Source organism: Polaromonas sp., from assembly GCF_010365105.1.
Taxonomy (GTDB): domain Bacteria; phylum Pseudomonadota; class Gammaproteobacteria; order Burkholderiales; family Burkholderiaceae_C; genus Polaromonas.
This window is the reverse complement of sequence record NZ_JAAFGZ010000018.1, coordinates 1-112,890: the sequence shown is the minus strand read 5'-3', so window position 1 is coordinate 112,890 and position 112,890 is coordinate 1. Positions and strand designations below refer to the sequence as shown.

Here is a 112,890-nt window from a genome sequence, read left to right as displayed (position 1 = left end):
TGACCCATTCCACTGAATCGATTTCACCCCGCCTGCATGTCTGCCAGGCCGATTACCGCAACCCGGTCCACGCTGACGCGCTGGTCCATCTGCTCGACGCCTATGCGCAGGACCCGGCGGGTGGCGGCGAAGCCCTGAGCGCCTTTGCCAAGGCCAATCTGGTGAAAGAACTCGCCGCGCTGCCGCAGGCCTTCAGCGTGCTGGCCTTTGACGGGGAGCGCGGCGACCAGCCCGTCGGCCTGATCAACTGCATCGAAGGCTTTTCAACTTTTGCCTGTCGCCCGCTGGTCAATGTCCACGATGTGGCGGTGCTGGCCGGCCACCGGGGCCGGCGGGTCGGCGAGCAGATGCTGGCGCTGGTGGAGGAAATTTCCCGTCAACGCGGCGCCTGCAAGCTGACGCTGGAAGTGCTTGCCGGCAACGCCCGCGCGATCCGCCTGTATGAACGCGTCGGCTTTGCCGGCTATCAGCTTGATCCGGCCATGGGTCAGGCGCAGTTTTTTCAGAAGTGGCTGAGCTGAGGGCGCAAAAAAAGCCTGCGGTCCTGGTTTCCGTTCGCAGCCAGTGCCCCCTTAAAAGGCATCCTTTCCAGGCTCAGACCTCGCCCGTGAACTCGCCGCGAGCGGGGTAGTCCTTGCTGATGGCAAAGTCAATCGCACCCAGCAAGTCCTGAAACGGCGGCCGGGCAAAAGGCATGGTCTGCACCGCGCCGTAATACAGCGTGCCATCCGGTCGCACGATAAACACACCCGGCTCGCTGAACACGTCAGGCTCGTCAATGCCAATGGACGTCTTGCCCCGCGAGGCGCTTAGGTACAAACCCCACTCGCGGGCGGCGCGCAGGCTCAGGCCGTAACCCAGCTTCATGCCACTGGCGCTGACCTTGGCAGCCATCTGCCCGGCACGCTCTTCGTCGTCGCTGCTGATGGCCACCACCTGCACGCCGCGCGCAGCGAACTCGTGCGCCAGGCGTTCCAGCTCCAGCAGGTATTTGGCACAAACAGGGCAATGCAGGCCTCGGTAGAACACCAGCAGGTCAAACTTGTCACCGGGGTCCGCACCCAGCACAAAACGGCCTCCTGTCGTGAGGGCCACGTTGAGGGCGGGCACGGGGTAACGGGGCAAAAGGGCTGAGTTGCGCATGAGGATTTCCTGGGTTGATGGATGCGAACGGTTGGGAATGGGTATTGTTGTGTACTCTATGCAAAAATTGGTTCATAAAACATTGCATTACGTACAAAAATGAATGTCCCTGTCAAACCCGACCGCCTTTCCGCTCTGCTGCGCGGCTTGGCACCGCGCGTCGAAATGTCAACCGCGTTGCCGCATGGAGCGTGCGCAGCGCCTCTGCACTTTGCAGCCAGCGCTGTGCCCATGCTTCATCTGCATGTCGTCAGCAGCGGCACGGTGCAACTGGTGCAGTCGGGCGCAGCGCCGGCCAGCGCCCTGCAAGCCAGTGCACCTGCCTTTTTGATCTGCCGTGGTGACCAGGCACACGACCTCATGTCAAGCGACAGCAGCGCGCAGGTGCCGCTGTTATCGGCCAGGGTGTTTCTGGAGGGGCCGGTGGCGTCCTTGCTGCTGGCTGAATTTTTCCAGCCCCGGGTGGTGCCGCTGGCAGAGGAAGAGTGCTTGCTGCAGCATGTGCTGGCGTTGCTGCGCAGCGAGACGAGCGAGCCGCGCTGCGGCCAGCAGGCGCTGCTCAACTGCGCCGGCAAGATTGTTTTTATCGGGTTGCTGCGCCATCTGGTCGCCCATCCTGTCGAACACGGTGGCCTGTTCAGCGGGCTGGCCGATCCGCGCATTGCCAGCGCGCTGGTGGCGCTGCACGACGCACCGCAAAAGGACTGGACACTGCAATCCATGGCGCAGCACGCCGGCATGTCACGGACCGCGTTTGCCGTGCGCTTTCGGAACACCATGAACAGCCCGCCGGGCAAATACCTGAGCACGCTTCGGCTGCAGATGGCGCAACGTGCGGTCCAGTCGGGCCAGGGCCTCAAGGCAGCTGCCAGCGTCTCGGGTTATGACAATGTGTCGGCCCTGTCCCGCGCTCTCTCGAAGGCGCGAACTCTTCCCCGGCCCGGCAGCCCGTAACTTGCCCTGCGGCGTTGCCGCCCCGACCCCGGGCAGGCGCATGAAGGCATTGTCGGAAAAAACGCCTTTTGAAGTGCAGCGTCGACAGGTCGGGCGGCAAGCTGCCGCGCTGGCAAGCCGGCTCCATGCGTAAAATGCATCAATGCAAAGAGTCCCTGGTACGCTGTCCACTTTCCGGGTTTCCTTCCCGGGCAGCGAGTTGCCACGCGGCTACTTTTGCTCTGTGACACCGCCCTGAGTCGTCATTTCGGGCACCCCCACCCCCCAATGTTCACCGAGTCAGACGGCCTTTTCGGCGGTCCTGTTCAATCCCCATTTCACCATTGACTCACGGCCGCCCGGTCATGCCTGGCGCCGTCTTTATTCATTGAAAACAATCTATTCATCCATTCGCCAGGACTGGTTTTCCAACGTCCGGGGCGACTTGCTGGCCGGCCTGGTGGTTGCGCTTGCCCTGATTCCCGAAGCCATCGCCTTTTCCATCATTGCCGGCGTGGATCCCAAGGTCGGCCTGTATGCGTCATTCAGCATCGCCGTGATCATCGCCTTCACCGGCGGCCGGCCCGGCATGATCTCGGCCGCCACCGGGGCCATGGCGCTGGTGATGGTGCTGCTGGTCAAGCAGCATGGTTTGCAATACCTGCTGGCCGCTACCGTGCTGACCGGCGTGCTGCAGATCGTCGCCGGGCTGCTCAAGTTGGGCGCGCTGATGCGTTTTGTCTCGCGTTCGGTCATTACCGGCTTTGTCAATGCGCTGGCCATCCTGATCTTCATGGCGCAACTGCCCGAACTGACCGACGTGAGCTGGGTGGTTTATGCCATGACGGCGGCCGGCCTGGCCATCATTTACGGCTTCCCGTACATCACCCGGGCCGTGCCGTCCCCGCTGGTCACCATCGTCGTGCTGACCGGCGTGGCGATGCTGCTCAAGCTGGACATTCGCACCGTGGGCGACATGGGCCAGTTGCCTGACAGCCTGCCGATCTTTTTGCTGCCCGATGTGCCTTTGACCCTGGAAACGCTCAGGATCATCTTGCCGTATGCCGCGACGATGGCCGTGGTGGGTTTGCTGGAATCGATGATGACCGCTTCGATTGTTGACGAGCTGACCGACACCCCCAGCAACAAGAACCGCGAGTGCGTGGGGCAGGGCGTGGCCAACATCGCCACCGGTTTCATCGGTGGCATGGCCGGCTGCGCCATGATTGGGCAATCGGTGATCAACGTGAAATCGGGCGGTCGCGGGCGGCTGTCCACGCTGGTGGCGGGCATTGGATTGCTGGTCCTGATCGTGTTCCTGGGCCCCTGGGTCAAACAGATCCCGATGGCGGCGCTGGTGGCGGTGATGATCATGGTCAGCATCGGCACCTTCAGCTGGGACTCGATCCGCAACCTGCGCAAGCATCCGCCAAGTTCAAGCCTTGTGATGATGGCCACCGTGGTGATCACGGTGGCCACGCACGATCTGGCCAAGGGCGTGTTTGTCGGTGTGCTGCTGTCCGGCATCTTCTTTGCGCACAAGGTTGGCAAGGTGCTGCGCATCGACCGCAGCCTGGATGCCGAAGGCCGCCTGCGCAGCTACAGCGTGGTGGGCCAGGTGTTTTTTGCCTCGTCGGAAACCTTCATCAACAGCTTTGACTTCAGGGAAGCAGTGCAAAAGGTCCGCATCGACGTCAGCCACGCCCATTTCTGGGACATCACGGCGGTCGGCGCGCTGGACAAGGTGGTGCTCAAGTTCAAGCGCGAAGGCGCCGAAGTGGAGGTACTGGGCCTCGATGAAGCCAGTACCACCCTGATGGACCGCTTTGCGATTCACGACAAACCCGGTGCGGTTGAAAAACTCATGCACTGACGGCATCATCCGCATTCACTGGACAAAAGGAACACCCCATGAACAAGGTTTATGCCTGCATTGACGGCCTGGCCAACAGCGTCGCCGTGATCGACTGGGCCGCCTGGTCCGCACAGCGCCTGGAGGCGCCGCTGGAACTGCTGCATGTGCTGGAGCGCACCGACAGCCCCTTGACCATCGACTACAGCGGCGCCATCGGGCTGGGCGCGCAGGACGCGCTGCTCGTTGAATTGAGCGCGCTGGATGCGCAACGCGGCAAGCTGGCGCAGGAAGCCGGCCGGCAACTGCTGGCTGATGCCCGCCAGCGCGCCGCAGCGGCCGGCGTGGCGCGGCTCGATGTGCGGCTGCGCCATGGCGAGTTGCCCGATACCGTGCTGGAGATGGAGCCCGATGCGCGACTTTTCGTGCTGGGCGAGCACTACCGTGCTAGCGGGGCCTCCAAGATTCATCTGGATCACCATGTCGAGCGCGTGATTCGTTCCGTCAAACGCCCGGTGCTGGTCTCGACAGGCGCGCCATTCGAAGAACCGAAGCGTTTCGTCATCGCCTTTGACGGCAGCCCGACAGCGTGCCAGACCCTCGAAACCGTGGCCCGCAGCCCGCTACTCAAGGGCTTGCCGGTGCTGCTGGCCATGGCTGGCACCGACACGCCGCAGGCGCGCCGTCAGCTTGAAGACGCCCGGCTTGCGCTGGTGGCGGCGGGTTTTGAGGCGACAGTTGAGCTGGTGAACGGCGAGCCCGAGGAGGTGCTTCCGGCGCTGCTCAAGGCGCAGGGCGCATCGCTGCTGGTGATGGGCGCCTACGGCCACTCGCGTATCCGCCAGCTGATCGTCGGCAGCACGACGACCACGCTGCTGCGGCTCAGCGAAGTGCCGGTGCTGATCCTGCGCTGAGTCGTGAAAACCTTCTTCCTGTTCCTGGCCACCGCGCTGGCCGAGATCATCGGCTGTTACCTGCCCTACCTGTGGCTGGTCAAACAGGCTTCGGTATGGATGCTGGTCCCGGCGGCCGTCAGCCTGGTCCTGTTCGCCTGGCTGCTGACGCTGCATGAGGCCGCCACCGGACGGGTGTATGCCGCTTACGGTGGCGTTTACATCAGCGTGGCGCTGGCCTGGCTATGGGCGGTGGACGGGGTGCGCCCTACGGTCTGGGATGTGGCGGGCGTGAGCCTCAGTCTGGCCGGCATGGGGCTGATCATGTACCAGCCCAAATGAGCGGACGGCCCGGCGCGGCCGGGTCGATGAAAGGCTGGACGGTAACTGCTAACCGCTGTAAAAATAGTAGCTCAAAGCGAACGCGGGCACAGGGCGCTTTGAATTTTCAGTGCAATAAACGACGGCTCAAAGGACAACCGGCGCCGAGTCTTCAAGCTTGGTCAATCAAGCGCTGTAGACCTTTTACGGTGTGCACCCGTCGCGCGGCTTTCTCGGGATCCATTCATCAGATCGGCATGGTACCGGGCAGCAGAGGGTGCGCGAGACTCTGGAATCGGTGCGTCGCGACCGGCGGCAGGCTGGCGAAATTATGGGAATCGGCCGCGCCACGCTTTGGCGGAGGATGCCGCAAGCGCAGGCAAAAAAACTTATTTATTCAGCACGCAGCGCTCTTTCTGCCGGGGAGCGCTTTCCAAAACGGGGCTCAAGAAATTAACGTCAAATCTGCTTTATACGCATACTGATAAAGCGTATATAGCTATTATTTTTGTAGTAAAAAAACTTGGCTGTCAAGAGATATGGCCACCTGCCGCTAAACTTTCTGCCTCATGACTGCCTATTCTGCCCGCTTGCCCCTGCATGTCTTGTTGCACCCAGTGGTGTTTCGGAGTTTTGCCGCTTTGGCCGCTTGCAGCAACGCCCTGGCCTGTCTGGCGCAATCGCCCGCACGAGCAAAAACTGGCGGGAATGGCCGGGCTCGATGGGGCCTGCGCCGCTCCCTGATCGACAGGTGGAAGTCGTTCACTCCATGGCATGTGGCACCCATATGTCCCTGATCGTGCCTGATGCCTGTTGCTGCATGCCGCCAGCTTTTCACTTCACGTATTTCTGAAAGAACATCCATGCGCATTCACGAAAATTTCTTGCTCCGTGCCATCGTCACACCCGATCAGCACCAATGGGTGGCCTCACCCATGGCCGGTGTCGAGCGCGTGATGCTGGACCGGGTGGGCGAAGAAAAAGCCCGCGCAACCAGCTTTGTGCGTTACGCACCTGATTCGCACTTTCCGCGCCATCTGCATCCGGGTGGTGAAGAAATCTTCGTGCTGACCGGCACCTTCTCGGATGAGTATGGGCACTATCCGGCAGGCTGGTATTTGCGTAATCCGCCTTCTTCGTCTCACCAGCCCTTCAGCGTTGAAGGCGCCACCATCTTTGTCAAGCTGTGGCAGATGCAGCCAAGCGACAGCCACTCTGTGCGCATAGACACGAGCGATCCGGCAGCCTGGCAGCGTCAGGCAGGCCGCGAGGTCTGCCCGCTGTTCAAAGACGATAAAGAGCAGGTCTGCCTGCAACGCCTTGCGCCGGGCCAAACCTTGTTTGCCGAATCGCCGAACAGCGCCGAACTGCTGGTGCTGGAAGGCAGCGTGGTGATGGGAGACCAAACCTGCGAGCGCGGCAGCTGGATACGCCTGCCTGAGGGGGACTTGCCACAGATCGCCGCCAACGCAGCGGGCGCCACCGTTTACCTCAAGACCGGTCACCTGACCCAGACGGCTTTGACAGCGGTTACAGCCTTGTCGGCGTTGAAGGCCTAGCCATGCAGACAGCGCGCATCGCCATCGTCGGCGCAGGCCTGAGCGGCCTTTATGCCGCCTATTTGCTGGAGCAACAAGGCATTCAAGACTACGTGCTGCTGGAAGCACGCGACAGCCTTGGCGGGCGTATCGCGTCCGTCCCCGTCTCGGGCCAATCGGCAACTAATGCCGCGACCGACGCAGAAAAATCAGACCGTATCGACCTGGGACCCACCTGGTTCTGGCCCGGCTACCAGCACCAGTTGGGGCGCCTGGTCGATGCGCTGGGCCTCAAGAGTTTTGAGCAGTTTGAGGCCGGCGATACGGTGGTGGAACGCTCGTCCCATGAGCCGCCTGTGCGCACGCGGGGCTACGTGAACTCGCCCGCCTCGATGCGCCTGATGGGCGGGATGGGCGCGCTGACCGACGCGCTGCACCGCCGCCTGGATGCTACGCGCATTCACACCGGGCAGACGGTACGCCGCCTGCGCAGCACGCAGCAGCATGTGGAACTGGACAGCGATGGCGGGAATGACGCCAAAGGCCACTCCACGACCTGGCGCGCAGAGCATGTGTTGCTGGCGCTGCCGCCGCGCCTGCTGGCGCACCGCATTGAATTTATGCCGGCCTTGCCAGCAGCGCTCGTCCGGCAATGGCGTGCAACGGCCACCTGGATGGCGCCTCATGCCAAATACATCGCCATTTACGACACCCCGTTCTGGCGCGAGCAAGGCTTGTCCGGAGAGGCCAGAAGCGCACGCGGCCCGCTGGGCGAAATCCACGATGCGTCGATGCCGTGCGGCAGCGCAGCGCTGTTCGGCTTCTTTGGCCTGCCTGCCAACGTGCGCCAGAACGTGCCCGAGGACGAACTGCGCGCGCATTGCCGCGCGCAATTTACACGCCTGTTCGGCAGCCAGGCGGCCACGCCCAAGGCCGAATTCATCAAGGATTGGGCGCTGGACCCTTACACCGCCACTGCTACCGATCTGGACGGCGTGAGCCAGCACGCACAAGCGCCAGCCACCACGGCGTCGTCTGGCCCCTGGAGCGGCCGCGTGACCGGCATCGCCAGCGAGTGGTCGCCGCAGTTTCCGGGCTACGTCGCCGGTGCCATTGAAGCGGCGAGCTTGGGTGTAGAGGGCTTGCGTGCAGTAACTGCGCGATGACGCGTAGGGCAAAGCCTGTGCCCGCGCCCTTGTGCAGGCGGCAAGGGCCGGGCGTGTCACGCAGTTGACCCGCAGCGCAGACCGCCCTTGGGAGAATGTGCCGACATCAGGACACCCGTGCCATACCGCCCGCGCAGTCCCAACCCCTACGAGACCCGCATGAAATTCGATGACGTCATCCAGCAGCGCCGCAGTATTCGCGGCTACCTGAACAAGCCCGTTTCCAGGGCGCTCATCCGCGAGGTGCTGGCGCTGGCCATGCGTGCCCCCACCTCGCTGAACACCCAGCCCTGGAATTTTTACGTCGTTACCGGCGAGGTACTTGACCGCATTCGCGCAGGCAACGTGGAGCGCAACCTGGCCGGCGTGCCCGATTCACGCGAGTTTCGCCTGGGCCCCCATTACGAAGGTTCGCACCGCGAACGACAGATCGGCGTTGCCAAACAGCTGTTTGCCGCCATGGGCATTGAGCGCGACAACAAGGCCAAGCGGCAAGACTGGATACTGCGCGGCTTTCGCCAGTTCGACGCGCCAGTCTCGATCGTGGTGACCTATGACCGCTCCATTCAGGGCAGCGACATTGCGCCATTCGACTGCGGCGGCGTGGTGAACTGCATCGTCAATGCCGCCTGGGCGCGTGGCCTGGGCTGCGTGATCAACAGCCAGGGAATCATGCAATCGCCTGTCGTGCGCGCCGAAGCCGGAATTCCCGACGACCAGGTGATCCAAACCTGCATCGCCATGGGTTGGCCCGACGAGAGTTTTCCGGCCAATGCCGTGGTTTCGCAGAGGAAATCTGTGGACGAGGCGGCGACGTTTGTGGGGTTTGCGGACTGAGCTGAAGGGAGGGCGCGCCAGCAGTTCGAGGTCGCGGGTTTCTATGTGCTCGCCATACGGGTCGGCGCTGCCCAGGAAGCGCAGCAAGATGGCGTCTCGTACGGCGCCAGAGCGTTTGGTTTGCGGTACAAAGCGGGAAAAAAACGAGGTCCTGCGGTGAGTTGTCCGGTTGAATAATTTAAATGTTGGTAGCGGCCTGCGCCCACCACACCTGGGCGTTAAAGGCTTGTTGGTGCAATAAAAAGAAGGGCACTTCTCAAGACGGGCGCACCACAAACCAGTGCTGTGTCCGGTTGATGATGGCCACCAGCGACAGCATGACCGGCACTTCGACCAGCACGCCCACCACGGTCGCCAGCGCTGCGCCCGAATGCAGGCCGAACAGCGAAATCGCCACCGCCACCGCCAGCTCGAAAAAATTCGACGTGCCGATCAGGCAGGCCGGCCCGGCCACGTTGTGCGGCAGCTTCAGGGCCTTGGCCGCGATGTAGCTGATCACGAAAATGCCGTAGCTCTGCAGGATCAGCGGCACGGCAATCATCGCGATCACCAGTGGCTTGTCCACGATGGTTTGTGCCTGAAAGCCGAACAACAGCACCACCGTGGCAATCAGGCCGACGACCGACCAGGGCTTGAGTCTGGCCACGAAGTCGGCCACCGCGTGAGGAGATCGTTTTTGCAGCACATGCCGCGTCGCCATGCCTGCCGCCAGCGGCAGCACCACATACAGCACGGTCGAGAGCACCAGCGTTTCCCACGGCACGGTGATGTGGGTCACGCCGAGCAAAAAGGCGGCAATCGGCGCGAAAGCAAAGACCATGATCAGGTCGTTGACCGACACCTGCACCAGCGTGTAGTTGGCGTCGCCCTTGACCAGCTGGCTCCAGACAAACACCATGGCAGTGCAGGGCGCGACGCCCAGCAGGATCATGCCGGCGATGTATTCGCTGGCTGACTGCGGATCAACCCAGGGCGCAAAGATGTACTGGAAAAACAGCACGCCCAGCGCCGCCATGGTGAAGGGCTTGATCAGCCAGTTGACGACCAGCGTCAGGAACAGGCCGCGCGGCTTCTTGCCCACGTCCTTGACCGCCGACCAGTCGATCTGGATCATCATCGGGTAAATCATCACCCAGATGAAAACCGCCACCACCAGGTTGACGTGGGAAATTTCCAGTCCGGCAATACCTTGGAAAGCGCCGGGCGACAGCAGGCCCAGGCCCACGCCGGCCACGATGCCCAGCGCGACCCAGACGGTTAAAAAGCGTTCAAACAATCCCATGATTTTTTCTTTCTGCGTGCGGAGATTCAGGCGCTGCGCTGGCCTTCGGTGGAAATGCCTGCGTTCTGCAGCAGCTGCAGGGCGAGTGGGTTGGGCTGCTGGTGGTCGCGCGGGCTGCTGCCGGCTGAAAAAGCCTTGAAGCGGCCCTTGCCGATGTGGTTCAGGATGGCTTCGGCCAGAATGCTGCGGGCAGAGTTGTGGGTGCACAGGAATAAGACGTTCAATGGGCGTTCAGGCATGGCGGTGACTCGTTGGTTGGTGACAGGTTCACTATGAAATTGATAGTGGCCAGCGCACGCCAGCATTGCGCAAGCCGCTAAAAAAGCTTGAAAATATCAACAGGCAACGCTGGCGGAGGCACCGCAGGCCTGGCCTTCGCAGCAATGCTCGGTCAGGTAGGCGAGCAGGGCGTTCATGTGGCCAATGTCGGCGCGGTAGATCAGGTTGCGGCCGCGCGGCTCGCTGCTGACCAGGCCGGAATGCGCCAACTCCTTGAGGTGAAATGACAGTGCGCTGGGGGCTACGGCCAGTTGTTCGGCCATCACGCCCGGCGTCAGCCCGTCGGGGCCGGCCACCACCAGCGCCCGGAACACCCGCAGGCGCTGCACTTGAGCCAGTGCAGCCAGCGCCTTGACGGCGGACAGCTCGTCGAGGGGGGCAAGTTCGGTGTGTGTAATTGTTTCCATGTTTCAAATATAATTGAATAATAGAAACATTGCAATTTTCCGAACACGCCGAGCGTCTTTTAATTTCAACAGGAGCATCGAACCCATGGCTGACATCACGATTTACCACAACCCGAAATGCGGCACCTCGCGCAATGTGCTGGCGCTGATCCGCAACACCGGCGCAGAGCCGGAAATCATCGACTACCTGAAAACGCCGCCCACGCGCGACAAGCTGCTCGAACTGATCGCCCGGATGGACGTTCCCGTGCGCGACGCGATGCGGCAAAAGGAAGCGCTGTACGGCGAACTGGCCCTGGACAACCTGGCGCTGGGCGACGACGCGCTGGTCGAGGCGATGCTGGCGCACCCGATCCTGATCAACCGGCCCATCGTGGTCACCCCGCTGGGCACGCGCCTGTGCCGCCCGTCGGAAACGGTGCTGGACATCCTGCCGCTGCCGCAGCGCGCCGCCATCGCCAAGGAAGACGGCGAGCCGGTGGTCAACGAACAAGGAGTGCGAGTTGACGCACGCTAATGCCCTTGCCACTTCCCTCGCCAGGGACCTGCCCAACCTCGACCCGGCGCTGTTCGCCGTGCCTGCGCTGGAGCGGCTGCAAACCACTGCCAGCCCGCATGCACCGCGCATCCTGCTGCTCTACGGCTCGGTTCGCGAGCGTTCCTACAGCCGGCTGCTGAGCGAGGAGGGCGCCCGGCTGCTGCAGGCCATGGGCTGCGAGACCCGCACCCTCGACCCGCGCGGCCTGCCGCTGCCCGACGACGCGCCCGACACGCATCCCAAGGTGCAGGAGCTGCGGCAACTGGCGCAATGGGCCGATGGCATGGTCTGGACCTCGCCCGAACGCCACGGCGCCATGACCGGCATCATGAAGTCGCAGATCGACTGGATTCCGCTGGCGCAGGGCGCGGTGCGTCCGACGCAGGGCAAGACGCTGGCGCTGATGCAGGTGTCGGGCGGCTCGCAGTCCTTCAATGCCGTCAACCAGCTGCGCGTGCTGGGCCGATGGATGCGCATGCTGACGATTCCCAACCAGTCGTCGGTCGCCAAGGCCTTTCTGGAATTCGACGAGGCCGGGCGCATGAAACCGTCGGCCTTTTACGACCGGGTGGTCGATGTGATGGAGGAACTCGTCAAGTTCACGCTGCTGACTCGGGGCGTGTCGCCGTACCTGACGGACCGCTACAGCGAGCGCCGCGAAAGCGCCGAAGCGCTGTCAAAACGGGTCAACCAGCGTTCACTCTAGCCACCACGCCAAAAAATACATTAAATCAGCTGCTTCCGCTTTTCTGGCGTGCGCTGACTGCTCTTGATTCAATAGCGCCTGGCGGCCTGAACCCGCGCCGTCGACGCTGTCACGCAACTGCCGCCGAACTGACACGGCGACGTCACGCGCATCGCCCAGAATTACGCCATGACCGCTTGAAGGAGCATGCCATGGCTATCGATACGCACCCCGCCGGCGAGCCCGGACCCACCGCAGGCCGCGCCGCCTGCAGCCCGATTCACGATCTGGACCGACAGCGGCTGCGCATTCTTCGCTGCACCGCCCACGCCATGGCCAGCAGCCCCGGTGGCCTGCGCTTCAAGGCAGGCACACGGCCGTGGCTCGAAGGCCTGCCGTCGGCGTCGGCCAGGGGCAAGGGCCGGCGCATGGATGCCATCCCGCAGCCCGCCGCCTGTTGACCCGTCACTTGTTCCAAGCCCCTTCACCGGGGCTTTTTTACAGCCCTTACGCCGGGCGCCCCAGGGGTTGCGTGATCGACCCGGATAACCAGGAAGCCGCTATGAAAGAACTGCCCACGCCCACCTTTGCGTTTTCGCCGGTCGCAACGCCCCGGAGGTCGCTTCATCCGGGCGTTCATGCGCTCACTCCAGTTTTGCCAGTGGGGAAAATTTCGGTCAGCTGGGCCCGGCACCAGGACGAAGTCCGGGAAGCGCAGCGGCTGAGATACCAGGTGTTCGCGCTGGAAATGGGCGCCACGCTGCCTAAAACGCTGCCCGGCCACGACATCGACCTGTTCGATGACTACTGCGAGCATCTGCTGGTGCGCGACGTGGCCAGCGCGCAGGTGATTGGCACCTACCGGGTGCTGACCCCCACCCAGGCCAGGCGCGTCGGCGGCACCTACAGCGATCTCGAATTCGACCTGGTGCGGCTGCGCTCCCTGCGCGAGCGCATGGTCGAGCTGGGCCGCAGTTGCGTGCATGCCGACCACCGGCACGGCGGCGTGATTCTGGCGCTGTGGGGCGCGCTGGCCGAGTTCATGGGGCGCAACCAGCTCGACACCATGATTGGCTGCGCCAGCATTCCAATGCAGCACCAGGGCGTGCCGGGCGGGCATGCGGCCGCCAGCATCTGGCGCCAGGTCCGGCAGGCGCATCTGGCCGGGATCGAATACCGGGTCACGCCGCGCCTGGCCTTGCCGGTGGAGCAACTGGACGATTCGCTGGTCGTCGAGCCGCCAGCCCTGATCAAGGGCTACCTGCGCCTGGGTGCCCGGGTGCTGGGTGCGCCGGCGTGGGACCCTGACTTCAACTCGGCCGATCTGCCGATGATGATGCGCGTGTCAGACCTGCCGGCGCGGTATCTGAAGCATTTTTCCGCCAATGCGGCAGGGGCTTGAAGCCGTTCAGTTCACCATCACCAGCTTGCCTTTGACGGCACGCGAGCCCATGCGCGCATAGGCGGCCTTGAGGTCGGCCATGGGCAGGGTGCCGTCGATCACCGGCTTGATCTTGCCCTGCGCATACCACTGGGCCAGCTCGGCCATCGCGGCGGCGTTGGCCTTGGGCTCGTTCTTGGCAAAGCCGCCCCAGAACACGCCTACGATGGACGCACCCTTGAGCAGCGTGAGGTTCAGCGGCAGCGCCGGAATGCTGCCTGCCGCGAAGCCGACCACCAGGTAGCGGCCGCGCCAGGCAATCGAGCGGAACGCCGGCTCGGCCAGGTCGCCGCCCACCGGGTCATAGACCACGTCCGGGCCTTTGCCGCCGGTCAGCAGCTTGAGGGCTTCGCGCAGGTCCTGCGTGCTGTAGTTGATGGTGGCATCGGCGCCAATGGATCGGCACAGCGCGCACTTTTCATCGCTCGACGCAGCGGCAATGACGCGCGCGCCCAGCGCCTTGGCAATCTGGATGGCCGACGTGCCAACGCCGCCGGCTGCCCCCAGCACCAGCACGGTTTCGCCCGGCTTGAGTTGCGCCCGGTCGGCCAGCGCATGGTGCGAGGTGGCGTAGATCATGATGAAGGCGGCGGCATCGACAAACGGAAAACCTTCAGGCAGCGGCATGCACTGCGCGGCTGGTGCGATGGTGTGCGTGGCAAAGCCGCCAGTGCCCGACAGGCAGGCGACATGCTGGCCGACCTTCAGCTGCGTCACGCCGTCGCCCACGGCCTGCACCACGCCGGCATATTCCGAGCCCGGCACGAAAGGCAGGGGCGGCTTCATCTGGTACTTGTTCTGCACGATCAGCAGGTCGGGGAAATTCAGGCTTGCCGCCTTGATCTCGATCAGCACCTCGCCGGCCCGGGGTTCGGGCGTGGGCAGTTCGGTCCAGCGCAAGGCGTCAACGCCGGTGGGGTTTTCACAAAGCCAGGCATGCATGGACAGGTCTCCAGAAATAAAGGGGGAAAGCCGGATGGGCGCTGCTTGGGGGCAGGGCCCGGCGAAGGTGGTCAAGCCCTCATCATAGGCAAACCGGCTGGCGCGGCCTTCCTGGAAACCCGCAGGGCCTGTCACGACCGGGACCGTAGAATCAAAGCATGAAAATCCTGATCTGCAATGACGACGGTTACCAGGCCAGCGGCATCGTCGCCCTTTACGAAGCGCTGAAAACCATTGCCGATGTCGAAGTGGTTGCCCCCGAACACAACAACAGCGCCAAATCCAACGCCCTGAGCCTGCATACGCCGATGTATGTGCAGACGGCGGCCAACGGCTTTCGCTACATCAACGGCACGCCCGCCGACTGTGTGCACATTGCCCTGACCGGCCTGCTCGGCTACCGGCCAGACCTGGTGGTGTCGGGCATCAACAACGGCGCCAACATGGGCGACGACACGATTTATTCCGGCACTGTCGGCGCGGCCATGGAAGGCTATCTGTTCGGCATCCCGGCCATCGCCTTTTCGCAGACCGAAAAGGGCTGGGCGCACATCGACGTGGCGGCGCAGCAGGCGCGCAACCTGGTGCAGCAGCTGATCCCCTCGCTTGAAGCCGTGGCCGAGGGCGCGCAGCCGAGCGTGCCGCCGTGGCTGCTCAATGTGAACATTCCCAACCTGCCTGCCGGGCAGGTCGAGGGCTTCAAGGTGTGCCGGCTGGGGCGCCGCCATGCGGCCGAGCGTGTCATCATGCAGACCAGCCCGCGCGGCGAGACCATGTACTGGATCGGCGGCGCCGGCCAGGCCAAGGAAGCCGGCGAGGGCACCGACTTTTATGCCACCGCGCAGGGCTATGTGTCCATCACGCCGCTGCAGGTGGACCTGACGGACCATGAACGACTGCCTTACTGGGCACAGACGGCGGCCAAGCTGAGCCACAAGCACTGAAAAAGGGAGAGACATGAAGACACCGCAGAAGCCGAGCCTCGATTCCGCCGGCAAACTGTCTTCTGCCGGCGCCCGGCCTGCGTTTCCGGTGCAACTCAATCCCGACAAGGGCAATCCATTTGCTGCAAAAAGCGTAGCGGTGGCTGCCCGTGCCGCCAGCGGTGCAGGCCAGAATGACCTGAAAAGAGCATTTCAGCCGGGGGCTTCGGGCGGATTGGGGCTTGATTCGGCGGTGCGCGCCCGCATGGTTCGCCGCCTGGCCGGGCAGGGCGTTGTCGATGTGCAGGTGCTGGCCGCCATGGGGGCCGTGCACCGGCATCATTTTGTCGATACGGCGCTGGCCGACATGGCCTACGAAGACACCAGCCTGCCCATCGGCCTGGGCCAGACCATTTCCAAACCCAACGTGGTGGCGCGCATGCTCGAATTGCTGCAGCACGGCCTGCATGACGCCAGCGGCAAGCTGGGCCGGGTGCTGGAAATTGGCACCGGCTGCGGTTACCAGGCGGCCGTGCTCAGCCACCTGGCAACCGAGGTCTACAGCATGGAGCGCCTGCGCGGCCTGCATGACAAGGCCCGCGAGAACCTGCGCACCCTGCGCCTGGCCAATGTGCACCTGCTGTTTGGCGACGGAATGAACGGCTTTGCCAGGGGCGCGCCCTACGCTGCCATCATTGCAGCGGCGGGCGGCGAGGCGATTCCGCCGGCCTGGACCGAGCAACTCGCCGTAGGCGGACGTCTGGTTGCGCCGCTGCAGGATGCCAGCGGCGCCCAGGCGCTGGTGGTGATCGACAGGACGCTACAGGGATTTCGGCAGACTTTACTGGAGGCGGTGCACTTTGTCCCTTTAAAATCAGGAGTCGGATGAGCCGGGGCTGATACGTCAGGCCCGGTGTCAATCAGGCAATGGTTAAAGATGAAGGAATCAATGAGCAACAGCATCTGGTCGTACCGCATGGAATCCTTTCCTGCCTCTGGACCCCTCAAGCGCACTGGCTGGACTTCGCGCCTGGCGCTGCCCTGCGCCGTCGCCGCAGCCCTGCTGATGGTCGGCTGCGGATCCCGTACGCTGAACAGCGCACCGGTCGAGGACCGCGGAATCGGCATGACGCGCCCGGCCGACGCGGCCAAACCCCTGCCCGGGGCCGAGAACGCCGGGAAACCGGGCTACTACATGGTCAAGCCCGGCGACACCATGATGCGCATCGGCCTGGAAAATGGCCAGAACTGGCGCGACATTGTCCGCTGGAACAGCCTTGAAAACCCGAACCTGATCGAAGTTGGACAGGTGCTGCGGGTCGTGCCTCCTGCCAGCGAAGGTGTTGCGGTGGTCACCCGGCCCGTCGTGCCGGGAAGCGTGGGCAGTGCATCGGCTCCATCCGCCAGCGCCACCCGGCCGGGTTCGGTCCCTGCCAACGGCTCCACCGCGCCCTCGGGCAGCGACGAGGATGTGGGCTGGATCTGGCCGGCACAGGGAACGCTGGTGGCCGGATTTGACGAAGCCAAGAACAAGGGGCTGGACATTTCAGGAAGGTCCGGCGATCCGGTGGTGGCCTCGGCCGATGGCCGGGTGGTGTATTCGGGCGAGGGCCTGCGCGGCTACGGCAAGCTGATCATCCTCAAGCACAACAACACCTTCCTGACCGCTTACGCGCACAACAAGACGCTGCTGGTCAAGGAAGACCAGACCGTCAAGCGAGGCCAGAAAATCGCCGAAATGGGCAACAGCGACGCCGACAAGGTCAAGCTGCATTTTGAAATCCGCCGCCAGGGCAAGCCGGTCGATCCGGCCAAATACCTGCCGCCGCGCTAAGCTGCTGGGGCTGTAGCGCTTCAGGAGTGCGGCTCTGGCCGGACTCCTTTTTTTCATGAGTGTTCGTTTTGAAGGCCGGGCGCCTGCGGCCTGAGACAATTGGGCATGACCGAAGAAATTCCCAAACAAGCGCTGACCGCACCGGCCGACTATCCACTTGACCTGCTGACCGTTGAATCGCTCGACATCGAAGCCCAGGGCATCGCCCACCGCGCCGATGGCAAGGTGGTGTTCATCGAAGGCGCGCTGCCTTTCGAGCAGGTGACGGCCAATGTGTACCGCAAGAAAAGCAGCTTTGAAAAAGCCACGCTGCTGGTGGTTCACCACGAGTCGTCCCAGCGCGTGCGCCCGGCCTGTCCGCACTTTGGCATGCACACCGGCGCCTGCGGCGGCTGCAAGATGCAGCACCTGCACATCGGCGCGCAGGTCGCCGTCAAGCAGCGTGTGCTCGAAGACAACCTGCGCTTCATCGGCAAGGTGAAGGCCGACAACCTGCTCCGGCCGATTGAAGGACCGGCCTGGCACTACCGCTACCGCGCGCGCCTGTCGGTGCGCTACGTGCGCAAGAAAGGCACGGCGCTGGTCGGTTTTCATGAACGCAAGAGCGCCTATGTGGCCGACATGCGCGAATGCCATGTGCTGCCGCAGCATGTGAGCGACATGCTGGTGCCGCTGCGCGGGCTGATCAGCAGCATGGACGCGCGGGAAACCATTCCGCAGATCGAACTGGCCTGCGGCGATGACGTGACGGCGATGGTGCTGCGCCACATGGAGCCGCTCAGCGACGCCGACCTGGCGCGGCTGCGTGCCTTTGCCGACGCGCATCCCGGCGTGCAGTGGTGGCTGCAGCCGGGCGGGCTGGACACGGTGAAGCTGCTTGACGAGGCGGTCCGTGAACTGAACTACGGCCTGCCCGAGTTCGGCATCACCATGCCGTTCAAGCCGACCGATTTCACGCAGGTCAACCCGCACATCAACCAGGTGCTGGTGTCGCGCGCGCTGCGACTGCTTGACGTGCAGCCGACCGAGCGGGTGATTGACTGGTTTTGCGGGCTGGGCAATTTCACATTGCCGCTGGCGACCAAGGCGCGTGAGGTGCTCGGCATTGAAGGCAGCGAGGTGCTGGTGGCCCGGTCACGTGAGAATTATGAGCGAAACAAGCCTGCTTCGCCCGTTCGGCCTGCGCTGGCAGCTATTAAATTCGTAGCGCGCAATCTTTTCGAGATGACGCCGGCCATGCTGGTCCGGGACGGCGCGGCGGAAAAGTGGCTGGTCGATCCGCCGCGCGAAGGCGCGTTCGAGTTGTTCAAGTCGCTGGCCGCGCTGCACCAGCAGATCGTGACCGGCGTGCCGTGCGATGACGGCGTGCACCAGCAAAGCCTGGCGCTGGAGGGCTGGACGCCGCCCGTACGCATCGTGTATGTGAGTTGCAATCCGGCCACGCTGGCGCGCGATGCCGGCGTGCTGGTCGAAAGCGGTGCTTACCGCTGCACGGCGGCGGGCGTGGTCAACATGTTCCCGCACACGGCGCATGTCGAGTCCATGGCGGTGTTTGAACGCGTGCAGACTTGACTGCCGCAGCAGACATGAAAAAAGGGCCGAGATGGCCCTTTTTTTGTGCGCAGCAAAAAACTCAGTCGCGTTCGCCGCCCATGATGCCCAGCAGGGCCAGCAGCGCCTGGAACACGTTGAACAGGTCCAGGTAAAGCCGCAGCGTGGCGCTGATGTAGTTGGTCTCGCCGCCGTCGAGGATCTGCTTCAGGTCATACAGCATGTAGGCGCTGAAGATGCCGATCACTGCGACCGAGATCGCCATCATGCCGGCGGTCGAGCCGACAAAGATGTTGACGATGGAGCCCACCATCACCACCAGGGCGCCGACAAACAGCCATTTGCCCATGCCGGAGATGTCGCGCTTGATGACGCTGGCCAATGTAGCCATGACAAAGAACACGCCGGCTGTGCCGCCCATGGCCGTCATGATCAGCTGCGCGCCATTGCTGAAGCCCAAAATCATGCCGATCATGCGTGAAAGCATCAAACCCATGAAGAAGGTGAAGCCCAGCAGCACCGGAACGCCGGCAGAAGAGTTTTTGGTCTTTTCAATGGCGTACATGAAGCCGAATGCACCGCCCAGGAACACCACCAGTCCCAGTCCACCGGTCAATGCCTGCGTGATGCCCGTGGCCACGCCCAGCCAGGCGCCCGCCACCGTGGGCAGCAGGCTGAGCGCCAGCAGCCAGTAGGTGTTGCGCATCACCTTGTTGCGCTCCTCGGCCGACTGCGCGCCTGCGCCGTAGCCAAAGGTCCGTACGTTGTCAGTCATGATTTCAACTCCTTTAAAACCCGCGTGTGCAGGCGATACCTTCATTTTATGGGCCATGCCGGATTTATCAAATCATCGGCATGGTGCAGCTCCTACTATTTGTAAGGGCTCTTTTGACTGCGTTGGAGTCAATGATGCCGCCGGGGTTCCCCGAATATGCGTATGCTCGACACCTTTTACAAAAATCCGGAAAGTATCCTATCGCCATGAAATCCAAACCCCTGTTAGAACACGCCGACATCAAGGCCATCGCTGCCGCCGCCGAAGCCGAAGCGCTGAAAAACAACTGGGCCGTGACCATCGCCATCGTCGATGACGGCGGCCATTTGCTGCACCTGCAGCGACTCGATGGTGCCGCGCCGCTGTCGGCGCACATCGCCCCGGCCAAGGCCAACACCGCCGCCATGGGACGCCGCGAGAGCAAGGTCTATGAAGACATGATCAACGGCGACCGTCCCGCATTCCTGTCCGCGCCCTGCGTGGCCGGCATGCTCGAAGGCGGCGTGCCCATTGTCAAGGACGGCCAGTGCCTGGGTGCAGTGGGCGTCAGTGGCGTCAAATCGACCGAGGATGCGCAGATTGCACGCGCCGGCATTGCCGCCATCGGCCTGTAAAACACGCAATACCTTCGATCAGGCCAAGGCCTGACACAAAAAAGCCGACGCAATGATCGTCGGCTTTTTTGTGTCTGTGATGAAGGCGCCGTCTACAGGGTCCAAAAAAAGCCTGGCTATTCGACCTGTGCAAGGTCCGTGGCTGGCAAAAACGATCTTGGGGCAGGGCGCCCGGATCGTCCCACGATGAAACGGTTGAAGTGAAGTGAAGTGAAAAAAAGGTAGGGAAGGCCTTGCCTACTTGGTCAGGATCAGCTTGCCCAGGCGGGTGGCCTGCAGGCGGTACGTTGCGCCGTTATGGTTGATCTCGACCGTTTTTTGCCCACGCAACAACTCGGTGCTGTCCACGCAGTCCGAACGCGTGCCGGCGGCCTGGGGACTTGACGCCTTGCCGGGTGCCATGGCGGTAGGTTCCTTGTCTGTGCTGGTCGGGTGGGATGGCGTTTTGTACATGCAAGCTCCTCAGTTCTTCGGTTCGGTGATGAAGCCTATCTTGCGCAGGCCGGCCTGTTGCGCCGCCGCCATGGCCTGCGCCACACGTTCGTAGCGCACCGCCTTGTCGCCGCGGATGTGCAGGTCGGGCTGCGGATTCAGCGCGGCGGCAGCCTGCAGCCGGGGCGCCAGCTCGTCGTCGGTGATTTTGGTGTCGTTGATGTAATAGCTGCCGTCGGCATCGACGCTGAGCCTGACCGTTTCCGGCTTGATGAGTTGCTGCTCATTGCTGGCACGCGGCAGGTCGATGTTGACCGAATGCTTCATGACGGGCACGGTGATGATGAAGATGATCAGCAATACCAGCATGACATCCACGAGCGGCGTCATGTTGATCTCGTTCATCACTTCGTCGGTGTCGTCCTGGGTTCCAAAGGCCATGATCAGCTCCCTTTTTTCATGGCCAGGACGTTGGCCGCACCAGGACCGCTGACCCTGGCACCGGTCACGAAATAAGCATGCAGGTCATGGGCAAAGCGGTTGAGCTTGCCGCTGACCGACTTGTTGCCGCGCACCAGGGCGTTGTAGCCCAGCACGGCAGGAATGGCGACGGCCAGGCCCATCGCGGTCATGATGAGGGATTCGCCGACCGGTCCGGCCACCTTGTCGATGCTCGCCTGGCCATTCAGGCCAATCGCCAGCAACGCATGGTAGATGCCCCAGACCGTGCCGAACAGGCCGACAAACGGCGCTGTGGAACCCACCGAGGCCAGTACGGCCAGGCCGGACTGCATCCGGGCAGTGATGTCGTCAATCGAATTGCGCAGGCTGCGGGTGACCCATTCGCTCAGGTCGAGTGCGTCATGCAACTGGGGTTTGGCATTGCCGTCCTTGTGCAGCACATGAGCCGTGGCTTCGCGTCCTTCAAGCGCCAGCACGCGAAACGGGTTGGCCGGGTCAGCGCCGAACCTGGCCAGGCCATCGGCAAAGTCGGCGCTGTGCCAGAAGCTTTCGGTCGCCTTGGCCTGGGCCGAGAGACGGCGTACGTCGAGGGCCTTGATGATGATGACCATCCATGAGGCCAGGGACATGAGCAGCAGCAAGATAGCCACGCTTTTGGTGACGATGTCGCCTTGTGCCCAGACGTGGGCAAGGCCGAATTGGGTTTCCATTTTCTAACGACTCCAGAGAACTATTCAAGAACAAAATTAATCGGCACGTTGAACCACATGTCCTCGGCCACGCCGCCGCGCTTGCCGGGGACGTAACGCCATTTCAGGACGGTGTTCAGCGCAGCCTGGTCCAGGCGCTCGTAGCCGCTGGACTGGCGAAGCTCGGCCTTTTTCGGCGTGCCGTCGGCACCAATCAGCACCCGGACCACGACCTTGCCCTGCTCGCCCAGGCGCTTGCTGAGTGCAGGGTAGGCAGGCTTGGGGTTTTGGAGGTAGTCGGCATTGCTCGAAGGCAGCTGCACGGAAGCCGCCGCCGGTGGACCGCTCGGTGCTGCCGGCCCTGCTGGCGCTTCGGCCACCGGGGCCGGCGTGGTCGCGGGCGCCGGGGTCAGGCTGCCTGCCGGTGCGTTGGGCGAGGGCGTCGGGTCGGCAATGGCCAGCGGCTGCGCCTGTGGCCGGACGACCGGTTTGGGCACGGTTTTTTTCTGCACGGGCGGCGCAGGCGTGACGGGCCGCACTGGCGCAGCAGGCGGGGCCGGTGGCGCGAGTTCGGGCTGGGGCTGGGGCTGGGGCTGGGGCAATTCGATCAATTCGGCCAGCACCTCGACCGGCACGATCAATTCGGCCTTGCGCAACATCAGGCCGCTTTGCAACGCCCAGATCAGGCCGACATGCAGCGCCACCACGGCCATGGCAATCACGGTATTGCGGCTCAGGCGCGCTGGCGCCTTGGGCGAATCGCAGGGAATACCTGAAAAGGTGGCGTTCATGAAAGAAAGAGGTTTCAAAAAAAGTAGCAGCGCAGCAGCGAGGAACCCATGTGCAACAGGTATTTGACAGGTTTCAGCGGCGAAAGATCCACCACGCAGCGCCAATCACCAGCATCAGGCTGACGGGAAGTGCGGCGATCACGCTGCCTGAATGTTCCATGGCGGGCCCGGCGCCAAGTCTGCGGCCTGCGAAATATTGGCGCTTGGGCAGGTGGCGCTGCATTGGGACACCACATCGCGGGCACTGCTCTCGCACCGGCCGCACTGCGTGGCTACACCGAGTTCGAACTGGATGTCGTCAAAGCCCATGCCGGCACGGGCGTGGCGGGCAATTTCGCGGTCAGAGATTCGGCGGCAGACACAGATGATCATGGTTGGCCTTGAGTGCAGATAGTTTCAATCGGACGACTCCATTATAAATGAGAATAGGTCGCATTTGCAATTGGCTAGTGTTTATGTTTGTAATAAAAACTTTTGACCAGGTCGGGAAACGATTTTCCGCTCAAACGTTGGCCCACATGCGCAGCAGGTTGTGGTAGCAGCCGGTCAGCCTGACGACCTCGCTGCTTTCGGCGCTGCCTGGCGCGGCCTGCGCCATGTCTTTCTGCCGCAGCGAGGTGATCGCCATGTCCATGTCGTACAGCAGCCGGCGCTTCGCATCGGCGCGAACCATGCTTTCAATCCAGAAAAAACAGGCCAGCCGTTCGCCGCGCGCCACGGGCTCGACGCGGTGTACCGACGTTCCGGGGTACATCACCAGGTCGCCTGCTTCAAACTTGATGCGCTGCTCGCCGTAGGTGTCCTGCACCACGAGCTCGCCGCCGTCGTAGCTGGCCGGGTCGCTCAGGAACAGCGTGCAGGAAATATCGGTGCGCACATGGCGCGCCGTAGCCGCATGGGTGCGCACCGCGTTGTCGATGTGGTTGCCGAAGTGGTTGGTGGCGCTGCCGCCGCCATAGCGGTTGAACAGCGGCGGATAGACCGATTTGGGCAGCGCGCCGGTCACGAACATCGGGTTGCGGGCCAGTGCCACCGAAACCAGGTGGCGGGCCTGCTGGGCGGCCGGCAGTTCTTCAGGCAGCTGCCGGTTGTTCTTGACCGTGCCAGACTGGCTGCCGGCGGTGATGCGACCATCAGCCCAGTCGGCGCTGAGGATCAACTGGCGGACTTGCGCGAGCTCGTCAGGCGCAAGGACTTGGGGAATGCGAAGCAGCATGGGTATTTCCAAAAGGAATCGGACATTGCGGCATGAATCCGGAATGTCCGAGGAGGCAAGGGCGCCTGATGGCAGGCGTTTCGGTGTCAGAACCGGCTGGTCAGCGTCAGGCGCACACTGCGCTCGTCGCCCGGTGCGGCAAAGCCCCGGTACAGCGTGTTGTAGTACACCTTGTCAAACAGGTTGTCGATGTTGAGTTTCAGGCTGGTGCCCTCGTTGACGCGGTATTCGAGCAGCGCGTCGGCCTTGACATAACCCGGTGCGCGGTTCAGAGAGGTCACGCTGTTGGCGGGCTTGTTCTGGCTTACCGCCGTGAAGCCACCGCCGACGCGCCACTTGTCACCGATGCGGTAGGTCGAGAACAAGGTCGCCTGGCGGCTCGGGCTCAGCCCCGGGTTTTGCCCGACTTCAGCCTGACCGGCCGCATTCGAGCCTGCCTGGTCAATCACCGCTTTCATGAAGCCGACGCCGGCAAAAATATCCCACTGCGGCGTGATGCGGCCGGCAATCTCGAACTCCAGTGCATCGGTGTGGCGCTTGCCCGACAGCAGGTAGGAATTGTTGGCGGTATCGATGTCGGTGTTGCGCTCGTTGAACTTTTCCGTGCGTGCCAGTGCCGTGCGGAACGACAGGTCGCCACCGTACAGTTCCCACTTGGCGCCGATTTCCATGTTGCGGCTGCTTTCCGGGTCGGTATTGGCCGAGGTTGGGTCAAACTGGTAGAGGTCGCCGGAGGTGTTGAACGACGTGCCATAAGATGCGTAATAACTCACCTCGTCGGTGGGCTGAAACATCACGCCCAGGCGTTTGCTCAGCAGGGTGTCCGAGCGCGACAACGGCGTGTTGTTGGGCGCGGTATTGCCGGTGCGTTCGTAGTCGCCCTTGAAGTTGTCAAGGCGCAAACCGCCCACCAGCTTCCAGTGCGGCGCAATGTCTACCGTGTCCTGCAAATAAATGCCCAGCGTGCGCGCCTGGAATTCCGTGGCCAGCCGCTGCGTCAGATCGCCGCTGATACCGGCACTGCCCGGATTGCCCGCCGTGGTGGCTGGCTTGGCACTGGCCAACAAAGGGTAGGTGGAGCGATTGGCCTTTTCAAGTGCGTATTCAGCGCCGACCAGCAAGCTGTTCTTGCGGCCAAACCAGTGGGTCGTTGTCAGGTAGTCGGTCTGCAAGAAGGTGTGGTGTTCTTCGCCCGACTTGGCATTGGTGCGCCGGTTCACCAGCGTGTTCGGGTTGATGTTGAGGCTGGTTGTACCGGAGGAAAAACTGGATTGCGTGGCCCACATGGCGCGCGAGTAGTGACCGTCGCGCGCTGTGGTTTTCAGGCTGCTGCCGTCGCTCCAGCGGTGGGTGTGCGACAAGGTCAATACATCGGCCTTGTCGTTCTGGAAGTCGCTGTCCAGGCCATACCAGTATTTGTGGGTGGGCGAGGGCGCTGGTTTGCCTTCCAGCCACTGGAAACCCCAGTCGGGCTTGTCGTTGTAATGCAGGTGGTAGTAGCTGACCGCGAATTCGTTGGCGGTGCCAATGCCGAATCGGTAGTCCAGCGCCAGGCCGCGTCGATGCGTGGAGGCGCCGGCATTGTCGCCGCGCCCGTCGCCGTCGGTCGCCATGGCATTGATGCGCAGGGCGGCATCGTCATCGAGCTTGAAATTGAAATCACCCATGTAGCGCTGGTAGCCGTTGGTGCCAATCGTCGCATTGACTTCCTGCTCAGTGATCAGTCGCGGCTGCTTGCTGACCTGGCTCACGATGCCGCCGGTAGAGCCCCGGCCAAACAGCATGGACGCGGATCCGCGCAACACTTCCACCCGGTCGATGTTGAACAAGTCACGGTTGTACTGCGCAATGTCGCGCATGCCGTCGAGGTAAATGTCGCCCGCCGCGCTGAAGCCGCGCAGCCGGATGTTGTCGCCGACGCGGCCGCCTTCGCCGGCCTCGAACGTGATGCCGATGACGTTTTCCAGCGCGCTTTTGAAGCTGTCCTTGCCCTGGTCATGGATCAGCTTGTCGTTTATCACGGTCAGCGACTGCGGAATGTCCTTGGCCGCCACCGGCATCTTGCCGACGCTGGTGACGCCGCTCTGGTAGGTCTGGGCTGCGCGGTCGCGGGTTCCGGTCACGGTGACGGGCGCCAGGGTTTTGCCTTCAACCTGCGTTGCGCCTGTCATGGCCGTGGCAGGGGTGTCGGGCGCCATGCCTTGCGCCCAGCCTGAAACGGAAGCGGCCAGCATCAACGCGCCCAGAGGCAAGAGCGCCCGTTCGGACGATGGCTTGAAATCGGCGGTGGAAGACCGCTGGGTGATGCCGGCAGGGCGCGATGTTGCGGTGCGCCTGATGCGCACAGGACGTGCAGAAGGTTGTGCCAAGGGAAGGACTCCAAGCAGGGTCCGGCTTGACAAGCTGCGGACCGGTTGACAGAAAATGGCTTGGCTGTGCTCGAAGCGGTCCCTCCGGGACGCGAGTTGGCTGGCTCGTGAATTGAGTGTTGAGTTTATGTCAAATGAGAATTATTCGTAATTACTTTAGGCTAAAAAACGTATCTTTCACCAAGTTTGAAGCCTGAAAACAACAACGGGGCCAAAAAGCCCCGTTGTTGTTTAAAGCTGCTGCCCCGAATGAAGCGGCAACCGGAATGTGCCTTTAACTCAGCTCGCCCATCTGGCTCTGGATGTAGTTCTGGATGCCGACCTTGCCGGCCAGGTCAATCTGGGTTTCCAGGAAGTCGATGTGTTCCTCTGTGTCGTTCAGGATGTCCTGCAGCAAATCGCGCGACACATAGTCGCGAACGCTTTCGCAGTGCGCTATGCCGTCCTTGACCGTGACCTGCGCGGCCGACTCCAGCTTCAGGTCGCAATTGAGGACCTCCAGCACATCCTCGCCAATCATCAGCTTGCCCAGGTCCTGCAGGTTGGGCAGGGCGTCGAGCATGAACAGGCGGTCCATCAGCCTGTCGGCATGCTTCATCTCGCCGATGGATTCGTCGTATTCCTTCTTCGCCAGCTTGTCCAGGCCCCAGTGTTTGTACATGCGGTAATGCAGGAAATACTGGTTGATGGCGGTCAGCTCGTTTTTGAGCTGGGCCTGCAGGTATGCAATGACTTGTGCGTCGCCCTTCATGGCAATCCTTTGATGTTGGGAAAGGGGCTATTGTCGGCATGCCCGCCGCAACGAGCAAGCCAAAGGGGCAATCGCATGACCGCTCTCAGCAGCGTTGGGTCCAGAAAATGCATTTTTTTGAATGAAAATGCCCGCATGAGCAGTTTGCAGCACCTCCGCATCAAGATGTACCGCACCGTCGCCCGCCAGTTGCATGGCGTGGTGCCGTGCTGGGTCTGCGGCCAGCATGTCACGCCAGAGGCGGCGACACTGGAACATATCCAGGCTTTGTGCGACGGCGGCAACAGCCATGCCGAGAACCTGGCCATCAGCCATGAAGTCTGCAACGGCCAGCGCCATGCGATTGGCCCGGTGCCTGCTTCCAGCACCTTGCCGGGTCAGGTGCAACGCCGGTCAGCGCAGGCGCTAAACGGCAAGATGGCGTGAGTCCAGAGTACCGGAATATGGTGAATAAACCTGTTTCTGCAAGCCTGCCGGGCGTGTCCAGCTATCAAAAAAGTAGTATTCATTCATGACCTCCAGCCTGCCTCCGCTTTGCCTTTCGGCCAGCTACCTGCCGCCCGATGATCCGCAGCGCAGTGCGCTGCACAACGAGGTGCATGCCCGCCCGCCTGCGCGGGTGCGGCTGCCGGCGCTGATCGTGCAGGTCGCCGTGCTCAATGCCGGCATCACGCGTGAAGACGAGTGTGCGCATCTGCGCCGCCTGAGCGGCCAGGCTGAGCTGCCGCTGGAACGCCTGAGCGGCAATTTCCTGCGCCTGCCGTGCGGTCACTTCACCGTGAAATGGGAGCGGCATACCGAATTCACCCGCTATTCCATCGTGCAGGCGCTGCCTGACGGTGCGCTGCTTGGCGCGTCCGAACCCGAACTGCTTTCTGGCCTGGCCGTCACGCCTGAATGGCTGCGCGGCATTCCGGGGCGCACCGTGTCGGCCATCCAGCTGGTCATGGTCGAAGGCCTGCTCGGCGATGCGCCCGCGCTGATGGCGCAGGCGCAGGCCTGGTTCGGCGGGCGTCCGGTGATTGCCTCGCAACTGGGCCACGGCCATTCGTGGGCGGTGACCGACTTCCAGATTGGCGCCGACGGCTTTGAGCGCATGCTTGTAATTGCCGCGCCGGGCACCAGCGAAAGCCGCGCCGGCCGTATTTCGCAGCGCCTGCTGGAGGTCGAAATCTACCGGCTGATGGCCTTGCGCGGCTTGCCGGTGGTCAAGCAACTCGCGCCCATGCTGTCTGAAGCCGAAAGCGCGCTGGCCGACATCACGGCCCGGCTGGAAGGCAAGTCGGCGTCGGACCAGGAACTGCTTGACACGCTGGTGTCGCTGGCCGCCCGCGTCGAGCGCGCCACCGCCGAGCACATTTACCGTTTTTCCGCCACCCGTGCCTACAACACACTGGTCGGCCAGCGCCTGACCGAACTGCGCGAAAAGCCGATTTCAGGCACCCAGACGCTGAGCGAATTCATGCAGCGCCGGCTGTCGCCTGCCATTGCCACGGTGGCCGCCACGGCACAGCGCCTGACCTCGCTGTCGGAGCGGGTGACGCGCACCAGCGCCTTGCTGCGCACCCGGGTGGACATTGCCACCGAAACGCAAAATCAGGTGCTGCTGGAAAAGCTCACGCGCGGGCAGGAGCTGCAACTGCGCCTGCAATCGACGGTTGAAGGCCTGTCGATTGCCGCCATCTCGTACTACGTCATCAGCCTGCTGCTTTACGCCGGCAAGGCGGCCAAGGCAGCGGGCGCGCCGGTCAATCCGGAAATGCTCGCCGGCGCCTTGATTCCGCTGGTGTTGTGGTTTGTCTGGCGCAATATCCGGCGCATTCATGCCAAGCTGCATGGCGGGCACTGACGGCCTGCGCCTATTCCTCGGTCTCGTCGGGTAGAAAACCGCCGCTCTGGTGTGCCCAAAGCCGCGCGTAAACACCGCCAAGGGCGAGCAGGGCGCGGTGATCGCCTTCTTCCACGATGCGGCCCTGGTCCAGCACGATCAGGCGGTCCATCGCCGCGATGGTCGAGAGGCGGTGGGCAATCGCAATCACGGTCTTGCCCTTCATCAGTGTGTTCAGGCTGGTCTGGATGGCAATTTCCACTTCGGAGTCCAGCGCGCTGGTGGCTTCATCGAGCAGCAGGATGGGCGCGTCCTTCAGCATCACGCGGGCAATGGCCACACGCTGGCGCTGGCCGCCCGAGAGCTTCACGCCGCGCTCGCCGACATGCGCATCAAAACCCGTGCGCCCCTGCAGGTCCGTCAGGCCGGCAATGAAACCGTCGGCCTCGGCCTGCCGGGCCGCCAGCCGCATCGCCTCCTCAGTCGCGCCGGGCCGGCTGTAGGTGATGTTGTCGCGCACCGAGCGATGCAACAGCGACGTGTCCTGCGTGACCATGCCGATCTGGCTGCGCAGGCTGTCCTGCGTCACGCCGGCAATATTCTGGCCGTCGATCAGAATCCGCCCGGCCTCGACGTCATGAAAGCGCAGCAACAGGTTGACCAGTGTGGACTTGCCCGCCCCCGAACGGCCGATCAAGCCGATTTTCTCGCCCGGCTTGACCGTCAGGTTGAGCTTTTCAATCACCCGAGTCCCCTGGCCGTAGCTGAAGCTCACGTCTTCGAAGCGCACTTCACCGTGTGGCACGGCGAGCACGCCGGCCCGGGCGGCGTCCTCGATCACACGCGGCTGCGACAGCGTGTTGATGCCGTCCTGCACCGTGCCGACGCCTTCAAACAGGCTGGTCATCTCCCACATGATCCAGTGCGACATGCCCTGCAGCCGGAGCGCCATGGCGGTGGCCGCCGCGACCGCACCGACGCCGACCTCGCCCAGTTGCCACAACCACAGCGACGTCCCGGCCATGCCGAGAATCAGACCCATGCTCAGCGCATGGTTGACAACCTCAAACGCACTGACGAGGCGCATCTGGCTGTGGCCGGTGTCCATGAACTCCTGCATCGCCGAGCGCGCAAACGCGGCTTCGCGGTGCGTGTGGGAAAACAGCTTGACGGTGGTGATGTTGGTGTAGGCGTCGGTGATGCGGCCGGTCATGAGCGAACGCGCATCGGCCTGCTGCTTGCCGACATGTCCCAGCCGGGGCACAAAGAAAAAGAGCGAGCCGATATACAGCAGCAGCCAGACCAGAAACGGCAGCACCAGCTTGAGGTCAAAGGCGCCCGCCAGCACCGTCATGGTGGCGATGTAAATCACCATCGCCACCAGCACATCGGCCAGCACAAACAGCGTATCGCGCACCGCCAGCGCCGTCTGCATGACCTTGGTGGTCAGCCGTCCGGCAAATTCGTCCTGGTAAAAAGCCATGCTCTGGCCCAGCATCAGGCGGTGGAAATTCCAGCGCAAGCGCATCGGAAAATTAATGGCCAGCGTCTGGTGCTTGATGACGGTTTGCAAGGCCACCACCGCAATGCTGGCAATCACCAGACCGGCCAGCACTTTCAGCGTCGTGCCTTGCTCGATCCACAACCGGGCCGGTGGCGTGCGGCCCAGCCAGTCCACGATGCGGCCCAGCATGGCGAACAGCAAGGCCTCGAAGGCCGCCAGCAGGCCGGACAGCACCGACATCAGCAGGATAAAGCCGCGTGCGCCCCGGCTGCAGGCCCAGATGAAGGCGATAAAACCCTTGGGCGGCAGCACCGGTTCTGCTTCGGGGTAGGAATGCAGCAGGCTTTCGAATTTTTGGAACAGGTTCATGGAGTGAAGGGTCGTTCAGCGCTTGATCATTTCAACGCTTCAGCTAAGCAACTCCAGCAAGCGGTCCAGCCCGCCTTCATTGATCGCCACCATCGCCTGCTCGCGCACTTTCGGCTTGGCATGGTAGGCCACCGACAGGCCGGCGGCGCCCATCATCGGCAGGTCGTTGGCGCCGTCGCCCATGGCAATCGCCTGCAGCGGGTTGATGCCGAGCTGTGCGCAGGTCTCCAGCAGCGTGCGGCGTTTTTCCTCGCCGTCGCAGATGTCGCCCCAGGGCTGATCGACCAGCTTGCCGGTCAGCAGGCCGTTCTCGATTTCCAGCACATTGGCGCGCAGGTAGTCGATGCCCAGCTCGCCCTGCACCCGGTCGGCGAAGAAGGTAAAACCGCCGCTGACCAGCAGCACCTTCATGCCCGCATCCTTGCAGGCGTGCACCAGTTCCGCCGCACCCGGGTTGAGCTTCAGGCGCTCGCGGTAAACCGCTTCCATGCTGGCCACGCTCACGCCCTTGAGCAGCGCCACGCGCCGGCGCAGGCTGTCCTTGAAGTCGGTGATCTCGCCGCGCATGGCCGCTTCGGTGATGGCCGCCACTTCAGCCTTGCGGCCCACGGCATCGGCAATTTCATCGACGCATTCGATGTTGATGAGCGTCGAATCCATGTCGAAGGCAATCAGTTTGAAGTCGCTCAGTTTGAGGTCAGGCGTGGCCAGGTTGATGACGAGGCCGGGGGAATGTTCGATGGGGTTCATGATCTGTTTACTACGGTTTTGATAGCTGCTTGCGCAGGTGGGTATTGCGATAGCAGCCTATTTAATGCTGAAAACAGGGTAAGCAGCCGGCGCCGAGTCGCGCATCCATTGCCGCAGGCGCGTGAGGTTGTCAAAGTCCACCACTTCGCCCAGGCTGCCGTTGTCTTCAACAATCTTGAAGCGTTGCGCATCCTTGGTCAGAAACAGCACCTTGCCATAGGTTTTTGACGCGTGCTGGCCCTTGCGGCTGGCGTCTTTCAGGTCGTGTTTGGTTTCGACCAGGCGAACCAGCGGCTCGTCGTCCAGTTCATGCCTCAAACAGACCACAAAGTCGGGGTAAAACATGTTGCGGTTGTCGGTGCGCATCAAGGCGATGCTGTAGGGCTTGCCTTGCGGATTGCGGTGCCACCAGGCTACAAAATCAGCCCGGTCCAGCGACTGGGCAAAGGCCAGCTCCTGCGTGTTGAATTCATACGTGCCGTCCACTCGCGCTGTGCAGAATACATCGCCCTCGGGCTGGCCGCCTGCACTTTGCGCAAACGCATAAATTTCATTTTTGAACAGCGCCTGCGCTGTCAGCGGCAAGGCGCCGGCCGACAGTGCCACGCTGTCTGTAGCTGGAAACAGCACGCCGTAAATGTTCTTGCGCGACGGCGCCAGCACTTGGCCGGCAGGCATCAACAACGCGTCGGGCAGCGCCTGGGCGGGTACCTCGCGCGCCTTGTTCGCCCATTGCGCCTGCAAGGCTTCCTGCAATTCGGGCAACTGCTTGTGCACCACCCAGCAGGCCGCGTCTCGGGCCTGGGCGCGCAGCACCCCCGCATCGGGTCGCACCGCGTTTTCGCGGTAGGCATGGGCGCGCTCGATTTCGGGCAGCAGCCGCCGCGCCAGCGCGCCAATCAAATCAATATGGTCCTGCTCTTCCAGCCCCATTTTTTCCAGCGCAGTCTGGGTGCGCTGCATCAGCGCGGCGCGGTCAGTCACGACCTGCACACTTTCCTCAAAGCTGGCGCCACCGAACAATTCGGTGCGCACTTCCCGCTCGGTCAGCAGGTTGAGCGCAGCACGCGTCGCCATGCTTTTGACTTCTTCCGACAGGTGCAGGCTTTGCGCCGCCGCCCGGATGTCCAGCTCCAGCACGTCAAACACCGGCTTGACTTCGGTGGTGAAGCGCTCGGGCGTGCTGCGCTGCGCCACCGACTTCAGGCGTGGATAAGCGCGAAGCCCGCTGGCTTCGAGCGCCGCCATGAGTTCGGCATGGTTGGCGGGCGCATTGCGCTTGATAGCCGGCCGGTTGCCACCTGCTGCCTGCATGAAGTCCAGCCCGTCCAGCTCGCCGCCGCCGTCCATCGCGCCAAACAGCCCGGCCGTCACGCCAATCTCGCCCGGCGGCGGCGTGTAAATCACCGGCGCGTCGTCCGGCAAGGCCGCTGGCCGCAGCGTGCCGTCGGATGCCACCGTGGCCAGCAAGCCGATGTCATAAGCCAGTGGCGTCTGGTCTGTCACGTGGTTGCTCAGCGACACGCCGCCGTGCGCCGTGCGCCGCACCACCAGTTCCTCGATCTGTCCCGCCAGTTGCGACATCACCGCTTGCGTCGAGGCCGCTGCCTCCGAAAAACCGGCCTGCGCCAGCTCGTTGGCCAAAAAGATGTAAGCCGTGTCCAGCTCCGTCGGTGCGGTGTAGGCCACCGGAAAAGCCCGCTGCAGTTCACCCGGCACCCGCATCACCCGGCCAATGAACTGCATCGCAAAGTCTTCGTCGTTGACGTTTTTCGTGGACGCCAGCACAAAGGCGCGCGGCGCGTCAAAGCCCGTGCCCGCCGACTGCTTGAAAATCAGCACCTCGATGCTTTCATTGACTGCAATCGCCGCCATCATGGCCGGGTCGGGCTCGTCGGCTGAATGCATGCCAATCGCGTTCGGCGCCACGCCCAGGTGCTGCGTCAAGAATTCAAAGGCCTCGCGAATCGCCTCAAAGCCATTGGCCACCTGCACCAGCATCAGCGGCACGGTACGCAGGCCCCGGCTTTTCAGCACCCGGCCGATGTGCTGGTTGCGTTGCCAGGCGCGGCGCAGCACCGTCAGCTTCAGGTCGGTGATGCTGTGCATGGCCTCGCTCATCGGGTACACCACGGTCTCCAGCCACGGCTTGTTGAGCCGCTCTTTCACCACCTCGGCGCGGCTCACGCTGAACGCCTTGAAGGCGATATTGCCCGCGCTGGCAATGAAGGCGTTGAGCCGCGCATCCTTGGGCGTGGCGCTGGCCATCAGCAAATAGTCGGCCTTCAGCCACTTCACGAACTTGCCGAACTCGGTGGCACTGTCCAGTGCAATGTGCACCTCGTCCACCACCAGGCCAATCTCCAGCCCGCGCGACCGCGCCAGCTCAAAGTAGGCGGCCAGGCTGCGCCGGTCGTCGTCGGCCTTGTCGTCGTATGCGGCCTTGTGCGACTTGGCGCTGGCCACGCCCTGCAGCGTGGACACCAGCACCTGTCCGGCTTCGGGCGCTTCGTTTTGCGCCAGGCCCAGGTGGCGGGCGATCAGCCCGGTGTCGGTGGACTGGCTGTCCAGCGTATCGACGGTTTGCGCCACCAAATTGACATAGGGCACAAACCACAGCCACAAGACCGGCGTGGTCCGGCCGATGTTTTCCAGGATTTTTGTCAGGATAAAGGTCTTGCCCGAACCCGTGGGGCTGCGCAGCAGGCACGGCGGACGCGGCTGGCTGCCCAGTGCCGCGCAGATGTTTTCAATGATCTGCGCCTGAAAGTCTTTGGGAACCAGTCCGGCGGACTGCGGGGCAATGATGCGGGGAAGGGCGCTCATGAGGCTGCGTTTTCAGAAGGGGTTGTAGACGATTTTTGTGTGCCATTTTGGCCTTCTGCGCAGGTCCCGCTTTCGTTACCAGCTATCGAATAAGTAGCAACCTGCGCGGGGGCTGAAACGCTGCGCCGCGCCCGCACACCTTGCTGGCCGTGCAGCAGCGCGCGTGCCAGCGACAGGCTTTCGACCTCGCGGCCCAGCGCCAGAAAATGCTCGCGCACCGTGGCCGGGCGTGTCGAGTACACGCGCAACTGGCGGCCCGGCAAGGCGACCAGCGCGTCGAGCGTGGCGCGGCTGAGCTTGTGGCACAGCACGGTCAGCGCGCCGTCCCCGGTGTTTTGCACCAGCACTTTCACGCCCCGGTCCGTGGCGGGCACGGGCCGGGCCACTTGCCCCAGCCGCAAGGTGAGTAACTGGAAGGCCTGTGCGCAACTGGAATCAAACGGCACATCGCCGGGCGGGAGTTTGTCGAGCTGGAGGTAGGCAAAACTGTTGCCCGCCAGCGCCGCGTCGGATTCGATCACCTTGCGGATGCGCGCCGCGCAGACGTCGCGGCAGAGGTTTTTTTTCAACTCCTTGGGCGTGGCCTCGGTGCTGGAGCAGAGGATGAACTTGCGCGGCGGCTTGCCGGCGTCCAGCGCGTTGAGGCTGAGTACCGCATGGCCGGTGGTGCCGCTGCCCGCGAAGAAATCGAGCACCGTGTCGCCGGGGCGGCTGGCTTGGGCGAGCAGTCCCTGGATGAGGGAAATCGGTTTGGCGTAGTTGAAAGCGCGATGGCCGAAAATTTCGGCGACTTGCTTTGCGCCCTCTTGGTTGGTGGCCGAAACCAGACTGTTATTCGCTTCGTAAGTCCCTTCCTCAAAAGTAGGAACGATCCAGCTGCTCAAGGGTTGGGTCTGATTGCGCAGGTCGGCTTTGTAGCGCTTGAATTGCGGGCGGCCAAAGCCAATCGGTTTGCCAACCCATTGCTCCAAATCGGGCAAATCGCGCCGCAATATCGGCGACTTGCCGCTTTTGGGTACATCGCCAGCGTCAATCGCCGCAAGCAAATCCTCCATGCTGGCCCATGTGACCACGCGCTGCTCTTTGGGAAACAGAATTTGTCCCAGGCGAATGAACTCGTCCATGCTTTTGGCCTGCAAGGTCTGCCCCGTCTTGAGGCGTGCTTCGCTGGCGTAAACCCAGATACGGTCCGGGTTGGGCGGGTAATAGATGCCGGTAGCTTCGTCCACCAGCGGGTAATAAAGATTAGGGCGTTCCCTGAAGGAAAACCCCAAGGTCAGGTCACTCGTCCGCCAGTCTCCACGTGGATCGCTGTCCGCGTTGCCATACATGTCGTAGCTCTTTTCAAATCCGCTGAAGCTGAAACCCGGATTTCCATAAACCAGCACATGTTCGTGGTCAACAGACAAAAAGCACTGCTGGTCAGCGTTTGAGCCTTGCCGGGTTCGCCATGCAATCGTGCCCAGTCGCCGCCCCGGAAACACCTCGTCCATCAGCAACTCCAGCCGCGCCCGGTTTTCGTCGTTGATGCTGACCATGATCACGCCGTCGGGCGTCAGTAAATCCCTGGCCAGCAGAAGGCGGCGGTACAGGAATTCGAGCCACTGGCTGTGCCGCCAGCGGTCGTTGGCGCCGACATAACGGTCGTTGTACACCCAGTCCTTGTTGCCGGTGTTGTAGGGCGGATCGATGTAAATCACGCGGATTTTGCCGGCGTGCGTGCTTTTGAGCAGCCGCAAGGAATCGAAGTTGTCGCCCTCGATGATCAGGTTGGGCGTGCCGCTGCCTTCAACCTGATCGAGCCCATGCGAAAAATCCGGCACCAGACGCGGCAGCACGATGTCGGCGTTCAGCGCCGCATCGCGTGCAATGGCGCTGCTTTCCCAGTACAGCCCGAGTTTTTGTTTTGTCAGGTGTTCGGTCAGCAGGCGGCGCAGTTGCGGGGCGCTCAGGTGCTCCAGGCTTTTCAGCAGGTCGTCGGGAATGCTCATGGCGGATGGTTGCTCTTGTTTTGATAGCTGCTAGCGCACGTCTGGTATGCGGAAGAGGGCTATTTTTATAAATTTTGAAGTGGCAACGAAAAAAACTGATCCAGATTTTCACTGGAAACCGTCATTCCCGCGCAGGCGGGAATCCAGACCCGTTTCAGTGTTTCAGCCCGTGTCGCTGGATTCCTGCTTGCGCGGGAATGACGATGGGGGGGGGGGGGAATCATGCAAACCTCTGAGAATAGCGGGCATGCGCAAAAAGCGCATTTTGTCAGTCAAACCAGTTCTCTACCAGCAAGCCCGGCACACGCTCGAACTCGCGGGTGTTGCGGGTGACCAGCGTCAGTTCATGGGCCAGGGCCGTTCCGGCGATGAGCAGATCGAAGTGCCCAATGGGCGTACCGGCGGCTTCCAGCGTGTGTTTGATCCAGGCGGCGGACTTGGCCGCCTTGCCATCGAAACTTAAAGTCTGATAGACCTTCAAGGCCGCATCCATGCCTTTTCGTTGTTGCTCAGGGCGGGTGGAACGCAGCACGCCGTACTCCAGTTCAAACAGCACCACCGACGGGATGGCAACCTGGCTGGCGGCGATGTTTTTCAAATGCGCTGCGACTTGCCCCTGTTGCTTGAAAAAATAAATCAGGCTGTTGGTGTCAAGCAGGTACATCACCAGGATTCGCGCGCTAGGTCAGGCACTTCGTTCGCGCGCAGTTCTTCGGCAAGAGGGAAGTCTTTCCACAAGTCGGCATTAGCGGAAATTTCTTCAAAAAACTCCACGGGGTAGCCATTGGCATCCACCTCCGGGGTTTGCTCCTTGACGAGTTTTGAAATCCAGGCGCTGAGCGAAAGTTTGGCCACCGCTGCTGAAGCCTTGGCTCGGGCAATGGCGTCGTCGTCCATATAAATCGTGACTTGGGACATGGCAATCTCCAATTAATTACAACTGCAATTATATAAGTGATGGCCAATTATGCGGCGACTGCTTCCATCATCGGCTGCCCTAAACTCTTGAGCACATCGCGCACCATCTGCGCCCGATCTTTGGCTTCCGGCAATGCGCGCTCGATGCGCAGCTTGTCGTTGCCGGTCAGCTTGATGTGTTTGTTTTTCTGGATCAGGTGGATGATGGCCATCGCGTCGATGGGCGGGTCTTTCTTGAAGGTGATGGTGATGGCGCCGGGTGCGGCATCGACCTTGACCACGCCATAGGGCTTGGCAATCACGCGCAGTCGGTGCACATCGATCAGCGTCTGGGCTTGCGCGGGCAGCTTGCCGAAGCGGTCCACGATTTCCTCCAGCAGCGCGTCGATCTGTTCGGTCTTTTTGGCCGTGGCCAGCTTTTTGTAGAACGAGAGGCGCAAATGCACGTCGCCGCAGAAGTCGCTCGGCAGTAGCGCGGGCGCATGCAGGTTGATCTCGGTGGTGGCGCTCAGCGGCGACAGCAAGTCCGGCTCGCGGCCGGCTTTCAAGGACGCCACGGCTTCGCTGAGCATCTCGTTGTAAAGCTGAAAGCCGATCTCCAGCATGTTGCCGCTCTGGTTTTCGCCCAGCACTTCGCCGGTGCCGCGAATTTCCAGGTCATGCATCGCCAGGTAAAAGCCCGAGCCGAGTTCTTCCATCTGCTGAATCGCGTCCAGGCGCTGGCTGGCTTGCTTGGTCAGGCCTTCGAGGTCGGGCACCATCAGGTAGGCATAGGCCTGGTGGTGGCTTCGTCCGACGCGGCCGCGCAACTGGTGCAGCTGCGCCAGGCCGAACTTGTCGGCGCGGCTCATCAAAATGGTGTTGGCGCTGGGCACGTCAATGCCGGTTTCAATGATGGTCGAGCACAGCAGCAGGTTGTAGCGCTGGGCCACGAAGTCCTTCATCACGCGTTCCAGCTCGCGCTCGGGCATCTGGCCATGGGCGACGGCAATGCGCGCTTCGGGCAGCAGCGCCTCTAACTTTTCGCGGCGGTTTTGAATCGTGTCGACTTCGTTGTGCAGGAAGTAAACCTGGCCGCCGCGTTTCAGCTCGCGCAACACGGCTTCGCGGATCACGCCGTTGCCTTCGGTACGCACAAAGGTTTTGATAGCAAGCCGCCGTTGTGGGGCGGTCGCAATCACGCTCAAATCCCTTAAACCTTCGAGCGCCATGCCGAGCGTGCGCGGAATCGGCGTGGCCGTCAGCGTGAGCACATCAATTTCGGCGCGCATGGCTTTCATGGCTTCCTTGTGGCGCACGCCAAAACGGTGTTCCTCGTCAATGATGAGTAAACCCAGTTGCTTGAACTTCACGTCCTGGCTCAGCAGTTTGTGCGTGCCTACGACGATATCGACCGTGCCGTCGGCCAGTCCCTTGATGGCGGCGGTGATTTCCTTGGCCGAACGAAAGCGGCTCATTTCGGCGACCCGGACCGGCCATTTGGCAAAGCGGTCCACCAGCGTCTGGTAATGCTGCTCGGCCAGCAGCGTGGTGGGTGCCAGCAAGGCCACTTGCTTGCCGCCGGTGATGGCGATGAAGGCGGCGCGCAACGCCACTTCGGTCTTGCCGAAACCCACGTCGCCGCAGACCAGCCGGTCCATGGGGCGCGGGCTGATCATGTCCTGGATCACGGCGTGAATCGCGGCGCGTTGGTCGGCGGTTTCGTCAAAGCCAAAATCGTTGGCAAAAATCTCGTAGTCGCCGGGTGAATAGCGAAAGGCATGGCCTTCGCGCAGCGCGCGGCGGGCGTAGATGTTGAGCAGTTCGGCGGCTGAATCGCGGATTTGCTCGGCGGCCTTGCGTTTGGCTTTTTCCCACTGGCCGCTGCCCAGCCGGTGCAGCGGCGCTTCTTCAGCGCTGACACCGGTATAGCGGCTGATCTGGTGCAACTGGCTGACGGGCACATACAGCGTTGCCTTGTCTGCGTATTCGAGGTGCAAAAATTCCTGCAATGTGGGAGAGCCGTCCGGATTTTTCTCGCCCAGGTCCAGGTTGACCAACCCCTGATAGCGGCCAATGCCGTGGGCGCTGTGAACCACCGGGTCGCCGATACTCAGTTCAGACAAGTCCTTGATCAGCGCTTCAACGTCGCTGACCTGCTCCTGTCGTTTGGTGCGCCGGCGCGTGGTGACGCCAGCGGCAAACAGCTCGGTCTCGGTGACGAAGTCGATGCTTTCCTCCAGCCAGCTGAAACCGGTGTTCAGCGCGGCCGTGGCAATGCCGATCTTCTCGCTGCTCGTCTGGAAGTCTTCGAGCGAATCGAAAGCCGGCGGGCTGACATGGCTGGCACGTAAAAAGTCGAGCAGGCTTTCGCGCCGTCCGTCACTTTCGGCCAGTACCAGCACGCGGTGGGCGGTGTTTTTCGCATGGCTCTTGAAGCGGGCCAGCGGGTCTTCGGCGCCGCGCACGACGGCCATTTCGCTGAGTTTTTGAAATTGCGCATTGTCGGCCACGTCTTCCACCGTGCTGCGCAGCGCCAGCTGGGCGTAGTCGTTGGCGCGCGAATAAAACTGTTCGGCGCTCAAAAACAGCGACTCGGGCGGCAACGCCGGGCGATCCGGCGCGTCCTTGACCAGCCGGTAGCGGTCTTTCGTGTCCTGCCAGAAGCGCTGAAAGGCCGGTTCCAGGTCGCCGTGCAGCACCACCGTGGCGTTCTTGCCAAGGTAGTCGAAGACCGTCGCCGTTTCCTCGAAAAACAGCGGCAGGTAATACTCGATGCCGGCCGTGGCCACGCCGTTGCCCATGTCTTTATAAATGCGGCTCTTGGTCGGGTCGCCCTCCAGCAGTTCGCGCCAGCGGTTGCGGAATTTGGCGCGCGCGTCGTTGTCCATCGGAAACTCGCGGCCCGGCAGCAGGCGGACTTCGGGCACTGGGTACAAAGAGCGCTGGCTGTCCGGGTCAAAGGTGCGGATGCTGTCGATTTCGTCGTCAAACAGATCAACCCGAAACGGTACCAGCGAGCCCATCGGAAACAAATCAATCAGGCCGCCGCGCACAGCGTATTCACCGGGGCTGACCACCTGCGTGACGTGGCTGTAGCCGGCCAGCGTCAGCTGACCTTTCAGCTTGGCTTCATCCAGCTTTTGCTTGACCTTGAACTCGAAGGTGTAGCCGGCCAGAAAGCTGGGCGGCGCCAGCCGGTAAAGCGCGGTGGTGGCTGGCACGATGACAACATCGGCGCCGGTGTCCTTGTTGCGCTGCTGGATGCGCCACAGCGTTGCAAGCCGTTCGCTGATCAAATCCTGGTGCGGCGAAAAAGCGTCGTAAGGCAGGGTTTCCCAGTCGGGAAACAGGGCGCAGCGCAGGTCGGGCGCAAAAAACGCCATCTCGTCCATCAGGCGCTGGGCCGTGGTGGCGTCCGAGGTGACGATGGCGGTGAGCTTGCCGGCGGCTTTTTCGCGTTGCCCGAGGCGCGCCAGGAGAAGGGCGTCGGCGGAACCAGTGGGTTGGGGCAGGGTGTAGCGTTTGCCGGTCACGAGGGAAGGAAGGTGCATTGGCCTGATTTTAGAATCTATGATGCGCTGGATGATGACCCGCACAGCCGATAACCGTTCCGACGTCCGTTTTTTTGCACTCATTCCCTGCGCTGGCCAGGGCAGCCGGGCGAGCACTTCGCCTTCAGGCCAGGCCAAGCAATACCAAAAAATCGCCGGCCTGCCGATGGTGCTGCACACGCTGGCGGCGTTCCGGCAGGTCGGGCGGCTGGCGCGTACGCTGGTGGTGGTCGCGCCAGGCGACCATTTTTTTGACTCATCGGCCAAATCAGGCTTCAACGTGGCAGCCTGCGGCGGCGCCAGCCGCGCTGACAGTGTCCGTCAGGGGCTGGACGCGCTGTGCCATGCCGGAGCCGATACCGGTGACTGGGTGCTGGTCCACGATGCGGCCCGCTGTCTGGTGACGCCGGAACAGATCAACCAGCTGATCGACGCTTGCCAGCACGATACCGTGGGCGGGCTGCTGGCGCACAAGCTGCCGGACACGCTGAAAAGCGAAGGCACGCTGGAACAGCAGGGCCGCGTGGCCGCGACGCTGGACCGCAGCGACAAATGGCTGGCGCAAACGCCGCAGATGTTTCGCGTCGGTACCTTGATGCACGCACTGGATTCCGCCGAAAGTGAAGGAAGTGCTGTCACTGACGAGTCAAGCGCCATTGAAATGCTGGGCCTTGCGCCCCGGCTGGTCGCCGGCAGCGCGCAAAACTTCAAGGTGACCTACCCGGAAGACTTCGCGCTGGCCGAAGCGATTTTGCTGAACCGCAACCGCATGGCCTGAAGCCTGCAGCGCAACCCAGACGTCCTTGACCCCACGAAAGCCCTATTCATGAATTCCAACCCCATCGCCCCGCCGCCTCCGTTCCGCATCGGCGAAGGCTGGGACACGCACGCGCTGGTGCCGGGCCGCAAGCTCATCCTGGGCGGTATTGAGGTGCCTCACACGCTGGGCCTGCTGGGCCATTCGGATGCCGATGTGCTGCTGCACGCCATCATCGATGCGCTGCTGGGCGCGGCGGGGCTGGGCGACATTGGCAGCCATTTCCCGGACACCGATGCGCGCTTCAAGGGCGCCGATTCGATCATCCTGCTGCGCGAGACCGGCCGGCTGCTGGCCGAACGCGGCCACCGCATCGGCAATATTGACAGCACCGTCGTGGCCCAGGCGCCCCGGCTGGCGCCGCATGTTCCGGCCATGCGCTTGCGCATCGCAGAGGCGCTGGGTCTGCAGCCAGACCGTGTGAACGTGAAGGCCAAGACCGCCGAGAAGCTCGGGCCGGTCGGCCAGGGACTGAGCCTGGAAGCGCGTGCCGTGGTGCTACTTTATTGATAGCTGAAAATGCCCGTCAATATTGCGGAAAAGCCTGGTTTTTCTATAAAAAAGGCATGGCCTTCGGCCTGGGCCTGTGCTCAACCCCGGCGCAGCTTGATATGCGCCGCCAAGCCGCCGGAGCCGGTGTTGGACAGGCTGAACAGCCCGCCCATTCGCAGCACGGTCTTTTCGGCAATTGCCAGCCCCAGACCGGCGCCGGTCGCCTCGGTACGGGCGGTATCGCCCCTGAAAAACGGATTGGTGAGCCGGGACAGCACTTCGGATGCCACGCCGTTGCCATGGTCACGAATCTTCAGCAGCACCCAGGCTTCGCTGACCCGGGCCGAGACGTCCACCTGCGCAATGCCGGTGTCGCTGCTCTTGCCATAGCGCCTGGAATTTTCCAGCAGGTTGGCAATCACCCGCGACAGATCGACCCGGTCGGCCAGCACGCGGGTGTTTTCCGGAATGCTGAGGCTGACGTTCATGTCCGGGTAGTCGGCCACTGCATACAGCGATTGCGCCATCACCTCGTTAAGCACGATAGGCTCCAGGTGGGCTGGTTCAGGCCGGGCGTAGTCAAGGAATTTGTCGATGATGGCATCGAGCTGGGCAATGTCGGCCACCATGTGCTGGCGCGCGTCCGGGTCTGACACGCTCATTTCGGTTTCGAGGCGAAGCCGGGCCAGCGGGGTACGCAGGTCATGCGAAATGCCGGCCAGCATCACCACCCGGTCCTGCTCGATTTTGGACAGCTGCGCGGCCATGCGGTTAAAGCCGATATTGACCTCTCGCACTTCGCTGGTCGCCACCTGCTCGTCAAGCCGGCTGGCGTCGAAATCGCCATCACGCATCCGGCTTGCGGCGAACGACAACTGTTTGAGTGGCTGGTTGATGAGGCGCGCAATCACGGCGGCACCGGCCAGCGACAGAGCCGCCGCCGTGACGAACCAGATGGCCCAGGTGCTGGTGCTCGACGGTCCCAGCTGGGACGGATCGGTCAATAACCAGTAAGTTTTGTTATCGATGGAAAAACCGATCCACAGGCCCTCCTTCTGGTTGACGGTGCCGGCTACCACCGTGCCGGCGCCAAGCCGCCGGGTGAGTTCGTTCGCAGTCCGCTCACCGAATTCATCGCTGACATAAGGCTCGAAAGCATCATTCGGGTTGCGTGCCAGGATGCGGACATGCTCTTCCTCGGCCAGCGTCTTGATCAGCATCTCGCGTCCGATCGGGTCGGCATAGCGCAGTGCCACCCGGGCGGTGTTGACCAGGGTTGCCAGTTGTTGTGCGCTTTGAATGGCCCGGGGTTCGGTTTCAAGCGTGCGGAATGTCTGCAGCCAGGCAATGATCGAGCCGAACAGCAGCAGCGCCAGAAAGAAAAAAGTCCGCCAGAACAGGTTGATTCGCCGGCGCGGGCGCGATTCCAGCGGTGCAGGCGCAGTTTCTAGCGGGGACGGGCGGGAAGTTTGCATGGCTAGGTGCGGGCGTTCTCGAAGTTCGGGTTGAACCGTTAATCCGGGACGTCGCGCTGGCTGGAAATTCGGCGATTATCACCCGGCTGGCATGCCGCCCCTTGACCTGCCGCAGGCCAAGGCCAGAATTCAAAATTAAGAAAAAGGCGGCAGGTGCTCAGTTGTTGCCGTCCGGCACGAACACGTAGCCGATTCCCCAGACGGTCTGGATGTAGCGCGGAACCGCCGCATCGGTTTCAATCAGCTTGCGCAGGCGCGAGACCTGCACATCCAGGCTGCGGTCAAAAGGCTCGAATTCCCGGCCGCGTGCCAGTTGTGCGAGTTTTTCACGCGACAGCGGCTGGCGCGGATGGCGGACCAGGGTCTTGAGCATGGCGAATTCGCCAGTGGTCAGCGGCAGTTCCTCGCCATTTTTCTGCAGGGTGCGCAGGCTCATGTCAAAAGAAAACGGGCCGAAGGTGATGACTTCCTGATCACTCGATGGCGCACCCGGCACTTCGGCTGTTGGCCGGCGGCGCAGCACGGCGTGGATGCGTGCCAGCAGTTCGCGCGGGTTGAAGGGTTTGGCCAGGTAGTCGTCGGCGCCCACTTCGAGGCCGACGATGCGGTCCACATCCTCGCCCTTGGCCGTCAGCATGATGATCGGAGTGCGGTCGTTGGCCGCGCGCAGGCGCCGGCAGATCGACAGGCCGTCTTCGCCCGGCATCATCAGGTCAAGCACGATCAGGTCCACCGCATCGCGCAGCATGATGCGGTTCAGCGCCTTGCTGTCTTCGGCCAGTATCACGTCAAACCCCTCCTGCGCCAGGTAGCGGCGCAGCAAGTCGCGAATGCGTGCGTCGTCGTCAAGAATAAGGATTTTGTCAGCGCGGGCGTTGGATTGGGCTTGAAGCATGGTGGTCTTATAATTTGTAACAGAGCCCATTTTGAGGGCGGAAAAAAATGAATGTCTCTTTTTTTTATCAAAAAAACTTTTTATTACTCTTATTTCTTTTTCTGCCAGATACAAGGGAAAAATTCCGGATGACGGCTTGTTTGCGACTGATATTGCTTTTGTAAAAGCAGCACTCGGGGTTTTCGGCGTTGACAGGATGCGTCTTGGACGACTTGGACGACTTGGACGACTCGAAGGCCGTACCGGATCTTTGTGGGTTTATGCTGAATGGCTGCACGCACGATGCCATGCGAAGCTGCAGCTTTTCGGTTGGGTTCCTTTGGGTTCCGGCCTGGTCAGCTGACCGGCTTTCGACGGCTTGAGTGTTTTTTTGTCTTCGTGAAAGGTAATCCAATATGTTAACTGCTACTAAATCAATAGCTGCATGTGCTATTGCACTGTGCGCAAATGGCGTTTTTGCTCAAAATATGACGAATGAGACGCTGAAAAACGTGGCCCAGCTTTCGGCCAGCGGTTCGGTCGAGGTACAGCAGGACCTGTTGTCGATTTCCTTGACCACCAGCCGCGATGGCCCCGATGCCGCTGCTGTGCAAACGCAGCTCAGGCAAGCGCTTGACGCCGCGCTGACGCAGGCCCGCCAGGCCGCATCGCCTGGCCAGATGGACGTGCGCACCGGCAACTTCAGCCTGTACCCGCGCTACAGCAAGGACGGCAAAATCAACGGCTGGCAGGGCTCGACCGAACTGGTGCTCGAAGGCAAGGATTTTCCGCGCATCACCGGCACGGCCGGCAAGATACAGACCCTGAGTCTGGGCAATGTCAGTTTTGCCTTGAGCCGTGAACAACGCGCCCGGGTGGAGGGCGAGGCGCAGGCGCAGGCCATCGAGCGTTTCAAGGCCAAGGCGAACGAGGTGTCCAGCGCTTTCGGCTTCGGCGGCTATGCCTTGCGCGAGGTCTCGATCAACACCAACGACCAGGGCCCGATGCCGCGCCAGCGTGCCATGGCCATGAGTGCCAAGTCCGAAATGGCCGACGCGCCGGTGCCGGTCGAGGCCGGCAAGAGCACTGTGATGGTCAATATTTCGGGGTCCGTGCAGATGCTGACCTCGCCGGCCCGTCCTTAGGCCAAGCCCGGGGACCGGCCTGAAAAGCGGATTTGGCTGACAGCTTGGACCATACCGCCGGTTTATTCTTCCGGCATGACTGACACCCAGGAAATCGCCCGCCACGGGCCGCTGTTCATCGTCTTCAACGCGGGCTCCGGCCATCGCGATGCCGACGAGGAAAAGCAGACCATCAGCCGCGTGCTGCAGGAAGGCGGACGTGAATTTGAATTCCTGCAATGCGAAGGCAGCGAGTCCATGGATACGCTGGCCCGCCGCGCGGTGGGCCAGGCGACGGCACGCCACGGCGTGGTGGTCGCTGCAGGCGGCGACGGCACGATCAATGCCGTCGCCAATGCCGTGCTTGGCAGCGGCTGCCCTTTTGGCGTGATTCCCCAGGGCACCTTCAATTATTTCGGCCGGGACAATGCGATTTCGCAGGACAGCGGCCAGGCCGCCCAGGTTCTGCTGCGTGGCCGTTTAATGCCGGTCCAGGCCGGCAAGGTCAATGGCCGGCTGTTTCTGGTGAATGCCAGCGTAGGCCTTTATCCCAAGCTGCTGGAAGACCGCGAAGCCTGGAAGCAACAGTTCGGGCGCAGCCGCTTTGTGGCCTTGGTTTCGGGCATCGCAACGCTGCTGCAGGCCCGGGGTCAGCTTGACCTGCGCATTGAATCGGCTGGCCGGGTCACGTCCTTGCGCACGCCCACGCTGTTTGTCGGCAACAACCGGCTGCAGCTTGCCCAGGCCGGCATCGATGCACAGCAAGCCGGGGCCGTAGGACAGGGGCAACTGGCTGCGGTGGCGGTTCGCCCTATAGGCACGCTGGCGCTGTTTGGCCTGTTGCTGCGCGGCGTTCTCGGGCGGCTAGGGGAAGCCGAAAACATCCGCAGCTTTTCCTTTCGCCGCCTGACGGTCACGCCGCGCAGAATGAAACGCATCAAGGTGGCGACCGACGGAGAAATCTTCTGGACGCGGACGCCGCTGGTTTTCGAGGTGGCGCCCGAGTCTTTGCTGCTGCTGGTGCCAATGCCGGACGACGAGGCGGTGATTGAATGAACAAAGTCCTGCGCCGGGCTGGCGCATGAACACCCTGCTGCAAATTTCCGATCCGCACTTCGGCACCGCCCAGCCGGCTGTGATGCAGGCGCTGGCGCAACTGGCCAGGGCGAAGCGGCCCGACGTGCTGGTGCTGTCCGGAGACATCACGCAACGTGCCCTTGCGTCGCAGTTTGCCCAGGCGCGTGCTTTTTGCGACAGCCTGGCGATTGCGCAGTGGCTGGTCATACCGGGTAATCACGACATACCGCTGTTCAACCTGTACCAGCGGCTGTTCACGCCGTATGCACGCTTGCGCCAGGCTTTCGGCCCGGTGCTGGAGCCGGTGCTGTCCACGCCCTGGCTGCATGTCATTGGTGTGAAGACAACGCGCCGCTGGCGGCACAAGAACGGCGAGGTGTCTGGCGCGCAAGTCGAGCGGGTGGTGGCCGAATTGCAGCGTTCCGAGCCGGGGCAATTGCGCATCGTCGTGGTCCACCAGCCGGTGCATGTGATGCATGCCGAGGACCAGCATGACCGCCTGCGCGGCTGGGAACCGGCCGTGCGGGCCTGGTCAAGGGCAGGCGCCGACATTGTCATGGGCGGGCATATCCACCTGCCTTCGCTGTGCGACCTGTCGACGCGCCTTGCGGGCCTTGAGCGCCGGCTCTGGTGCGTTCAGGCGGGCACTGCGCTGTCCAGCCGCGTGCGTGCGGGCATCCCCAATTCGGTCAATCTGTTGCACTGCCATGGCCCTGGCGAGACGCCTTGGTGCCGCCTGGAGCGCTGGGATTTTCAGGCGGCCAGTGGCTGTTTCGAATGCGTCGAGTCCAGCGAGTTGACGCTTGGAAACCGGGGTATGGGCTGATGCGCTGTCAGGCTCAAGCCCTGGCGCGCCGGATTTTTCGGGCGATAAGGCGTGCCCGCAGCACGTCGTAGGTCCAGTTGAAGAAAAACGTGTACGGCAAAAAGAACAGCGCAATGCCGATGTCCAGCACGAAAGCCTGCCACAGGCCGATGCCCAGCCACCACGCAGCCAGCGGCACGATGGCCAGCAGCAGCCCGATTTCAAAAAGCACTGCATGAACGGCGCGAGCCGCCACCGTGCGGTCAAAGCCCATGCGGCGTTGCGTGCGGTCGAACAGAAAATTGAAAATCATGTTCCAGCTCATCGCGATGAGCGAAATCATCAACGTCAGCCATCCGATGTGGGCCAGTGGGTAACCCAGCAGCCAGGCACCCAGCGGCGCGCATATGGCAATGGCCAGCACCTCAAACAACAGGGCCTGGAAAAAACGTTCACTGACTGACTTGTCGGGATGCATGGGGGCGGAATTCTGTTCTGGAGTCAAGGAGGATCGGGAAAGCGGGAAGAGCGGGAACCTCGCGTATTTTCGCTGATCGGGGCACTGCGTCCGAAATGCAGCGGGCCAGTCGGATTTCACTGCTGCATTTGATTTCGTTTCCAAATCAATCAGAGATTTGGAGCGAAGCCTCGGGCCGTGCGATGGCGCGGCAAGGTGAAGCAGGGGCATGCCGGATTGATTTGGAAATGAAATGACAGCCAAAACTGCCATTCCCGCAGCATGCATGGCAATGTATTGCTATGTATTCAATAGCGATATACAAGTGGAAAAGCCAAAGGCCTGCAAGCCAATGGTTTGCAGGCCCGGTATTCCCGGCGTCAGCCGGTGGGTACAAAGCTTAGAAGCGGTAGCGCAGGCCAACCGTGGTGGCGTTGACGCGGTCTCGGCCATCGCCGGCAAACTTCAGCCTGTGCTCGTCATACTGAAGTACGGCAGACAGTTGCGGATTGAAGGAATATTCCGCGCCAATGCCGTACGAGACGCCAAAACCGTTTTCCTTGCCCGACGTGACACCCGAGCCCGGAAAGGCCGACACATCGGTGCGGCCATAGGTGGTGCCAAGCTTGCCAAACAGGTTGAATGACTGGGTGATCGGTGCCCGACCGACCAGGCTCAGGTTGAAGCCCTCGGCCTTTGTGTCGCCGCCCGCCCGGGCTATCTTGCCGAAATTGGTGTAGCCCAGTTCAAGCCCGAAGTTTGGCGTGAAGAACGTGCCGGTGTAGATGTTGTAGACCGTGTCGGTGTCATCCGATGCGAAAAGCCTGGAGCCATTGCCCAGCGAGTAATTCGACGAACCCAGGTTCAAACCCACATAACTGGCTCCGGGAGAATACAAGGCGTAATTGCTCTGGGCCTGGACACCTGCGGCAGCCGTCAATGCAGCGACCGACAGAACGGCGGCTGCAAAGCTGCGGTTGAATGATTTCATGATGTTCCTTCGGTGGTGAATAAAGTGAAGCTGCAGGGTAGGAGCAGAACTTCAGGCGCTTGTTCCCGATTAATTCTAGAGAAACGAATCCTTGCAACTGTGGGGTCAACAGGCAAGTTTTTGTAGGACAAAAGGCTGGCTTCAATAGGTTTTGCAGAAAGGACCGGCTGGCCACAGCTTATTTTCGCCAGCCTCCGGATCTACCTTTAAGGTGGTTGCGCGCAGCGCGAAGGCTGCTGATAAAGTCGCAACATGCAGTTCATCACCCATGTTCCCGGCCGCAGTGCGCTGGTCCTTGACTCGCCCCACAGCGGTGTGGTTTATCCCCCGGACTTCCTTTACACCTGCGAAACATCGATTCTGCGCAAGGCCGAAGACACGCATGTTGAAAAGCTCTACGACTTTGCGCCCGGCCTGGACGCGCACTGGATCGAGGCGCATTTCCCGCGCAGCTACCTGGATGCCAACCGCAACACCACGGAACTTGATGTTTCGCTTCTGGACGAGCCCTGGCCTGATCCGGTCGCCACCGATCCGGTCGTGCTTTCCAAGGTGCGGCTCGGCAAGGGGCTGATCTGGCGCACCACGGATGACGGCTTGCCGATCTACCAGCGCAGGCTGTCGGTGGAAGAAGTGATGCATCGCATTGAAGATTGCTGGAAGCCTTACCACGCGGCCGTGGCCGGGGCGATTGATGCGGCGCATGCTGGACATGGCTACAGCCTTCATGTCAACTGCCATTCGATGCCGGCGATCGCCTCCAGCCACGCAACCAACTTTCCAGGCGAAAAGCACGCCGACTTTGTCGTTGGGGACCGTGACGGCAGCACCGCCAGCCCGGCCTTGTCCCAACGGGTCTGCGCGCATCTGACGGCGCTGGGCTACCACGTGGCTTACAACCATCCGTACAAAGGCGTGGAACTGGTGCGGCGGTACAGCGACCCGGCAGCGCAGCGGCACAGTATCCAGCTGGAAATCAACCGCAAGCTCTACATGAACGAGGAAACACTGGAGTTGACAGCCGGTTTCGACACGCTGAAGGCGCATCTGCGAACGCTGGTCGAGATGCTGCTCAAGACCGATCCCCGGCAGCTGTGACCCTGCCATGCTGCCGAAAGGTCTGTCTTTTCTCAAACGGGCCTTGCTTTTCGTATTTCCGGATGACAAGCAATGATCACCTTTTTCAATGACAGTCATCAGGCGCATGCCCCGGAATTCGAGTTTTTCCGGGGCGAACGCGTGGCCTGCTTTGAAACCCCGGCGCGCGCCGAATATGTCAAAGCCCGGCTCACCGAGCGTGGCCATCGCTTGCAGAGCGCTCAGGTCGATAGCCGCGCCGTGCTGGGCACAGTGCATGCGCCGCGCTACCTGGCCTTTCTGGAGCATGCCTGGGCTGACTGGCTGGCGCTGGCGACGGGCAATGAGCGCTGCCAGCCTTTTCCTTCCATCTGGCCGGTCCGCAGCCTGCGCAGTGACATCGAGCCGCTCAATTTCATCGCCCGGCTGGGCCTGTATTCCATGGACAACGGCTCGCCGCTGTCGGCGGGCACCTGGCAGGCGGCGAAAGCCGGCGCCGATGCAGCGGCCAGCGCCGCCGCTTTGGTGGCTGCGGGCCAGGGCGGCGTGCGCGCGGCCTTTTGCTGCAGCCGGCCGCCGGGGCATCATGCCGGTGCCGACTTCATGGGCGGTTACTGTTTCCTGAACAACGCGGCGGTGGCGGCGCAGTCGATGCGCGACGCCGGGGCCGGGCGCGTGGCGATCCTGGATGTGGACTACCACCACGGCAACGGCACGCAAAGCATTTTTTACGGGCGGGCCGATGTGCTGTGCGTCAGCCTGCATGGCGACCCGCTGACCGAATACCCGTTTTTTCTGGGGCATGCCGACGAGACCGGGCAAGGGGAGGGCGAAGGCTTCAACATGAACCTGCCCCTGCCTGCCGGCTGTGCTGCATCGCGCTGGTTCGAGGCGCTGGAGCGGGCGTGCCAGCGCATTGACCATTACCGCGCCGATGCGCTGGTGGTCTCGCTGGGGCTGGACACTTTCGCAGAAGACCCGATTTCGAAGTTTGCGCTCCAATCTGGCGATTTCAGCCGACTGGGCCAGCGACTGGGTGCGCTGGGTTTGCCCACGGTCTTTGTGCTGGAAGGTGGTTATGCGGCGGCTGCGCTGGGAACCAATGCGGTCAATGTGATTGAAGGCTTTGAGGAGGCTTGATGGAAAAAATCGAATGCGTGGTGATTGGTGCGGGCGTGGTGGGGCTGGCCGTTGCGCGTGCGCTGGCCTTGCAGGGCCGGGAGGTGATGGTGCTGGAGGCGGCCGACGCCATCGGCACCGGAACGAGTTCGCGCAACAGCGAAGTGATTCATGCGGGAATCTATTACCCGCAGGGCTCGCTCAAGGCTCTGCTCTGCGTGCAGGGCCGGGCCATGCTGTACGACTACTGCGCGGCGCGCGGCGTGGGCCACAGCCGCTGCGGCAAACTGCTGGTGGCCACCAGCGACGAGCAGGTGGCGCAGTTGCAAGGCATCATCAAGAAAGCCGCCGCCAATGGCGTGCATGATCTGGTGCTGATGTCGCGGGAGCAAGCCCAAACCATGGAGCCTGCGCTGCAATGCGTGGCTGCCGTGCACTCGCCCAGCACCGGCATCGTTGACAGCCATGCGCTCATGCTGGCCTACCAAGGCGACCTGGAGAACGCGGGCGGGCTTGTGGTGCTTAATTCGCCTCTTGCGCAGGCCCACTGTGCACCGGGTGCTATTACTCTGGTAGCAGGCGACGGCACCGAATTGCAGGCCAGGTGGGTGGTGAATTCGGCAGGGCTGCAGGCGCAGCCGCTGGCGCGGCGCTTTGACGGACTGCCTGCGCAGGCCGTGCCGCCCAGCTATTACGCCAAAGGGAATTACTTCACCCTGGCTGGACGCTCGCCGTTTTCCCGGCTCATTTACCCGGTGCCAGAGGCTGCGGGGCTGGGCGTTCACCTGACCATCGACCTGGGCGGGCAGGCCAAGTTCGGTCCCGATGTGCAGTGGGTCGAATCGGCCGACGACCTGGTGGTGGACCCGGCGCGCGGCGATGCCTTTTATGCCGAGGTGCGCAAATACTGGCCGGACCTGAAAGACGGCGCCTTGTTGCCGGGCTATGCCGGCATGCGCCCCAAGATCCAGTCGCCAGACGAGCCGGCAAAGGATTTCATGATCCAGGGGCCTGCCGTGCATGGCGTGGCCGGGCTGGTCAATCTGTTCGGCATCGAATCGCCGGGACTCACCAGTTCGCTGGCCATCGGTAGCCTGGTGAGCCAGATGCTCGTCGAGGCGTAGCGCCCGTCAGCACTTCAATTGCTACTGAATAAATAGCTAAAGGTGCAAGCTGGATAAGCGAAAACAGCCTTTTTTATCATAAAAAGCTGTTTCTTGGCCGTGACCTATGGGATTTATTGCGCGGTCCAGCCGCCGTCCATGTTCCAGGCCACACCCCGAATGTTGGCCCCGGCGGGCGAGCAGAAAAACACCGCCAGCGCGCCCAGTTCCTCTGGCGTGGTGAACTGCATCGAAGGCTCTTTTTCGCCCAGCAACTGCTGCTTGGCTGCTTCGTTGCTGATGCCGCCGGCCTCGGCCCGGGCATCGACCTGTTTTTGCACCAGCGGCGTCAGCACCCAGCCGGGACAAATCGCATTGCAGGTCACGCCGGACGTGGCGTTCTCCAGTGCGGTGACCTTGGTCAGGCCGACGACGCCGTGCTTGGCTGCCACATAAGCCGATTTTTCGGCCGAACCCACCAGGCCATGCACCGAAGCCAGGTTGATGATGCGGCCCCAGCCCTTGCCGCCATCGGCCGCCTGCATGGCCGGCAGCGCGAGGCGCGTCGCGTGAAAGGCGCTGCTCAGGTTGATGGCGATGATGGCGTCCCACTTTTCAGCCGGAAAATTTTCAATGCGGGCGACATGCTGGATGCCGGCGTTGTTGACCAGGATGTCGACCTGGCCGAACTCGGCTGCGGCAAACTTCATCATCGCCTCGATCTCGCCGGGTTTGCTCATGTCCGCGCCATGGTAGGCAACCTTCACGCCCAGCGCGGCCACCTCGGCTTTCGGGCCGTCCACATCGCCAAAGCCGTTGAGCATGATGTTGGCGCCCTGTGCGGCCAGGGCCTTGGCAATGCCCAGGCCGATACCGCTGGTGGAGCCGGTGACAAGAGCCGTTTTACCTTTGAGCATGAAATTCCTTCGGATGATTTACGATGGTTGACTTGAAACGAGGGCAGCGTTCGGCGCACCAGATGGCGCGAAACCTGCACGGACAATTATCAAGCTTACTCCAGCCTTTTCCTGAGACCCACACCATGACCCAGCCCAGCCTGAATCACGTGACCTGTCCCGATGCCGCTGACGGCCACCGCATGGCCTATTGGCAATGGGGCCAGCCCGACAGCCCGCATGTGGTGATGTGCGTGCATGGACTGACCCGCCAGGGCCGCGACTTCGACGTGCTGGCGCAGGCTTTGTGCGCGCAAGCCGGGCCCTTGCCCGACGGCGGCATTCGCGTCGTCTGCCCCGATGTGGCAGGCCGGGGCGAAAGCGAGTGGCTCAAGGACCCGATGGGCTACCAGGTGCCTGCTTATGCGGCAGACATGCTCGCGTTGCTGGCGCAGCTTCACGCGCAGACGCCCATCGCCACGCTGGACTGGGTGGGCACCAGCATGGGCGGGCTGATCGGCATGGTGGTGTGCGGCCAGCCGGGCTTGCCGCTGCCGGTGCCGGTGCGCAAACTGGTACTGAACGATGTCGGTCCCGCGCTGCAGTGGCAGGCGATTCAGCGCATTGGTGCCTACCTGGGGCAGGCCGGCCATTTCGATAATCTTCAGGAAGCCGCCGACGCGATGTGGACCATCTCCAGCAGTTTTGGCCCGCACACTCCGGAACAATGGCTGGCCCTGTCGAAGCCGATGGTCAGGCCGGTGGCGCCAGATGCCGCGAGCCCGCTGCGGCTGCACTACGATCCGTCCATTGCCATTCCGTTCAAGCTGGCGGACGAAGCGGGCGCGCAGCACGGCGAGGCGATGCTCTGGCAGCTTTACGATGGCATCCAGGCCGAAACGCTGGTGATACGGGGTGCGCAATCCGATCTGCTGAGCCCGGAAACCGCCCTGGCCATGACGCAGCGCGGCCCGCTCGCCAGACTGGTCGAGTTCGACGGCGTCGGACATGCGCCAACGCTGATTGCGCAAGACCAGGTCGCTGCGGTGACAGGTTTCCTGCTCCGGTGAGGAATGACAACAAGGTGACAGAGATTTCATGAAAAACAAAGCGGCGGGAACGCACATCCTTTCGGCTTCCACGGACGCGCCCAGCCCCATCGTCATGGCCACGGCAGACAACCTGGCCGATCAGCCGCACGCACTGGTGCGCGCGCGCGCTTTTGCCGAGCCGCTGATTGCCTGCGAGGTGATGGACACCGGCGAAAACGTACTGGCGCACGCCGATGCAGTGGTTGCGATTCTCAAATCCATCGGCGGCTCCGAGGCCATGCAGGCGGCCACTTACCTGGTGCACGCCTGCCAGCACCTGAACAAGCCACTGGACGTGATCGCCAAGGCTTTTGGCCCCAGCTATGCCGCACTGGCAGTGGAAACCACCAAGCTGATCTATGTGCAGCGGCAGACGCGTGCGGTGGACGGCAAGTCGCATTTGCATGACGACCCTGCTACCCAGACCGAGAACGTGCGCAGGATGCTGCTGGCGTTTTCCCGCGACCTGCGGGTGGTGATGCTGCGCCTGGCTTCGCGTCTGCAGACTCTGCGCTATTACGCGGCCAGCCGGCAGTCCGCCCCAAGGGCATTGGCGTATGAGTCGCTGCATGTGTTTGCACCGCTGGCCAACCGCCTGGGCATCTGGCAGATCAAGTGGGAACTGGAAGACCTGTCTTTTCGCTACCTGGAGCCTGAAACCTACAGGCAGATCGCCACGCTGCTTGATGAAAAACGTGCCGAGCGCGAAGTCTTCATGGAAGCCCTGCGCACGCAACTCGAACGTAACCTGAACCGCAACGGCATTGCGGCGCTGGTGCAGGGGCGGCCCAAGCACATCTGGAGCATCGTCAAGAAGATGCGAGGCAAATCGCTCGATTTTGACCAGGTACTCGACATCCGCGCCATGCGCGTGATTGCCGCCGATGTGAAGGGCTGCTATGCCGTTCTGGGCTTTGTGCATTCATGCTTTGAGCCGATAGACGGGGAGTTCGACGACTACATTGCCAAGCCCAAGGTCAACGGCTACCAGTCCCTGCACACGGTGGTCCGTGAGAAAAACGGGCGTGCGGTCGAAATCCAGATCCGCACGCAGGCCATGCACGACCATGCCGAACATGGCGTGGCGGCGCACTGGGCTTACAAAGAAGCCGGCACCAAAGGCTACGCCGGCGTTTCGGCCAGCAGCGAGTACGACGCCAAAATCGCGGTTCTGCGGCAGTTGCTGGCCTGGGAGCGGGAACTGTCCGCACCGGCCGCGCAGCGTGCCCGTGATGCCAATCAGGGCCTGTTTGAAGACCGCATCTATGTGCTGACACCCGATGCCGCCATCGTGGAACTGCCACAGGGCGCCACGACGGTTGACTTTGCCTATAGCGTTCACACCAGCCTGGGCCATCGCTGCCGTGGCGCGCGCATTGACGGCGTCATGGTGCCCCTCAACACGCCGCTGCAAAACGGTCAGACGGTTGAAGTCATCACCATCAAGGAAGGGGGTCCATCCCGCGACTGGCTCAATCCTGAACTGGGTTTCTTGTCAAGCCACCGTGCCAAATCGAAGGTGCGGGCATGGTTCAACGCGCTGGCCATGGAGCAGACCGTGGCCAAGGGCCGGGAAGCCGTTGAAAAGCTCCTGCAGCGCGAAGGCAAGACGGCCATGAAGCTTCAGGATCTGGCGCTCCAGTTGGGGTTCAAGACGGCCGACGATCTGTTCGAGGTGGTGGGCAAGGACGAGTTTTCTCTGCGCACCATTGAAACCATGCTCAGGCCTGCAGAACCTGTCCTGTCGCCAGACGAGTTTGTCCTGGCCAAAAAACCACGGCAGACCGACAAGTCCGGCACAGCTGCAAAAGGCGGCCAGGGCAGTGTGCTGGTGGTGGGGATGGATTCGTTGCTGACCCAACTTGCCAAATGCTGCAAGCCCGCGCCCCCGGATGTCATTCTCGGGTTTGTCGCGAAAGGAAAGGGCGTGAGCATCCACCGAAGCGATTGCAGCAATTTCCGCAACATGGCCAGCGGCAGTCCCGACCGTGTGATCGAGGTTGAGTGGGGTTCTGCCAAGGGTCCTGACGGATCAGTTTATCCGGTGGATGTCGCGGTGGAAGCAGCCGATCGGCAAGGTCTGCTGCGCGATATTTCAGAAGTGTTTGCCAAGGAAAAAATGAATGTGATCGGGGTGCAGACCCAGTCGGTCAAGGACAACCGCGGAGGAACCGCCTGGATGACCTTCACGGTCGAGGTGCCCCAGTCAGGCCGGCTTCATCAGGTGCTCGGCATCGTCGGCAATGTGCCCGGTGTTCGCTCGGCGCGAAGGCGGTGAATTGATTGCACTTATTTTTGCGCAGGCTTGAAAACCTGTGTTTTGCACTGCTAGAATACGAGCTTGAACAGTCCTTTAGGCGCGTAGCTCAGCTGGTTAGAGCACCACCTTGACATGGTGGGGGTCGTTGGTTCGAGTCCAATCGCGCCTACCAATTTTTTTGAATTGGTTTTCTTATTCAATGTTTCGTTCCTGTTGAGCAAAACATTGAAAAAAGATAACCCATAAATAATTGCGTAGATCAAGACATTCCTAGAATGTACCGAACCCCGCCCTCATAAGGCAGGTATTCGTCATCTCCTGGAGTCATCATTGCACAGCAACAAATCCGTTATTCCGCAAACCGTTTCACCTCCCCCGGAAAGTGAAACGGTTGCAGTTGCCAGTCTTGGCAGCAAAAGCAAAAAAACAGCTGTCGACAACGTCGAACCAGCACGCATCATCAAAAAGTACCCCAATCGGCGTCTTTATGACACCGAAACGTCGGCCTACATCACGCTCGCCGAGGTACGACGCCTGGTCATGAGCAGTACGCATTTCGTTGTGCGGGATGCAAAAACCAATGAAGACCTCACGCGCAGTATTTTGCTTCAAATCATTCTTGAAGAAGAGGCTGGTGGCGCGCCCATGTTTACTGAAGCCGTACTGTCCAACATCATTCGTTTCTACGGTGACGCGATGCAGAGCTTCATGGGGGCGTACCTTGAAAAAAATGTACAGAGTTTCATGGATCTGCAGCTGAAGATGGCAGAGCAGTCCAAAGGCCTGAGCCCGGAGATGTGGGCGCAGTTCGTGAATGCCAAGTCACCGATGATGCAGGGCATGATGGGAGCCTACGTCGAGCAATCCAAGAACGTCTTTACGCAAATGCAGGAACAGATGCAAAAGCAGAGCGAACAGATGCTGGCCGCACTCGGGTTGAAGCGCTAGCAGCCAACTGCCCAGTCGATCATTTGAAAGCGATAGACCTCGTTTTATCGCTTTTTCGCCTGCTCTGAGACAATAGAGCCATGAGCGAAGTACTTTCCCAATCTCCCCTTTCCCCTGTTGCCCCTGTCAAGCCCGCCCCGCGCGTGGGTTTCGTCAGCCTGGGCTGTCCCAAGGCCTTGACCGATTCCGAGCTGATTTTGACCCGGCTCAGTGCCGAGGGCTATCAGACCTCCAAAACCTTCGAGGGCGCCGACCTGGTCATCGTCAATACTTGCGGCTTCATTGATGATGCGGTCAGAGAAAGCCTGGATACCATTGGCGAAGCGCTGGCTGAAAACGGCAAAGTCATCGTGACAGGCTGCCTGGGCGCCAAGACCGGCGATAGCGGCGGCAATCTGGTGCGCCAGATGCACCCCAGCGTATTGGCGGTCACTGGCCCGCATGCAACACAGGAAGTGATGGATGCGGTGCACCTGAACCTGCCCAAGCCGCATGACCCTTTTGTGGATCTTGTACCCAATGCCTTTGGCATTGCTGGCATCAAGCTCACGCCCCGGCACTACGCCTACCTCAAGATCAGTGAGGGCTGCAACCATCGTTGCACCTTCTGCATCATTCCGTCCATGCGCGGCGATCTGGTGTCACGGCCTGTCGGGGATGTTTTGAACGAAGCGCGTGCGCTCTTTGAGGGCGGCGTAAAAGAGTTGCTGGTCATCAGTCAGGATACCTCTGCTTATGGCGTCGATGTGAAGTACCGTACCGGTTTCTGGGATGGCAAGCCGGTCAAGACACGGATGCTTGAACTGGTCCAGGCGCTGGGCGAAATTGCCGCGCCTTTCGGTGCCTGGGTGCGTTTGCATTACGTCTATCCGTACCCGAGCGTGGACGAAATCCTTCCATTGATGGCGACTGGCAAGGTGCTGCCTTACCTTGATGTGCCCTTGCAGCACAGTCATCCGGATGTCCTGAAGCGCATGAAACGTCCCGCCAGCGGAGAAAAGAACCTGGAGCGAATTTCGCGCTGGCGCGAGATATGTCCCGAAATCGTCATTCGAAGCACGTTCATCGCTGGCTTTCCGGGCGAAACAGAAGCCGAATTCGAGCATCTGCTTGACTTCATGCGCGTGGCAAAAATTGATCGCGCCGGATGTTTTGCCTACAGCCCTGTGCAAGGTGCCGCTGCCAATGATATTCCGGGAATGTTGCCACTGGAGGTGCGTGAAGAGCGTCGTGCGCGATTCATGGCGGTGGCCGAGGCTGTTTCAAGCCACAAACTCCAGCAGCGCGTTGGTGCGACCATGCAGGTGCTGGTAGACCACGCACCCGCCTTGGGACGAAAGGGTGGAACAGGGCGGTCCTATGCCGATGCGCCCGAGATTGATGGTGTGGTCAAACTTTTACCGCCCGAGAAAATCAGCAAGACCATGAAAGTTGGCGAATTCACGCGTGCCCGGATTGTGGGTGTACAGGGACACGACCTGATTGGCGTGCCTGTCTGAGGCCTTTGAGTCGTTGCGTTTCTTGTCAATCCCTGTATCTACAGGGATTGGATTACAAGACTCAGCAGGGTCCAGGCGAAAAAAAAGCTACTGCGTTAGCAGTAGCTTTTATAGCTTGGTGAGTTTGTGCCCGGGAGAGAACTCGAATCTCCACATCTTGCGATACACGGACCTGAACCGTGCGCGTCTACCAATTCCGCCACCCGGGCACAGCAAGCAGTTTAACATTACATTTATGGCTTATCAGGCATGTGACTGAAAATTTTCTATAGTTTTCAGAAACGTGGGACGGTGACCCCATGTTGAAGGCAAATTGAGCAGAATTTTCCATTGCCGAATCAGATAAGCCGTCCCATTGAATGGAACATCGGCTTTTCACAAATCGCGGCTAGTATCTGGTTCTAAACTGATACCAAAAAAATCGGAGCTTGCCAATTTCCATTTACAACGCGCTCTGGCTGGACAGCCTTGGCCAGCGCGATCTCATGAAAGAGACTTCTTATCAAAACAAATCTTCCCAATTCCGGCCCCGCCGCCGGACTCCTCGCTGAATTCGAGGGCATTGTGTCCGGCCACCGCGACGGTCATGGTTTCGTCCAGCGAAGCGACGGCGAGGCCGACATTTACCTGCCGCCGAACGAAATGCGCGCCGTGCTGCACAACGACCGCGTCAAGGCGCGTATCGTGCGGCATGATCGAAAGAACCGGCCCGAGGGGCGTGTCACTGAAATCATCGAACGCTCTCCCAATCCGATCATCGGCCGCCTGTTGCAGGAAAGTGGCGTCTGGCTTGTGGCTCCCGAGGACAAGCGTTACGGTCAGGATGTGCTGATTCCCAAGGGGGCAACCGGCACGGCCAAGACCGGCCAGATCGTGGTCGTGCAGTTGACCGAGCCCCCCGCCTTGTTCGGCCAGCCGGTAGGGCGTGTGACGGAGGTGCTGGGTGAAATCGACGACCCTGGCATGGAAATCGAAATAGCCGTGCGCAAATACGGCGTGCCGCACATCTTCAGCGACAACGCACTGGCACTGGCGCGAACCTTGCCCGATGCGGTCCGTCCTGTCGACAAACAGCATCGCGTTGACCTGACCGACATTGCTCTGGTGACGATCGACGGCGAGGATGCGCGCGACTTTGACGACGCGGTGTACTGCGAACCCGTGAAGGTGGGGCGCGGCAAGGGCTGGCGCCTGCTGGTGGCGATTGCCGATGTCAGCCATTACGTCGAGACGGGCAGCGCCATTGACATTGACGCCTATGACCGCGCCACCAGTGTCTATTTCCCGCGCCGCGTGATTCCCATGCTGCCCGAAAAGCTGTCCAACGGCCTGTGCTCGCTCAACCCGCATGTCGAACGGCTGTGCATGGTCTGCGACATGCTGGTCAATGCCAAGGGCGAGGTTCACGCCTACCAGTTCTATCCTGCCGTGATGCTCAGCCAGGCGCGCCTGACCTACAACGAAGTCGCGGCTATCCTGGGCAATACCCGTGGACCGGAAGCGCAGCAGCGCAAGGACATCGTGCCGCACCTGTTGCAACTGCACGAGGTGTACCAGGCCTTGCTCAAGGAGCGTGGCACCCGCGGCGCGGTTGATTTTGAAACCACTGAAACGCAAATCGTCTGCGATGAGGTCGGCCGGATCGAGAAAATCATTCCCCGAACCCGCAACGTGGCGCACCGGGTGATTGAAGAGTCGATGCTGGCGGCCAATGTCTGCTCTGCCGACTTCATCGCGCAAAGCAAGCACACTGCGCTGTTCCGTGTTCATGAAAGCCCGACACCCGAGAAGATCGAAGTGTTGCGCAACTATCTCAAGGCCGTCGGCATCGGCATGACGGTCAGCGACGACCCGGCGCCCAGCGAGTTCCAGCAAATCGCCATGGCGACCAAGGAACGGCCGGATGCGCAGCAAATCCACTCCATGCTGCTGCGTTCCATGCAGCAGGCGATTTACACGCCAATGAACGGGGGGCACTTTGGCCTGGCTTACGAGGCCTACACGCACTTCACCAGTCCGATCCGCCGGTATCCCGACCTGCTGGTGCACCGGGTGATCAAGGCCATCCTGAAAAAGACGAAATACCAGTTGCCGGTATTGCCCACGCCGGGTGAAGCGCAAGCCAAGCTGTCCAAACGACTGGCAGCCCGTGTCAAGGAACCGACTGAAAAGCCGAAGAAAGCCAGTGCCGACCAGCTGGCCTGGCAGGCAGCCGGGCTGCATTGCAGCGCCAATGAACGCCGGGCTGACGAAGCCAGCCGCGACGTGGAAGCCTGGCTCAAGTGCAAGTACATGCGCGAGCATCTGGGCGAGGAGTTTGGCGGCGTGGTCACGGCGGCAACCAGTTTCGGGGTTTTTGTGACGCTTGACGCCATGTATGTCGAAGGCCTGGTGCACATCACCGAACTGGGCGGCGAATACTACCGCTTTGACGAAGCCCGGCAGGAATTGCGTGGCGAACGCAGCGGCATGCGCTATGCACTGGGCACCCGGCTGCGCGTGCAGGTCAGCCGCGTCGATCTCGATGGCCGGAAAATTGATTTCCGCCTGGTGCACGAGGGTGAGGACAAGGCCGGGCTGTTGAGCCGTGCCATGAAAGACAAGGCCGGCGGTGCTGCGGGCGAATTGCCCCTGCAGGATCGTGTCGCCGGACCGCGGCGTGGCGGACATAGCGAGCGTGACGCGGGGAACAAGAGTAGACAGGCGCAGCCTGACAGGGCATCGCAACCCCGGGCGCGCAAGTCTGCAGCGAAAAAACCAGCCGCCGGCGCAGGACCGAAACAGGGCAAGAAGCCCCGTCGCTAGGACATCATGAACTTTTGCATGTACCAACCTGACGGGAACCTATGCTGATCCGTATCCTGGCATTCCTGCTGGAAACCGCTTTTTTCGTGCTGATTGCTGCGGCGCTTCTGCGCGCCTGGATGAACTGGCTGCGCGTCAGCATGACCGGCCAGCCCGGCAGCTTCGTGATGGCCTTGACCGACTGGCTGGTCAAGCCGCTGCGCCGCTCCCTGCCCAAGGCATGGACCAAGTCCCGCGTGGACTGGGCCAGCGTGCTGGCCGCGGCGTTGATGGCGCTGGTTTATGCGACTTTTGTGGGCTTGCTGTTTGGCGTCTTGGGCAGTGTTGGTGAAGGCGGGCTGGACTGGACGCCTGGTGTTTTTCTGATGCTGCCCCTGATTGCCGTCAAAATGCTGCTTCGCGTCGTGCTGCAAACGGTGTTCATGCTGGTCCTGGGTTATGCCATCTTGTCCTGGGTCCAGCCCGGCTCATCGGTGTATGGCCTGCTGGCCCGGCTGACCGAGCCGCTGCTGACGCCGGTCAGGCGGGTAATTCCCACCATTGGCGGCGTTGACCTGTCGGCGCTGGTTCTGCTGGTGGTGCTCCAGATCGCCATGATGGTCCTGATTTAGGCTGACGGCCCTCGGGCAAGCCTTGACGCGGTCAGGGCCATACCTGGTCTGCTTGCGCCCCAGGTATCCGCCCTCTGGCCATGTTCGAATACGGCGTTTTGGGCTGCATCCAGGCTACTCTGGCCCCGCGCCAGAAAAGCGCCGATCAATCCCGCCAGTACATCGCCGGTGCCGGCCGTGGCCAGCAGCGCATTGCCGGTCGGATTGATCAAGACGTTCTGGCCCGGTCCGGCAAGGATGGTTCCGGAACCCTTGAGCACCACCAGACAGCTGAACCGTTCGGCGAGTTGACGCGCTGTCTCAAGGCGATTTGCCTGTACCGCCGCAGCGCTGCTGCCGATCAGGCGCGCTGCTTCGAGCGGATGGGGAGTGAGCACGGTGCTGTAGCCGCGGCCATGCCGGGCCTTGAGCTGGGTTTGCAGTTGGGGGTCGGTGGCGATTGCATTGAGTGCATCGGCGTCCAGTACCAGCCGCCTGGCCGTTGACAGCACTTTTGCAAGCACGGATGCCACCGATTGGCCGCCGCCACAGCCGCACACGATGACCTGGTTCGCCATGTCCAGCGCTTCCGGCGAGCGGAACATGAATTCAGGCTGTTCCGTGTCAACGCGCAAGTCGGGCGCCTTGCCAAGCAGGGCCACGAACACCCGGCCTGCGCCTGCATGCAGGGCAGCGCTGGCGGCCAGCAATGCCGCCCCTGTCATGTGGGTGGAAACGGTCGATTCGCCTCCGATCACCGCGACATCGCCAAAGCTGCCTTTGTGGCTGGCATGCGCTGCCTTCGCGCGCGAGGTCTGGCAGGTGCGGTCTGCCCCCAGCAGCCAGGCGCAAGGTTCAGCGGCCAAGGACTGGCCGGCCGGAGGGGTGAGGCTGACCCCGAGATCATCAAACCAGACCTCGCCTGCGCAGTCCCGTCCGCTGGCGGTGAACAAGCCTGGCTTCAATGTCAATAAACTCAAGGTAAAAAGACGGTTTGCGCATGCTGCATAAGCATTGTTCGCTATGTATTTAGTAGTTTTCTTGAGGCTTGGCTTGCCCGTATCGGCATTCAGACCGGTCGGGACATCGACCGACAGCCGCAGCGCCGGACTGCATTCCATGACATCCAGCCATTCCTGCATCATGGTGCCTCCAGGCCGCGCCGGGTCGAGTACGGCGCCGATGCCGAGCAGCGCATCGATGCACAGATCGAAGCCTTGCGGCGGTTCGCTGGCCATGGCCACGCCCGCCGTCAACGCCCGCTGACGCGATGCCTGGGCATCCGGCGGGAGTTCAGTCTTGCCAGACGGCAAACCGGTCCAGGTCACGACCACGGACTTGCCCCATTGGTGCAGGTGCAGCGCCGCTTCGAAACCATCGCCGCCGTTGTTGCCCGGCCCGCACGCGATCCAGATGCAACGGGCATGCGGTGCCAATGCCAGCGCCAGGCGGGCGACCGAAAGTCCGGCGCGCTGCATGAGGGTGTGCGGGACAAGCTCGCCAGCCATCTGCTGCTCGATCAGGCGGGTGCCCGCAATGTCGTGCAGCGGATGACTTGTGAGACTGGAGATTTTTTGCATCCCGCCATTGTGCGGGTTTGCAGGTATGGCGGACCTCCAGGAGAGTGGCCGCCCTGCCAGAAAGTCGCAAAAAAGCCCGGCGAACCGGGCTTGTCATTACATCGCCTGGGGTGCAGGCGCTTCAGGCGTCAGGTGGAATTCTGAGAACCTGTCCCGGATAAATCTTGTCCGGATCGCTCAGCATGGGCTTGTTGGCCTCAAAAATCTGGGTGTATTTGTTCGGCGTGCCATAGAACTGCTTGCTGATTTTGGACAGGTTGTCTCCACTGACGACCACATACATCTGCGACTCGGGCGAACTGCTGGCGACGGTCATCATGTCCTTGACCGAAGCCACCTTTTCAACGTTGCCGCAACACAGCAGAACTTTTTCCTTCGTCGCCTGGTCGGGCGCCACGCCGGCCACCGTCACCGTGCTGCTGGGCGCGTCAAAGCTGACCTGCAGGCCTTCGACCTTCAGTCCCTGGGTGTTGATATAGGCAGCAATCGCATCGCCGGCCGTCTTGCTCAGCGCGGCGACGTTTTCGGGTGTGGGCTTTGCGGTTGCGGCTTCCTGGGCCGCCTTGGCTTCGCCGCGACCAAACAATTTCTCGCCGGCTTCCTTGATAAAACTGAACATGCCCATGGGTTCTCCAATCAAAATAAGTCGCCCGGTGCAACATGCCGGGACTGGAATCACTGTAAAGCTTTCTCGTACCCAAACCGCAACGACTCTGTGACAGAGCCTGTAGGACAAGTCCGCATTGCCACCGGATTTTTATATTGGGCGGCTGCCATCGAATCCTTCCATGTCAATTTCAGCTTGCCTTGGAACCATCACCGCCGCCAGGGCGCGTGCGCTGGAGGAGTTCAGCGCCCAGTCGCTGATGCCATGGTCGAGCTTGATCCAACACCAGGTAAAGCCAGCCAGTTCACAGGCTGTGGTGATCCACAGGATGCCAGCGTCAACGACCGCGACCTTCATGCGCAAGTTCCGGATAGTGCGCAAGACACTGACAAACCCGCTGCAAGCAGCGATTCATATTTTGACAAAAAAGGCCTCTACCGCTTTGCCAGAAAGTAAAGTTAGCTACTGTTTTAATAGTGAAGAAGCAAGCGCTGCCTCGATTTTCAGCGCCAGGTCCAGCACGGCATCGTCATGCAGCGCCGCATGCCACAGCATCAGCCCGACCGGCAACTGGCCCGGCGTGTGGCAGGGAATGGAAATGGCACAGCCGTCAAGCATGTTGACCGCCGAGGTGTTGCGCAGCAACATGGCATTGATGCGGAAGAATTCATCGTCGTCGTGCAGCACGCTGGCAATCGACGGCGCGACGATGGGCACGGTGGGTGACAGCACGGCGTCAAATATCTCCAGCCGCGCTTCCATGCGCGCAATCCAGGACTGGCGCGCTGCCAGCAGGTCGATGTAGTCGGCAGCGCTCATACGGGCGCCGCGCAGGATGCGAAGCGCCACACGCGGGTCGTATTGCGCTTCGTGATCAGCCAGCAGCTTGCGGTGCCAGGCGTGGCTTTGCGCGGCAGACAAGCCGCCCGTGGCATTGATGGCGGCCAGTTCGTCGAGTTCCTCCAGCGCTATCTCTTTAATCCGGGCGCCCGCCTGGCGCAACAGCCGCAGGCTTTTCTCGAAGGCGGCGGCCACCGTACTGCTCAGCCCGTCCTGCATCAGGGTGCGTGCGACCGCCAGCCGGCACGATGACAGCGGTTTGCCAGCCAGTTGGACGGGTCGCGCCGACAGGATTTCATGCACCGTCACCGCATCGCGCACCGAGCGGGTCAACGCGCCTACCGTGTCCAGGCTGGGCGACAGCGGCACGGCACCCGCCAATGGAACCAGGCGCGCGGTGCTCTTGAAGCCGACGATGCCGCACAGTGCTGCCGGAATCCGCAGCGAACCGCCGGTGTCGGAGCCCAGCCCCACCAGGGCCGCCCCCGTGGCAACCGAGACGGCCGCGCCTGACGAAGATCCGCCCGGGATGCGCTGGATGTCGGTGTCGGCCGGATTCACCGGCGTACCGTAGTGCGGATTGATGCCGACACCTGAAAAAGCAAACTCGACCATGTTGGTGCGGCCGACCAGCACCGCGCCCGCCGCGCGCAGACGCGCCACGGCGACGGCATCGGCCCGGGCCGGCGGCGTTGCGGCGAGCACAGTTGATCCGGCCATCGTGACCTGGCCCGCCACATCGAAAAGATCCTTGACCGAGACCGGAATGCCGGCAAGTGGCAAGGCCGGATCGCTGCCAGCGCCAGATGACGGTGCGTAAGTTGCACCATGGGCCTGACCAGGCATGAAGGCATAACGGCAGGCGTCGCCCAAGGCGATGGCTGCTGCCTGCGCAAGGATTTCGTCGGTGCTGTACTGGCCATCCTGGACGGACTGTTGTGCGGCGTGAAGGTCGGTCGGGGATAGGGGTTTGTACGGGTTCATGGGAAGGGAATGTTATACTCAGCCGGCTCTGCGAATGGCGACAAAGTCGTTCACAGGGTAAATCGCAAATCAGCCACACAAGGTGTTGTCCGGAAATTTCTCCGGCGATAAGCGCTGGTTTTAGAAACAACCTTCGGAGTAATGAATTATGTCAACGAACATGCGCGAAATGCTGGAAGCCGGCGTCCACTTTGGTCACCAAACCCGCTTCTGGGACCCAAAAATGGCCCCCTTCATTTTTGGCCACCGCAACCGCATCCACATCATCAACCTGGAAAAATCGCTGCCGATGTTCCAGGAAGCGATGAAATTCGCCAAGCAGCTGACCGCCAACGGCGGCACCATCCTGATGGTCGGCACGAAGCGCACCGCCCGCGAAACCGTTGCCGCCGAAGCCCAGCGCGCCGGCATCCCTTACGTTGACCAGCGCTGGTTGGGCGGCATGCTGACCAACTTCAAGACGGTCAAGACCTCGATCAAGCGCCTCAAGGAAATGAAGGCGCAGCAGGAAGCCGGCCTGGACACGATCAGCAAGAAAGAACAGCTGACGTTCAAGCGCGAAATCGAAAAGCTCGAAAAAGACATTGGCGGCATCCAGGACATGAGCGCGCTGCCGGACGCCATCTTCGTGATCGACGTTGGTTTCCACAAGATCGCGATCCTGGAAGCCAAAAAGCTCGGTATTCCGCTGATCGGCGTTGTGGACACCAACCATTCGCCCCTGGGCATCGACTACGTGATCCCTGGCAATGATGACTCCTCCAAGGCTGTGGCGCTGTACGCTCGCGGCATTGCCGACGCTGTCATCGAAGGCCGCGCCAGCGCCATGGACAAGGTTGTCCATGCTGTGCAGGACGAAGGTTCCGATGAATTTGTCGAAGTGGAAAACGCAGCCGCCTAAATGGCAATGGCCTTGGGCCAAACGCGTAAAAGGGGCTCACGTAGCCCCTTTTTTGCAAGCTAACAAGATGAAGTGCGCTGCTTGACGCGCACTTCCAGGTCGAAACGAAATTACGGAGAATTAAAAATGGCAATGGCAATTACTGCAAAGATGGTGGCTGAACTGCGCGCCAAGACCGACGCGCCGATGATGGAATGCAAAAAGGCGCTGACCGAGGCGGAAGGCGACTTCGAAAAAGCAGAAGAACTGCTGCGCGTCAAGCTCGGCAGCAAGGCCGGCAAGGCGGCTTCCCGCGTCACCGCTGAAGGTGTGGTGGCCATGGCCCGCGAAGGCGACAACGCCGCGTTGGTCGAAATCAACTGCGAAACAGATTTCGTGACCAAGAACGACAGCTTCCTGGCCTTCGCCAATGCGGTCGCCGAAGGCATTGTCAAGCACAACCCTGCCGACCTGGCGGCCCTGGCTGCGATGCCGCTGTCGATGGACAGCTTCGGTCCCACCGTCGAAGACGTGCGCAGGGGTCTGATCGGCAAGATCGGTGAAAACATGACGGTTCGCCGTTTCAAGCGCTTTGCCGATGGCAAATCCGCCGCCTACCTGCATGGCACGCGCATTGGCGTGGTGGTCGAGTTCGAAGGCGAGGAAGCAGCTGCCAAGGACGTGGCCATGCATGTGGCTGCCATGAAGCCGGTGGCCTTGTCCAGCGCCGATGTGCCGGCCGATCTGGTGGCCAGGGAGCGGTCGGTCGCTGCCGCCAAGGCTGCCGAAGACGCTTCTGTCGCGCAGGCCGCTGGCAAGCCGATCCAGTCCGCTGAAATCGTTGCCAAGCGCATCGAGGGCGGTGTTCAGAAATACCTGAAGGAAGTCAGCCTGAACAACCAGACCTTCGTTAAAAACGATAAGCAGACCGTCGAGCAGATGCTCAAGGAAAAGGCGACCACCGTCAAATCCTTCACGCTGTATGTCGTAGGCGAAGGCATCGAAAAGAAGGTTGACGACTTCGCTGCCGAGGTTGCCGCCCAAGTAGCTGCCGCCAAGGGCGCCTGAGCCCTTGCGACCATCCGGAAGATCGGTTTTTATTCATTCATCCCATCACGAAAGCTTCTCCATGCCAGCCTACAAGCGCATCTTGTTAAAACTGTCAGGTGAGGCCCTGATGGGTGATGACGCGTTCGGCATCAACCGCGCGACCATCGTTCGCATGGTGGAGGAGATTGCCGAGGTCACGCGCATGGGCGTTCAAGTGGCAGTGGTCATTGGTGGCGGCAATATCTTTCGCGGCGTGGCCGGTGGCTCGGTCGGCATGGACCGCGCCACGGCAGACTACATGGGCATGCTGGCCACGGTGATGAATGCACTGGCGCTGGGCGACACCATGGACAAGGCGGGGCTGATTGCCCGGGTAATGTCTGCCATTGCCATTGAGCGTGTCGTCGAGCCTTACGTGCGGCCAAAGGCCCTGCAGTATCTGGAAGAGGGGAAAGTGGTTGTCTTTGCGGCAGGGACCGGGAATCCATTTTTTACAACCGACACGGCGGCGGCTTTGCGCGGTGCTGAAATCGGTGCTGAAATTGTCCTGAAGGCAACCAAGGTGGATGGTGTGTATTCTGCTGATCCGAAAAAAGATCCCAAAGCCACGCGCTACACCAACATTACTTTTGACGAAGCCATCGGTAAAAATCTCGAAGTGATGGACGCCACGGCGTTCGCTTTGTGCCGCGACCAAAAGCTGCCGATCAAGATTTTCAGCATTTTCAAGCACGGTGCGCTCAAGCGCGTGGTAATGGGCGAGGATGAAGGCACTCTGGTTCACGTCTGAGCCGGCCTGGCTCAAGATAGCCGTTTTGCATTTTTTTGAATTCAGTCATCAGGAGATTCGATAATGAGCATTGTTGAGATCAAGCAGCAGGCAACGCAAAAAATGCAGCAGTCCCTGGAATCGTTCCAGCACAACCTGACCAAAATCCGTACCGGTCGCGCCAATCCCGGCCTGCTCGACACCGTGCATGTGGACTATTACGGCTCGATGGTGCCCATCAGCCAGGTGGCCAATGTGGCGTTGCTCGATGCCCGGACCATCAGCGTTTCGCCCTGGGAAAAAGGCATGGGCGCCAAGATCGAGAAAGCCATCCGTGATTCCGACCTGGGCCTGAACCCGGCATCGCAGGGCGACCTGATCCGCGTTCCTATGCCAGCCATGACCGAAGAGCGCCGCAAGGAACTCACCAAGGTCGTGCGCGCCGAGGGCGAGCACGCCAAGGTGGCCATTCGCAACCTGCGCCGCGATGCCAATGACGGCGTCAAGAAACTCGTCAAGGACAAGCTGGCTTCCGAGGACGACGAACGCCGTTCGCAGGACGAAGTCCAGAAATTCACCGACCGTTTCATTGTCGAGGTGGACAAGATGGTCGCCAGCAAGGAACAAGACCTGATGGCGGTTTGATCTCCTACCAACTGGCCTGAACCAGCCCGTGGCAACTTCCGCCGTGATCGTTCCGCACCATATCGCCATTGTCATGGATGGCAATGGCCGATGGGCCAAGAAACGCTTGTTGCCACGCATTGCGGGCCACAAGCAGGGCGTCGATGCGCTCAGCGACTGCGTGAAGGCCTGTCTTGAGCGCGGTGTCCGCGTGCTGACGGTGTTTGCGTTTTCTTCCGAAAACTGGAACCGGCCTTCGGACGAGGTGTCCGGTTTGATGGATTTGCTGGTGCTTGCACTGGCCAAGCAGGTGCCGCGCCTGAACGCCAACGGCGTCCAGCTTCACTTTATTGGCGATCGCCAGCGGCTTTCGAACAAGGTGCAGGCTGGCCTGCTGGAAGCTGAACTCAACACGGCGGGAAACCAGCGCCTGATCTTCAACGTGTGTTTCAACTACGGCGGACGTTGGGACATTGCCCAGGCGGCACAGAAACTGGCCAGCCGTGGCGAAGCCATCACCGAGCAGTCTCTGGACCGGGCGCTGGCGCTGGCACATGTGCCAGACCCCGATCTCCTGATCCGCACCGGTGGGGAATTGCGCATCAGCAATTTCATGCTCTGGCAGGCCGCTTACTCGGAACTGTATTTTTCAGACCGCCTGTGGCCTGAATTCGAAGCGGCGACACTCGACGAAGCGATTGCCGCTTACAGTGCCCGCGAGCGCCGATTTGGCAAGACCTCGGCCCAGTTGGGCACTCCGCAAATGGTTTCCAATGAAAATGCTGCCTGATGCTTAAACAGCGTGTCATAACGGCCATCGTCCTGCTGGCAATTTTGCTTCCTGCGCTTTTCTACAGGACGCCGGTTCCTTTTTGTGCCCTGGCCTTGCTGATGATTGCCGCAGGTGCCTGGGAATGGGGGCGCCTCAATGCCTTTGGGCAGGGTGGCTCTTTCGGGCTGGCAGCGCTGTGCGTACTGGCATGCGGCCTGTCATGGTACGGCGGCCTGCTTGACCGTCCACTGGCCCTTCTATGGGCGGCTTCAGGTGGTGCCTGGGTGTTGGCTGGTGCCTGGCTTTTGCGCGCCGGCGTTTCCGGCTGGCCCCGAATTCCAAAGGCGCTGCGTCTTTGCGGTGGCCTGGTCGCGCTGTGGCTGGCGTGGCTGGCAATTGCACAGGCACGTGTCATGGGCATAGAATTTTTGTTGTCGGTGCTGGTGCTGGTCTGGGTGGCCGACATCTTTGCCTATTTTGCGGGCCGTGCCTTGGGCGGTCGCTTCAGCAAGGGCAAGCTGGCCCCGTCCATCAGTCCCGGCAAAAGCTGGGAAGGTGTCTGGGGCGGCATGGCCGGTGTGGTCGCGCTTTCGCTGGCCTGGTCTTTCTGGGGCGGCAACACGCTCTACAGCCAGTTGGCCCAGCGCCACGGTATCGCCCTGATGCTGCTGGCCGTTATCTTTCTGGCTGCCATGAGCGTGGTGGGCGACCTGGTCGAGTCACTGATCAAGCGCAGCGCCGGTGTCAAGGATTCCAGCGGTCTGCTGCCCGGCCATGGCGGCGTGCTCGACCGTGTCGATGCGCTCTTGCCCACCTTGCCGCTGGCCATGATGCTGGTCACCCTGTAAACCTTTCCGGCCGGACCCTCTCCTACATGACCTTCGAAAAGCAGCGCATCACCGTTCTGGGTTCGACCGGCTCCATAGGCGTCAGCACGCTGGAGGTGATTGCGCGGCACCTTGATCGTTTCGAGGTGTTTGCCCTGAGTGCTGCCACCCAGGTTGATCTCATGCTGGCCCAGTGTGCACAGTTCAAGCCGCAGTACGCCGTGATGGTCAGCGAGCCTCATGCCCGCATGCTGGCTGAAAAAATCAAGTCAAATGGGCTGTCCACGCATGTCCTGTATGAGCAAACTGCTCTTGAAATGATAGCGTCGCATGAGCGCGTCGATGCGGTGATGGCAGCGATTGTGGGCGCTGCCGGGTTACCGTCCTGCATGGCTGCAGCCAGGGCCGGAAAGCGCCTGCTGCTGGCCAACAAGGAGGCGTTGGTGGTCGGTGGCGACGTGTTCATGCGCGCAGTTGAAGCCGGGGGCGCCCGGCTGCTGCCGATCGACAGCGAGCATTCGGCCATCTTTCAGTCGCTGCCCGATGACGCGGCCAGCTGGCCGCGCCGGGTCGAAAAAATCATCCTGACCGCCTCAGGCGGACCGTTTCGCACCTGCGCGCCTGCCAGCTTGCGCTATGTGACGCCCGAGCAAGCCTGCGCCCATCCGAACTGGGTCATGGGCCGCAAGATTTCGGTCGATTCGGCCACCATGATGAACAAGGCGCTCGAAGTCATTGAGGCCAAATACCTGTTTGGCATGGCGCCGGCGCAAATCGAAGTGGTGATCCATCCGCAAAGCATCATCCATTCCATGGTGCAGTACCACGACAGTTCAGTGGTGGCGCAACTGGGAACGCCCGACATGCGGGTGCCGATTGCTTATGGCCTGGCCTGGCCCGAGCGCATCAGTTCCGGCGCCAAGACGCTCGACTTCACCAACCTGGCGAACATGACGTTTGAAGTGCCCGACGCTGCGCGCTTCCCAGGCCTGCCACTGGCCTGGGAAGTGCTCAGGGCGCCAGTCGGCAGCGCGGCCGTCCTGAATGCCGCCAATGAAATAGCCGTGGCCGCATTTTTGGACAGGCGAATCCGCTTTGACCAGATTCACCAGGTCAACCATGCAACTCTTGAGGCGGTTGGCGTGTCTGACATCCACGATATTGAAGGCCTGCTGGCGTTAGACGCAGAGTCGCGCCGGGTAGCCGGTCAAATCGCCGAACGACTGGAGTCCTGAGATGCTGACGCTGGTTTCTTTTCTTGTAACGCTGGGCATCCTGATCGCCGTGCACGAGTACGGCCACTACCGGGTCGCCGTGGCCTGCGGCATCAAGGTGCTGAAATTTTCCATCGGTTTTGGCAAGCCGCTCTTCACCTGGCGCCTGAAGGGCAAGGACACCGATTTCTCCATCGGCATGCTGCCGCTCGGCGGCTATGTGAAGATGCTCGACGAACGCGAAGCGCCGGTCGATCCGGCCGAGCGCCACCTGGCGTTCAACACCCAGCCGCTCAAGTCGCGAGCAGCGGTCGTGGCGGCCGGGCCACTGGCGAATCTGCTGCTCGCCGTATTGCTGTATGCCTTGGTGAACTGGAGCGGAGTGCAGGAACCCCGGGCAATTCTGGCCAGTCCGGTGGCAGGCTCACTGGCCGAGCGGGCCGGACTGAATGGCGGGGAGATTGTTCAGAAGGCGGCCTTCGACGGCAAAAAACTGGAAACGGTTCGCTCTTTTGAAGACCTGCGCTGGCGCCTGACGCAGGGTGCCCTCGATGGGCATGATTTGCAATTGGTGCTCGGCGACCAGGCCGGCGCATCGACACGAACGCTTGTGCTGCCGCTCAGCAAGCTTGATGCCGCAGATGCCGATGCCCAGCTGTTCCGAAAAATCGGCATTGTCGGTCCGTGGACCGCACCGGTGATCGGCGAGGTCATGGCAGCCAGCGTCGCTGAAAAATCGGGACTGAAAGCCGGCGACGTGGTCCAGCGCATTGGTGACCTCCCGGTCGTCGATGGCCAGCAACTGCGCGAAACCATTCGCTCCTATGCCCCATCGCCAGGCGCGGATCAAGCAAGCGTGGTGCCGCAACGCTGGCAGATTCTGCGCGCAGGTCAGCCACTGACCCTGCAGGTCACGCCCGAAATCCGCCAGGAAAACAATGTGGCGGTGGCCCGCATCGGTGCTTACGTCGGCGCGCCGCCTGAATTTGTCACGGTGCGTTACGGGCCGCTCGATGGCCTGTGGCAAGGCGCTGTCCGCACCTGGGAAGTGTCTGCGCTGACGCTGAAGATGATGGGCAAAATGGTCATCGGCGAAGCATCGCTGAAGAACCTGAGCGGCCCGCTCACCATTGCCGACTACGCCGGCAAGTCTGCCACCATGGGATGGACGTCCTATCTGGTATTTCTGGCCCTGGTCAGTGTCAGCCTGGGTGTGCTGAACCTGCTGCCGCTGCCGGTTCTGGACGGCGGACACCTGATGTATTATCTTTGGGAATGGATCACCGGTCGGGGCGTGTCAGACGCCTGGATGGACCGTCTGCAGCGCGGTGGCGTTGCGATTCTCCTGGGCATGATGTGCATTGCCCTTTTCAACGATGTCGCCCGGCTTGTCGGCTAACTCCTACCAATTCATGCAAAAGCAATTCAAACGTTTCCAAGTTCGTGCTGTCTGCGCCATCGCGGCCAGCCTGTTGATCGCCAATACAGCCTGGGCCGTCGATCCTTTCACCGTCCGGGACATCCGGGTCGAAGGTCTGCAGCGCGTCGAGCCGGGCACCATTTTTGCCTCGCTTCCTTTCCGGGCGGGTGAAACCTACAACGACGAAAAGGGTTCGAGCGCCATTCGCGCCTTGTTCGGCCTGGGCCTTTTCAAGGATGTGCGGCTTGAAGTCAATGGGGATGTGCTGGTGGTGATTGTCGAAGAGCGTCCCACCGTCGCTGACGTGGACTTTGTCGGCACCAAGGAGTTTGACAAGGAAGTGCTGAAAAAGGCCCTTCGAGATGCCGGTATCGCTGACGGCCAGCCCTTCGACAAGGCGCTGGCCGACAAGGCCGAGCAGGAACTCAAGCGCCAGTACATCAACAAGAGCCTGTACGGCGTCGAGGTCATCACGACCGTCACGCCGATCGAGCGCAACCGCGTCAACCTGACCTTCAACGTGGTCGAAGGTGACGTGGCAAAAATCAAGGAAATCCGCATCACCGGCAACAAGGCGTTCAGCGAGTCAACATTGCTCGGCCTGTTCGACCTGGACACCGGCGGCTGGCTGAGCTGGTATACCAAGTCAGACCGTTATTCGCGCGCCAAGCTGAATGCCGACATTGAAGCCCTGCGCTCCTATTACCTGTCGCGCGGCTACCTGGAGTTCAAGGTCGACACGTCGCAGGTGGCGATTTCTCCCGACAAGCAGAGCATTGCGATCACGCTGAATGTGACAGAAGGCGAGCGTTTCGTGGTGTCTGGCGTCAAGCTGGAAGGCAACTTCCTGGGCAAGGAGGAAGAATTCAAGTCCCTGGTTGTCATCAAGCCCGGCGAGCCCTACAACGCCGATGCGGTGGCCGAAACCACCAAGGCCTTTACCGACTATTTCGGCGTTTTCGGCTTCGCCTTTGCCAAGGTTGAGGCGGTTCCTGACATTGACCGTGCGAACAACCGCGTGGCCTTCACGCTGCAGGCCGAGCCTTCACGCCGGGCCTATGTGCGGCGAATCAATGTGTCGGGCAACAACCGCACCCGCGATGAAGTCGTGCGCCGCGAGTTCCGGCAGTTCGAATCGTCCTGGTACGACGGCGACAAGATCCGCCTTTCGCGCGACCGCGTTGACCGCCTGGGATTCTTCACCGAGGTGAATGTGGAAACGCAGGAAGTCACCGGCACGCCTGACCAGGTGGACATCACGGTCAACGTGGCTGAAAAGCCCACTGGCAATCTGCAACTTGGCGCCGGTTACTCGAGCGCTGACAGCGTTTCGCTGATGTTCGGCATCAAGCAGGAAAACGTTTTCGGCTCGGGCAACTACCTGGGCATTGAAGTCAACACCAGCAAGTCGAATCGCCAGTTGGTCTTGAGCACGATCGATCCGTATTTCACGGCCGACGGCATTTCGCGCTCAATCGATGTCTACGACCGGACCTCGCAGCCGCTGTCCGGGCAGGGCGGCGACTACAAACTGAAAACGCGCGGCGCGAGCATCCGTTTCGGTGTTCCGTTCACCGAAACCGACACGGTGTATTTTGGCTCCGGCTACGAGTCACTGACGATCGTTCCCGGCACCAACCTGCCGGTCAGCTACCAGGACTACATCAATAAATTCGGCGAAAAAAGCAATTCCATTCCCTTGACCGTGGGATGGTCGCGCGACAGCCGAGACAGTGCCCTGGTGCCGACCTCCGGACGTTTCCAACGCGTTTATGGCGACTGGGGTATTGCCGGTGACATCAGGTTTGTGCGCGCCAATTACCAGATCCAGCAGTACATTCCGCTGAACAAGCAATTCACAGTGGCCTTGAACGGCGAACTCGGCTGGGGTAAAGGGCTGAACGGCCAGCCTTATCCATTGTTCAAGAATTACTATTCAGGTGGTCTGGGCTCGGTGCGCGGTTTCCAGCAGGGATCGCTGGGCCCTCGCGACAGTTCCGACCTTTCAGTCGGTGCACCGAAAAAGCTGACGTTCAACGCCGAACTGATCGCACCGTTTCCGGGCGCCGGAAACGACCGTACCTTGCGCATGTACGGATTTGTCGATGCCGGCAACGTGTTCAAGGACAGCTATAAACTCAGCGGCCCCGATGGACTCAGGGCTTCAACCGGCCTGGGCATCAGCTGGATTTCTCCTGTGGGCCCGCTTCGCATTGCCTATGCCGTGCCGCTGCGTAAACAGGCCGGCGATAAAATCGAACGTTTGCAATTCCAAATTGGTACCTCTTTCTAATGAAAAATTTTTCCAGCAAAATTCTCCTCGGCCTGGTGATTGCGGTTGCCGGCTTTTCGGCCAGCGCGCAGGAATTCAAGGTGGGCGTCGTCAACCTCGACCGCATTTTCCGGGAAGCCAATTCAGCCAAGGCAGCCCAGACCAAGCTGGAGCAGGAGTTCAGCAAGCGTGAAAAGGAGCTGACCGACCTTGGCGCCCAGTTGAAGACGCAATCGGACAAGTTCGAGCGTGAAGCGCCGACGCTGGCGGAAAGCCAGCGCACCTTGCGCCAGCGGCAACTGGTCGACCAGGACCGCACCTTCCAGACCAAGCGCCGGGAATTCCAGGAAGACCTGAGCGCCCGCAAGAATGAAGAACTGCAACTGGTCATCGAGCGCGCCAACAAGGTCGTCAAAACCCTGGCAGAAACCGAAAAATACGACTTGATTCTTCAGGAATCGGTGTACGTGAACCCCAAGCATGACATCACTGACAAGGTGATCAAGGCGCTGAACGCTTCCAAGTAATTTCCGGTGGCGCGCATACGCATACGCATACGCATGGGCGTGGGAAGGGCCGCTCCTTTATGACGCTTAAACTCGCTGACATCACCCGGCTTCTGGCCGACCAGGTGCCGGCCGAACTGCTGGGTAATCCGGATTTGCTGATTGACCGGCTGTCAACGCTGGAAGCGTCGGGTCCCAACGAACTGACTTTCCTCAGCCATCCGAAGTACCTCGGGCAGCTTGCACAATCCGCGGCGGGCTGTGTGATCGTCGCGCCTTCTGCGCGTGATGCCGCGGTGAAGCGTGGTCCGTGCCTCGTCGTGGACGATCCCTACCATTACTTTGCCTTGGTCACCCAGCTATGGAAACGGCTGCATGCGCCTGATGCCGCGCCGGTTATCCATTCGAGCGCCATCATTGATCCGACCGCCCGTATTGGCGCGGATGTGTCGATAGGCGCTTTCGTCTGCATTGATGCCGGTGCGGTGATTGGCGAAGGCGTGCGTATCGGCGCCCACTGCGTCATAGGCGCGAACGCCGCTGTTGGCGCACGCAGCCGGCTGTCGGCGCGCGTCACAGTGGCTGACGGCTGCAGTATCGGCGAGCGCTGCATCATCCATCCCGGCGCCGTGATTGGTGCGGATGGATTCGGCTTTGCACCGCACGCAGGCCAGTGGGTCAAGATCGAACAGCTGGGCGCGGTGCGCATCGGCAGTGATGTGGAAATCGGCGCCAATACCTGCATTGACAGGGGCGCCCTGCAGGACACGGTGCTCGAAGACGGCGTCAAGCTCGACAACCTGGTGCAGATCGGCCACAACGTACGCGTTGGCCAACATAGCGCGATGGCGGGCTGCGCCGGCGTCGCCGGCAGTGCGACGATTGGTGCGCATTGCACCGTGGGCGGTGGCGCGATCGTGCTGGGCCATTTGCGGCTGGCCGATGGCGTGCATGTCTCGGCTGCCACGACCGTGACCCGGTCGCTGCTGAAGCCTGGCCACTACACCGGCCTGTTTCCCATCGACGACAATGTCGCCTGGGAAAAAAATGCCGCCACGCTCAAGCATCTCCATGCGTTGCGTGATCGGCTCAAACAAACAGAAAAAACCCTGCTGCAACTGCAGGAAAGCCTCAAAGAAGAAAAATCATGTTGGACATTCACCAGATTCTCAAGTTATTGCCGCACCGTTATCCCATCCTGCTGGTCGACCGGGTGCTGGAGATTGAAACCGGGAAAAGCATCAAGGCGCTGAAGAACGTCACCATCAACGAGCCTTTTTTCATGGGCCATTTCCCCAAGCATCCGGTCATGCCCGGCGTGCTGATGATCGAGGCCATGGCACAGGCGGCGGCGCTGCTGTCGTTTTCCACGCTGGGCGTCACGCCCGACGACAAGACGGTCTATTACTTCGCCGGTATCGACGGCGCGCGCTTCAAGCGTCCGGTCGGCCCGGGCGACCAGTTGATCATGGATGTTGAATTGCTGCGCATGAAAGCAGGTATTTTCAAATTCAAAGGTGTGTGCCGCGTGGACGGAAACCTGGCCTGCGAGGCCGAACTGATGTGCACCATGCGCACGGTGGCCTGAGGGCGCGGTCATGACGCTGCCAGCCGCGCCTTCGGGCATCCATGCGACGGCTCTGGTTGACCCCCAGGCCCAGCTTGACAGTTCGGTGACCGTCGGGCCTTATACGGTGATTGGCCCCCATGTCAGGATAGGCGCAGGCACCACGGTCGGCGCGCATTGCGTGATCGAAGGCCACACTAGTATTGGCAGCGACAACCGGATTTTCCAGTTCAACGCGCTGGGCGGTGTGCCACAGGACAAGAAATACGCCGGCGAGCCTTGCGAGCTGGTGATTGGCGACCGCAACACAATTCGCGAGTTCTGCACCTTCAACATCGGCTCGCCCGGTGATCTGGGCGTGACCCGCATGGGCAACGATAACTGGATCATGGCTTACGTGCATGTAGCGCACGACTGCGTGGTGGGCAACCACACGATTTTTGCCAACAACACCACGCTGGGCGGCCATGTACATATTGACGACTGGGTGATCCTGGGCGGCTTCACCGGAGTGCATCAGTTCGTGCGGCTGGGTGCCCACAGTTTTACCGCCGTTTCCTCGGTGTTGCTGGCCGATTTGCCCCCATTTGTCATGTGCCAGGGCCAGCCGGCCAAGGCGCGGTCGATGAACTTTGAAGGACTGCGCCGCCGTGGTTTTTCGGCCGACCGAATTTCAGCGGTCAAGGCCATGCACAAGGCGCTCTACCGTGATGGATTGACACTGGATCTGGCCAGGAAGCGAATCGCTGAATTGACTGAAAAGCACCCTGAATCCGAGCCAGACGTGCAGATGATGCTTTCATTTTTAGAGCAAACCTCGCCGCAGCGCGGAATTGTTCGCTAGGGCCGCAATGTCGGCTGCGCCACGACCTCCGCCGCCCCAGAGCAAGGAGGGACCTTCTGCTGGTTCAACAAACGCACCCTCGGCTCCCAACATTGCCATGGTCGCAGGTGAAACTTCGGGTGACCTGCTGGCAGGCTTGCTGCTTGACGGCCTCAAGTCGCGCTGGCCCACGCTGAAGTCTGGCGGCATCGGCGGTGCGCAAATGGTCCGTCGGGGATTCGAGGCCTGGTGGCCGAGCGAAAAACTGGCAGTGCGCGGCTATGTCGAGGTGCTGCGCCACTACCGCGAAATTTCCGGCATCCGCGAGCAACTGAAAAAGCGCTTGTTGACGGGCCTGGGGCAGCGTCCCGATATTTTTATCGGCATCGATGCACCTGATTTCAACCTCGGGCTGGAAGCGGCGCTGAAGGCTGAGGGCGTCAAGACAATGCAGTTCATCTGCCCCTCGATCTGGGCCTGGCGGGCCGACCGGGTGGGAAAAATAAAAGCCAGCGTGGACCATGTGCTGTGCATCTTTCCGTTCGAGCCGGCGCTGCTGGCGGCGCACGGGATTGCCGCAACCTATGTCGGTCATCCGCTGGCGGCCGTGATTCCGATGCAGCCTGACCGACAGGCGTCCCGGCAGGCGCTGGGCTTGCGCAACGAGGACACGGTCGTCGCCATCTTGCCGGGCAGCCGTAAATCCGAAATCGAGTCCCTTGCCTTGCGATTCTTCCAGGCTGCAGCGCTTCTCAAACGGTCACACCCCGCTATTCAATTCATAGTGCCGGCGATTCCGGCGCTGAAAGGCCGGATTGAGGAACTCGCTGATCAGGCCGGCATCCGCGCCCACGTGCAGATCGTTGCGGGCCAGTCGCACACGGTGCTGGCGGCCTGCGATGTCACCTTGATCGCCAGCGGCACTGCGACGCTGGAAGCGGCGCTGTTCAAGCGGCCCATGGTGATTGCCTACAACATGAACTGGCTGTCGTGGCAGATCATGCGACGCAAGCAACTGCAGCCCTGGGTCGGCCTGCCGAATATTTTGTGCCGTGATTTTGTCGTGCCTGAACTGCTGCAGGAGCAGGCCTCGCCCGTGGCACTGGCGCAGGCGCTGCGTGAATGGGTTGATGCAAAATCGTCAAGTCCCGAGAAAATAAGGGCCGTCGAACATCGATTCACCCAACTTCATGTCGAACTGCAGCGCGACACTTCCCAACTGGCCACCGATGCAATCCAGAAAATTCTTGAAACCTGAGCAGGCTGTCTTTTCGTGGGACACGCCTGGCTTGATGGCCGGTGTCGACGAGGCCGGGCGTGGGCCGCTGGCCGGGCCAGTCGTGGCGGCGGCCGTCATTCTGGACCCGTTCAATCCCGTTGCGGGCCTTGCGGATTCAAAAAAACTCACGGCGCTGCGGCGCGAGAAGCTGTACGACGAAATCCAGGCCAAGGCGCTGTGCTGCTCGATTGCCATGGCGAGCGTGGAAGAAATTGACCGCCTGAACATCCTGCAGGCGACGCTGCTGGCCATGAAGCGGGCGGTGGAAAGCCTGCGGCTCAAGCCGTCCAAGGTGCTGGTCGATGGCAACCAGCTGCCCCGGCTGCTGATCCTGGCGGAGGCGATTGTCAAGGGCGATGCACTGGTGCCGGCCATTTCGGCGGCGTCAATTCTCGCCAAGGTCTACCGCGACCGCTGGTGCAGCGACTATCACCTGCAGTACCCGCAGTACGGTTTTGCCGGTCACAAGGGTTATGGCACAGCTGAACACCTGGCTGCCTTGCGCCAGCACGGCGCATGTCCACAGCACCGGCGTTCGTTCGCGCCCGTGGCCGGGGTGTTGCGATGAGCAGCGGTTTTTCCGTTCCCGTCACGCATGTTTCGTCGCGCGACAACATCCTCGTCAAGGACCTGCACCGGCTGTCGCACGACAACACCGCTTACCGCAAGCAAGGCCGTGTCTGGCTGGAAGGTGACCACCTGTGCCGCGCCGCACTGGCGCGCGGCCTGAAACCTGTTCTGGCCGTATTTTCAGAGTCTTTTTGGCCTCTTGCGCATGCTGAGTGGGCACAAGTAGCTATGAAAAACATAGTGATAGCCGATGCATTGCTGCCCGAGATCAGCGGGCTCGAATCGCCGGCGCGCATGGGCTTCGTGCTCGAACTGCCCGCAGTGCCCGAACTCCAGCCCGGCGCGGCATCGGTCATCCTGGACCGCGTGCAGGACGCCGGCAATGTCGGCTCCATCTTGCGCAGTGCGGCGGCTTTTGGCTTCAGCCAGATCATCGCGCTCAAGGGAACGGCCGCGTTGTGGTCGCCCAAGGTGCTGCGCGCCGGCATGGGCGCACATTTTGCCCTGCGGCTGGTCGAAGGCATCGAGCCCGCGGTGCTGGCGAATTTGACAGTGCCGATTGTCGTCACCAGTTCGCACCACGGCAGTTTCTTGCACCAGCAAACCATTCCCATGCCTTGCGCCTGGGCTATGGGCCATGAAGGGCAGGGCGTGAGCGATGACCTCATGGCTAGAGCCAGTTTGAAGGTGCGCATCGACCAGCCCGGCGGCGAGGAATCGCTGAATGTGGCCGCCGCCGCCGCCATCTGCCTGTATGCCAGCGCGCTGGCCGTGTAATAAACCAGCAAGCTATAATCGGGGGCTTTTCAAATCCCAGCTTCGCCCGAGCGCAAACCAAGCAAATCCCTTCACAAAAGCAGCCCGCAAGAGTCTGACAAGACGTTTTTTGCGGACGCTTGGGCGAACCGTACACAACCGGAGAACCCAGTGCTTTTGTCTCTTCAGGGAAATACCCCGCCCGCCATCCTGGCGCTCGCAGACGGCACAGTCTTTATTGGCAATTCGATTGGCGCTCTAGGTGCCACGATCGGCGAGGTGGTGTTCAACACCGCCATGACCGGCTATCAGGAAATCCTCACGGACCCGAGCTATTGCCAGCAGATCGTCACCCTCACTTACCCGCATATCGGCAACTACGGCATCAATGCCGAAGACGTCGAAGGCAGCAAAGTCCATGCCGCCGGCCTGATCATCAAGGACTTGCCGCTGATCGCGTCAAACTTTCGCGCGTCAATGACGCTGGCTGAATACCTGATCCGCGAAAACATCGTGGCGATTGCCGGCATTGACACCCGCCAGCTAACGCGCCACCTGCGCATCCACGGCGCGCAAAATGGCTGCATCCTGGCGCTCGCGCCTGGCGAAACCATCAGCCAGATGGTCATCGACAAGGCGCTTGCCACCGCCAAGGCCGCGCCCAGCATGGACGGACTCGATCTTGCCAAGGTGGTGTCGGTCAAGCACACCTACGAATGGACGCAGACCGAGTGGAAACTCGGATCGGGTTATGGGGTGCAGATCACGCCCCGCTTTCATGTGGTGGCGTTTGACTTTGGCGTGAAGAAAAACATCCTGCGCATGGTGGCCGAGCGCGGCGCGCGCATCACGGTGGTGCCGGCGCAAACCTCGGCTGCAGATGTGCTTAAACTCCAGCCCGACGGTATTTTCCTGGCCAATGGCCCGGGCGATCCTCAGGCCTGCGACTACGCCATTGACGCGGTGCGCGAACTGATCGAAACCGGTATCCCGACTTTCGGCATCTGCCTGGGTCACCAGATCATGGCGCTGGCCGGCGGTGCCAAGACCTTCAAGATGAAGTTTGGCCACCACGGCGCCAACCATCCTGTCAAAGACCTGGACACCGGCCGTGTCAGCATCACCAGCCAGAACCACGGTTTTGCGGTTGATGAAACCACGCTGCCCGCCAATCTGCGACCCACGCATATCAGCCTGTTCGACGGCACGCTGCAGGGCCTGGCCCGCACCGACAAGCCGGCGTTCTGCTTCCAGGGCCATCCTGAGGCGTCGCCCGGACCCCACGATATTTCCTACTTGTTCGACCGCTTCACGGCGCTGATGGCGCAAAGCCAGGAGAAGAAGAATGCCTAAGCGCACAGACATCAAATCGGTTCTCATCATTGGCGCCGGCCCGATCATCATCGGCCAGGCCTGCGAGTTTGACTATTCCGGCGTGCAGGCCTGCAAGGCATTGCGCGAAGAGGGTTACAAGGTCATCCTGATCAACAGCAACCCGGCGACGATCATGACCGACCCGGCAACGGCGGACGTGACCTACATCGAGCCGATCACCTGGCAGACGGTGGAGAAAATCATCGCCAAGGAACGGCCAGATGCGATCTTGCCGACGATGGGCGGCCAGACCGCGCTCAATTGCGCGCTTGATCTCTGGCGCAACGGCGTCCTTGAAAAATACGATGTCGAGCTGATCGGCGCCAAGCCCGAAGCCATCGACAAGGCCGAAGACCGGCTGAAGTTCAAGGACGCGATGACCAAGATCGGTCTCGGGTCGGCCCGTTCCGGCATCGCGCACACCATGGAAGAAGCCTGGACCGTGCAGAAAACGCTTGGCTTCCCGACTGTGATCCGCCCCAGCTTCACGCTCGGCGGCACCGGCGGCGGCATCGCCTACAACCCGGAAGAGTTCGAGGAAATCTGCAAGCGCGGCATCGAAGCCTCGCCCACCAGCGAGTTGCTGATCGAGGAATCACTGCTCGGCTGGAAAGAGTACGAGATGGAAGTGGTGCGCGACACCGCCGACAACTGCATCATCGTCTGCTCGATTGAAAACCTCGACCCGATGGGCGTACACACCGGCGACTCGATCACCGTGGCGCCGGCCCAGACATTGAGCGACAAGGAATACCAGATCCTGCGCAATGCTTCGCTGGCCGTGCTGCGCGAAATCGGCGTCGATACCGGCGGCTCCAACGTGCAGTTCTCGATCAATCCGGACGATGGCCGCATGGTCGTGATCGAGATGAATCCGCGTGTGTCGCGTTCCTCGGCGCTGGCGTCCAAGGCCACGGGTTTCCCGATTGCCAAGGTCGCCGCCAAGCTGGCGGTGGGTTACACGCTTGATGAATTGCGCAACGAAATCACCGGCGGCGCGACGCCGGCGAGTTTCGAGCCGAGCATCGACTACGTCGTCACGAAGATTCCACGCTTTGCGTTTGAAAAATTCCCGACTGCCGATTCGCGCCTGACGACGCAGATGAAGTCGGTCGGCGAAGTCATGGCGATGGGCCGCACCTTCCAGGAATCATTCCAGAAAGCCCTGCGCGGGCTGGAAGTCGGCGTGGACGGCATGAACGAGAAAACCCAGGATCGCGAAGTGCTGGAAAAGGAACTCGGTGCGCCGGGCCCGGACCGCATCTGGTACGTGGGCGATGCGTTTGCCATGGGCTTGAGTGTCGATGAAGTGTTTGAATTGACAAAAATCGACCGCTGGTTTCTGGTGCAGATCGAGCAGATCGTCAAGATCGAGCTGGAACTGGAAACCACGACACTGGACCAGATTGATGCCGCCACACTGCGCGCGCTGAAGCAAAAAGGCTTTTCCGACCGCCGCCTGGCGCGCCAACTCAAGACCACCGACACGGCGATTCGCGAAAAGCGCATTGCGCTGGGCGTGCGCCCGGTCTATAAGCGCGTCGACACCTGCGCGGCCGAATTTGAAACCAACACCGCCTACCTGTATTCGACCTACGAAGCTGAGGGCAGCGAGTGCGAAGCAGCGCCCTCCGACAAGAAGAAGATCATGGTGCTGGGTGGTGGTCCGAACCGCATCGGCCAGGGCATCGAGTTCGACTACTGCTGCGTACACGCCGCCATGGCGATGCGCGAGGACGGCTACGAGACCATCATGGTCAACTGCAATCCTGAAACCGTTTCGACCGACTACGACACCAGCGACCGCCTGTATTTCGAGCCACTGACGCTGGAAGACGTGCTGGAAATCGTTGACAAGGAAAAGCCCTTCGGCGTGATCGTCCAGTACGGCGGCCAGACGCCCTTGAAGCTGGCGCTGGACCTCGAAGCCAACGGCGTGCCCATTATCGGCACCTCGCCCGACATGATCGACGCGGCCGAAGACCGTGAGCGTTTCCAGAAGTTGCTGCATGCGCTCGACCTGCGCCAGCCGCCGAATGCCACGGCCCGCACTGAGCCTGAAGCGCTGGAAAAAGCCGCTGCACTGGGTTATCCGCTGGTGGTTCGCCCGAGCTACGTGCTGGGCGGCCGCGCCATGGAAATCGTCCATGAGCAGCGCGACCTGGAGCGCTACATGCGCGAAGCCGTGAAGGTCAGCCATGACTCGCCGGTGCTGCTGGACCGCTTCCTGAACGATGCCATCGAATGCGATGTGGACTGCATCCGGGATTCGGACGGAAAGACCTTCATCGGTGGCGTGATGGAGCACATCGAGCAGGCCGGCGTTCACAGCGGCGACTCGGCGTGTTCGCTGCCGCCGTATTCGCTGAGCCTGGAAACCGTCACCGAGATCAAGCGTCAGACCGCGGCCATGGCCGAGGCGCTTAATGTCGTGGGGTTGATGAATGTGCAGTTTGCCATTCAGCACATCGACAGGCTGGATGTCATCTACGTACTGGAAGTCAATCCACGCGCCTCGCGTACCGTGCCGTTTGTCAGCAAGGCCACGGGCATCCAGCTGGCCAAGGTGGCGGCGCGCTGCATGGTCGGCCAGTCGCTGGCGTCGCAAGGGGTGATTCATGAAGTCACGCCGGCGTCAAGGAAGCGGTGTTCCCCTTCGTCAAGTTCCCCGGCGTGGACACGATTCTCGGCCCCGAGATGAAGTCCACCGGCGAGGTGATGGGCGTGGGCAAGACCTTTGGCGAGGCCTTCGTGAAGTCGCAGATCGGCGCCGGCACCAAGTTGCCAAGGTCCGGCAAGGTTTTCCTGACCGTCAAGAACAATGACAAGGCGCGTGCCGTGGACGTGGCGCGGGCACTGGTTGATCTCAAGTTCGAGCTGGTGGCCACCAAAGGCACGGCAGCGGCCATCAACGCCGCCGGCATTGCCTGCGGCGTGGTGAACAAGGTCACTGAAGGCCGGCCGCACGTCGTGGACATGATCAAGAACAACGACATTGCGCTGGTCATCAACACCGTGGAAGAGCGGCGCAATGCGATTGCCGATTCGCGCCAGATCCGCACCTCGGCGCTGCTGGCGCGGGTGACCACCTTCACCACCATTGCCGGTGCGGAAGCGGCCGTCGAAGGCATGAAGTACCTGGACAACCTGAGCATCTATTCGATCCAGGAACTGCACGCCCAGCTTGCGGCCCAGGCGACTTGACGATCAGGTGAAACACCGGGTTGACCTTGCCCAACATGCATTAAACTAAAACGTCAAGACGATCAAACATGCCGCTGCCAGGTGACTGGTGGCGGTTTCGCATTTTGCAGGACCAAAACATGACCACCTTACCCATCACCAAGCGCGGCGCGGAAAAGCTGAAAGCCGAATTGCACAACCTCAAGACGGTTCAGCGCCCCTGGGTCATCAACGCAATTTCCGAAGCCCGTGCGCAAGGTGACCTGAGCGAAAACGCCGAATACGAAGTCGCCAAAGACCGCCAGGGCTTCATCGAAGGCCGCATCCAGGAAGTCGAAGGCAAGTTGTCGGCTGCCCAGATCATCGATCCCACCACCTTCGAGCCAGGTACGCGCGTCGTGTTTGGCTCGACCGTAAAGCTCGAAGACGAAGCCACCGGCGAAAGCGTGACCTATCAGATTGTTGGTGAAGATGAAGCCGACATCAAGCTGGGTCTGGTCAATATCGGCTCGCCGATTGCCAGAGCCCTGATCGGCAAGGACGAGGGCGACAGCGCCGAAGTGCAGGCGCCCGGCGGCATCCGCCGCTACGAGATCGTGTCGGTCAGCTACCTTTGATGCAGTCGACCGTTGCTCAGCGGATCGGGCTGCTCGCGGCGGGCCTGTGGTGGGGCAGCTTGACCGCCCTGGGTTTCGTCGTCGTGCCGATGCTGTTCATGCACCTGGGAAGTCCGGCAGCTGCAGGCGCCATGGCTGCCAAACTGTTTGGTGCGCAAACCTGGATCAGCAGCGGCTGCGCCCTGCTGATGCTTCTGGTTTTCAAGCAAAAAGAAGGTATTGCGCAAGCTGGGCATGCACAAGCAGCTATGAATTTCATAGTTGCCGGAATGCTGCTGGCCTTGCTGGTTGAATTTGGCGTGGCACCGCGCATCGTCAGCGCCCGCGCTGACGGCGGCAACCTGCGGCTCTGGCACGGACTGGGCAGCGCGATGCTGCTGGGCCAATGGCTGTGCGCCGGATTCACGCTGTGGCGACTGAGCGCCCGACCGGAGCGCTAGCCACTCAGCGCGGCGTCACAAGGCGCCGCTTGAACTGCTTTCCGCCGCTTCCAGGGTGTTGACCAGCAGCATGGTGATGGTCATCGGGCCCACGCCGCCGGGCACAGGCGTGATGTAGCCAGCAACTTTCTTGACGCCGTCAAAATCCACGTCGCCGCAGAGCTTGCCTTCATCGTTTCGGTTCATGCCTACGTCGATCACCACCGCGCCGGGCTTGACCATGTCAGCCGTCAGCACGTTGCGCTTGCCGACTGCCGCCACGATCACGTCGGCCTGCAGCGTCATGGCTTTCAGGTCGGCAGTGGCGCTGTGGCAAATCGTGACGGTGGCATTTTTCTGCAGCAGCATCAGCGCCATCGGTTTGCCGACGATGTTGCTGCGTCCTATCACCACGGCATGCTTGCCGCGCAGGTCGTAGCCGATGCTTTCCAGCATCTTCATGCAGCCATAGGGCGTGCAGGGCCAGAAGCCGGGCTGGCCGACCATCAGCGCGCCGGCGCTGCCGACATGAAAGCCGTCCACATCCTTGGCCGGCGAAATCGCCTCGATGACTTTTTGTGCATCGATGTGCGGCGGCAACGGCAACTGCACCAGGATGCCGTGAATCGCCGGGTCGTTGTTCAGCGCCTCGACGCGCGCCAGCAGTTCTGCTTCGCTCATGTCGGCCGGGTAGCGCTCCAGCACCGAATGCAGGCCGTTGTCTTGGCAAGCCTTGACCTTGTTGCGCACATACACCTGGCTGGCCGGGCTGTCGCCGACCAGTAGCACGGCCAGTCCCGGCGTGATGCCGCGGGCGCGGAGAAGCGTAGCGCGCTCGGCGACTTCGGTGCGCAGTTGGCGTGAAAGGGCGTTGCCATCGATGAGTTGAGCCGTCATGTTCTTGAGTTTCAAGTAAAAACGCCCGTCAGCGCAAATGCCACGGGCGTAGGGTGCTATTAAAAACGGAGTATTTTATGCGGATCAGACTTTGGGTGCGGTTGAGCCCAGGGCGATTTTCAACAGGTCCGCAACGGTGTTGGCATTCAGTTTTTCCATGATGTTGGCGCGGTGCGCCTCGACCGTCTTGATGCTGATGCCCAGGTCGTCGGCAATCTGCTTGTTCAGGCGACCGGCAACGATGCGGTCCAGGACCTGCGCCTCGCGCGACGTCAGCTTGGCCAGCAGCGCGTCGCGGCTGGCCGACTGCTGGTGGTCGTTGAAGGCGTCCTTGGCCTGCGCCAGCATGCGTTCGACCAGGTCAACCAGCGCGCCTTCCTGGAAGGGCTTCTGGATGAAATCCATCGCCCCTTTTTTCATGGTGTCCACAGCCATCGGTACGTCGCCGTGGCCGGTGATGAAGACGATGGGCAGCGGCGACTTGCGTTCCAGCAGGCGGTCCTGCAACTCCAGTCCGGTCATGCCGCCCATGCGGATATCGACGATCAGGCAGGCCACTTCGCGCGAATCGTAGCGGCTCAGGAACGTTTCGGCTGAGTCGAAACAACGCACCCGGTAGTCCTTGCCTTCAAGCAGCCATTGCAGCGAGTCACGCACGCCTTCGTCGTCATCAACGACATAGACCGTGCCTTTTTTGGGTATCAAACTCATGCCTTGCTTTCTTCGTAAACTTGAATGGAAATGGTGGCGTTCTTCTAGGCGTTGCCGGCAGTTTCGGCGGCCAGGGTATCAGTGGCAGAGTCTGCCGGTGATACCAGGGGTATTAGCGGAATCCAGAAGGTGAACCTGCAGCCGATGACGTCGTCGCCATTGTAGAGGTTGACCGCTTCCAGCCTGCCCTGGTGGGACTCGACGATGCTGCGGCACAATTTCAGGCCAATGCCCATGCCCTCGGCCTTGGTCGAATAAAAAGCCTCGAACAATCGCTCCATGACCTCGGGTGACAGGCCCAGGCCGGAATCCAGGACCGAGAACTCCACCACGCTCTGGCCGTTGATCTGCTTGGGCAGCACCTGCAGCTCGACGTTGCGCTGGGCCGTGGGCCGGTGCGACTGGGCAATCGACTCGGCTGCATTTTTCATCAGGTTGATCAGTACCTGCTCGATCAAAATCCGGTCCACCATCAGGGCGGGCAGGCGGGCTGCAATGTGATGCGTGAGCCGCACATGGTGGCGCCGGAGTTCGATTTCCGCCAGTTCCATGGCGTTGCTCACCAATGTCGCCACCTCCGCTGAGGTGCGGTTGGGTTCGCTGCGTTTGACGAAGGCGCGGATGCGCTGGATGATCTGCCCGGCGCGCCAGGCCTGCTTGGCGGTTTTTTCCAGCGCCACCAGCAGGTCGTCGTTGCTGATCTGGTTGGCCTTGATGCGCGACACCATGCCGTTGCAGTAATTGTTGATGGCAGTCAGCGGCTGGTTCAACTCATGCGCCACGCTGGAGGCCATTTCGCCCATGGTAATGAGGCGGCTGGCGTTTTGCGCGCGTTCGTTTTGCTGGGCGGCCTGTTCCTCGGCATGGCGGCGCGGCGTGATGTCGGTGGCAATCACCATCTGCGCCAGCCGGCCATCGACCCATGTCAGGTAGCGTGAACGCACTTCCAGCCATTTGGCCAGTTCGGGAACGAATATCTCGGCATTTGCGGTCAGCGCATCGGTCAGCGCGTTGGTCGGGAAACCGGCCATGTCGTCCACCGCATCGAGGGCATCGCCCGACGGTTTCAGGGTGGGCACGCCGACCTGCGCCACCAGATTCACGTGGCCCGACGCCTGGCCGCCAAACCATGAACGGTAGAGGCGGTTGGCAAACAGCAGTTCGCTGCTGCCCATCGGCGCCACGGAAACCGCTGCGTCCAGCCCTTCAAGCACCGTGGTGAAGCGTTCGTAGGATGCGGTGAGTTCTTCGCGTATGCGCTTGGGCTCGGTGATGTCGGTCATGGACGTCATCCAGCCGGTCTGCTGGCCATGCGGGTCGATCAGCGGCGACACGTACAAACGGGCATCGAAGGTGTTGCCGTTCTTGCGCTTGACGCGGACTTCAAAACCGCCAGCCGGTGTCCTTCCGTGCAGTTCGTCTTCAAGCCGGCCCATCAGGGTGCTGATTTCCGACTCGGGCCAGTGCGGGAAGGGCGCGGTGCAGCCGACGAGTTCGTCCTCGTTCAGACCGGTCATCTGGCAAAAAGCCGGGTTGACATAAGTAATGCGGCCCTGCATGTCGAGTGCGCGCATGCCTGTGAGCATCGAGTTCTCCATCGCGCGCCGAAAATGGGTTTCGTTCTGCAGCGCTTCCTGCGCCTGAACCCGGCGCCGGGTATGGCGCCAGTTGCCCAGCAGCATCCACACGGTCAGGGCGCTCAGCGCGCTGACCAGCCAGAAAAATCCGCTGCCCACCACGCCTTGCGAGGCGCGGTAGCCTTCGGCGCGGATCAGCAGGCCGTTGCCCACGGGCGACACCGGAATTTCGTATTTGGCCGCGTCTTCGGTCCAGGGCAGGAGCCGCGCCGCGCCATTGCGGGGCGGCGGCAGGTTGCCCGCCAGCACTGTCGCCTTGTCGTCCACCAGGGCAACGGCGTACTTGGCCGTGATTTCGGTGGGAATGCCAAAGCGCAGCAGCCCGTCCACCGAATACTCGCCCATGATCACGCCGGCAAACCGGCCCTGTTCGTCAAGCGGAACCTGTAGCTGCAGGCTCGCTGCGTTGGAGCGCCGCGTGTCCTGCACGAACAGCGGTCTGGAGTAAACCGGCTGGCGCAGGTCCCGTGCCAGTTCGTAGGTGCCATCGGTCTCACCCAGCTTGAGCTGCTCGCCGACAGTGCGCGATCCGATGAAATTCGCACTCGGTGAAACATACGAAGCCTTGATACGCCGCCGGTTGTCGATCCAGCTGATGGCCATCAATTCCGGATTCTGGTTGACCAGCGCTTCGGCCTGGATCATGAATTCTTCAGCATCCATCTCGTGGTTGGACACGTCCCGGCCGATGCGCATCATTTGCTCCTGCCGTTCCAGCAGCCGCAGCCGGAGGCGTTGCTGGGCATATTCGACATCGCGGGTGACGGCCTGCTGTTCTCGGTCTATCTCTTCAATCCGCAGGTAACCGAAAGCGGCGATCACGGCGGCCAGAAAAAGAACCACGGCAAACAGCGGCCCCAGCGCAATGAACCGGTCCTGGCGGGACGGCGACTGCTTGCGCCACCAGCGCCGCCAAAGCGGCATGGCCACTGGATTGGCCGTGGCGTCGGTAGAGGGGGAAAGCGGAAACTGGGACATGGGAAAAATTGCTGATCTTAGAGGAAAAAGGTGCTCATGACAGATTCAGATGCGGATTCATAAGTTCAATGTAAGGAAGACATGCATTGGTTTCAAAATGCTAAAAATTTCATAATGCAAAATCAATAAGCACTATTTGAAATTTACAAATAATTGTGAGAAACTAGGGAATTAAACCTAATTTCGGTTTAAAAACAGGTCCTATTCGCACCCTCTGCAGGTCCGGCATCGCCTTGCATGGGTTCAAAGTAACAAGCAAAAAGATTTATTCAGGAGACAACATGGCAGCCAATCCAGACGAAACCCAGCAAACCGGAATTTCCCCAGCAGGTGCTCCCGTTGAGCCTGTGCAGGACAAAGACACGCAGGAGACGCGCGAATGGATGGATGCGCTTTCCGCCGTCATTGAAAACAACGGCCCCGAGCGCGCCCACTTCCTGCTTGAGCAACTGCTCGAACATGCCCGCCAGAACAGCATCGACATGCCTTTTTCGGCCAACACGGGTTATGTCAACACCATCGAGACCGACCAGGAAGAGCGCTCACCCGGCAACCTGATCATCGAGCAGCGCCTGCGCGCCTACATGCGCTGGAACGCCATGATCATGGTGGTCAAGGCCAACCGTCTGCACCCCGCCGATGGCGGCGACCTGGGTGGCCATATTGGTTCGTTCGCCTCGCTGGCCAGCCTGTTTGGCGCCGGCTTCAACCATTTCTGGCATGCCGAGAGCGAAAACCACGGCGGCGACTGCCTCTATATTCAGGGCCATGTGTCGCCCGGCGTCTATGCCCGTGCCTACCTTGAAGGCCGCCTGAGCGAAGAGCAATTGCTCAATTTCCGCCAGGAAGTCGATGGCAAGGGCTTGTCGAGCTACCCGCATCCAAAGCTGATGCCCAGTTTCTGGCAGTTCCCCACGGTGTCGATGGGCCTGGGTCCGCTGATGGCGATTTACCAGGCCAGGTTCCTCAAATACCTGCATGCGCGCGGCATTGCCAACACCGAAAACCGCAAGGTGTGGGTATTCCTGGGTGACGGTGAAATGGACGAGGTGGAGTCGTTGGGCGCCATCGGCCTGGCATCGCGCGAAAAGCTCGACAACCTGGTGTTCGTCATCAATTGCAACCTGCAGCGGCTCGACGGCCCGGTGCGCGGCAACGGCAAAATCATCCAGGAACTCGAAGGTGAATTCCGGGGTGCCGGCTGGAACGTCATCAAGCTGATCTGGGGCTCTGGCTGGGATCCGCTGCTGGCGCGCGACAAGGACGGTGCGCTCAAGAAGATCATGATGGAATGCAACGACGGCGACTACCAGTCGTTCAAGGCCAACGACGGTGCCTATGTCCGCAAGCACTTCTTTGGCCGCGACCCGCGCACGCTGGAGATGGTTGCCAACATGAGCGACGACGACATCTGGAAACTCACGCGCGGCGGTCATGACTCGCAAAAAGTTTATGCAGCCTTTCATTCGGCCGCGAACCACACCGGCCAGCCGACGGTTCTACTGGTCAAGACCGTCAAGGGTTTTGGCATGGGCAAGATTGGCGAGGGCAAGAACAATGTCCACCAGACCAAAAAACTGGGCGACGAGGACATCAAGGCCTTTCGCGACCGTTTCAACATTCCGATTCCCGACAGCCAGCTGACCGAACTGCCGTTCTACAAGCCGGCGGACGACACCCCCGAAATGCAGTATCTGCACGAGCGTCGCAAGGCACTCGGTGGCTACCTGCCGCATCGCCGCACCAAGGCCGATGAACACTTCACCGTGCCAGCCATCGAGACCTTCAAGGCCGTAATGGAGCCGACTGCGGAAGGCCGCGAAATCTCGACCACCCAGGCCTATGTGCGTTTCCTGACGCAGCTGCTGCGCGACCAGGCGCTCGGCCCGCGTGTCGTGCCCATCCTGGTTGACGAAGCGCGCACCTTCGGCATGGAAGGCTTGTTCCGCCAGATCGGCATCTACAACCCGGCCGGTCAGCAGTACACCCCGGTCGACAAAGACCAGGTGATGTACTACAAGGAAGACAAGAAGGGCCAGATCCTGCAGGAAGGCATCAACGAGGCTGGCGGCATGAGCAGCTGGATCGCGGCGGCCACGTCGTACAGCACCAACAACCGCATCATGGTGCCGTTCTACGTGTACTACTCGATGTTCGGTTTCCAGCGTGTCGGCGACCTGGCCTGGGCGGCGGGCGACATGCAGGCACGCGGCTTTTTGCTCGGCGGCACCTCGGGCCGCACCACGCTGAACGGCGAAGGCCTGCAGCATGAAGACGGCCACAGCCATATCCTGGCCGGCACGATTCCGAACTGCATTTCATACGATCCGACCTATGCGCACGAAGTCGGCGTCATCCTGCACCACGGCCTCAAGCGAATGGTCGAGCGCCAGGAAAATGTCTATTTCTACATCACGCTGTTGAACGAGAACTACGCCATGCCCGGCCTGAAGCCTGGCACCGAAGAGCAGATCATCAAGGGAATGTACCTGTGCAAGGAAGGCCCCCAGCTGGCGCCGACAGTGCAATTGCTCGGCTCGGGCACCATCCTGCGCGAATCGATCGCGGCGCAGGAACTGCTGGAAAAAGAGTGGGGCGTTTCGGCCAATGTGTGGAGTTGCCCGAGCTTCAACGAACTGGCACGCGACGGCCAGAACACCGAACGCTGGAACCTGCTGCATCCGCTGGAAACCCCGCGCACCTCGTTCGTCGAGGACCAGTTGCAAGCCCATGCCGGCCCGGTCATTGCGTCGACCGACTACATGAAGGCCTATGCCGAGCAGATTCGCTCCTATGTTCCCAAGGGCCGCACCTACAAGGTGCTGGGCACTGACGGCTTTGGACGCAGCGACTTCCGCAGCAAGCTGCGCGAGCACTTCGAGATCAACCGCCACTACATCGTCGTGGCCGCCCTGAAGGCGCTCAGTGAAGAGGGTACGGTGCCGGTTGCCAAGGTGGCCGAAGCGATCCAGAAGTACGGCATCAATGCCGACAAGATCAATCCGCTTTACGCTTGACGTAAAAAATTCAGTCCAAGACGCAAGCAAACGGAGACAAGAACATGGCATTGGTAGATATACAAGTCCCTGACATCGGCGACTTCGACGAAGTCACGGTGATCGAACTGCTGGTCAAGCCCGGCGACACCGTGACGGCCGAGCAGTCGCTGATCACCGTCGAGTCCGACAAGGCCTCGATGGAAATCCCGTCCAGTCACGCCGGCGTGGTCAAGGAAGTCAAGGTCAAGCTCGACGACAAGGTCAGGCAAGGCTCGGTCGTGCTGACGCTGGAAGTCGAAGGCGCTGCGGAATCAGAGCCAAAACAGGCTTCTGCGCAAGCTGCGCCTGCTGCTGAAGCTCCTAAAACCGAAGCACCCGCTGCACCTGCGCCTGCCGCGCCAGCCGCAGCCCCGGCAGCATCGGCGCCTGGTCCGGTCGAAGTGAAGGTGCCGGACATTGGCGACTTCAAGGATGTGGTTGTGATCGAGGTGCTGGTCAAGACGGGCGACACCGTCAAGGTCGAGCAATCGCTGGTCACGGTCGAGTCCGACAAGGCCTCGATGGAAATCCCGTCCAGTCACGCTGGCGTGATCAGGGAACTCAAGGTCAAGCTGGGCGACACCGTCAACATTGGCGATCTGCTGGCGATCCTGGAAGGCTCGGCTACAGCGGTGACAAGTGCGCCTGCAGCGGCACCTGCCGCTGCCCCGGCGGCTTCCGCTCCAGCCGCCACTGTGTCGGCACCTGCTGCGCCGGCGACCAGTGCGGCAGCCGCTTTACCAGCCACCGCGCAGACCCAGCCCGCGCATGAACCCATGGCAGCAACTTCCACCAGCCTGCCGCATGCGTCGCCTTCGGTGCGCAAGTTCGCCCGCGAACTGGGCGTGCCGCTGGCCGAACTCAAGGGCTCCGGTCCCAAGGGCCGCATCACGCAAGACGATGTGCAGGCTTTCACCAAGGCGGTGATGGCCGGGGACACCCGTACCCAGGCGCAGTCGGCCAAGACGCCCGCGCCTGTTGCTTCGGGCGGCGGCACCGGTGCCGGCCTGGACCTTCTGCCCTGGCCGAAGGTCGATTTCACCAAGTTCGGCCCGGTCGAGCGCCAGCCGCTGTCGCGTATCAAGAAGATCAGCGGCGCCAACCTGCACCGCAACTGGGTGATGATTCCGCACGTCTGCAACCACGACGACGCCGACATCACCGAACTCGAAGCCTTCCGCGTGCAGATGAACAAGGAAAACGAAAAGTCTGGCGTCAAGATCACCATGCTGGCTTTCCTGATCAAGGCCTCGGTGGCCGCGCTCAAGAAGTTTCCGCAGTTCAATGCCTCGCTCGACGGTGACCAGCTGGTGCTCAAGCAATATTTCAATATTGCTTTTGCCGCCGACACGCCGAACGGCCTGGTCGTGCCGGTGATCAAGGACGCCGACAAGAAAGGCATCATCCAGATCTCGCAGGAAATGGGCGAACTGGCCAAGAAAGCGCGCGACGGCAAGCTCGGTCCGGCCGACATGCAGGGCGCGTGTTTCACGATCTCGTCGCTGGGCGGTATTGGCGGGCGCTATTTCACACCCATCATCAATGCGCCTGAAGTCGCGATCATGGGCGTGTGCAAGAGCCGCATCGAGCCGGTCTGGGATGGCAAGGCTTTCCAGCCGCGCCTGATGCAGCCGCTGTCGCTGAGCTGGGACCACCGCGTGATCGATGGCGCGGCGGCGGCGCGTTTCAATGCATATTTCGGCCAGGTTCTGGCGGATTTCCGTCGCGTCATGCTATGACCCCCACGCTCCCCGCTTCGTGTGGTTCGCTGCCCCCCGAGGGGGCGCACCCTTGCTTGGGGCGGCCCGGCGCGGCGGGCAGCCTGTGACAACGCTGGTGGTGGTCAGGAAAGCGGGTCAGGTGGTGATGGCTGCCGACACGCTGGTGACCTTTGGCGATACCCGCCTGAGCCACCGCTTTGAAGCCAACAGCAAGATTTTCAAGGTCGAGACGCCCCAGGGTGTCAGTTACATCGGCATGGCCGGCACCGTGGCGCACTTTCCCGTGCTGCGCAAGGCCATGTCGACACTGCCCCCAGAGGAACTCCGGCTGAACAGCCGCGAAGAGGTGTTCGACACCTTCCTCAGGCTGCATTCCCTGCTCAAGGAATCTTTTTTCCTGCAGAGCAAGGAAGACGACAACGACCCCTACGAGTCCAGCCAGTTCACCGTGCTCATTGCCAACGCCACCGGCATTTATGGCCTATACAGCTACCGAGAAGTCTTCGAGTTCAAGGAATTCTGGGGCGTGGGCTCGGGCCGCAGCTTTGCGCTGGGCGCGATGCACGCCATCTGGGCCAAGGCCAGGACCGCCCGCGAGGTGGCCCTGGCCGGAATGAACGCCGGTTGCGAGTTCGACAAGAATTCCGGCGGACTGATTGACGTATTCACCCTCAAACTGAAAGCCTCCTCATGAGTGCCTCTGCAAACCTCATCGACATCAAGGTGCCCGACATTGGCGACTTTGACGAAGTTTCCGTCATCGAAGTGCTGGTCAAGCTAGGTGACACCATCAAGCCCGAGCAAAGCCTGATCACCGTGGAAAGCGACAAGGCATCCATGGAAATTCCGTCGTCGCAAGGCGGCGTGGTCAAGGAAATCAAGGTCAAGCTTGGCGACATGGTCAAGCAGGGCTCGGTTGTGCTGACCCTGGAAGTCGCTGGCGCCGCGAATGCGGCTGCTGCTCCGGCTGAAGAACCAAAACAGGCATCTGCGCAGGCTGCACCTGCACCAGCCGCTCCTGAAAAAGTAGCGCCTGCTGTTGCCGCACCAGCCGTAACGCCCGCGCCAGCCGCCGCCAGCTTTGGCGGCACGGCCGAACTGGACTGCGACCTGCTGGTGCTCGGCGCCGGCCCTGGCGGCTATTCGGCGGCCTTTCGCGCCGCCGACCTGGGCCTCAAGGTCGTGCTGGTCGAGCGTTACGCCGCGCTGGGTGGCGTCTGCCTGAACGTTGGCTGCATTCCTTCGAAGGCTTTGCTGCATGTCGCCGCCGTGATGGACGAGGTCAGCCACATGGCGGCGCTGGGCGTGGATTTTGGCGCGCCCAGCGTCAACATCGACAAGCTGCGCGGCCACAAGGAAAAGGTCGTCAACAAGCTGACGGGCGGGCTGGCTGCGATGGCCAAGATGCGCAAGGTCACTGTCGTGCGCGGCTACGGCGCTTTTGTCGGCGCCAACCACCTGGAAGTCGAGGAAACCAGCGGCACGTCGCAGGAAAAAACCGGCAAGAAGCAGACCATCGGCTTCAAGAACTGCATCATTGCCGCGGGCTCACAAGCCGTGCGCCTGCCCTTCATGCCCGAAGACCCGCGCGTGGTGGACAGCACCGGCGCGCTGGAGCTGAAGGAAGTCCCGAAGCGCATGCTGATTCTGGGCGGCGGCATCATCGGCCTGGAAATGGGCACGGTGTACAGCACGCTCGGCGCGCGCCTGGACGTGGTGGAAATGCTCGACGGCCTGATGCAGGGCGCCGACCGCGACCTGGTCAAAATCTGGCAGAAGATGAATGCGCCGCGCTTTGACAACATCATGCTCAAGACCAAGACGGTAGGTGCCCGGGCCACGCCCGATGGCATCGAGGTGACGTTTGAAAGCGCCGAGCCGGGCGGTACCGCGCCTGCGCCGCAAACCTACGACCTGGTGCTCCAGGCCGTGGGCCGCAGCCCCAACGGCAAGAAGATCGCCGCTGAAAAAGCCGGCGTCACCGTGACGGACAGGGGCTTCATCAACGTCGATATCCAGATGCGCACCAACGTGCCGCACATCTTCGCCATCGGCGACATCATCGGCCAGCCGATGCTGGCGCACAAGGCGGTGCATGAAGCGCATGTGGCGGCCGAAGTGATTGCCGGCGAACTGCAGGGCAACAAGGAACTGGCCAGCGCCGCGTTTAACGCCCGCGTGATCCCGAGCGTCGCCTACACCGACCCGGAAGTGGCATGGGTCGGCCTGACCGAAGACCAGGCCAAGGCGCAGGGCATCAAGGTCAAGAAGGGTCTGTTCCCGTGGACGGCCTCGGGCCGCGCGATTGCCAACGGCCGCGACGAAGGCGTGACCAAGCTGCTGTTCGATGACAGCCCGGAAGCGCACGGCCACGGCAAGATCCTGGGCGGCGGCATGGTCGGCACGCATGCCGGCGACATGATTGGCGAGATTGCCCTGGCAATTGAAATGGGCGCCGATGCGGTCGATATCGGCAAGACGATCCACCCGCATCCGACGCTGGGCGAGAGCATCGGCATGGCGGCGGAAGTCGCGCACGGCAGTTGCACGGATTTGCCGCCCGCGCGGAAATAGTCATTGCCGGCGCCATGCCGGTTTGAAAGTTCTGTAAAAAGCAAAGCGCCTCGTGCCCTGTCGAACGGCCACGGGGCGCCTGGATTTTGTATGTCGCTGAAATTTCAGCCGAATACAAACGAAAAAGCCGCCTTGCGCATACGGTGTATGCACAGGCAGCTATCAAAAATGAATGCTCCTTGCGCTATCGGCAAGCGCGGACCGTGCGATTCAGCGAATCGTGGCAGCGTCGCCGAATGAAGTGACGACTGGCATCGCTGGCGTCGGATTGACCGACTCGGCCGCATTGCTGATCACGCGCCGTGCGCCATTGAAGCGGTTCTGCCAGTAGCTGCCGCCCATACTCTCCAACCTGACTTCGGCGCCAGCCCGGGGTGCGTGAATGAACTTGCCGTTGCCGACATAGATGCCGACATGGCTGAAGGCGCGCCGCATGGTGTTGAAAAACACCAGGTCGCCGGGTTGCAGGTCGGTCTGGTCTATTTTCTGCGTGGCAGCCGCCTGTTGCTCGGCCTTGCGGGGCAGCAGCAAGCCAATGCTTTGCTGGTACACCGAGACCACCAGACCACTGCAGTCAAATCCGGTGTCGGCATCGGTCCCTCCCCATTTATAGGGAACCCCCAGGAATCCCATGGCATTGACGACCAGCTCGGACGCTTTTTGGCTGACGTTCTGGCGGACATGGTCAATTTTGTTCAGAAGGCCCCGGTCGGCGAGCAGCCTGTCAATCTCGTCGCTGGAATTGGCGGGGGTTGCATGGACGCTCAGTGTGCAAAGTGCAGCAAAGGCCAGGACGAGTACGGAGGGGAAAATTCGCATGGCGCCGAGCATACTTGAGGGACTGGTCCTACGTCAATAAAAATTACTATCCTATTTTCTTTTCTTGTAGTTAAAGTTTCTTGTATTTGGATGAAAAATTCGTTGCTTTTTTTATGGAGTGTTGGGTTTTTGAAGACTACTGGCAGTCCATACGCTAAGCCTGACCCAGCTCATCCAGAATCAGTCCATGTTGCATGCCTGTACTGTCTTGAACTATTCCCGTCAGCCCACGTCAGAAAAGCATCCAAAAAATTCAAGGGGTCACAAGATGCTTTCAGTCTTGAACTTGCGGGTGCTTCCTGCCGCCATTGCCATCGTTTCAAGCCTGCTGGCGACTGGGGCGCAGGCACAGGAAGTTCGTGCCGACATCGTCGCATCGGGGCTGCAAAACCCGTGGGCGCTGGCGTTCCTGCCTGACGGACGCTTTTTGGTCACCGAACGTGCCGGCCGCTTGCGCTTGCTGGCTGCCGATGGGAAGGCGTCAGCAAGCGTGGCCGGCCTGCCGGAGATAGCGGCGGGCGGGCAGGGCGGCCTGCTCGATGTGGCGCTGGACAGTGACTTTTCCCGCAACCGCACCCTGTATTTTTGCTATTCGGAGCCTGCCCCCACCGGTCGGGCCAACAGCACGGCCCTGGCCAGTGCCAGCTTGAGCGATGACGGCGCGCGGCTGGAAAATCTCAAGGTGCTTTTCAGCCAGAAACCGAAAGTTGCCAGTTCGGCCCACTTCGGTTGCCGCATTGTTGAAAGCCGCGCACCGGGCGCGAATGGCCAGCCCGACGGCAAGCTCTTCCTGACGCTGGGCGAGAGGTTTTCACGCAAGGAGGATGCGCAAAAACTCGACAACCACCACGGCAAGATCGTGCGCATCAACAAGGATGGCTCGGTGCCTGCCGACAATCCCTTTGCCGGCAAGGCGGGCGCATTGCCCGAAATCTGGAGCTATGGCCACCGCAATGCCCAGGGAGCCACGCTTGCGCCCGATGGCATGTTGTGGATGCATGAGCACGGGCCGCAGGGCGGCGACGAAATCAACCTGCCCCGGCCGGGCGCGAACTACGGCTGGCCGGAGATCACTTATGGCGAAAACTACGGCGGCGGCAAGATCGGCGAAGGCCTGAGCCGCAAGTCCGGCATGGAGCAGCCGCTGCATTACTGGGTTCCGTCGATTGCACCGTCCGGCATGGCCTTTCTGACCAGCGAGCGTTATGGCAAAGCCTGGCAGGGCAACCTGTTTGTCGGGTCGCTCAAGTTTTCCTACCTGGACCGGATCGAACTCTCGGTGCCCTTCGGCGGCAAGGTGGTTCGCGAGCACAAGCTGCTGACCGATGTCGGCGAGCGCATCCGAGACGTGCGGCAAGGCCCCGATGGCCTGCTGTATGTGCTGACCGACAGCAGCAATGGCAAGCTCATCCGGCTGCTGCCTGAAGCGCCAGGCAAGTGAAAGCGCGGCGTCAAGGCCGATGACGTGCCGCACACCGGTGACGCCTGCAGGGAAGTTTCACGTTTTGGCTGAATGAACGCCCCGTTATCATGCAGGCATGACTCCAAGCACGCCCTTGCACAGCCGCCTGACCCAGACGGGTCGGTCTGCCCGGCAGTGGTTCACCGAATGGTGGCAGCTGGTGCATCTGGGCGCCGTGATCCTGGTGCTGGCCCTTTCGCCGTCCAGCTACAGCCGCGAAAACCGGCGGGTCCTCGGACGCCATGTCTACACCAGCACGGCGCCGGTGCTGCTCGGGTTTTCGCTGCTCTGTGCGCTGGTGACGGTGGTGCTCACCCGCATCGTGATGGTGACGGCGCTGAGTTATGGCCTGTCCCAATATGCGCTGCAACTGGTGATTCGTGTGCTGGTGCTGGAGTTGATTCCTTTGACGGCAGCGCTGTTTGTTGCGCTGCGCTGCACGATTCCCGATGGTGCCGAACTCACCGCCCTGCAGGCCAGTGGCGAACTCGACGACATGCGCCGGCAGGGCGTTGAGCCGATACGCCGCGAAGTGCTGCCGCGCGTGGTGGCGGGCATGTTTGCCGGCATCACGCTGGCCGCGCTGAGCTGCGTGGTGGCGCTGGTCGTGGCCTATGTGGCGGTGTACGGATTCGTCGTGTCGGGTCTGGCGGGCTACACCCGGCTGTTCGGCCAGGTGTTCACGCCGGCCGTCACGCTGATCTTTGTGCTGAAGACGGTATTTTTTTGCCTGGCCGTTTCGCTGATTCCGATGGCTTCGGCCCTGTACGGCATGCGCGGGTCCAGTATCCGCTCCAGTGCCGAAATGCGCGGGCTGGTTCGCATGTTTGCCGTTTTGCTGCTCGTTGAAGTGGCTTCGCTGGTTGGCAATTATTACTGAGCCTGAGACACACTTTTCATGAGTTCACCTTCCGATTCGTCCCCGCCGCTGCTGCCGCCTGTTGGCCAGAGCCCGGCGCAGCCTGCGCGCCTGCCGGACAGCATCGCGCCTGAAAACATGGCCGGCCTGGAATTCAAGGCTCGGCTGCTGCTGCTGTTCATGCTGCTGCTGGTCTGCGGTTCGGCACTGTATGTGCTGTATGCACGCGGTGCGTTTGAAAGTACCCAGCGACTGGTGCTGATGGCCGAGGATTCCGAAGGCGTCGTGGTCGGCATGGACATGACCTTTGCCGGCTTCCCGATCGGCCGGGTGCGCCGCATCGAACTGGCCGAAGACGGCAAGGCGCGCATCCTGGTCGATGTGGCACAAAAGGACGCCCACTGGCTGCGCAGCAGCAGCGTTTTCACGCTCGTCAAGGGCATTGTCGGCGGCCCCAATATCCGTGCCTATACCGGATTGCTGAACGATCCGCCCCTGCCCAAGGATGCGGTCCGAACCGTTTTGCAGGGCGACGCCAGCGCAGAAATTCCCAGGGTCATTGCTGCCGCCAAGGAACTGATCGATAACCTCAACAGCCTGACGGGCAGCAGCGGCTCGGTGGGCGCCAGCCTGGCCAACCTGCAGGTCCTGACCGGACGGCTCAACGGACCCGGCGGCGCACTGACGGTGCTGTTCGGCAGCGAGGCCGAGGCCAAAAAGTTTTCTGCCACGCTGGACCGCACCAATGCGCTGCTGGCCAAGCTCGACGGCATCGCGGCCAAGACCGACACGCAGGTGTTTGGCGACAAGGGCGTGCTGCTAGAGGCCCGCGCCACCGCCCGGCAGCTGAACGCCATGCTGGGCGAGGCGCGCACCAGCCTTCAAAAGGTCGATGCCATCCTGGTCAATGCGCAGGCCATCTCGTCGAATGCCAGGGAAGCCACCAACGACCTGGGCGCCTTGCGCGGCGACGTCGAGGCCAGCCTGCGCAAAGTCGAAGGCCTGGTCAGCGAGATCAACCGCAAATGGCCGTTTGCCCGGGATGCAGAAATGAAGCTGCCATGAAAAATTGCCCTGTGACGATGAAGCTGGCATTTGCACTCAGCACCGTTTTGATCCTGGCCGCTTGCAGCAGCGGACCCAGGCCGCCGGACTGGCAAGTCGAAGCCAAGGGTTCGATGGAGCGTTCCGTTACCGCCTACATGGAAGGCAACCGCCGCGTCGAAGCCGCTGAACTGGCGCGTGCGCGCAGCCAGTTGTCGCGCACCGGCCGGCCCGACCTGCTGGCCACCGCCGAACTCCTGCATTGCGCCAGCCGGGTGGCCAGCCTGGTGTTCGAGCCTTGCGCGGGCTTCGAGCCGCTCCGGACTGATGCGACAGCCTCCCAGCGCGCCTATGCCGACTACCTGCAGGGACAAGTACAAGCTGAAACCATCGCCTTGCTGCCGCAAGCCCAGCGCGCTGCAGCGGCAGGGGATGCCGGCGCGGTCCCGGGCATTGCTGATCCGCTGTCGCAACTGCTGGCGGCGGGCGTGTTGCTGCAGACCGGCCGCGCCAGTCCGTCGGTGATCGCACTGGCGATCGACACCGCCTCCGCCCAGGGCTGGCGGCGTCCGCTGCTGGCCTGGCTGGGCGTTCAGCTGCAGCGGGCAGAGCAGGGCGGCGATGCGCAAGAGACGGCCCGCCTGCGCCGGCGTATCACCATCGCCCAGGGCCCGGATGCGACCGTGAAAGAATTCGGGAAGAAAGAAAAATGAGCTACACCCTCAGGCTTTATGCCTTCGAAGACGCCAGCCCGCAGCAGCTGCAGGCCGCAGAGCAGCGTTTTCGCAAGGCTCTGGATGCGTCGCTGGGCGACGCCAGCCTGGTGGCGCCGGTGTATGCCGCGTATTGCCGGATGGTGACGATCTACGGCGAACATCCGTCGCAAGACGTCTTGTCGCCCGAAGAGTTTGAAATCTTCACCCAGTGGCAGGCAGCCGAAGCTGCCGCACTGACCGCCGCCCTGGGACCACACCGCTACATGGGTGATGCGCAGTTCGAGATAAGCCCTTGATCCGGCTGGCACCTTCTTTTAGATTTAAAAGCAATGTTTCTGGCATCAAATAGGCCATTTCCGCAAGACTGGTGTACGAAGTTAGCTATGAATTAAGTAGCTAAAATCCTTGCTGTACCTTGAGCCTGGCCACAAGGTGAATCGGCTTTCAGGCCGACAGTAAAATCCGCATCCCATGCCGAACCCCTTTTGTAAATGCCCTTTTGCGGCGTGATTTTTGACCTGAGTGAAGCGCCTTGACTGATCCCCACCCAACCCTGCCCGCCTCCGACGACGAATGTTCTTCAACCGACCCCGCCAAAATCCAGGAGCCCCGCCTGTGGAGCGGCGACGGCTGGACCGCCAGGGTCATCAAGAACGAAGACGACGACGGCTGGGCCGTGGCCATGATCAAGGACGGCGAGCCCGAACCGGCGCTGATCGGTCCCTGGACCATGGGGCGCGACAAGAAGAACCCCAAGCCGCTGGACGTCAATGCCTTCAACACCCTGGTCAAGACGGCCTCGGAATTTGTGCGCCGGCATGAGCAGCAACTGCATGCCACCTTGCACCAGCGCATCACGGTGACGGCGAATGCCGCACGCATCACGGTGTCGCTCGACATTGTTCCCGATGAAGACCATCCGCATGCGGTCCTGAGCGCCCACGATGACACCGGTGAACTGCTGGCCGAAGTGCGTGTGGCGCCGTCGTTCACGCTGAATCGCACCAGCGCTGTTGCCTGGGCCGAAGGCGGCTTCATCAAGCCGGCCGGGCGATGAGCGCCCCGCTGGAGCAAACGGCGGCCGTGGCCGCCTGCGGCATTGACTTTGGCACGTCCAACTCCACCGCCGGCTGGAGCCGGCCTGGCCAGCGCGCCTTGCTGGCGCTGGAGGACGGCAAGCTGACGCTGCCCTCGGTGATCTTTTTCCATGCCGAAGACGCGCATGTCAGCTATGGCCGCGCGGCATTGGCCGATTACCTCGAAGGCCATGAAGGCCGCATGATGCGATCGCTCAAAAGCCTGCTCGGCACGTCGATGATGGACGAGCACACCGAGGTGGCGGGACGCGCCGTGCCGTTCCGGGCGCTGCTGGCCCAGTTCATCGGCGAACTCAAGCGCCGGGCCGAAGGGGCAGCGGGGCAGGAATTCAACCGCGCAGTGCTGGGCCGGCCGGTATTTTTTGTCGATGACGACGCCGCCGCCGACCAGCGCGCCCAGGACACGCTGGAAGACATTGCCCGCCGGGCCGGCCTGCGCGACATTGCCTTTCAGTACGAACCGATCGCGGCCGCGTTTGACTACGAGTCACAAATCTCGCGCGAGGAACTGGTGCTGGTGGTGGACATTGGCGGCGGAACGTCCGATTTCACCCTGATTCGGGTCGGTCCCGAGCGTGCCAGGCAAGCCGAGCGGCGGGGCGACATCCTGGCGACCAGCGGCGTGCACATTGGTGGCACCGATTTCGACAAGGCCCTGAGCCTGGCCAGCATGATGCCGATGCTGGGGTTGGGCAGCCTGCTGAAAAGCGGGCGCGAAATGCCGTCAAGCCATTATTTCAATCTGGCCACCTGGCACACCATCAACCTGGCCTATACCAAAAAAGCCTGGGCGCAAATAACCGAATTGCACCGCGATGCAGCGGACCGTCCCAAGATGGAACGGCTGCAAAACCTGGTCAGGGAACGCGCCGGCCACTGGCTGGCGCTGCAGGTCGAGGGCGCCAAGATTGCCCTGTCGGATGCCGATGTGGCGCAGATCGACATCGGAAGAATCTCGGCGGGTGACACCGTGACCCTGCACCGGGCAGAACTGGACCAGTCGATTGACGGGCTGGTGAACACTGTCGAGCAGACGGTTGCCCGGCTGCTGGTCGATGCGGGCATTACTGCAGCAGGCATCGACACGGTGTTTTTCACCGGCGGCTCCAGCGGCGTTCCCTTGCTGCGCGAACGGGTGCTGGCGCTGACGCCGCAGGCCCGGTGCGTTGAAGGCGACCTGTTCGGCAGCATCGGCGCCGGTCTGGCGCTCGATGCGCAGCGAAAGTTTGCCTGAACGTGCGTTTTGCCTGAATGTCGGGTTTACTGGCCGCGCTTGGCCAGCCAGGCTTCCAGGTCTTCAGACCCACCGATTTTCTGACCGCCGCAGAACACCTGTGGCGCGGTTCCTGCGCCGGAAACGGCGTACAGGCTGCGCGACGTAATGCCATGGCCCAGCGAGATTTCCTCGAAGCGCAGGCCTGCCTCCCGCAGTAGCGACTTGGCCTTGGCGCAAAACGGGCAGCCGGGCTTGGTGAACACCGTGATCGGCTCGGGTGCCTTGGCGCCCGGAGCGAGGTAGGCGAGCATGGTGTCGGCATCGGACACTTCAAACGGGTCGCCTTCCTTTTCCGGCTCGATGAACATTTTTTCAATGATGCCGTTTTTGACCAGCATCGAGTAGCGCCATGAGCGCTTGCCGAATCCGAGGCTGCTCTTGTCCACCAGCAGGCCCATGCCTTCGGTGAATTCGCCATTGCCGTCGGGAATCAGCGTGAGGTTTTCCGCTTCCTGCGCCTGGCCCCATTCGTTCATCACGAAGGCGTCGTTGACCGACATGCACACCACGTCATCAATGCCATGCGCCTTGAAGGTGTTGGCCAGTTCGTTGTAGCGCGGCAGGTGGGTGGACGAGCAGGTCGGCGTGTAGGCGCCGGGCAGCGAGAACACCACGACGGTCTTGCCATCGAACAGGTCGGCACTGGTGATGTCAACCCATTTGTCGTTCTTGCGGGTTTTGAAAGTGGCTTGTGGGACGTGTTGTCCTTCTTTGTTCGGCAGCATGGTGATCCTTGGTTGGGTGATAAGACGCGCTAAGCATTCAGCCGGCCAGTGTGCCACGCAAATTCTCCAATCAATTCGGGTCTAGTTTTTTACACGCCAGAGGGTTTGAAAACATGTTCACGCTCTCCCGAGAAATAAAGCCGGGAAAGTGGCTTAAACAAACTGCAAGCTGGTATTGATCAACCGCTCACAGTTATTACAAAACCGCCTGTTCTTGACCCGTCAGGCAAAGCAGCGCTCGACTACCCAGCGCTTGAGGATGACTGCAAACTTGTTCAGATCGGTGCGCCTGGCTATCTGCACAGTGACCTCTTCACCCAAGGCCGCGCTAACACCCTGCGCAAAAGACTCGCCGGTAGATCAACCGTCACTTTGGAGCGCCGGACTGCTTTCGATGTGAGCGTTGTAGTTCGCATCCAGCCCAACGAAGACGAACTTTGCATGCTCCGGTCGCGTGCCTTTGCAGGACCTGGCTCGGAAAATCTCCGTAAGCTTTTGGCTGGGACAAGGGTGGAACAAGGCTGGTACACGTCCGCATGCTGGGACAAGTCACTGCATGGTGCCAGTGGCGTAACCGGGCCTTCTCCATCTGCGGAATGTTCTGCGGGCTTGACCGTCAACGAGAGGCTGGACCGCCACCGCAAGATTTTGGGGAAATCTCTCTTCGGGTCCGGCTGCCGTTGTTGATGCATTAACGGCGAAGGACCACTGTCAGTCGTTAACTATTATCCAAATTCCCTGTGCAAATATCCGCATTGGGCCGCAACCGGCCCACCCATTCGTCAGCCGTCCCCGACAGGCATTATGCGAATCAGGCAGCCCACAGCAAATTTTCTGTCAAGGCGACCAGGACGAGCACCGGCTTGACCGTTGGTTTGCGCAGCGCATGCACCACGCGACTCGCAGGACAGCGCAGTTTTTGTCCATGCCCTCAAGCGCTGTGCCGCCTCCTTGCGACCAATGCGCAGGCTGCGAAAGACGCTTACGCCAGTGCGGCCAGTGCTTTTTGAAGGGCTCAGTCTGCGCTAAGTCTCAACTCCTATTCTCCAAATCACGCAAATGTCTGCGTGCAATTCACTGGAGAAACAGCATGTTCAAGTCCATCAAATCTGTCGCACTTATTACCATTCTCGTCACTACTGCGGTGGCGGCAAGTGCCAGCACCCAAACCACCGCCTCCTTAGCCGCTGCATCTGGATTTTCCTGGAATCAAGGTAACTTTGAAAAGGTCGTTTCGCTCAAGGACGGCTCATCCTTGCACGAGTACAGCGACGGCAGGATGGCGCTGGAAAGTTCATATGGAAGGGCTGTGTCAAAACCTGTTGGCCAGGTCGTTTACGCCATGGACGGCAGCGCCATCACCATCACCAGCAACGAAGTTGCACGGCTCTCGAAACAGCTGCGAATCCATCCTTGATCTGAATTTCAAGTCTCACCCATTCGACTATTTATCTCAAAGGACATCACTATGCTTCGCTATACAAAAATTGCTATTGCAGGCGTCGTATTGGCTGCCACCGGTATCGCGACTTACGCCGCAACCCGTATGGAAAACGATGCAGCATCCCTGCCGGCCACGAAAATTTCACTGAGCCAGGCAGTCGCTGCTGCCGAGCAACAGACCAACGGCCGGGCAACCCGTGCCGAGCTTGAGCACACCAAAAGCGGCATTGTTTTTGACGTCGAAGTCGTCAGTGGCGCCAAGGTGTTCGATGTCAGGGTCGATGCCGACAAGGGCACGGTCATCTCGTCCGCCGAAGACAAAGCCGACCACGAGAACGACGACGACCACGACAAAAAAGACTGACTTGCCCAGTAAGTTGTGCTGCCCTGGAAGGGGCAGCACAACCACACCAATATATGGAACACCTGAACCAAACTCTCTTTTTATGGCTCGCTGCGCCAGTGCACCCTGGCATGCTGATGCTGGCCCTGGCTAAATTTTTCGGCGAATACGCGATTTTTGTAGTGCCGCTGCTGTTGGCCACAGGCTGGCTGCGCGGCAGCGAACACAGCCGCAAAGTCTGGCTCGAAGCCAGCGCGTCGATGCTGGCGGGCCTGCTCATCAACCAGTTCATTGCGCTGGTGTGGCCGCATCCCCGGCCTTTCATGCTGGGCCTGGGCCACAACCTCATCTCCCATGCGGCCAACTCGTCGTTTCCGAGTGACCACCTGACGGGGCTATGGGCTTTTTCGTTCAGCTTGCTGATGCACCGCAGCCAGCGCATGACGGCCATAACGCTGATCTTGCTGGGCCTGCCAATGGCCTGGGCACGCATTTACTTGGGCGTTCACTTTCCGCTGGACATGCTGGGCGCGGCGCTGGTGGCCGGTTTGAGTGCCTCGCTGGCGCTACTTGGAGCGCGGCTTTATATGGAGCCCGTCTACCGCCTCGTCATCGCCATTCATTGCTCGCTTTTTGGCAAGCTCATTGAATGGGGATGGGTAACCAAATGAGCGGCCTATGGCTGGGCTAAGTTTGGCCGTTCAGACTTGCGGGGTTTCCATGTCAACTCATCCCGGATCGCCCTATGAATACTTCGCCATCCCGATCAACACCCAACGGGCTCAATAAAGTGCGAGTCAGCGGTCTTAACTTGCTGCTCGACCCAAGAAATAGCTGGTACTGCCCGCTTGGAGCCGGTGCCCGTGCTGAACGCGCACACTGGTTGGCGCAGTCGCCGCTGTGGGACCTGCATACCTTGATTGAGAGCTTCTCAAGTCCGCTTGAAACGCCCGTGTGGACCGAGAGAATGAGCGTCTCGCAACGAGGGGTCCACGGTCAAAAACGACATACCGCCTCGGCGGCGCCCCAATGTTCGCGAACGCACAGGCGGGGGCCTGCAAGAGACCTAATTTTCGACGATTCACTTTTTCTGATTGGCCAGTGAACTATCCAAAAATCGCAACCATCCGAAAGCTTTGCACATCATGTTGAACCGCACCCTTGCTTCCCTGTTTCTCGTCGCCTGCGCCTGCGCTGCGGCGCCGCTCGCGCTGGCCCAATCCGGCGGCGCGCCACTTACTCCACTGCAACAGCCGCTCGCCGCGGAAAAGAATCCTCCCGGCGACATCCCCGACAACCAGGCCTTCGTCACCTTCAAGTCACCTCTCGGCTTTTCTATCAAGGTGCCCGAGGGTTGGGCGCGTCGCGAAGGACCCGCTACGGTCAGCTTCATCGACAAATACAACGCATTGCAGGTGGTGGTCGTGCCCCGCGCCGCCGCGCCGAAGATGGCCAGCCTCAAGGCCAACGAAATTGCCGATCTCGAGAAGTCGCCGAAAGCCGTCCGTGTCGCCAGCGTCAAGCAAGTCGCATTGACCGCGGGGCCGGCCTTCATCGTCCACTACGGCGCCAACTCCGACCCGAATCCGGTGACCAACAAGGCGATCCGCCTGGATGCCGCCAAGTACTACTTCTGGAAGGCCGGCAAGCTTGCGACGTTGACGTTATCGGCGCCCGCTGGCACCGATAACGTCGACCAGTGGCAGCTGATGGCCGGGAGCTTCACATGGCAATGACAGTCTGCATCGAGGCCTTCGAGTTGTACCGTTTCTTCCACGCCGGAGACTCGGAAACACTCGCCCTGCGCGGTGTGAGCCTGGATCTGGCGGCCGGCGAGATGGTGGCGTTACTGGGCGAATCGGGCAGCGGCAAATCGACGCTGTTCAACTGCTTGGCGGGCCTGGATGAGCCCGATGGCGGCCATGTCGACCTGCTCGGCGAGCGCCTGACGCGGCGCCCCGAAGCCCAGCGGGCCCAGCGCCGCGCCAGTGGCATCGGCATCCTAATGCAGGCGCACAACCTGATCCCTTCGCTGCATCTCGCCGACAACATGGCGTTAGCAATGCAGATCGCCGGCAAGCCCGACCGTGCCCGCGCCGCGCACCTGTTCGAGCAACTCGGGCTGACCGGCCATACGTCGGCGCGACCGGCACAACTATCGGGTGGTGAAGTGGCACGCGCAGGCCTGGCGGTCGCGCTCGCGGCCGCGCCGCAGGTGCTGCTGGCTGACGAGCCGACCGGCGAGGTCGATGCCGCCACCGAGGCGCTGGTGCTCGCGGTCTTCGACGAACAGCGCGCGGCGGGCACCGCAATCCTGATCGCCACCCACAGCGAGGCGCTTGCCGCGCACGCCGACCGTGTCGTGCGCATGCGCGACGGAAGGATCGTCGATGTCTGAAACTTTCGTAACGGCGGTCAATGTGGCACGCCGCTTCCAGCAAGGCGATGTATCACTCGAAGCGCTGCGTCCCGCCACATTCACGATACGTGCCGGCGACCGCATCGCCATCGTCGGTGCGTCGGGCAGCGGCAAGTCGACGCTGTTGCAGTTGATCGCCGACCTCGACACGCCCTCCAGCGGCACGCTGAACTGGCCCGCGCTCGGAGCCTCTGGCACGCTGCGCCCGCGCCACATCGGCATGGTGTTCCAGTCGGCAAGCCTGCTGCCTGCACTGAGCGCGATCGAAAACGTCGAGGTGCCGCTGCGGCTCCTGGGAGAGACAGCCGCACCTCGCGAGGCTGCGCTGGCAGCGCTCGCCAGCGTTGGCCTCAGCGGCATCGCCGACAAGCTGCCCGACGAGCTCTCCGGCGGCCAGGCGCAGCGCGTCGGGCTGGCGCGCGCGATCGCGCTGCGACCACGCCTCGTCCTCGCCGACGAACCCACCGGCCAGCTCGACCAACCGACGGCGCAGCGGGCGATGGACGCGCTGCTTGATTCGCTCGCCGACAGCGACGCGGCCCTCGTCGTCGCGACCCACGACCCTGTCGTGGCGCAGCGCCTGCACACCGTCTGGCGCATGGATCACGGCCTGTTGACGCTGCCGGCATCGGAGACGACGCCATGATCGGCCTGTGGCTCAAAAGCACCCTGGTCGGCCGCACCGGTCGCCTCATTGGCAGCATCGTCGGCCTTGCCCTGACCGTCGCCTTGCTGGCGTCGCTCGGCACCTTCGTGGCCGCGTCGGCGCAAAGCATGGCGCGCCGCGCTATCGCCAACGTGCCGGTCGACTGGCAGGTACTGATGACGCCTGCCGCCGATGACGTGCGCGTGAATGACGCGATCCGCAAGGCGACAACGCCGGTTGCGCTAAGCAGTGTTGGGTATGCCGACAGCGCCGGGCTGAGCGCGACCACTGGCAACACCACCCAGACCACGGGCGCCGGTCAGGTCGTCGGCATGGAACCTGGCTACACCGCGCGCTTCCTGGATCAGGTTCGCGTCGTGCTCGGCACGGCAGACGGCGTATTGATATCAACCCAGACCGCGACCAACTTGCATGTCACGGTGGGCGACACAGTCATCGTGCTGCGTATCGGCGTGCCGCCGGTGGATGTGCGCATCGCTGGCGTCGTCACACTGCCGAACGCCGATTCGATGTTCCAGGCGATCGGCGTGCCCAAAGGCACTGCCCCTCAGGCACCGCCCGACAATGTGCTGTTGATGCCGATGGCCACGTGGCACACGCTGTTCGACGCGCAGCGCAGCGTGCGACCCGACACGGTACGCACCCAACTTCACATTCGGCTCGACCACGCCACGCTGCCCTCTGATCCGGCCACCGCGTATGTGCAGGTGCTCGGCTTGGCAAACAACGTCGAGGCCCATGTCGCCGGCAGCGCTGCCATTGCCAACAACCTGGCGGCGCGCCTAGACGGCGTGCGCGCCGATGCGCTGTATGCGCGGGTGCTATTCCTGTTTCTCGGTGCGCCTGGGGTCGTGCTCGCGCTGCTCGTGACGCTAGCCGTCACGTCCTCGGGCGCCGATCGCCGCCGCCGCGAGCAGGGACTGCTGCGCATTCGCGGCGCCTCGGTCGGAACGCTCGTACGCCTGGCTGCATGGGAGGCGGCCGCGATGGGCAGCGCCGGTGTACTGCTGGGCTTGGCCATTGCTGCGTTCACTGTGCGCCTGTCGTGGCAGGTCACTGACGCGGCGCTTGCCGCCCCCTCGTTCGCGCTGGCAGCGCTGCTCGGATTCGCGCTTGCCATAGCGGCCTTCGTGCTGCCGTCGTGGCGCGAGGCCACCGGCTCGACGGTGGCCGCGTCGCGCTCGGAGTTTGCGCCGCGCAGCACGCCGCTGTGGCAACGCGTCTACCTCGACCTGATCCTGCTCGTGATCGGCGCTGCGGTGTTCTGGAACGTCGCGCAAACGGGCTACCACATCGTGCTGGCAACCGAGGGCGTCGCGCAAACCTCGGTGCGCTACGAAGCCTTTCTTGCCCCGCTGTGCCTGTGGCTGGGCGCTGGCCTGTTATGGGTTCGGCTTGGCCGGTTCGCGCTGGGCCGTGGCGTGGCTCGCCTGGCCGGCTGGGTTCCCGGCGCGGGCGCGTTGGCGCCGTTGATCTCGGCCTCACTGGCGCGCCAGCGCAACCGCATCGCAGGCGCCGCAACGTTGGTCTCGCTGGCCTTCGCTTTCGCAACTGCAACGGCGATCTTCAACACCACTTACGACACCCAGGCGCGCGTCGATGCCGAGCTCACCAATGGTGCCGATGTGGCGGTTACGGGCACCACCGC

The 112,890-nt window shown here is 61.6% G+C and carries 105 protein-coding genes, 2 tRNA genes and 3 pseudogenes (1 of these 110 only partly in view); 73 read left to right on the top strand and 37 right to left on the bottom strand.

Features of this window, described 5'->3' with window-relative positions; translation table 11 throughout:
* A protein-coding gene (locus GZ092_RS13550) for a GNAT family N-acetyltransferase (protein WP_293637111.1) crosses the window boundary here: on the top strand, positions 1–521 show its 3' portion. 1 nt of this gene lie to the left of the window's left edge; the window shows 521 of its 522 coding nt (coding positions 2–522); the start codon is cut by the window's left edge — 2 of its three bases fall inside, at positions 1–2; it ends in the stop codon at positions 519–521.
* Positions 522–594: 73 nt separating this feature from the next.
* Here GZ092_RS13550 and GZ092_RS13545 read toward each other — a convergent pair whose 3' ends face one another.
* On the bottom strand, positions 595–1,143 hold the full coding sequence (locus GZ092_RS13545; RefSeq protein WP_293637109.1) for a peroxiredoxin-like family protein: 549 nt from the start codon (positions 1,141–1,143) through the stop codon (positions 595–597).
* Between the two features lie 99 nt (positions 1,144–1,242).
* On the opposite strand from GZ092_RS13545, the gene GZ092_RS13540 reads away from it, so the two are divergent.
* The 7 genes from GZ092_RS13540 to GZ092_RS13510 all read left to right on the top strand — a co-directional run bounded on the left by GZ092_RS13540 (position 1,243) and on the right by GZ092_RS13510 (position 8,683).
* Positions 1,243–2,097 (top strand): AraC family transcriptional regulator, encoded by an 855-nt coding sequence (locus GZ092_RS13540; RefSeq protein WP_293637108.1) that lies wholly within the window; start codon positions 1,243–1,245, stop codon positions 2,095–2,097.
* A 376-nt stretch (positions 2,098–2,473) separates the two neighbouring features.
* Complete coding sequence (locus GZ092_RS13535) at positions 2,474–3,949, top strand: SulP family inorganic anion transporter (RefSeq protein ID WP_293637138.1); 1,476 nt, start codon at positions 2,474–2,476, stop codon at positions 3,947–3,949.
* Between the two features lie 38 nt (positions 3,950–3,987).
* A complete protein-coding gene (locus tag GZ092_RS13530; RefSeq protein WP_293637107.1) occupies positions 3,988–4,842 on the top strand; it encodes a universal stress protein in 855 nt (284 codons plus the stop codon).
* 3 nt (positions 4,843–4,845) lie between these two features.
* Positions 4,846–5,163 carry a YnfA family protein gene (locus GZ092_RS13525; RefSeq protein ID WP_293637106.1) on the top strand — a complete coding sequence of 106 codons (318 nt, stop codon included), beginning with the start codon at positions 4,846–4,848 and terminating at the stop codon, positions 5,161–5,163.
* An 842-nt stretch (positions 5,164–6,005) separates the two neighbouring features.
* The gene (locus GZ092_RS13520; protein WP_293637105.1) at positions 6,006–6,701 is read left to right on the top strand and encodes a cupin domain-containing protein; all 696 of its coding nucleotides are present in this window, start codon (positions 6,006–6,008) and stop codon (positions 6,699–6,701) included.
* Positions 6,702–6,703: 2 nt separating this feature from the next.
* Positions 6,704–7,846 (top strand): FAD-dependent oxidoreductase, encoded by a 1,143-nt coding sequence (locus GZ092_RS13515; RefSeq protein WP_293637104.1) that lies wholly within the window; start codon positions 6,704–6,706, stop codon positions 7,844–7,846.
* 159 nt (positions 7,847–8,005) lie between these two features.
* On the top strand, positions 8,006–8,683 hold the full coding sequence (locus GZ092_RS13510) for a nitroreductase (protein WP_293637103.1): 678 nt from the start codon (positions 8,006–8,008) through the stop codon (positions 8,681–8,683).
* A 256-nt stretch (positions 8,684–8,939) separates the two neighbouring features.
* Here the strand turns inward: GZ092_RS13510 and arsB are convergent, their stop codons facing one another.
* The 3 genes and pseudogenes from arsB to GZ092_RS13495 all read right to left on the bottom strand — a co-directional run bounded on the left by arsB (position 8,940) and on the right by GZ092_RS13495 (position 10,651).
* Positions 8,940–9,965 carry an ACR3 family arsenite efflux transporter gene (arsB, locus tag GZ092_RS13505; protein ID WP_293637102.1) on the bottom strand — a complete coding sequence of 342 codons (1,026 nt, stop codon included), beginning with the start codon at positions 9,963–9,965 and terminating at the stop codon, positions 8,940–8,942.
* Positions 9,966–9,997: 32 nt separating this feature from the next.
* Positions 9,998–10,204: pseudogene (locus GZ092_RS13500) on the bottom strand (arsenate reductase ArsC); the annotation flags it as partial.
* Positions 10,205–10,300: 96 nt separating this feature from the next.
* The gene (locus GZ092_RS13495; protein ID WP_293637101.1) at positions 10,301–10,651 is read right to left on the bottom strand and encodes a metalloregulator ArsR/SmtB family transcription factor; all 351 of its coding nucleotides are present in this window, start codon (positions 10,649–10,651) and stop codon (positions 10,301–10,303) included.
* Positions 10,652–10,736: 85 nt separating this feature from the next.
* Between GZ092_RS13495 and arsC the strand changes: the two genes are divergently transcribed.
* The 4 genes from arsC to GZ092_RS13475 all read left to right on the top strand — a co-directional run bounded on the left by arsC (position 10,737) and on the right by GZ092_RS13475 (position 13,276).
* Positions 10,737–11,168, top strand: coding sequence for an arsenate reductase (glutaredoxin) (gene arsC, locus GZ092_RS13490; RefSeq protein WP_293637100.1), 432 nt, complete (start codon positions 10,737–10,739; stop codon positions 11,166–11,168).
* The gene (gene arsH, locus GZ092_RS13485) at positions 11,155–11,895 is read left to right on the top strand and encodes an arsenical resistance protein ArsH (protein WP_293637099.1); all 741 of its coding nucleotides are present in this window, start codon (positions 11,155–11,157) and stop codon (positions 11,893–11,895) included. Before arsC ends, arsH begins: the two co-directional genes overlap by 14 nt.
* A gap of 191 nt (positions 11,896–12,086) precedes the next feature.
* Complete coding sequence (locus GZ092_RS13480) at positions 12,087–12,335, top strand: hypothetical protein (RefSeq protein ID WP_293637098.1); 249 nt, start codon at positions 12,087–12,089, stop codon at positions 12,333–12,335.
* A gap of 101 nt (positions 12,336–12,436) precedes the next feature.
* Positions 12,437–13,276 carry a GNAT family N-acyltransferase gene (locus tag GZ092_RS13475; RefSeq protein ID WP_293637097.1) on the top strand — a complete coding sequence of 280 codons (840 nt, stop codon included), beginning with the start codon at positions 12,437–12,439 and terminating at the stop codon, positions 13,274–13,276.
* A 6-nt stretch (positions 13,277–13,282) separates the two neighbouring features.
* Here GZ092_RS13475 and GZ092_RS13470 read toward each other — a convergent pair whose 3' ends face one another.
* Complete coding sequence (locus tag GZ092_RS13470; RefSeq protein WP_293637096.1) at positions 13,283–14,257, bottom strand: NADPH:quinone oxidoreductase family protein; 975 nt, start codon at positions 14,255–14,257, stop codon at positions 13,283–13,285.
* A gap of 158 nt (positions 14,258–14,415) precedes the next feature.
* On the opposite strand from GZ092_RS13470, the gene surE reads away from it, so the two are divergent.
* The 4 genes from surE (at position 14,416) to rlmD (ending at position 18,586) form a co-directional block, all read left to right on the top strand.
* Positions 14,416–15,201 carry a 5'/3'-nucleotidase SurE gene (gene surE, locus GZ092_RS13465; protein ID WP_293637094.1) on the top strand — a complete coding sequence of 262 codons (786 nt, stop codon included), beginning with the start codon at positions 14,416–14,418 and terminating at the stop codon, positions 15,199–15,201.
* A 13-nt stretch (positions 15,202–15,214) separates the two neighbouring features.
* A complete protein-coding gene (locus GZ092_RS13460) occupies positions 15,215–16,069 on the top strand; it encodes a protein-L-isoaspartate(D-aspartate) O-methyltransferase (RefSeq protein ID WP_293637093.1) in 855 nt (284 codons plus the stop codon).
* Positions 16,070–16,246: 177 nt separating this feature from the next.
* On the top strand, positions 16,247–17,014 hold the full coding sequence (locus GZ092_RS13455; RefSeq protein ID WP_293637137.1) for a peptidoglycan DD-metalloendopeptidase family protein: 768 nt from the start codon (positions 16,247–16,249) through the stop codon (positions 17,012–17,014).
* A 105-nt stretch (positions 17,015–17,119) separates the two neighbouring features.
* A complete protein-coding gene (rlmD, locus tag GZ092_RS13450) occupies positions 17,120–18,586 on the top strand; it encodes a 23S rRNA (uracil(1939)-C(5))-methyltransferase RlmD (RefSeq protein ID WP_293637092.1) in 1,467 nt (488 codons plus the stop codon).
* Between the two features lie 61 nt (positions 18,587–18,647).
* Here the strand turns inward: rlmD and GZ092_RS13445 are convergent, their stop codons facing one another.
* Complete coding sequence (locus tag GZ092_RS13445; RefSeq protein WP_293637090.1) at positions 18,648–19,340, bottom strand: Bax inhibitor-1/YccA family protein; 693 nt, start codon at positions 19,338–19,340, stop codon at positions 18,648–18,650.
* A gap of 206 nt (positions 19,341–19,546) precedes the next feature.
* Between GZ092_RS13445 and GZ092_RS13440 the strand changes: the two genes are divergently transcribed.
* Positions 19,547–19,954 (top strand): heme-binding protein, encoded by a 408-nt coding sequence (locus GZ092_RS13440; protein WP_293637088.1) that lies wholly within the window; start codon positions 19,547–19,549, stop codon positions 19,952–19,954.
* 237 nt (positions 19,955–20,191) lie between these two features.
* Here GZ092_RS13440 and GZ092_RS13435 read toward each other — a convergent pair whose 3' ends face one another.
* From GZ092_RS13435 to bfr, 8 genes are all read right to left on the bottom strand, one after another.
* On the bottom strand, positions 20,192–20,356 hold the full coding sequence (locus GZ092_RS13435; protein ID WP_293637135.1) for a hemin uptake protein HemP: 165 nt from the start codon (positions 20,354–20,356) through the stop codon (positions 20,192–20,194).
* A 60-nt stretch (positions 20,357–20,416) separates the two neighbouring features.
* Entirely contained in the window at positions 20,417–20,827 is a 411-nt protein-coding gene (locus tag GZ092_RS13430; RefSeq protein WP_293637086.1) for a biopolymer transporter ExbD, read from the bottom strand.
* A 2-nt stretch (positions 20,828–20,829) separates the two neighbouring features.
* Positions 20,830–21,558 carry a MotA/TolQ/ExbB proton channel family protein gene (locus GZ092_RS13425; RefSeq protein WP_293637085.1) on the bottom strand — a complete coding sequence of 243 codons (729 nt, stop codon included), beginning with the start codon at positions 21,556–21,558 and terminating at the stop codon, positions 20,830–20,832.
* A gap of 20 nt (positions 21,559–21,578) precedes the next feature.
* Positions 21,579–22,328 (bottom strand): energy transducer TonB, encoded by a 750-nt coding sequence (locus GZ092_RS13420; protein ID WP_293637084.1) that lies wholly within the window; start codon positions 22,326–22,328, stop codon positions 21,579–21,581.
* 138 nt (positions 22,329–22,466) lie between these two features.
* Positions 22,467–22,700: a (2Fe-2S)-binding protein gene (locus GZ092_RS13415; RefSeq protein WP_293637083.1), complete on the bottom strand. Its 234-nt coding sequence runs from the start codon at positions 22,698–22,700 to the stop codon at positions 22,467–22,469.
* A gap of 130 nt (positions 22,701–22,830) precedes the next feature.
* On the bottom strand, positions 22,831–23,544 hold the full coding sequence (locus GZ092_RS13410; RefSeq protein ID WP_293637081.1) for a Fe2+-dependent dioxygenase: 714 nt from the start codon (positions 23,542–23,544) through the stop codon (positions 22,831–22,833).
* Between the two features lie 86 nt (positions 23,545–23,630).
* The gene (locus GZ092_RS13405; protein WP_293637079.1) at positions 23,631–25,913 is read right to left on the bottom strand and encodes a TonB-dependent siderophore receptor; all 2,283 of its coding nucleotides are present in this window, start codon (positions 25,911–25,913) and stop codon (positions 23,631–23,633) included.
* 274 nt (positions 25,914–26,187) lie between these two features.
* Positions 26,188–26,664 (bottom strand): bacterioferritin, encoded by a 477-nt coding sequence (gene bfr / locus GZ092_RS13400; RefSeq protein WP_293637078.1) that lies wholly within the window; start codon positions 26,662–26,664, stop codon positions 26,188–26,190.
* Between the two features lie 135 nt (positions 26,665–26,799).
* On the opposite strand from bfr, the gene GZ092_RS13395 reads away from it, so the two are divergent.
* Positions 26,800–27,090: an HNH endonuclease signature motif containing protein gene (locus GZ092_RS13395; protein ID WP_293637077.1), complete on the top strand. Its 291-nt coding sequence runs from the start codon at positions 26,800–26,802 to the stop codon at positions 27,088–27,090.
* A gap of 85 nt (positions 27,091–27,175) precedes the next feature.
* Positions 27,176–28,513 (top strand): DUF3422 domain-containing protein, encoded by a 1,338-nt coding sequence (locus GZ092_RS13390; RefSeq protein WP_293637076.1) that lies wholly within the window; start codon positions 27,176–27,178, stop codon positions 28,511–28,513.
* A 10-nt stretch (positions 28,514–28,523) separates the two neighbouring features.
* Here GZ092_RS13390 and GZ092_RS13385 read toward each other — a convergent pair whose 3' ends face one another.
* The 7 genes from GZ092_RS13385 to mfd all read right to left on the bottom strand — a co-directional run bounded on the left by GZ092_RS13385 (position 28,524) and on the right by mfd (position 40,383).
* Positions 28,524–30,365 carry an ABC transporter ATP-binding protein gene (locus GZ092_RS13385; protein ID WP_293637075.1) on the bottom strand — a complete coding sequence of 614 codons (1,842 nt, stop codon included), beginning with the start codon at positions 30,363–30,365 and terminating at the stop codon, positions 28,524–28,526.
* A 39-nt stretch (positions 30,366–30,404) separates the two neighbouring features.
* The gene (serB, locus tag GZ092_RS13380; protein WP_293637073.1) at positions 30,405–31,115 is read right to left on the bottom strand and encodes a phosphoserine phosphatase SerB; all 711 of its coding nucleotides are present in this window, start codon (positions 31,113–31,115) and stop codon (positions 30,405–30,407) included.
* A gap of 57 nt (positions 31,116–31,172) precedes the next feature.
* A complete protein-coding gene (locus tag GZ092_RS13375) occupies positions 31,173–33,941 on the bottom strand; it encodes a DEAD/DEAH box helicase family protein (RefSeq protein WP_293637071.1) in 2,769 nt (922 codons plus the stop codon).
* On the bottom strand, positions 33,938–35,932 hold the full coding sequence (locus GZ092_RS13370; protein ID WP_293637069.1) for a site-specific DNA-methyltransferase: 1,995 nt from the start codon (positions 35,930–35,932) through the stop codon (positions 33,938–33,940). The genes GZ092_RS13375 and GZ092_RS13370 overlap by 4 nt, the downstream gene beginning before the upstream one ends.
* Before the next feature lie 268 nt (positions 35,933–36,200).
* Complete coding sequence (locus GZ092_RS13365; RefSeq protein WP_293637067.1) at positions 36,201–36,596, bottom strand: type II toxin-antitoxin system VapC family toxin; 396 nt, start codon at positions 36,594–36,596, stop codon at positions 36,201–36,203.
* Positions 36,596–36,850 carry a hypothetical protein gene (locus GZ092_RS13360; protein ID WP_293637066.1) on the bottom strand — a complete coding sequence of 85 codons (255 nt, stop codon included), beginning with the start codon at positions 36,848–36,850 and terminating at the stop codon, positions 36,596–36,598. The genes GZ092_RS13365 and GZ092_RS13360 overlap by 1 nt, the downstream gene beginning before the upstream one ends.
* 47 nt (positions 36,851–36,897) lie before the next feature.
* The gene (gene mfd, locus GZ092_RS13355) at positions 36,898–40,383 is read right to left on the bottom strand and encodes a transcription-repair coupling factor (RefSeq protein WP_293637065.1); all 3,486 of its coding nucleotides are present in this window, start codon (positions 40,381–40,383) and stop codon (positions 36,898–36,900) included.
* A gap of 34 nt (positions 40,384–40,417) precedes the next feature.
* Here mfd and ispD point away from each other — a divergent pair, with 34 nt between their 5' ends.
* Together ispD and ispF are read left to right on the top strand one after the other, a co-directional pair.
* A complete protein-coding gene (gene ispD, locus GZ092_RS13350) occupies positions 40,418–41,161 on the top strand; it encodes a 2-C-methyl-D-erythritol 4-phosphate cytidylyltransferase (RefSeq protein WP_293637133.1) in 744 nt (247 codons plus the stop codon).
* Between the two features lie 48 nt (positions 41,162–41,209).
* Positions 41,210–41,710 carry a 2-C-methyl-D-erythritol 2,4-cyclodiphosphate synthase gene (gene ispF, locus GZ092_RS13345; protein WP_293637064.1) on the top strand — a complete coding sequence of 167 codons (501 nt, stop codon included), beginning with the start codon at positions 41,210–41,212 and terminating at the stop codon, positions 41,708–41,710.
* Positions 41,711–41,790: 80 nt separating this feature from the next.
* Here ispF and GZ092_RS13340 read toward each other — a convergent pair whose 3' ends face one another.
* Both GZ092_RS13340 and ompR read right to left on the bottom strand, forming a co-directional pair.
* Positions 41,791–43,167, bottom strand: a complete 1,377-nt coding sequence (locus GZ092_RS13340; RefSeq protein WP_293637063.1) for an ATP-binding protein — start codon at positions 43,165–43,167, stop codon at positions 41,791–41,793.
* A 157-nt stretch (positions 43,168–43,324) separates the two neighbouring features.
* On the bottom strand, positions 43,325–44,062 hold the full coding sequence (gene ompR, locus GZ092_RS13335) for a two-component system response regulator OmpR (protein WP_029525172.1): 738 nt from the start codon (positions 44,060–44,062) through the stop codon (positions 43,325–43,327).
* 31 nt (positions 44,063–44,093) lie between these two features.
* On the opposite strand from ompR, the gene GZ092_RS13330 reads away from it, so the two are divergent.
* From GZ092_RS13330 to GZ092_RS13315, 4 genes are all read left to right on the top strand, one after another.
* Entirely contained in the window at positions 44,094–44,405 is a 312-nt protein-coding gene (locus GZ092_RS13330; protein ID WP_293637057.1) for a hypothetical protein, read from the top strand.
* 52 nt (positions 44,406–44,457) lie between these two features.
* Positions 44,458–45,186: an SIMPL domain-containing protein gene (locus GZ092_RS13325; protein WP_293637055.1), complete on the top strand. Its 729-nt coding sequence runs from the start codon at positions 44,458–44,460 to the stop codon at positions 45,184–45,186.
* A 75-nt stretch (positions 45,187–45,261) separates the two neighbouring features.
* Positions 45,262–46,221, top strand: coding sequence for a diacylglycerol kinase family protein (locus GZ092_RS13320; RefSeq protein ID WP_293637053.1), 960 nt, complete (start codon positions 45,262–45,264; stop codon positions 46,219–46,221).
* A gap of 25 nt (positions 46,222–46,246) precedes the next feature.
* A complete protein-coding gene (locus GZ092_RS13315) occupies positions 46,247–47,068 on the top strand; it encodes a metallophosphoesterase (protein ID WP_293637131.1) in 822 nt (273 codons plus the stop codon).
* 13 nt (positions 47,069–47,081) lie between these two features.
* On the opposite strand, the gene GZ092_RS13310 is transcribed toward GZ092_RS13315, so the two are convergent.
* Together GZ092_RS13310 and GZ092_RS13305 are read right to left on the bottom strand one after the other, a co-directional pair.
* Positions 47,082–47,525, bottom strand: coding sequence for a multidrug/biocide efflux PACE transporter (locus GZ092_RS13310; RefSeq protein ID WP_293637129.1), 444 nt, complete (start codon positions 47,523–47,525; stop codon positions 47,082–47,084).
* A gap of 379 nt (positions 47,526–47,904) precedes the next feature.
* Positions 47,905–48,495, bottom strand: coding sequence for an outer membrane beta-barrel protein (locus GZ092_RS13305; RefSeq protein ID WP_293637051.1), 591 nt, complete (start codon positions 48,493–48,495; stop codon positions 47,905–47,907).
* A 252-nt stretch (positions 48,496–48,747) separates the two neighbouring features.
* On the opposite strand from GZ092_RS13305, the gene GZ092_RS13300 reads away from it, so the two are divergent.
* The 3 genes from GZ092_RS13300 to GZ092_RS13290 all read left to right on the top strand — a co-directional run bounded on the left by GZ092_RS13300 (position 48,748) and on the right by GZ092_RS13290 (position 51,815).
* The gene (locus tag GZ092_RS13300) at positions 48,748–49,593 is read left to right on the top strand and encodes an N-formylglutamate amidohydrolase (protein ID WP_293637050.1); all 846 of its coding nucleotides are present in this window, start codon (positions 48,748–48,750) and stop codon (positions 49,591–49,593) included.
* Between the two features lie 72 nt (positions 49,594–49,665).
* Positions 49,666–50,712 (top strand): histone deacetylase family protein, encoded by a 1,047-nt coding sequence (locus GZ092_RS13295; RefSeq protein ID WP_293637048.1) that lies wholly within the window; start codon positions 49,666–49,668, stop codon positions 50,710–50,712.
* Positions 50,712–51,815 carry an NAD(P)/FAD-dependent oxidoreductase gene (locus GZ092_RS13290; RefSeq protein WP_293637046.1) on the top strand — a complete coding sequence of 368 codons (1,104 nt, stop codon included), beginning with the start codon at positions 50,712–50,714 and terminating at the stop codon, positions 51,813–51,815. Before GZ092_RS13295 ends, GZ092_RS13290 begins: the two co-directional genes overlap by 1 nt.
* Positions 51,816–51,928: 113 nt before the next feature.
* Here the strand turns inward: GZ092_RS13290 and GZ092_RS13285 are convergent, their stop codons facing one another.
* Positions 51,929–52,711, bottom strand: a complete 783-nt coding sequence (locus tag GZ092_RS13285; RefSeq protein ID WP_293637045.1) for a 3-hydroxybutyrate dehydrogenase — start codon at positions 52,709–52,711, stop codon at positions 51,929–51,931.
* Between the two features lie 125 nt (positions 52,712–52,836).
* Between GZ092_RS13285 and GZ092_RS13280 the strand changes: the two genes are divergently transcribed.
* From GZ092_RS13280 to rimO, 5 genes are all read left to right on the top strand, one after another.
* A complete protein-coding gene (locus GZ092_RS13280; RefSeq protein WP_293637043.1) occupies positions 52,837–53,760 on the top strand; it encodes an alpha/beta hydrolase in 924 nt (307 codons plus the stop codon).
* Positions 53,761–53,788: 28 nt separating this feature from the next.
* Positions 53,789–56,059, top strand: coding sequence for a bifunctional (p)ppGpp synthetase/guanosine-3',5'-bis(diphosphate) 3'-pyrophosphohydrolase (locus GZ092_RS13275; protein ID WP_293637041.1), 2,271 nt, complete (start codon positions 53,789–53,791; stop codon positions 56,057–56,059).
* 77 nt (positions 56,060–56,136) lie between these two features.
* Positions 56,137–56,213: transfer RNA gene (locus tag GZ092_RS13270), tRNA-Val, on the top strand.
* Positions 56,214–56,497: 284 nt separating this feature from the next.
* The gene (phaR, locus tag GZ092_RS13265) at positions 56,498–56,989 is read left to right on the top strand and encodes a polyhydroxyalkanoate synthesis repressor PhaR (protein ID WP_293637127.1); all 492 of its coding nucleotides are present in this window, start codon (positions 56,498–56,500) and stop codon (positions 56,987–56,989) included.
* A gap of 80 nt (positions 56,990–57,069) precedes the next feature.
* Positions 57,070–58,488, top strand: coding sequence for a 30S ribosomal protein S12 methylthiotransferase RimO (rimO, locus tag GZ092_RS13260; protein WP_293637039.1), 1,419 nt, complete (start codon positions 57,070–57,072; stop codon positions 58,486–58,488).
* A 127-nt stretch (positions 58,489–58,615) separates the two neighbouring features.
* Here rimO and GZ092_RS13255 read toward each other — a convergent pair.
* Positions 58,616–58,697: transfer RNA gene (locus GZ092_RS13255), tRNA-Leu, on the bottom strand.
* A 292-nt stretch (positions 58,698–58,989) separates the two neighbouring features.
* Here GZ092_RS13255 and rnr point away from each other — a divergent pair.
* Positions 58,990–61,293, top strand: a complete 2,304-nt coding sequence (rnr, locus tag GZ092_RS13250) for a ribonuclease R (RefSeq protein ID WP_293637125.1) — start codon at positions 58,990–58,992, stop codon at positions 61,291–61,293.
* 41 nt (positions 61,294–61,334) lie between these two features.
* Entirely contained in the window at positions 61,335–61,904 is a 570-nt protein-coding gene (locus GZ092_RS13245; RefSeq protein ID WP_293637037.1) for a YggT family protein, read from the top strand.
* Here the strand turns inward: GZ092_RS13245 and GZ092_RS13240 are convergent.
* The 4 genes from GZ092_RS13240 to GZ092_RS13225 all read right to left on the bottom strand — a co-directional run bounded on the left by GZ092_RS13240 (position 61,901) and on the right by GZ092_RS13225 (position 65,894).
* Positions 61,901–63,463: an NAD(P)H-hydrate dehydratase gene (locus GZ092_RS13240; RefSeq protein WP_293637036.1), complete on the bottom strand. Its 1,563-nt coding sequence runs from the start codon at positions 63,461–63,463 to the stop codon at positions 61,901–61,903. The two genes, GZ092_RS13245 and GZ092_RS13240, sit on opposite strands and share 4 nt — an antisense overlap.
* Positions 63,464–63,584: 121 nt before the next feature.
* Positions 63,585–64,088: a peptidoglycan-binding protein LysM gene (gene lysM, locus GZ092_RS13235; protein WP_293637035.1), complete on the bottom strand. Its 504-nt coding sequence runs from the start codon at positions 64,086–64,088 to the stop codon at positions 63,585–63,587.
* Between the two features lie 132 nt (positions 64,089–64,220).
* Positions 64,221–64,427 (bottom strand): hypothetical protein, encoded by a 207-nt coding sequence (locus GZ092_RS13230; RefSeq protein WP_293637034.1) that lies wholly within the window; start codon positions 64,425–64,427, stop codon positions 64,221–64,223.
* A gap of 105 nt (positions 64,428–64,532) precedes the next feature.
* The gene (locus tag GZ092_RS13225; protein ID WP_293637033.1) at positions 64,533–65,894 is read right to left on the bottom strand and encodes an amidase; all 1,362 of its coding nucleotides are present in this window, start codon (positions 65,892–65,894) and stop codon (positions 64,533–64,535) included.
* Between the two features lie 148 nt (positions 65,895–66,042).
* Between GZ092_RS13225 and rpsB the strand changes: the two genes are divergently transcribed.
* The 20 genes and pseudogenes from rpsB (at position 66,043) to GZ092_RS13125 (ending at position 86,837) form a co-directional block, all read left to right on the top strand.
* Positions 66,043–66,795 (top strand): 30S ribosomal protein S2, encoded by a 753-nt coding sequence (rpsB, locus tag GZ092_RS13220; protein WP_293637032.1) that lies wholly within the window; start codon positions 66,043–66,045, stop codon positions 66,793–66,795.
* Positions 66,796–66,927: 132 nt separating this feature from the next.
* On the top strand, positions 66,928–67,842 hold the full coding sequence (tsf, locus tag GZ092_RS13215; protein WP_293637123.1) for a translation elongation factor Ts: 915 nt from the start codon (positions 66,928–66,930) through the stop codon (positions 67,840–67,842).
* Positions 67,843–67,903: 61 nt separating this feature from the next.
* Positions 67,904–68,614, top strand: coding sequence for a UMP kinase (gene pyrH / locus GZ092_RS13210; protein ID WP_293637121.1), 711 nt, complete (start codon positions 67,904–67,906; stop codon positions 68,612–68,614).
* Between the two features lie 63 nt (positions 68,615–68,677).
* Positions 68,678–69,238, top strand: a complete 561-nt coding sequence (frr, locus tag GZ092_RS13205) for a ribosome recycling factor (RefSeq protein WP_293637031.1) — start codon at positions 68,678–68,680, stop codon at positions 69,236–69,238.
* 28 nt (positions 69,239–69,266) lie between these two features.
* Positions 69,267–70,007 carry a polyprenyl diphosphate synthase gene (gene uppS / locus GZ092_RS13200; RefSeq protein ID WP_293637030.1) on the top strand — a complete coding sequence of 247 codons (741 nt, stop codon included), beginning with the start codon at positions 69,267–69,269 and terminating at the stop codon, positions 70,005–70,007.
* On the top strand, positions 70,007–70,837 hold the full coding sequence (locus GZ092_RS13195; protein ID WP_293637029.1) for a phosphatidate cytidylyltransferase: 831 nt from the start codon (positions 70,007–70,009) through the stop codon (positions 70,835–70,837). Before uppS ends, GZ092_RS13195 begins: the two co-directional genes overlap by 1 nt.
* Before the next feature lie 26 nt (positions 70,838–70,863).
* Positions 70,864–72,051 (top strand): 1-deoxy-D-xylulose-5-phosphate reductoisomerase, encoded by a 1,188-nt coding sequence (gene ispC / locus GZ092_RS13190; protein WP_293637028.1) that lies wholly within the window; start codon positions 70,864–70,866, stop codon positions 72,049–72,051.
* A gap of 1 nt (position 72,052) precedes the next feature.
* Positions 72,053–73,429 carry an RIP metalloprotease RseP gene (rseP, locus tag GZ092_RS13185; protein ID WP_293637027.1) on the top strand — a complete coding sequence of 459 codons (1,377 nt, stop codon included), beginning with the start codon at positions 72,053–72,055 and terminating at the stop codon, positions 73,427–73,429.
* Between the two features lie 13 nt (positions 73,430–73,442).
* Complete coding sequence (bamA, locus tag GZ092_RS13180) at positions 73,443–75,743, top strand: outer membrane protein assembly factor BamA (protein ID WP_293637026.1); 2,301 nt, start codon at positions 73,443–73,445, stop codon at positions 75,741–75,743.
* Positions 75,743–76,249 (top strand): OmpH family outer membrane protein, encoded by a 507-nt coding sequence (locus GZ092_RS13175; RefSeq protein WP_293637025.1) that lies wholly within the window; start codon positions 75,743–75,745, stop codon positions 76,247–76,249. Before bamA ends, GZ092_RS13175 begins: the two co-directional genes overlap by 1 nt.
* A 59-nt stretch (positions 76,250–76,308) precedes the next feature.
* Entirely contained in the window at positions 76,309–77,481 is a 1,173-nt protein-coding gene (gene lpxD / locus GZ092_RS13170) for a UDP-3-O-(3-hydroxymyristoyl)glucosamine N-acyltransferase (protein WP_293637024.1), read from the top strand.
* Positions 77,376–77,816, top strand: coding sequence for a 3-hydroxyacyl-ACP dehydratase FabZ (fabZ, locus tag GZ092_RS13165; RefSeq protein WP_293637023.1), 441 nt, complete (start codon positions 77,376–77,378; stop codon positions 77,814–77,816). The genes lpxD and fabZ overlap by 106 nt, the downstream gene beginning before the upstream one ends.
* A 10-nt stretch (positions 77,817–77,826) precedes the next feature.
* Positions 77,827–78,639 carry an acyl-ACP--UDP-N-acetylglucosamine O-acyltransferase gene (lpxA, locus tag GZ092_RS13160; protein WP_293637021.1) on the top strand — a complete coding sequence of 271 codons (813 nt, stop codon included), beginning with the start codon at positions 77,827–77,829 and terminating at the stop codon, positions 78,637–78,639.
* A gap of 97 nt (positions 78,640–78,736) precedes the next feature.
* Positions 78,737–79,876: a lipid-A-disaccharide synthase gene (gene lpxB / locus GZ092_RS13155; RefSeq protein ID WP_293637019.1), complete on the top strand. Its 1,140-nt coding sequence runs from the start codon at positions 78,737–78,739 to the stop codon at positions 79,874–79,876.
* Entirely contained in the window at positions 79,848–80,465 is a 618-nt protein-coding gene (gene rnhB, locus GZ092_RS13150) for a ribonuclease HII (RefSeq protein ID WP_293637018.1), read from the top strand. Before lpxB ends, rnhB begins: the two co-directional genes overlap by 29 nt.
* Positions 80,462–81,244 carry an RNA methyltransferase gene (locus tag GZ092_RS13145; protein ID WP_293637119.1) on the top strand — a complete coding sequence of 261 codons (783 nt, stop codon included), beginning with the start codon at positions 80,462–80,464 and terminating at the stop codon, positions 81,242–81,244. The genes rnhB and GZ092_RS13145 overlap by 4 nt, the downstream gene beginning before the upstream one ends.
* Positions 81,245–81,394: 150 nt before the next feature.
* Positions 81,395–82,576 carry a glutamine-hydrolyzing carbamoyl-phosphate synthase small subunit gene (gene carA, locus GZ092_RS13140; protein WP_293637017.1) on the top strand — a complete coding sequence of 394 codons (1,182 nt, stop codon included), beginning with the start codon at positions 81,395–81,397 and terminating at the stop codon, positions 82,574–82,576.
* Positions 82,569–85,801: pseudogene (gene carB, locus GZ092_RS13135) on the top strand (carbamoyl-phosphate synthase large subunit). The gene carA and the pseudogene carB overlap by 8 nt, the downstream one beginning before the upstream one ends.
* Before the next feature lie 119 nt (positions 85,802–85,920).
* Positions 85,921–86,397, top strand: a complete 477-nt coding sequence (greA, locus tag GZ092_RS13130) for a transcription elongation factor GreA (protein WP_293637016.1) — start codon at positions 85,921–85,923, stop codon at positions 86,395–86,397.
* Positions 86,397–86,837, top strand: a complete 441-nt coding sequence (locus GZ092_RS13125) for a DUF4149 domain-containing protein (protein ID WP_293637015.1) — start codon at positions 86,397–86,399, stop codon at positions 86,835–86,837. The genes greA and GZ092_RS13125 overlap by 1 nt, the downstream gene beginning before the upstream one ends.
* A gap of 15 nt (positions 86,838–86,852) precedes the next feature.
* Here GZ092_RS13125 and folD read toward each other — a convergent pair whose 3' ends face one another.
* The 3 genes from folD to GZ092_RS13110 all read right to left on the bottom strand — a co-directional run bounded on the left by folD (position 86,853) and on the right by GZ092_RS13110 (position 91,039).
* Positions 86,853–87,713 carry a bifunctional methylenetetrahydrofolate dehydrogenase/methenyltetrahydrofolate cyclohydrolase FolD gene (gene folD, locus GZ092_RS13120; RefSeq protein ID WP_293637014.1) on the bottom strand — a complete coding sequence of 287 codons (861 nt, stop codon included), beginning with the start codon at positions 87,711–87,713 and terminating at the stop codon, positions 86,853–86,855.
* Positions 87,714–87,797: 84 nt separating this feature from the next.
* The gene (locus tag GZ092_RS13115) at positions 87,798–88,424 is read right to left on the bottom strand and encodes a response regulator transcription factor (RefSeq protein WP_293637013.1); all 627 of its coding nucleotides are present in this window, start codon (positions 88,422–88,424) and stop codon (positions 87,798–87,800) included.
* A 44-nt stretch (positions 88,425–88,468) separates the two neighbouring features.
* Positions 88,469–91,039, bottom strand: coding sequence for a PAS domain-containing sensor histidine kinase (locus GZ092_RS13110; protein ID WP_293637011.1), 2,571 nt, complete (start codon positions 91,037–91,039; stop codon positions 88,469–88,471).
* 281 nt (positions 91,040–91,320) lie between these two features.
* Between GZ092_RS13110 and aceE the strand changes: the two genes are divergently transcribed.
* The 4 genes from aceE to lpdA all read left to right on the top strand — a co-directional run bounded on the left by aceE (position 91,321) and on the right by lpdA (position 98,372).
* On the top strand, positions 91,321–94,056 hold the full coding sequence (gene aceE, locus GZ092_RS13105) for a pyruvate dehydrogenase (acetyl-transferring), homodimeric type (RefSeq protein WP_293637009.1): 2,736 nt from the start codon (positions 91,321–91,323) through the stop codon (positions 94,054–94,056).
* Positions 94,057–94,100: 44 nt separating this feature from the next.
* On the top strand, positions 94,101–95,816 hold the full coding sequence (gene aceF / locus GZ092_RS13100; RefSeq protein ID WP_293637008.1) for a dihydrolipoyllysine-residue acetyltransferase: 1,716 nt from the start codon (positions 94,101–94,103) through the stop codon (positions 95,814–95,816).
* Between the two features lie 85 nt (positions 95,817–95,901).
* Positions 95,902–96,492 carry an MFS transporter gene (locus tag GZ092_RS13095; RefSeq protein WP_293637117.1) on the top strand — a complete coding sequence of 197 codons (591 nt, stop codon included), beginning with the start codon at positions 95,902–95,904 and terminating at the stop codon, positions 96,490–96,492.
* Positions 96,489–98,372, top strand: coding sequence for a dihydrolipoyl dehydrogenase (lpdA, locus tag GZ092_RS13090; protein ID WP_293637007.1), 1,884 nt, complete (start codon positions 96,489–96,491; stop codon positions 98,370–98,372). Before GZ092_RS13095 ends, lpdA begins: the two co-directional genes overlap by 4 nt.
* Before the next feature lie 210 nt (positions 98,373–98,582).
* Here lpdA and GZ092_RS13085 read toward each other — a convergent pair whose 3' ends face one another.
* Positions 98,583–99,191 carry a C40 family peptidase gene (locus GZ092_RS13085; RefSeq protein WP_293637006.1) on the bottom strand — a complete coding sequence of 203 codons (609 nt, stop codon included), beginning with the start codon at positions 99,189–99,191 and terminating at the stop codon, positions 98,583–98,585.
* A 268-nt stretch (positions 99,192–99,459) separates the two neighbouring features.
* On the opposite strand from GZ092_RS13085, the gene GZ092_RS13080 reads away from it, so the two are divergent.
* The 7 genes from GZ092_RS13080 to GZ092_RS13050 all read left to right on the top strand — a co-directional run bounded on the left by GZ092_RS13080 (position 99,460) and on the right by GZ092_RS13050 (position 105,603).
* Positions 99,460–100,632 (top strand): PQQ-dependent sugar dehydrogenase, encoded by a 1,173-nt coding sequence (locus tag GZ092_RS13080; protein ID WP_293637005.1) that lies wholly within the window; start codon positions 99,460–99,462, stop codon positions 100,630–100,632.
* 97 nt (positions 100,633–100,729) lie between these two features.
* The gene (locus tag GZ092_RS13075) at positions 100,730–101,533 is read left to right on the top strand and encodes an ABC transporter permease (protein ID WP_293637004.1); all 804 of its coding nucleotides are present in this window, start codon (positions 100,730–100,732) and stop codon (positions 101,531–101,533) included.
* An 18-nt stretch (positions 101,534–101,551) separates the two neighbouring features.
* A complete protein-coding gene (locus GZ092_RS13070) occupies positions 101,552–102,577 on the top strand; it encodes an MlaD family protein (protein ID WP_293637003.1) in 1,026 nt (341 codons plus the stop codon).
* Positions 102,574–103,269 carry a hypothetical protein gene (locus GZ092_RS13065; protein ID WP_293637002.1) on the top strand — a complete coding sequence of 232 codons (696 nt, stop codon included), beginning with the start codon at positions 102,574–102,576 and terminating at the stop codon, positions 103,267–103,269. The genes GZ092_RS13070 and GZ092_RS13065 overlap by 4 nt, the downstream gene beginning before the upstream one ends.
* Positions 103,266–103,568 (top strand): hypothetical protein, encoded by a 303-nt coding sequence (locus GZ092_RS13060; RefSeq protein WP_293637001.1) that lies wholly within the window; start codon positions 103,266–103,268, stop codon positions 103,566–103,568. Before GZ092_RS13065 ends, GZ092_RS13060 begins: the two co-directional genes overlap by 4 nt.
* A 257-nt stretch (positions 103,569–103,825) precedes the next feature.
* A complete protein-coding gene (locus GZ092_RS13055) occupies positions 103,826–104,329 on the top strand; it encodes a hypothetical protein (protein WP_293637115.1) in 504 nt (167 codons plus the stop codon).
* Positions 104,326–105,603, top strand: a complete 1,278-nt coding sequence (locus tag GZ092_RS13050) for an Hsp70 family protein (RefSeq protein WP_293636999.1) — start codon at positions 104,326–104,328, stop codon at positions 105,601–105,603. Before GZ092_RS13055 ends, GZ092_RS13050 begins: the two co-directional genes overlap by 4 nt.
* 26 nt (positions 105,604–105,629) lie before the next feature.
* Here the strand turns inward: GZ092_RS13050 and GZ092_RS13045 are convergent, their stop codons facing one another.
* Complete coding sequence (locus GZ092_RS13045) at positions 105,630–106,370, bottom strand: glutathione peroxidase (protein ID WP_293636997.1); 741 nt, start codon at positions 106,368–106,370, stop codon at positions 105,630–105,632.
* A gap of 153 nt (positions 106,371–106,523) precedes the next feature.
* Positions 106,524–106,715: pseudogene (locus tag GZ092_RS13040) on the bottom strand (IS5/IS1182 family transposase); the annotation flags it as partial.
* A gap of 745 nt (positions 106,716–107,460) precedes the next feature.
* Between GZ092_RS13040 and GZ092_RS13035 the strand changes: the two are divergent.
* The 7 genes from GZ092_RS13035 to GZ092_RS13005 all read left to right on the top strand — a co-directional run.
* The gene (locus GZ092_RS13035) at positions 107,461–107,787 is read left to right on the top strand and encodes a CopK family periplasmic copper-binding protein (RefSeq protein ID WP_293636995.1); all 327 of its coding nucleotides are present in this window, start codon (positions 107,461–107,463) and stop codon (positions 107,785–107,787) included.
* 51 nt (positions 107,788–107,838) lie between these two features.
* Entirely contained in the window at positions 107,839–108,177 is a 339-nt protein-coding gene (locus GZ092_RS13030) for a PepSY domain-containing protein (protein WP_293636994.1), read from the top strand.
* A gap of 53 nt (positions 108,178–108,230) precedes the next feature.
* Positions 108,231–108,827: an undecaprenyl-diphosphatase gene (locus GZ092_RS13025; RefSeq protein ID WP_293636993.1), complete on the top strand. Its 597-nt coding sequence runs from the start codon at positions 108,231–108,233 to the stop codon at positions 108,825–108,827.
* A gap of 474 nt (positions 108,828–109,301) precedes the next feature.
* A complete protein-coding gene (locus tag GZ092_RS13020; protein ID WP_293636992.1) occupies positions 109,302–109,892 on the top strand; it encodes a hypothetical protein in 591 nt (196 codons plus the stop codon).
* Positions 109,883–110,554, top strand: coding sequence for an ATP-binding cassette domain-containing protein (locus tag GZ092_RS13015; RefSeq protein WP_293636991.1), 672 nt, complete (start codon positions 109,883–109,885; stop codon positions 110,552–110,554). Before GZ092_RS13020 ends, GZ092_RS13015 begins: the two co-directional genes overlap by 10 nt.
* Complete coding sequence (locus GZ092_RS13010) at positions 110,547–111,221, top strand: ATP-binding cassette domain-containing protein (RefSeq protein WP_293636990.1); 675 nt, start codon at positions 110,547–110,549, stop codon at positions 111,219–111,221. Before GZ092_RS13015 ends, GZ092_RS13010 begins: the two co-directional genes overlap by 8 nt.
* Positions 111,218–112,890 (top strand): FtsX-like permease family protein (locus tag GZ092_RS13005; protein ID WP_293636989.1); only part of this gene is annotated, 1,673 nt, incomplete at its 3' end. The genes GZ092_RS13010 and GZ092_RS13005, both read left to right, overlap by 4 nt.

Excerpts from the sequence above, each read along its gene's own strand:
- GZ092_RS13515 (WP_293637104.1), top strand. The coding sequence starts at position 6,704 with ATGCAGACAGCGCGCATCGCCATCGTCGGCGCAGGCCTGAGCGGCCTT.
- GZ092_RS13070 (WP_293637003.1), top strand. The coding sequence starts at position 101,552 with ATGAGTTCACCTTCCGATTCGTCCCCGCCGCTGCTGCCGCCTGTTGGC.
- GZ092_RS13075 (WP_293637004.1), top strand. The coding sequence starts at position 100,730 with ATGACTCCAAGCACGCCCTTGCACAGCCGCCTGACCCAGACGGGTCGG.
- rlmD (WP_293637092.1), top strand. The coding sequence starts at position 17,120 with ATGACCGAAGAAATTCCCAAACAAGCGCTGACCGCACCGGCCGACTAT.
- GZ092_RS13415 (WP_293637083.1), bottom strand. The coding sequence starts at position 22,700 with ATGATCATCTGTGTCTGCCGCCGAATCTCTGACCGCGAAATTGCCCGC.
- arsB (WP_293637102.1), bottom strand. The coding sequence starts at position 9,965 with ATGGGATTGTTTGAACGCTTTTTAACCGTCTGGGTCGCGCTGGGCATC.
- GZ092_RS13365 (WP_293637067.1), bottom strand. The coding sequence starts at position 36,596 with ATGTACCTGCTTGACACCAACAGCCTGATTTATTTTTTCAAGCAACAG.
- GZ092_RS13425 (WP_293637085.1), bottom strand. The coding sequence starts at position 21,558 with ATGGAAACCCAATTCGGCCTTGCCCACGTCTGGGCACAAGGCGACATC.
- GZ092_RS13145 (WP_293637119.1), top strand. The coding sequence starts at position 80,462 with ATGAGCAGCGGTTTTTCCGTTCCCGTCACGCATGTTTCGTCGCGCGAC.
- bfr (WP_293637078.1), bottom strand. The coding sequence starts at position 26,664 with ATGAAGGGCGACGCACAAGTCATTGCATACCTGCAGGCCCAGCTCAAA.
- GZ092_RS13495 (WP_293637101.1), bottom strand. The coding sequence starts at position 10,651 with ATGGAAACAATTACACACACCGAACTTGCCCCCCTCGACGAGCTGTCC.
- GZ092_RS13395 (WP_293637077.1), top strand. The coding sequence starts at position 26,800 with ATGAGCAGTTTGCAGCACCTCCGCATCAAGATGTACCGCACCGTCGCC.
- rnhB (WP_293637018.1), top strand. The coding sequence starts at position 79,848 with ATGCAATCCAGAAAATTCTTGAAACCTGAGCAGGCTGTCTTTTCGTGG.
- bamA (WP_293637026.1), top strand. The coding sequence starts at position 73,443 with ATGCAAAAGCAATTCAAACGTTTCCAAGTTCGTGCTGTCTGCGCCATC.
- GZ092_RS13125 (WP_293637015.1), top strand. The coding sequence starts at position 86,397 with ATGCAGTCGACCGTTGCTCAGCGGATCGGGCTGCTCGCGGCGGGCCTG.
- serB (WP_293637073.1), bottom strand. The coding sequence starts at position 31,115 with ATGAACCCCATCGAACATTCCCCCGGCCTCGTCATCAACCTGGCCACG.
- GZ092_RS13305 (WP_293637051.1), bottom strand. The coding sequence starts at position 48,495 with ATGAAATCATTCAACCGCAGCTTTGCAGCCGCCGTTCTGTCGGTCGCT.
- GZ092_RS13430 (WP_293637086.1), bottom strand. The coding sequence starts at position 20,827 with ATGGCCTTTGGAACCCAGGACGACACCGACGAAGTGATGAACGAGATC.
- GZ092_RS13385 (WP_293637075.1), bottom strand. The coding sequence starts at position 30,365 with ATGAACCTGTTCCAAAAATTCGAAAGCCTGCTGCATTCCTACCCCGAA.
- rseP (WP_293637027.1), top strand. The coding sequence starts at position 72,053 with ATGCTGACGCTGGTTTCTTTTCTTGTAACGCTGGGCATCCTGATCGCC.
- GZ092_RS13025 (WP_293636993.1), top strand. The coding sequence starts at position 108,231 with ATGGAACACCTGAACCAAACTCTCTTTTTATGGCTCGCTGCGCCAGTG.
- mfd (WP_293637065.1), bottom strand. The coding sequence starts at position 40,383 with ATGCACCTTCCTTCCCTCGTGACCGGCAAACGCTACACCCTGCCCCAA.
- GZ092_RS13295 (WP_293637048.1), top strand. The coding sequence starts at position 49,666 with ATGATCACCTTTTTCAATGACAGTCATCAGGCGCATGCCCCGGAATTC.
- GZ092_RS13370 (WP_293637069.1), bottom strand. The coding sequence starts at position 35,932 with ATGAGCATTCCCGACGACCTGCTGAAAAGCCTGGAGCACCTGAGCGCC.
- GZ092_RS13460 (WP_293637093.1), top strand. The coding sequence starts at position 15,215 with ATGAAGACACCGCAGAAGCCGAGCCTCGATTCCGCCGGCAAACTGTCT.
- GZ092_RS13195 (WP_293637029.1), top strand. The coding sequence starts at position 70,007 with ATGCTTAAACAGCGTGTCATAACGGCCATCGTCCTGCTGGCAATTTTG.
- GZ092_RS13065 (WP_293637002.1), top strand. The coding sequence starts at position 102,574 with ATGAAAAATTGCCCTGTGACGATGAAGCTGGCATTTGCACTCAGCACC.
- rimO (WP_293637039.1), top strand. The coding sequence starts at position 57,070 with ATGAGCGAAGTACTTTCCCAATCTCCCCTTTCCCCTGTTGCCCCTGTC.
- GZ092_RS13360 (WP_293637066.1), bottom strand. The coding sequence starts at position 36,850 with ATGTCCCAAGTCACGATTTATATGGACGACGACGCCATTGCCCGAGCC.
- GZ092_RS13440 (WP_293637088.1), top strand. The coding sequence starts at position 19,547 with ATGAAATCCAAACCCCTGTTAGAACACGCCGACATCAAGGCCATCGCT.
- GZ092_RS13085 (WP_293637006.1), bottom strand. The coding sequence starts at position 99,191 with ATGCGAATTTTCCCCTCCGTACTCGTCCTGGCCTTTGCTGCACTTTGC.
- ispF (WP_293637064.1), top strand. The coding sequence starts at position 41,210 with ATGAATTCCAACCCCATCGCCCCGCCGCCTCCGTTCCGCATCGGCGAA.
- GZ092_RS13480 (WP_293637098.1), top strand. The coding sequence starts at position 12,087 with ATGGCTATCGATACGCACCCCGCCGGCGAGCCCGGACCCACCGCAGGC.
- lpxB (WP_293637019.1), top strand. The coding sequence starts at position 78,737 with ATGGTCGCAGGTGAAACTTCGGGTGACCTGCTGGCAGGCTTGCTGCTT.
- GZ092_RS13280 (WP_293637043.1), top strand. The coding sequence starts at position 52,837 with ATGACCCAGCCCAGCCTGAATCACGTGACCTGTCCCGATGCCGCTGAC.
- GZ092_RS13510 (WP_293637103.1), top strand. The coding sequence starts at position 8,006 with ATGAAATTCGATGACGTCATCCAGCAGCGCCGCAGTATTCGCGGCTAC.
- lpxA (WP_293637021.1), top strand. The coding sequence starts at position 77,827 with ATGACGCTGCCAGCCGCGCCTTCGGGCATCCATGCGACGGCTCTGGTT.
- GZ092_RS13115 (WP_293637013.1), bottom strand. The coding sequence starts at position 88,424 with ATGAGTTTGATACCCAAAAAAGGCACGGTCTATGTCGTTGATGACGAC.
- aceF (WP_293637008.1), top strand. The coding sequence starts at position 94,101 with ATGGCATTGGTAGATATACAAGTCCCTGACATCGGCGACTTCGACGAA.
- GZ092_RS13435 (WP_293637135.1), bottom strand. The coding sequence starts at position 20,356 with ATGGCACCCGGCAAGGCGTCAAGTCCCCAGGCCGCCGGCACGCGTTCG.
- GZ092_RS13320 (WP_293637053.1), top strand. The coding sequence starts at position 45,262 with ATGACTGACACCCAGGAAATCGCCCGCCACGGGCCGCTGTTCATCGTC.
- surE (WP_293637094.1), top strand. The coding sequence starts at position 14,416 with ATGAAAATCCTGATCTGCAATGACGACGGTTACCAGGCCAGCGGCATC.
- GZ092_RS13060 (WP_293637001.1), top strand. The coding sequence starts at position 103,266 with ATGAGCTACACCCTCAGGCTTTATGCCTTCGAAGACGCCAGCCCGCAG.
- GZ092_RS13325 (WP_293637055.1), top strand. The coding sequence starts at position 44,458 with ATGTTAACTGCTACTAAATCAATAGCTGCATGTGCTATTGCACTGTGC.
- ispC (WP_293637028.1), top strand. The coding sequence starts at position 70,864 with ATGACCTTCGAAAAGCAGCGCATCACCGTTCTGGGTTCGACCGGCTCC.
- GZ092_RS13475 (WP_293637097.1), top strand. The coding sequence starts at position 12,437 with ATGAAAGAACTGCCCACGCCCACCTTTGCGTTTTCGCCGGTCGCAACG.
- fabZ (WP_293637023.1), top strand. The coding sequence starts at position 77,376 with ATGTTGGACATTCACCAGATTCTCAAGTTATTGCCGCACCGTTATCCC.
- GZ092_RS13010 (WP_293636990.1), top strand. The coding sequence starts at position 110,547 with ATGTCTGAAACTTTCGTAACGGCGGTCAATGTGGCACGCCGCTTCCAG.
- GZ092_RS13045 (WP_293636997.1), bottom strand. The coding sequence starts at position 106,370 with ATGCTGCCGAACAAAGAAGGACAACACGTCCCACAAGCCACTTTCAAA.
- GZ092_RS13290 (WP_293637046.1), top strand. The coding sequence starts at position 50,712 with ATGGAAAAAATCGAATGCGTGGTGATTGGTGCGGGCGTGGTGGGGCTG.
- lpdA (WP_293637007.1), top strand. The coding sequence starts at position 96,489 with ATGAGTGCCTCTGCAAACCTCATCGACATCAAGGTGCCCGACATTGGC.
- GZ092_RS13420 (WP_293637084.1), bottom strand. The coding sequence starts at position 22,328 with ATGAACGCCACCTTTTCAGGTATTCCCTGCGATTCGCCCAAGGCGCCA.
- ispD (WP_293637133.1), top strand. The coding sequence starts at position 40,418 with ATGACCCGCACAGCCGATAACCGTTCCGACGTCCGTTTTTTTGCACTC.
- GZ092_RS13285 (WP_293637045.1), bottom strand. The coding sequence starts at position 52,711 with ATGCTCAAAGGTAAAACGGCTCTTGTCACCGGCTCCACCAGCGGTATC.
- GZ092_RS13315 (WP_293637131.1), top strand. The coding sequence starts at position 46,247 with ATGAACACCCTGCTGCAAATTTCCGATCCGCACTTCGGCACCGCCCAG.
- GZ092_RS13530 (WP_293637107.1), top strand. The coding sequence starts at position 3,988 with ATGAACAAGGTTTATGCCTGCATTGACGGCCTGGCCAACAGCGTCGCC.
- GZ092_RS13035 (WP_293636995.1), top strand. The coding sequence starts at position 107,461 with ATGTTCAAGTCCATCAAATCTGTCGCACTTATTACCATTCTCGTCACT.
- GZ092_RS13520 (WP_293637105.1), top strand. The coding sequence starts at position 6,006 with ATGCGCATTCACGAAAATTTCTTGCTCCGTGCCATCGTCACACCCGAT.
- tsf (WP_293637123.1), top strand. The coding sequence starts at position 66,928 with ATGGCAATTACTGCAAAGATGGTGGCTGAACTGCGCGCCAAGACCGAC.
- GZ092_RS13375 (WP_293637071.1), bottom strand. The coding sequence starts at position 33,941 with ATGAGCGCCCTTCCCCGCATCATTGCCCCGCAGTCCGCCGGACTGGTT.
- greA (WP_293637016.1), top strand. The coding sequence starts at position 85,921 with ATGACCACCTTACCCATCACCAAGCGCGGCGCGGAAAAGCTGAAAGCC.
- GZ092_RS13540 (WP_293637108.1), top strand. The coding sequence starts at position 1,243 with ATGAATGTCCCTGTCAAACCCGACCGCCTTTCCGCTCTGCTGCGCGGC.
- GZ092_RS13240 (WP_293637036.1), bottom strand. The coding sequence starts at position 63,463 with ATGCAAAAAATCTCCAGTCTCACAAGTCATCCGCTGCACGACATTGCG.
- lysM (WP_293637035.1), bottom strand. The coding sequence starts at position 64,088 with ATGGGCATGTTCAGTTTTATCAAGGAAGCCGGCGAGAAATTGTTTGGT.
- GZ092_RS13015 (WP_293636991.1), top strand. The coding sequence starts at position 109,883 with ATGGCAATGACAGTCTGCATCGAGGCCTTCGAGTTGTACCGTTTCTTC.
- ompR (WP_029525172.1), bottom strand. The coding sequence starts at position 44,062 with ATGCTTCAAGCCCAATCCAACGCCCGCGCTGACAAAATCCTTATTCTT.
- GZ092_RS13175 (WP_293637025.1), top strand. The coding sequence starts at position 75,743 with ATGAAAAATTTTTCCAGCAAAATTCTCCTCGGCCTGGTGATTGCGGTT.
- frr (WP_293637031.1), top strand. The coding sequence starts at position 68,678 with ATGAGCATTGTTGAGATCAAGCAGCAGGCAACGCAAAAAATGCAGCAG.
- GZ092_RS13445 (WP_293637090.1), bottom strand. The coding sequence starts at position 19,340 with ATGACTGACAACGTACGGACCTTTGGCTACGGCGCAGGCGCGCAGTCG.
- GZ092_RS13245 (WP_293637037.1), top strand. The coding sequence starts at position 61,335 with ATGCTGATCCGTATCCTGGCATTCCTGCTGGAAACCGCTTTTTTCGTG.
- GZ092_RS13410 (WP_293637081.1), bottom strand. The coding sequence starts at position 23,544 with ATGCTGCTTCGCATTCCCCAAGTCCTTGCGCCTGACGAGCTCGCGCAA.
- rpsB (WP_293637032.1), top strand. The coding sequence starts at position 66,043 with ATGTCAACGAACATGCGCGAAATGCTGGAAGCCGGCGTCCACTTTGGT.
- folD (WP_293637014.1), bottom strand. The coding sequence starts at position 87,713 with ATGACGGCTCAACTCATCGATGGCAACGCCCTTTCACGCCAACTGCGC.
- GZ092_RS13230 (WP_293637034.1), bottom strand. The coding sequence starts at position 64,427 with ATGAAGGTCGCGGTCGTTGACGCTGGCATCCTGTGGATCACCACAGCC.
- GZ092_RS13050 (WP_293636999.1), top strand. The coding sequence starts at position 104,326 with ATGAGCGCCCCGCTGGAGCAAACGGCGGCCGTGGCCGCCTGCGGCATT.
- aceE (WP_293637009.1), top strand. The coding sequence starts at position 91,321 with ATGGCAGCCAATCCAGACGAAACCCAGCAAACCGGAATTTCCCCAGCA.
- GZ092_RS13030 (WP_293636994.1), top strand. The coding sequence starts at position 107,839 with ATGCTTCGCTATACAAAAATTGCTATTGCAGGCGTCGTATTGGCTGCC.
- GZ092_RS13225 (WP_293637033.1), bottom strand. The coding sequence starts at position 65,894 with ATGAACCCGTACAAACCCCTATCCCCGACCGACCTTCACGCCGCACAA.
- GZ092_RS13080 (WP_293637005.1), top strand. The coding sequence starts at position 99,460 with ATGCTTTCAGTCTTGAACTTGCGGGTGCTTCCTGCCGCCATTGCCATC.
- GZ092_RS13455 (WP_293637137.1), top strand. The coding sequence starts at position 16,247 with ATGGTCGGCTGCGGATCCCGTACGCTGAACAGCGCACCGGTCGAGGAC.
- arsC (WP_293637100.1), top strand. The coding sequence starts at position 10,737 with ATGGCTGACATCACGATTTACCACAACCCGAAATGCGGCACCTCGCGC.
- lpxD (WP_293637024.1), top strand. The coding sequence starts at position 76,309 with ATGACGCTTAAACTCGCTGACATCACCCGGCTTCTGGCCGACCAGGTG.
- GZ092_RS13545 (WP_293637109.1), bottom strand. The coding sequence starts at position 1,143 with ATGCGCAACTCAGCCCTTTTGCCCCGTTACCCCGTGCCCGCCCTCAAC.
- pyrH (WP_293637121.1), top strand. The coding sequence starts at position 67,904 with ATGCCAGCCTACAAGCGCATCTTGTTAAAACTGTCAGGTGAGGCCCTG.
- GZ092_RS13390 (WP_293637076.1), top strand. The coding sequence starts at position 27,176 with ATGACCTCCAGCCTGCCTCCGCTTTGCCTTTCGGCCAGCTACCTGCCG.
- GZ092_RS13310 (WP_293637129.1), bottom strand. The coding sequence starts at position 47,525 with ATGCATCCCGACAAGTCAGTCAGTGAACGTTTTTTCCAGGCCCTGTTG.
- GZ092_RS13300 (WP_293637050.1), top strand. The coding sequence starts at position 48,748 with ATGCAGTTCATCACCCATGTTCCCGGCCGCAGTGCGCTGGTCCTTGAC.
- GZ092_RS13020 (WP_293636992.1), top strand. The coding sequence starts at position 109,302 with ATGTTGAACCGCACCCTTGCTTCCCTGTTTCTCGTCGCCTGCGCCTGC.
- GZ092_RS13340 (WP_293637063.1), bottom strand. The coding sequence starts at position 43,167 with ATGCAAACTTCCCGCCCGTCCCCGCTAGAAACTGCGCCTGCACCGCTG.
- GZ092_RS13470 (WP_293637096.1), bottom strand. The coding sequence starts at position 14,257 with ATGCATGCCTGGCTTTGTGAAAACCCCACCGGCGTTGACGCCTTGCGC.
- GZ092_RS13275 (WP_293637041.1), top strand. The coding sequence starts at position 53,789 with ATGAAAAACAAAGCGGCGGGAACGCACATCCTTTCGGCTTCCACGGAC.
- GZ092_RS13110 (WP_293637011.1), bottom strand. The coding sequence starts at position 91,039 with ATGTCCCAGTTTCCGCTTTCCCCCTCTACCGACGCCACGGCCAATCCA.